Raw genomic sequence first — 115,343 nt, forward strand, 5'->3', positions numbered from 1 at the left:
ACAACCACGACCGCATCAAGCTCAAACTAAAAGGCCTGAGCCCGGTGCAATACCGAACTCAGGCCTTCGAGCTCTAACTTCTGACCGTCCAACTTATGGGGGTCAGTTCAACGGGTGGCTTTTTTCATGCTCATTGTCGCCCCGAAAATCTGGCTTTCACCTTCAGGCCCAGCACGATTTCCCAAGAAAATCACCCTTATTTACGCCTTATTACCCTTAATTATTAAACTCAAGTTTACGTAAGGGTAAACCCAAGTTGTGGCGCTTTAGAGCTTACTCATAGACTAAACCCGGTGTGTGGCCAATAAAAACGTACAAAAGGGACAAGCATGGTTTTGCGTCTAATCGACTCAATCAATGAATGGATAGGAAAGCTCATTTCCTTTATTGCCATCATTTTCTCCGCCATTATTATTTACGAAGTGTTCATGCGCTATGTGATGAATCAGCCCACTCGCTGGACTTTTGACGTCACCAAGCAGCTATATGGGTTCTACTTTCTGATGCTGGGCGCCTACGCACTTAAACATCAGGCCCATGTCCGGGTGGATTTGCTGATCAACCGCTTTTCCCCCACCGTTCGCAAATGGACCGAGATTGCGGGTTATCTGATTTTCTTCTTCCCTTTTGCCTGGGTATTTCTGACACGCAGCTACGACTTCGCCATGCGCTCGCTGGCGCAAGGCGAAACCACGTACGGCGCAGTACAGTTGCCCGTCTATCCCTTGAAGATGTCCATGGTCCTGGCCGCCGCGCTTTTGCTTCTCCAGGGCATTGCTGAAGTTATTCGTTTGTTGACCCAGAAGGAAGCCGCTCACCATGACGCCTGAACTGATTGCACTTGTCATGGGTGGCCTGCTCCTGCTTGGGCTATTCATGGGCCATCCCTTGGCCTTTGTTCTGGGTAGTACCGCCGTCATCGGCGCAATGGTGGCTGGCAAGCCCATGGTTCTGGGCATTGTCGTCAACCGCATTTACGGCGATGTCCTGGACAACTACACCCTGATCGCCATTCCTTTATTCATCCTGATGGCGCGCTTCCTGTCCGACTCGGAAGTGACTGACAAGATGTTCGAAGCCTTGCGCCTGCTCATGTCCCGCGTTCGTGGCGGGCTGGCACTGGCCGTAGTGTTCATCTCCATCCTTCTGGCAGCGACCACCGGCATTATTGGCGCCTCCATTACCGTCACCGGCATGATGGCCTTGCGCCCCATGTTGCGATACGGCTACTGCCCCAAGCTGACCACCGGTGTTATTGCGGCCTCCGGCTGTCTGGGCATTCTGATTCCACCGTCCATCATGTTGATCTTGATGGCCAGCTACTCTCCCCTGTCCATCGGTGAGCTGTTCGCTGGTGCATTGATACCGGGTGTCCTGCTGGGCCTGCTGTATGCCGTCTGGGTGGTGTTCGTAGCCTGGCGTCACCCGGAACGTGCCCCCTCGGTGGAGCCTGATGAAAAGATCTCCAAGCCCGCCCTGATCCGCATGCTGCTGGTGGAAGCCGTGCCTCCTATCTTTTTGATTCTGGGCATTCTGGGCTCCATGCTGGCCGGTATTGCAACGGCCACGGAAGCCTCGGCCATTGGGGTGTTGCTGTCCCTGCTGATCGTTATTTTCCGGGGCAAATTCAAATGGTCCATTTTCCTGAATGCGCTTTACGAAACGGGCCGTACTTCCTCCATGATCTTATTTATCGTGGTGGGTGCAACCGCCTTTACCGGCGTCTTTAATATCACCGGCGGTCTGGGTGCCGCACAGGATCTGATGCGTGGCCTGGATATGGAGCCCTGGCTACTTATCGTGGTGATGCTGCTGATTATTTTTGCGCTGGGCTGCTTTCTGGACTGGACCGGTATTGTCCTGCTTTCCTTCCCGATTCTGTTGCCCATTGTGCAAGAGATGGGCATCAGCCTGCTATGGTTTGTGATTCTGGTCGCCGTTGTGTTGCAGACCTCTTTCCTGACCCCTCCCTTTGGTTATGCACTGTTTTACTTGCGGGCCATTACGCCCAAATCCGTCAAAACCATGGAGATCATTACCGGCGTCATTCCATTCATTGCCCTGATTATTTTGATGTGCATCTTGCTGGCCATTTTCCCTGGCCTGGCCACTTGGCTACCCACCGTCCTGTACGGAACTTAAATAAAACAAGGAGACACCATGAAACTGACAAAGAAGGCACTCTTCGCCTTGACGGGTTTTGCCCTGCTGGGCATGACCAGCCTGAGCCAGGCGGCACAAAAGTGGACCATGACCAGTACCTGGCCCGCTTCGATCGAGCTGGTGGAGCTGGACAAGAAATGGGTAGAGCTGGCTAACAAGCTGGTCGGCGACGAACTGAAAATCGAGTTCTTTGAAGGCGGCGCACTGGTTCCAACCGGCGAGGTCTTCAGCGCGGTGGAGTCCGGCACCATACAAGCCGGAGCCGACTGGCCGGGCTACTGGGCAGGCCGCAACCCCGCTTTCTCCCCTTTAGGAACACACTCCAGCCTGTTCAACGCGGTTGACTACGCCAACTGGATCAAGGAATGGGGTGGCGCCGAGCTTTATAACGAGATCTACGGCAAGTACGGCATGGTGTACCTCCCCTACGCCATCACCAATAACGAATCCGGCTTCCATACCAATGTGCCGATTCGCAATCTGGAAGAAATCAAGGGCAAGCGTCTGCGCCTCTCTGGCCTCGAACAAGGCAAGGTGCTGGAAAAGATTGGTGGCACGCAGGTTTCCATGGCTGGCCAGGAACTGTATCAATCGCTTGAACGCGGCGTGATCGAGGGAGCCGAGTTCTCCACGCCGAACGTGGACGTTTCTGCCGGGCTGCATCAGGTCACCAAGCACTGGACCACGCCGGGTTGGCATCAGTCCGCTTCCGTGTTTGGCGTCATGATCAATAAAACCGCCTGGGATGCACTCAGTGATTCGGCCAAGGAGAAACTGCAAATTGCCGCCGACGCCACCATGATGTGGTCCATTGCTTTTACAGAGAAAAAAGCGACAGAAGGTCTGCGCACCTTCCAGAAAGCTGGCGTGGAAATACACCGCATGGATGATGAAAGCCTGAAGACCATTCAGCAAGTCACCAACGAGGTGATGATTTCCATGGCTTGCAGCAATCCTGATGCGGCCAAGGTATATGCCAGCCAGATGGAATACCTGCATGACTACAAGGACTGGCGCGAAACCTCCATGCCCTTCAATCTGGGACGCCCGATTGATGGCCCGGATCTGGAAAAAATCAAAGCCTGCCTGAAATAAAACGCCCTCCTCCAATGAGCTTAAAAGCGATAGTGGTCCGCCACTATCGCTTTTTTTATGCGCCCCGCAATCAAGTCTGAATCGCTTTGATCGCTACAGGACCTGCAGAAAGGCCAGCAAAGCCTGAAGCTCCTCGTCGCTCAAGTTCAAGACCCGTATCCATTCCGATTTACGCGGCACCAAAAGGCCGGTTTCTTTAGGGTCCGGCCCCATTGCTACGTCATACATACGCAACAGGCCATCCAGGCTGGGGAACAAACCGTTGTGCATCCAGGGACCTGCCTTGGCAACATTGCGCAGGCTAGGTGTTCGGAACAGCCCCAGATCCGCAGGATCTCGGGTCCATTCAAATCGTCCCAGATCCTGCAAGCGACGCCCATAAAAAGACAGGCCGATATTGTGAAAACCGTTGTCTGTCAGCATGGGGCCGTTATGGCAATTCATGCAGCGCGCCTTGGTACGGAACAGGTGCAGGCCGATCAGTTCCTGATCATTCAAGGCAGCCGTATTCCCGGCGATAAATTCATCAAAGCGCGTTGCTGCCGGGCGAATGGTAACGACATAGGCGGCCAGGGCTCGGGCCAGCCGCTCAGCGTCGATGGAATTGGATGAAGATGCGCCAAAGGCTTGTTGAAATGCCTGACGATAGCCTTCCGAATCCTGCAAACGTGGAATCAAGTCACTCAAGGCATGGTTCATTTCTACCGGGTTTTCTATGGGGCCAACGACTTGCTCCTGCAAGGTTCGTGCACGGCCATCCCAGAACAGATCTTGGGCGAAAGGCGCAGCAAACAAGGGTGGAGTACGGCGCTTGCCCATCAAGCCGTCCTCCCCTACCGCTGATGCCTTGCCATCGGTAAAGGACTTGTCGGGCTGATGACAGGACGCACAGGAGATCTGTTTTTTACGCGACAGCTGCGTGTCAAAAAACAATCGGGCGCCCAAGGAGACGATCTGCGTGTTCCTGGCATCCTCTGCCGCCTCGGGCTGGGCGCTGGAGCCAGGCCCAGGCACGGGCCCCCACTCTTGCCAGGGCTGCCCCGGATCAATAGTGGGCGCAGGCCATTGAACGGGGACATTTTTATAGAGGGCGCGTAGACACCTGGCCTCAAGCATGTCCTTAGCTCCACAGGATTGCTCTGTTGTCTCCGACGCGGAAAGCCCCGTAGTGACCACAGGAGCAGAAGCTAAACCTGGGCCAAGCTTCTGGTCCGCTCCTGTCTCCAATCCCCCCGCCGCGCAAGCTGCCCCTGACAGCACTGTTGCCAGTGCCGCCATCAGCAAACTTGCGCCCGCTCGTCCTCCTGTTAATACCGATAGGAAGCGCGCAGCCACAGCTCTCGTCCTGTGCGATATAGGTTCGGATTCAGCACCGAGGTTGGTGTCGAGACCACCACGGGTGCTTGCTTGTCCAGCACGTTCAGCACATCCAGCCCCAGGCCCAGACCTTTAAGCATGGCCGGCTCCCAATCCAGACGCATATCCCAGGTCCAATAAGAACCGACCCGACCGGATTCATACTTCTCCAGCCCATCGCCCCGATTCAGACCCACATAGTGCACATCCATGCGGGCGCTGTTCCAATTGATCCGGTTGTTCATCTGCAAACCATAACGCGCCCACATGCCGGTTACGCCAGCGCTGACTCGCCAAGGCAGGTTGTAGTCCCCCACTGGACGATCACCACGGCGTATCAGGTCGCCGTTGTAATAGATGTTCTCCTCCTGTGCCTCGGCTTCACCGTCATAACCGTCGGCCAACTTGTTATTACGCTTGCTGTGCTGATAGGTCACATCCACACGCCCCGTCCACAAGCTCTCGCCCAAGGTCCAAGGGGCCGTGTTCATCAAACTCAAGGTAACGGCATCGGTTTTGGACTTGCCATTATTGGTGTAGGTGTAGCCTGTCTTCGCCAGCCCTTCGATAGAAACTTGTTGACGGCCATAGCGGCGCACATAGGCCAGTTCGGCGGCCACTTTGTTCGTCAGCTGTTGCTGCAAACGCAAGGCCCACTCGTCGTCATACGGGGTTTTCAGGCCATCCAGCTTGTAGGCCGTATGCGAAGGACGGTCTACCGGATTACCGCCCGTCACCAGCAAGGTGTGCAGTTGGCTCTTGCGCTCGCGCATGGCAATTCCAAGAATATCCATGCCGTAATAGCGCGACCAGCCACCCGACAGACGGGTTTCACCCGTTCCCAGCACATCCCATTCCAGCAAGGTGCGCGGAGCCAGATTGGTATTGCCAAAGTAATTGTCCTTATCCATGCGCAAGCCCGTTGTCAGGGCCAGACGCTGCCAGGACATGCGGTCCGATACATAAACGGACGCATTGGTATAGCTGACGCCCACCTCTCCAGCGCGGTAATAATTCAAGACCTGAACCTTGCTGGGCTGCCCATCGCTGTAATGGCGTTTCTGCCCCCCATAGGCATCCCGATCTCGGACAAACTCTCCCTTGGTATGGGCCAGCTCAAAACCTACGTAGGACGTATGTTCAATGGCCCCGGTCTGAAACGGCTTGAACTCCAGTCGGGTCTTCATGGTCAGATTGCGTTGCTCGGTAGACTCCTGCCCGAAACCACCGCTGATATAGGTGTAGTCGGGGCGGCCATTGGGCAGAAACACCATATTGACCATATATTCCGTGCCGTCGGAATTACGGTAGCTGTTCATCTGGTCGTAACCCAGCTGAACCCGCCCTTGCCCCCAGCCAAAGTCATGATTCAGGTCGAAACCCAGACCATAGGCTTTTTGTTGATGCTGCCACTGAACACGATTGGCCATCATGCCGGAATCGACCAGATCCTCGCGTCGATCCGCGTACTTGAAGGTCAAGGCGGAGTCCGTGCTGGCGCTCCAACGGGTATGGACTTTGGCGAACACATTATCGACACGGTCTTTGGAGTTGGTATTCACATCGGTGAACTCCTTCTCGTGCAAGACACGCATGGTGCGATCAATGCTGGACTCACGCCGGGACACATTGATCAAGGCCGCAGTATTGCCCGTAATGCCCACATCCAGCATGGCGGACGAAAAACGCTTGGTCCAGGCAGGGGTGAAACCGGGTTCACCTGCCCCGAACTTTTTCTTCTGCTCTTCTGGCACGGTCTGCGAGGTCAGCCCGGAGGAGTTGTAGCTGAAGTCCGCACGGAAGCTGTTATTGCCCTTGGGATCACGCACCTTGGCATCGACCACGCCCCCAGTGAAGCGGCCGTATTCCACGGGAATGCTGCTATCGAGCACCGTCACGCTTTCCAGCATATTCGTGTCCAGGTTGTAGGCCTGGGAGTAGGCAGGCACATTGCCCACCTGCAAATTCAAATTGCGGCTGGCAGGATCAATCTGATTGGTGGAGCTGATGCCATCAATCTGGAACTGATTCTGGAACGGACTGGCCCCGTAGAAGCTGATATCCTCCAGCGCCAGAGAGCCACGGTTGGCACTGGTTTTCGCGGCCTCGTTCTGACGCACGGCCGGGTTATCGGCCAGAAGACTGGACAGGTCGCGGTTACCTGCAGCACGTTGATCCAGTTCCTCGCGGGTATAGTTGCGTTCACCAACACGCTGGCCTTGTACGCGGACGGGCTCCAGCACGGACAAACCTTTGGCAACAGTAGCCGTCACAATCGTATAGCGCTGATCGCCCTGGGCTCTGGCCGCCAGTCCCCAAGGGGCCAGTAAGGTATCCAAGGCCTGCTCAACCGTCAGTTCGCCCTGCAAGGCCACGGCTCGCTTTTCCCGAACCTGTCCCGGTGAAAACGCAATTTCCACCTGGGCCAGACGGCCAATTTGCAAAAGTGCATCCGCCAAAGGCTGAGAGGCCATATCCAGCACAATAGGCCCGGCAGCGTGTGCCGGCATGGGCTGCATCACGAGCAAAACACTGGCCATCAAGAAAGCCATTTGCCCCTGCTTGAAGCGCGAGCCTTGGGAAGAAGAAAGGGACTTGGTTGTCACGCCGGGGCGAGCTTGCCTGCGCAAGGCAAAAAGAGACGGCGTGTCCTGCAAAGCGCACTTCATGATTGAGCATCCTATGTAAACAACTACCCTCAGGACGCTGTGCTACCCCTCTCCCCTCACCCCTGATTGCCATCGTATTTTTTAATTGTTAATAATTATCATTAGTAAATAACTATAAGTCCTGGTAACTCCTTGATTTGCAAGCCTTGGCCCGAGGTCAGCAAGTTCAGGGCAGCGGCTGGGCGAGCCGCTTGCACCACACCGGACACTCGCATTGAGCCCGCCTGCTCGCTGCCAATCCAGATCACTCGATGGGTGTATTCGCCCAACTGACGGGCTACGTCCCGCAAGCTGACATCATCAAAGCTCAGCAAGCCGTTCACCCAGGCGGGCGCCGCTTCCGCATATGTGGACGTTGCAGGCTGAGCCAACTGCGCCCGCAGTTGCCCGCCCGCTACCGTGGCACTGTCTCCCGGCTGCAAGATCACTGGCTGCGAGCTCTCGCAAGACTGGCACTGCACCTGCACGGTATGTTCGTATACCGCCACGGCGCTGATCTGATCTTTAAGGCTGACCTCGTAGCGCGTTCCCAAAGCCGTCGCTTGTGCCGGACCGGCCTGCACGATGAACGGACCTGTCTGGGGCGAAGCAGGCACCACCTGGAAGAAGGCACGCCCCGACTCCACGCTGACTTGTCGTTGGCCATTTTCAAAATTCAGACGCACACGAGTCTGTGCGTCCAGAATCGCCACCGAGCCATCAGGCAAACTCAACTGAGTGATCTCCACCCCGCTGCGGATCGAGCCTTGCAGCTCAAACATCTGCCAGGCGTAAAAAGACGCTCCCATCAAGACACAGGCACTGGCCAGGGTTTTGACGCGTGACTTTCTCTTTTTACGGGCGATAGGCAACACCGAAACCTGATCCAGCCTCCGCCAACTGGCTGCCAAGGCATCGTAGGTTTGGGCATGCAACGGATCGGCTTCATACCAGGCGTCGAACTGGGCCAGGGCGTCCGGCTCCAGCTTGGTGCCTTCTTTACGCACCACCCAGCGGGCGGCGTCTTCATCTACTCGGCTCCAGGCCGAATCTGGCTGCGCGTTCATACTGCGGAATTAAAGACTTGGTGCGCCACCAGCAAAATGCGCATCATGTGTTTCTCAATCGTGCTCTCGGACACTGACAACTTCTGGGCGATCTGCGCGTAGCTCATCTCCTCACAGCGATGCATCAGGAAAATCCGCACACTGCGCTGGGACTGGGCCATCAAGGCCTGCTCCAGACGCTGCAAGGTTTCCTTGGCCAGCACTTCCTCATACGTATCCGGGGCATGGTGATGGGCGACACTCAAGGCGTAGCCATCGAAAGCAGCCTGCTCACGTGTTTGACGCCGATACCAGTCCGCCACAATATTGGCAGCCACTCTGAACACATAAGCCCGGTGGTTGTCTGCCGTGACCTGCTTGCCCTTCTCCAGCAAACGCAGCCAGGTGTCATGCGCGCAATCTTGCGCCAGTTCAGAGCAATGAGTACGCTTGCGCAGATAGCGGATCAAATCCGGGTAGTGGGTCAGGAACGCCGCCGTCAACTTGGACATAGAGACAATCAGGTTAGCATCTAATTAATAATCATTCTCATTATTATATACATGTCCAGCGCCTTGTTTGCGACTACCTGCCATCAATACGTTGGCTGATAGTTGCTGTCGCCTGGATGTATTCCCCTGTCTGTACGCATAAAAAAAGCGCAGCGTGTCTATACGCTGCGCCTGAAAAAACCTAAGTTTGAGTACTTAGGCTTTCTTCAAATACATGGCCTTCAACAAGTAGCTGATCCCATCAATCTTGCAATCGACTTCGTGGTCACCACGAACCAGACGTATGCCTTTGGCCTTGGCACCTTTCTTCAAGGTGCTGGAGCCTTTAACCTTCAAGTCGCGGATCAGAATCACATCGTCGCCCGCAGCCAGCAAGTTACCGTTGCTGTCCTTGACGATCAGCTCATCGTCATCGGTATCTGTTTCGGCAGCCGGGTCCGCGTCTTGCCATTCATAGCCACAATCGGCACATACCCATTGCTCGGTGTCATGGTAGGTATTTTCCAAGGTGCACTGAGGACAGGGAAGCGGTGTGCTCATATTTTTTTCCTGTAAAAAGCTGGGTGCTGCTGCACCAGAAGTGCGGCCAGTTTAGCCCTTTGCATCAGGAAGACCAAAAACGCAAGATTCACATCAACCATGGCAATGAGCTTGCGGCCAAGCCGTACCTCATTCATAGCAACGTCAGCCCCCTTAAAAAGGGCAAATAAACTGCGCATCAGGCTACAGAATTAACAATCTCTTCAAGCACCAATCCCATACTGCCTCCACCGACTGTCTGACCGGCGCTGATCGCTTGCGTACCAGATAGAAATCCGGCCCTAAAGCCCCTGCTTCCGCCACCTGCACCAGACGCCCAGCGGCCAGCTCTGTTGCCACAAAAGCCCTGCACGCCAAAGCCACACCTTGACCCGCCATGGCTGCATCCAATGCCAGCGTTGTCTGGTTGAACACCGGGCCCGGCAATCTGCCACTGCCTTTCAAAAACGTAGCCCAATGATCGTGAGCATCATGCAATAAAGGTAAAGCACGCAGTTGCTCAATCGACAATGGAAGCGTCATGCTCCCTACCAAACGAGGGCTGGCCACGGCCACCAGATCCTGACGAAACAATAGCCGGGCCTCCAGATCCGGAGCAAACGGTGGACGAGTCAGGCGCACGGCAATATCAACCTGATCGCGCTCAAAATCCGACAAGGCCTCGGTTGCCACGGTACGCAGCTCCACATCGGGCAAGGCCGCTTGCAAATCCCCCAGGCGGGGAATCAGCAATTTGGCCGCCACCGTGGGCGTGACGCTGATCGTGACTGTATCGGGGCGCACCAACAAGCGCCCTGTTGCATCAGCCAAAGTGTCAAAAGCACGAGTCACCTCGGCCAAATAGGCCGCGCCCGCTAAAGTCAGCTGCAAACCACGCGGATGACGCTGAAACAGCGCCAGCCCCAGATGCTCTTCCAAAGCCCGGACTTGCTGGGCGACCGCACCTTGAGTCACGCCCAGCTCATCCGCTGCGGCACGAAAACTCAAACGACGGCCAGACACTTCAAAAGCACGCAAGGCATTGAGCGGAGGCAATGAACGGCGAGATTTCATCATTTTTTGACAGTAGTTTTTCTACATCCTGGAGGGTTCATTTATCGCATGATTTTTCCATTCCAGACTGAAATAATAATATCAATCTCAACATATGGAGGCTCTCATGACTGTAGAAAAAGTAGCACTTATTAGCGCAGGCGGCTCGGGCATGGGCGCCGCTGCGGCCCGCAGGCTGGCTCAAGATGGTTATCGCGTCGCCATCCTGTCCTCGTCCGGCAAGGGCGAGGCACTGGCTAAAGAACTGGGCGGGGTGGGCCTGACTGGCTCGAATCAATCTAACGAAGATCTACAGCGCCTGGTTGACCTGGCCATGCAGCGCTGGGGGCGTATCGACGCCCTGGTCAGCTCCGCTGGACACGGTCCACGCGGCCCGGTTCTGGAGATCAGCGACGAAGACTGGCATAAGGGCATGGATGTCTACTTTCTGAATGCCGTGCGTCCAGCACGACTGGTAGCGCCCATCATGGCCGCGCAAGGTGGTGGGGCTATTGTGAATATTTCTACAGCCTGGGCGTTTGAGCCTGCGGAGATGTTCCCCACTTCGGCGGTATTCCGCGCCGGGCTAGCCAGCTTCACCAAGATTTTTGCGGACAGCTATGCAGCCAAGAATGTACGCATGAACAACGTGCTGCCTGGCTGGATTGATAGCCTGCCGGCGACCGAAGAGCGTCGAGAAAGCGTGCCTATGGGACGTTATGGAAAAGCCGAGGAAATTGCCGCGACAATTGCGTTTTTGTTGTCGGATGGGGCTGGCTACATTACGGGACAGAACATCAAAGTGGATGGTGGACTGACTCGGTCGGTGTGAACTGCCAAGAGCTGAGCTGACTGGCTGTGCTCACACTAAGGCTACTGTTCGCACACTAAATAAAGGCCTTATGGGATCCATGAATTCAATCCAGCAGCTGAGGAATAAACCAGCAAAGCAATAATCATGTCTTGACCCAATGCTACGGTGCCTGGAAGTCCAGGTCGGCTCGAACGAGAGCCGACCTACTCACACCGCACAACATCAACTCTGAACCTCTGCACCAAAAACTCCAGGCGAACAATCACATCCCAGCTGCTAACGCGCTTGCCCGTGCCACGGAACAAGCTTGGCCTGCAATCGACGCAAACCGATTTCAAGCACAAACGCCACCAAGGCAATAAGCAGAATCCCCGCCATCACCACATCAGTTGCCAGAAACTGCCCTGCTGACTGAACCATGAATCCCAAACCACGCGTGGCAGCAACCAGCTCCGAAGCCACAAGGGTTGACCACCCCACTCCCAAACCGATGCGCAAGCCCGTCAAAATATCAGGCAAGGCGCTGGGGATGATGATGTAACGCAGCAACTGAACACGCGTCGCCCCCAGAGATTGAGCCGCACGCAATTTCACCGGATCCACATTACGCACCCCGCCAGCCGTCGCAATCGTGATCGGCGCAAAAATCGCCAGATAAATCAGCAGCACTTTGGACAGCTCGCCAATCCCAAACCAGATCACGATCAAAGGCAAATACGCCAGCGGCGGAATCGGGCGATAGAACTCAATCAAAGGATCCAGAATGCCCTGGACAATACGATTACGGCCAATCGCGATACCCGTAGGAATCGCCAACAAAACAGCCGCAATCAATGCCAAGTTGATCCGCCACAAACTGGCCGCCAAATGCTGCAGCACCGTGGCATCCATATAGCCCACCGAGAACAAACGAGAAACACGGCTCAGCACAGCCTGGGGTGAAGGCAGGAACAGCGGGTCCACATAGCCCCACTCGGTAAGGGCCCACCACAAGAACAACACCCCACTTAAAGTGAGCAAACTGATCACGGCAATAGACGTTTGCCGAGGTTTAGTGGACGCTGATTGATTAGGCTTGGAATCGCTGCACACACTTAAAGACGAAGCGCCCGACAAACCTGCGATATCGCCTGCTTGCAGAACTTCGCCAGCGGCAGAGGATTTCATGAACAATCTCCTAAATTCAGGACGAAGCCGCAACAGGATGCGCCGAGAACACATGCTCCAGCACACGTTCTCGCGCCGCGATGAACTCTGGTGAGGACTTCACCTGACGCACCGGCTGCCCATCGGTGTAACGTCGCCCAAAATCCAGCCCCAAACGCTCCACCACATGCCCAGGCGTACCACCCAAAATGATCAGATCGGTAGCTAGAAAGACAGCTTCTTCAATATCGTGAGTAATCAGAAAAACAGGCTTGGCGCTACGCTGCCAGACATTCAACAGCAGCGTCTGAGCCTGCTCGCGGGTGAAAGCATCCAGCGCCCCAAAAGGCTCATCCAGCAAGAGCACACGCGGGTCCGCCGTCAGAGCACGAGCAATACCCACCCGCTGCTTCTGACCACCAGACAATTGCCAGATACGGCGCTGCTCCAAGCCCTCCAGCCCTACCAGAGCCAATTGATGACGGGCCGCAGCCTGCCGCTGCTCCTTGGACTCCCCCCGCAGCGTCAAACCAAAAGCCACATTTTCCAGAACCGTCTGCCAAGGCAGCAAGGCGTCGTCCTGGAACACCACACCGCGATCAGCCCCAGGGCCGCGCACAGGTTCGCCATCCAAGGTAATTGTTCCAGCGCTGGGCAAGGTAAAGCCCGCAATCAGATTCAACAAGGTAGTCTTGCCACTTCCCGAAGGCCCCAGCACCACCACCAACTGCCCCGACTCCAATTGCAGCGACACATCTCGCAGCGCCAAATGATCGGCACCGGGATAACGTGCGCTGACGTGATTCAGTGTTAACTGCGCCATCAGAATTACCTGGCCAGCGAGGCAGCCGCCTCGACATATTTGCTGGTGGTATAAGCGGCGTAATCAGGCAAGACCTCGTCGATACGGCCCTGCTCTTTCAGGAAGGCAGAGGTATCGGCCAAGGCCTTGGCAGTGGGCTGACCTAAAGTTTTGATTTGATCAGCCGCAGATAAAAAGCCGCTGCCAGCCAGAACATTGGGGATTTCTTGAGGCGTCGCACCAGTCAAGCGAGACAGCTTGTTGATGTGGTCGGCATTGGCTACCCAGGCCGCAGGATCATGCGTATAGCCCTCGTACGCAGCCAAGGTGACACGCGCAAAAGCCGACACAATATCCGGATGTTTTTCCGCAAAATCCTTGCGCACCAACCACACATCAAAAGTCGGAGCACCCAGCTTGGCCAGTTCCCCGGAACTGATCAGCACCTTGCCGCTTTCCTTGGCCTTGCTCAAGGCCGGGTCCCACGTATAAGCACCATCAATATCACCGCGTGCCCAGGCCGCTACGATATTGGCCGGCGTCAGATTAATGATATTGACCTGCTTGGGGTCTATTTTCCAATGCTTGAGCGCAGCCAGCAGACTGTAATGGCTGGTGGACACAAAGGGCGTGGCAATCGTCTTGCCAATGAGGTCCTGCGGAGCCTGAATGCCAGAACCGTTACGCACCACCAGCTCTTCGCTGGTGCCCAACTCAGCTGCGACCAAAAAGGTTTCTATAGGTAATTTACGACTGACTGCGGCGGCCAAAGGGCTGGAGCCTAAATAGGCAATCTGCACATCACCCGAAGCGACGGCGTTGATGACCTCTGCCCCACCATCAAACTTGCGCCAGTCGATTTTTGCGCCGGTTTCTTTTTCATAAATCCCGTCTGCCTGAGGCACGTTCGACGGATTGGGAATGGTCTGATAAGCAACCGTCAGGCTGGTGGCCTGGGCTGCCAAAGTTACGACGCTGGCCGCCAAGGCCAGGCCCAGATGCTGCAGAGTTCGCGTCAACGACATGGAGCATTCCTCGATTATTTTTGCGGCTGGATAAGCCGTTGGGTCGAGGAATCAGGATAGACAAAGGGAGACGGTTGGCAAAAGACCGATTTCGCTTATTGTTAGTGCGCGAATTTATGAGGTGGGTGAACACCCTAACTACGCACTTTGCATTGCATGAGAGTATCCGAACAGATACAGCCAACCCCATGAACACGATCAATCGCACCGAAAGCTTCAGCTCCTGGCTATGAGGCTTAAAAGACCTCAAGGCCAGAGCGAAGACCGTGGTTCGCATTAAACAAGCCAGCCTGGGTAATTTTGGAGACGTAAAGCCAATTAGTGATGGCGTGTCTGAGATGCGCATCCACTTCGGCCCGGGCTATCGTCTCTACTGTGCTCGTGAGGGCCGTGTGGTCTATCTGCTACTTAGCGGGGGCGACAAGTCCTCTCAAAAACAAGACATAAAAACTGCAATCGCCATGTGGAAAGAAATTCAGGAGGATCAATCATGACCACCATCAAAACTGCCCCTTTCGACGCCGCTGAATATCTTGATAGTGAGGAATCTATCGCCGAGTACCTCTCTGCTGCTTTGGAAGAGGACGATCCAGCCTTGTTCCTTTCTGCGCTTGCGGATGTGGTTAAAGCCAGAGGCATGACAAAGATGGCAAAAGACGCCAGTGTAGGCCGAGAAAGCCTGTACAAGGCCCTGGCGCTCCCGGTGCCAAGCCACGATATGACACTGTGCTGAAATTAGCGAGGGCTGCTGGGGTGAAATTAACGACAGAGCCGCTTCATGCACGATAGGGCGCTATCAGGGGTTGGCGGACAAGCGCACTTCCAATTGATCTGCCGTAACAGAAAAAAGCCACCCACTGAGTGGTGGCTTCTTCATCTGAAAAACAATAAACTGCAGCGACAATCACACACCACACAACAGTCCGATTTTGGCCATTTTATGGCATTTTTTGGCTATTCACGACACGTTCCGGTCACAGCACAGATAAAGAGGCCCGCCCTAGAGCGGGCTTTTTTTTTGCCCACACTTGACAATAGGCAAGGCAGACTACAGCGCCCCTAAGCAGGCGAGCGACTACTTTAACCACTTGAAATGTTCTTCCAGCCGCTGAATTCGAGTTTTGATTTCTGCTTTATCAAATGCACTTTTAATGGCCTGGCTATTCAACAGCCTCTGTTGCTCGCTGGCGGGTAAATCATCCCATAAGCTCAATAAGGACGCCCCTAAAAAACCAAGTATCAACTGATCATCTTCATCTAGCTGATCCACGGCTCGTGCCACTGCCAAGGCTTTCAATTGAGATCCGCCATCGTCATCCCATTGCCCGCCGCCTGATGAGACTTCTGTATTCATGACGCCCTCCCTAATCGGCGGTTAAACGAATTGTCAGTATAGACCTCCTCAGCCTTGCAAGCAGATTTAAAGCAAAGCGCACAGGCTGAATTCCCCTTAAAATACAATGATTTACAAATTAGCATGGTGAGTATTTCCAGGATCAGCCTAGTATGAACTTAGACCTTCTCGTTGACACCCTGAAGGCGCTACTGGCGCTGTCGCTCAGACTCTCTGAGAAATATCCCGCCAGTCATGGCAGGAGTGCCTATGACACACTATCTCCGGTCCATTGGAAGAAAAGTTAACTTGCTTCGCTTCCCCCTTCTCTCGGCCGCCGAACCCACTATCCCGGACCCCCGCGACAAACGCCCCGTCGAAATCGAACGGATCCACGAAGACGATCAGACATTGCCTGCAAACGATGAGCCCATCGGCGACAAGAAACCTCGCCCCCCTCCTCCAGCGCAAAACGATCAATCCATTTTTAACTAACTGTTAGTGCATCCCAGCACAAAGCAGTGCCCTCAACACGCCTGATTTGCTGCTGGGATTCACCTATTGGAGTCTCTCATGGCACAAACAAGCAGCTCGCAGAACAAAGCCCAAGCCCCTTCCCAAAACCCATCACCGTCTCCTGATCGAAAAGCGGCCATGCATCCTGATGACAAGAAGGATGGCAATAAAGACGGCAAAGCTCCGCAGGACCAGCCGAGAGGCAAATAAGTAGCTTTCGCAGACTCGCCCCAACGAGTCTGCAATACGGGACCGCCCAACATTACGGCGACAGCCCCTCCCCCTGACGACTCCAACAACAATAAAAACTTTTCATCACCCTGGCTAATGCCTGGAGCCCCTTCAGGAGAACAAGGTGCCCTATCAAAGTTCACATAATCTGTGCTCTGTGCCAGCTGTTACCCTTATCCTGGTCGATCAGCCTCAAGCACGAATTTATGGCTGTTGCCGGCCCTTGCTTGCAAGGCTCTGGTGAAGCTCAAAAATCTTTATACCAATGCTCCAACTGCAAAACATTGTGGCTGTATGAGCGCGACCGTTGTGGCGCTTACCTAGGCTTTAAGCTATGGCCGGGTATGCAGCAGGATTTCCAACGCTAGTACACTGTGTAGAGTTGAAAACAAAAAGGCCTGCGATGATGTGTCATTGCAGGCCCTTTCTATAGCGGGATGGGATAGCGATTCAAGTCTCGAGGTTTATCTTCCCCGTACAGCCCCTCTTCCTGTGGGTTTGTGATCATGGGCAGCACTGGCGCGCTTGATCCCCGCATTAGGAGCCTGAGCTGGCCAACCCACTTGCGGCGGAGTGAGCTCAGACTTGCGTGTACTTGGCTTCTTAGCCGGTTTGCCTCTCTTGTCCATTATGACCTCCATTGGTCAATGGCAGCCCCAACAAATGTTAGGACATAAGTACAGGATAGGCGATAAACCGATAAATAGCTTGTTTATCTTCATCTGGTAGCCAGTACGCAAAATAAAGCCGCGTGAGGCTGAACAAGCCACCGCGGTCCGAGCAGTCCCAGACTGTCGCGTCCGCTTAGTAATCCCAGCTGCGCGAGTAGATGTTCTTCCCCTGCCAGATGTCACACACGCGTAAGCTGATAAACACAAAAACCTAAAGATTGGCACCCCGCCACCAAGCAGATGAGCAATATAAAGTGCCAGGCTCCAAACACAAATTACCCTACAGCCATATAAGCACTCTTTCCACACATTGCTTTACATCCGTAACTTTTTGCGCATTTTAAAAACCCGTCTGAGCGTAAAGTCTGAAAGAAATAAAAGCAATGAGAATTGATTTGTATTTCCCGAGCTAGTTAGAGCTTAGCTGTTACCTGTATCAACCTTTACCAAAGGAGCAATATATCGGAAAGCTAGACCACGGCACCATGTACATCATGTGTCAGACATTGCCACTTTCCAAACCCCGCACATCGCGGCCACCCCAACATAACGGCTTTAACCCAAAAGAGGATTCTGGACAGTTTGGCATTCAGCGTCTTTACCAATGCACAGTCTGCCACATGCACTGGATTTATCAGCAGGACAAATGGCAAGCCTGCTTAGGGTTCAAGTTATGGTCAGGTACATTGAACACCTTTCTGACTCACGACAATCGGCAAGCTCCTCAACCTTCAATACTGTCGACGGCCAGCACAAGCAAAGGTGCGGTTCGCTTTAATTAAGAGAGATGAGCCTACCACCGGAAACATCCTTTTAAAGACCCACGAAACCAATTCGCCCAAATTAGGTGAAAGAATGACTAACTCAACAACTATCTCTAAGCTATTGGCAGCCTCAGCACTCAGCTTTGGGTTAAGCGCCGGTGCCATGGCAGAAGACAGGCCCTCCCACCCTGACCTTTCTGCAACAGCCGGGAAAGGAGCAGCTGAGGAGAAAACCCCAGGAGAAGCAAACGCTAAAGAGGTACACAACCGCGGGGCCGATACTCAACAAAACACATCTGACGCAGAAATCACAAAGCAGGTAAAGGCCCGCCTAGCCGCCCAGAAAGAACTGCAGGGCAACACCATTTCAGTCGAAACCAAAAATGGAGTCACTAAGCTCACTGGTGCAGTTTCCGATGACAAGCAACTGCAGAAGGCAATTTCAGATGCGGAAAGCATCAAAGGCGTGAGCAAGGTTGACGCCACCGGCTTGACAGTGAAGGCCAACTGATCGACATTCCTCCGATCAAAAACACAGCCGCCCCCAAGTTACAGCCTCCGTTTCCACATAGCGCAACACTCTTATCGGCGTGGCGTCAATCTCAGCATCAGAGCGCCACTGGAAAGGCCGCTGGGCGGCGGCGCAGTAGCTATCGCCCTTCGCTGCCACCCATCCGCTTGCGAGCACGGTCGCGCACAGCATCTCATCCAGGCGCTCAATCGTTTCAGTTGCATCTCTTGATACCCCCACCACGGCAGCCATATCTGCCTTTATTTGTTTCTGCTCTGCCTGGGCCTTACCCTGACGCCGCCCGATCAGCAGCAGCGCCAGAGCGGCAAGGTTCAGGCCCCCCAGCAGGCCCAGCAGCACCTTGCCGCTCTGGCGCTGCAGGCGCTGGTCGGCGTCGGCTTGGCTGATGCGCGGACCCTGAACGACGCCCGGCCCGGTATCGGCGAAGCCTTCTCTGGTTCTGGTGTGGCCTGCTCCACTTTCTGCGGACGAAAAAAAAGGGCCAGCAAGCCCCAGACGAGCATGGCCACCAGATCAACTGAGTTGTTTGCCCAGTGATGCAGCTCGTACTGCTAGATCACAGCGGCACCGTCCAAGATCGAAGCCACCACCGTGCTGACTACGCCCACAATCCATTCAGACTGTGTGCGCGGCCGCTCCATCTGCTCTTTAACAACTGACGACATAATGAATGGCCTGCCGACGCACATAACATATGAAAGCGGGCCAGCAACAAAACTAACCCCTGCGACTCAGAACCGCTATCTCGCAAGCATGACACGCATCTTGTCTCTTGCGGCAGATGCTGGGTGGATCGACCGCAAACCCAAGCTACAGATAGCAAGAGAAGCAACCGTACGCGTTCACTGGCTTACCCAGGCAAAGGCCGATCAATTCCTGAACGCTATCCGTTTGAATTGGGTGCGAGACTCCTGCGAGTTTGCGTTGGCAACGGACTGCCGCGCTGCCGAAATATTCTCACTAACCTGGGACAAGGTGGATCTGGGTAGGAGTCTGGCCTGGGTCACGAATGACTTGGCCAGGTCGGGCCGTGCACGAGCAGTCCCATTGAACGAGCATGCCGTGGAGGCGGTTAAGCGCAGAATAGGAACCCATGCAAGCCTGGTGTTCTCTCGAATATGGGCAGGGTCGCAAATTGAGCAGATCGACCGCAGAGCATTTACTGCGGCAATGAAGGAGGTTGGGCTACGGGACTTCCGCTTTCACGATCTGCGTCACACCTGGGCGAGCTGGCATGTTCAGAATGGCACCCCACTCTTCGTATTGAAAGAGCTGGGTGGCTGGGAGACTTTGGACATGGTGAAGAAGTATGCCCACCTGGACGCAGGCCATCTGGCACAGTACGCCAATCACGTCACGTTTAGGTCACAGCAAACGGCAGGCAAGAAAAAAGCCGCCTAAGAAGGCGGCTTTAAAACCTTGATAAACAAGGATAATTCTGGTGGCGCATCCCTGATTCGAACAGGGGACCTGCGGATTATGATTCCGTCGCTCTAACCTGCTGAGCTAATGCGCCGAAGAAGAAATTATAGCAAGGTTTCGTCTTTTAGCAAGCACTTATCTCGATCTTTTTTCATCTTTTTGATAATTCTCTCCTATGAAAACGCTAAGCCCTTGTATTCATTGAGCTTCCCTTCTTCAACGCCTGCTCCTGCCACCCATCCAAATGATACAAAAAGTAAACGACCCGGCCTTTTCCTGCTACTCCTCCCCCTTGCGCCCTATCAAGCCTGTTTGTCATTCCCTATTGCTACACTGCCTGCTTGGCGTTTGACCCGTCCTTGTTAATTGACTGACGTCCGTGATCCGGACCTTCCACAGGAACTTTGTTTATGGCCAGTACGCTTGCTATTGTTGTCTCGCTTTTGCTGCTGATGTTCTTCGCTTATCGGGGGGTGACGGTTCTGTTGCTGGCTCCCTTGATGGCCGCCCTGGCTGTGCTGCTCTCGGGGGACTCCGGGTTTTTGTTGCCCATCTACACATCCACCTTCATGAGCGCGCTTAGCGGCTATGTGCTTCAGTTCTTGCCCATCTTCTTGTTAGGTGCCTTGTTTGGTCAGTTGATGGCGGACTCCGGTGCGGCTCAGGCGATTGCTCAGTGGATTACACGCAAGCTGGGACATCGTCATGCTATTGCCACCATTGTGATGGTGTGCGGCGTACTGACTTATGGTGGGGTGTCCTTGTTCGTGGTGGCCTTTGCCATCTATCCGATCGCCAAGGATCTGTTTCGCGCCGCAGGCATCCCCAAGCGTCTGATTCCCGCGTCGATTGCTTTGGGCTCCTTTACCTTCACCATGACGGCTCTGCCTGGCACGCCTGCCATTCAGAACGCGATTCCTATTCCTTATTACGGCACTAACGTGTTTGCTGCACCGGGGCTGGGGATTATTGGTGGTTTGATCATGGCTTTGGGTGGCTTGTGGTGGCTGCAGTCGCGTGCGCGCAAAGCTATTGCGAATGGCGAAGGCTATGGCGACCACGGTCAGGATCATTTTGATGCCAGCGACGATCACAGTACGCATGGTCAGAAACCCATGCCTATCTTCCTGGCTATCTTGCCGCTGATTCTGGTGATTGGCGTCAATGCCTTGTTCACTTATGGGATTTTCCCCGGCACGAACTTCGAGTTCATGGCCGAGCGCTTCCCTCAGGTTGATCCTGCCAAGATTACGGGTCTGTGGGCACTGATTATTGCCTTGATTACCGCAAACCTGGTGCTGATCATCAGCCGTCTGGGTCACTGGAAGAGCCTGCGGGAAAGCATCAACAAAGGCGTGTTCGGTTTTATGCTGCCTTTGTTCAATACCGCGTCTGAAGTCGGTTACGGTGCGGTGATTGCCAGCCTGGCAGGCTTTGCGATTATTCGGGACTTTGTGTTGAACGTGGCTCCGGGTAATCCGCTTATTTCTGAAGCAGTCGCCATGACGACATTGGCCGGGATTACAGGCTCGTCTTCAGGTGGTTTGAGTATTGCCTTGCAGACGTTGGGTTCGGATTATTTGGCGATGGCTCAGCAAGCTGGCATCAGCCCTGAACTGCTGCACCGAGTGGCGGTGATGGCAGCGGGCGGTCTGGATACCCTGCCCCATTGCGGCGCGATCATTACCTTGCTGTCCATCTGCAAGCTGAACCACCGTCAGTCCTATGGCAATATCGCCATGGTGACAATGGCTGCTCCTATCTTTGCGCTGATCACCGTGATTACGTTGGGTACGATTTTTGGCAGCTTCTAGATTTTCTTCTTATCAGTGCATCGAGCCAGCCCATCGGGCTGGCTTTTTAGTCCACATGGAGACAGCCGACACACCAGGACCGTAGAGTCAGGACTTTAAAACCACACCCAAGAACCATTTAAACCTGCCTAAGTAGAAACACCAGCAACAACAAGCGCTTCCATAAGCAACTGATTTACAACAATAAAAATCAACATAACATAAACAATATAACCATTATCACGCTATTTTCAGATATTCTCCGCCACTATCAGAAATGCTTCATGCCTATGAAGCTAGCCAGCTAACTAAAAATAATCAGGTCCCGCTACGCCATCTACAAAAAAGGCGAGGCGAGGTCCTACCTGATACGAAGATTCGGAGACACACATATGAAATTTGGCCAAAAGCCCAACTTCGGGTTCTGACACGTCCCCATCATCAGCCACGCTCAACGATGCTGTACGACTACGCATCTGAAGGCGGAATGTTGCTCTCAATATCGCGACGTATCTTTTATTATCCGGAGGTCCTGCATGAGCACAGCGCCTTTTAATCGGCGACAGTTCCTGAAGTTTAGTGTCGTATCCGGCGTATCCATTTATATGGCGCCTTTTATACCCAAGGCAGCACAGGCCACACTTCTGGGAGAACACGACTCCCGCCCTACGCCCTGGAATAGCGTAGAGCGACAAGTACCCTTCAAGATTGACGGTACGCGACAAGTCACCGGCAGCAAATTTTTTGTACGTGACATTCGCGCCAAAGATATGCCCGGTTGGCCAGAGCATCAGGCTCACGCCTTTATCCTGCGCGCCGCTCAAGCTGATCATCGTTACATCGGCCTGGACCTGGAAGCGCTAGGTGCCGACCTACAGCCCGATATATTGATCCAGGCCCAGGACCTCGCCAAGGCACAACTGGAACTGCCTGACTACTACAACGACGAGATGCTACTGGCCACCGGTAAGACGGCACGCTTTTTAGGGCACCCGGTCGCCATCTTGATCTACAAAGACTTTGATCGCTACCGCCGCGCTAAAAATGCCAGCAAGAGATCCGCCGTGCTGAAGTATGGAGACAAGACAGGCTTCAGGGAAATAGATGCCTATGGTGGGGCACGCTATATCCGTGTGGAGGGCGATACTCCAGGGGCCGACGATATATTCTCCAGCATGAAGGACGGAGTCGTGTTTCCGGAAAAAATTCAGGGAAACTCACCTGTATGGCCGTCCAGCAAGGGAAACACCAATACAGCGAAGGCCATCGCCTTGAGCGAAGCGATGCAAGAACGTTTCGACCAAGCGCCTGATGACTGGCTCGTGTTCGATGGTGAGTACTACTCCCAATCGATCGACGGCGCCCCTTTAGAACCGGAGTGCATCAATTGCTGGTATGACAACAAAAACAAAGAGCTGCAAATGGTGGTCGGCTCCCAAACCCCGGGGGCGGATGGTGCAGAAGCTGCGGGCATAGTGGCCGCATCCCAATTTGGTTTGGAGAACATCATTGTCCACCCCTGTACGGCCACAGGTTACGGGGTCAAGGAGCACAGCGCTTTCAACCACTACGGAGTTGTTGCTGCCCTGTTTGCAGACAATATGCCCGTACGGCTAGCCAATGACCGCTTTGAGCAGTTTCAAGCTGGTCAAAAACGACACTCCAACCGCATGAACAACCGCATTGCTATCGACAGAAAGAGCGGCAAGATCATGCAGTACCAGAGCTTTAGCATAACGGACGGTGGAGGCAGGGCTACGTGCAGCTGGGCGGTCACCACAGGCGGTGCACAAAGCGCACAGGGTATTTACTATCTGCCCAAGAGCGACTCCTGGGGAATTGCACTGGCCTCGCGCGCGGTGGAGGCCGGCTCCATGCGTGGTTATGGCAAGGGACAGACCATGACTGCCATGGAACTGATGTTGGACGAAGCAGCCGCTCGCCTGAACATGGACCCCATCGAATTACGCCTCAAGAACGTCATGCGCAGCGGTCAGAAAAATATGGAAGGAGGGATTCCGGCGGGCTCCCTGCGTGCCAGGGAGATTTTAGAAAAAGCACATCAACATCCATTGTGGACCGGGCGGGACAAGAAAAAGAAAGAGTTTGAAGCCAGTAACCCAGGCAAGCTGTATGGCGTGGGCTTTGCCTGCGTTATGAAAAACTATGGCACCGGCGCGCAAGGAGACCATTCTGGTATCGAAATTGATGAGCAAGGGCAAGTCCACCTTCGCACCTCTACGGTAGAAATTGGTACGGGCTCGGCAACGTCCCAAGCAGTGATCTGTGCCAAGTGGGTTGGCCGCGCTGCCCACACGGTAAAGGCTTCACATCTTGACTGGCCCGAGCTGGATATGCAGGCTACTCACAACCCCTACACCTTAAAACAGCCTGATCAAGACAAACATCAAACCAATCCACGCTGGACACCGGTTCTATCCTCCGGCTCCTACGCCAGCAGCTCCTCCTACTTTGGTTCTCACGGCACCTCGGAAGCGGCTCGCTTGCTGTTTCTGTATGGACTATGGCCAGCCGCCCTGTCCATCTGGGGGGAAGGTTACGGTGGTGGTCAAATCGCCCCCTTGACCGTACGCCCTGAAGACGCCAGCTGGACCGACGATGGCCTGCTCAGCACCGGAGGTCTGGAACCCCTCACGCTGCCACAACTGGCCAAGCGCGCCCACGAGCTGGAATTGGTTACCGGTGTTGTGCTGCATGCGTTTAACCGCTACCAGTGGGCCGAGGCCGACTTTGAGGTAGCTGGCCAAAACCTGCGACTACCGCTGGATGGGCTGGCACTGCGCCATGGAGCAGGCACCAAGACCGAACAGGCCAAGGCGCGTAATGGCTATCAGCGACTGGAGCGTCGCAATATCAGCTACCCGCCTGTGTCACGTCGTCGAGGCGGTTACCTGTATTACTCCGCCGTTGGCGTGTTAACGGAAGTGGAGATCGACAGCAAAAGTGGTGAACAGACCTTATTGTCAGCACATACGTGGATCGACTGCGGCAAGCCCATCGTGCCCCAACTAGTCATGAGTCAGGCCGAGGGGGGGTTAGCCATGGGATTGGGTCAGGCCTGGTTCGAGGATCTACCGCTGCACGAAGGTGGCCCCGGCGATGGCTCCTGGAATTTTCACCGCTATCGCCTACCTCGCGCCAAGGATGTGGCCGTCTGGAACACCAGTTTCGAACTACTGGACCAGATTTCCGAGACGGACTCTCCCAAGGGAATTGCCGAAGTGGTGATGATCCCCATCATTGCTGCCGCTGTCAGCGGTGTTAACCACGCTACAGGACAGTTCTTTCGTGAACTGCCTGTGACCGCAGAAAAAATCAAGGAGCGCTTGGCATGAGCAGCCCCACTAAGACCTTACACCTCAACATTAATCGGGTGGACTTGCAAACAATGGACGTCAGCCCAGATCTGCCCATGATCGACTTTCTGCATGAGCATGCAGGGCTGACCGGCACGCATTTGGGCTGCGGAATGGGGATTTGCCATGCTTGTGTTGTCATCGTGGATCACCCGGACGGACGTAGCGAAGAGATACAAACGTGCATCACACCAGCCAGTTACTTTGAGGGCAAAAAAATACGCACGATCGAGGCCCATGCCCAGCGGGATGCACAGGACAAGGTCACGCAACTGCACCCTGTACAACAAGCCTTTTTGGAGCACTTTGCCTTTCAGTGTGGTTACTGCACCCCCGGCTTTGTAAATGCGGGAATTGTGCTGTACGAGTCCCTGCAAAAGCAGCCCGTTTCACGTGAACAAGTTGAAGCCAAAGTATCGGAAGGTTTACAAAACCATATCTGCCGCTGTACGGGCTATGTCCGTTACCACCAAGCAATGAGGGATCTGATTCTCGCCACTCCAGGCATGGTCAGTTAAGTCACAAAGGCTGCGGGGGATCTAGCTGGTGATCCCCTGGCAACTGCACGGCAAAACTCTGGGCTCAGCCACGCTGGTATCGAGGCGTTCGAGTACTCGACAGTACGCCTTCCGTTGCAACGCCATCTGTCTGCTCGTGTCACATGGTTAGCTAGATGGAGGGCTAACATCGCGCAGTACAGTGCCTCGATGCACACGGCTCCTTTTACCCTGTGCTAGGATTTGGATCTATGGCCGCATATTCTCAAGGCCCTCTATCAGGAGCACACCATGAACTACACCTACACCCTTAACGAGTTAGGCACTGAAGCGATTCGTCAGTTTGTTCTGGATCGTGGTCAGCCTGATCTGAACCTGCAGGCTTATATCGCCGCTGCCGAAGTAGAGGCCGATAATTTCAATGCGGGCGGCAGCCAGCGCGGCCAGATCGAGATCGATTCCAACTGCAGCAAGGATGGTTTGACGCATACCCTGCTACTGGAAAAACACTGGTTTGCGACCCAGCCTGTTCCTGAGGCGCCCAGTGAAGACAGCTTCTTCTAAATAGAAGCTGGGCTTGTCTGTCAGTTCACAATCGACTGACTGTTAGACAGACACAAGCTCAGCTATCGGCCCCTCGCCTCTCTATAGATATTGGCCCAGGTAAGCCCAAACCGCTGCCTGGGCCTCAAACTGTCTGAGGGACCAATAAGATTCATATAGAAACTGGGCATATTGCCGCATGATCTGATGCATTCGGATGCCGGAACATTATCAGAGGAAAACCCGTCGCTGGCGTTCCAGGAGTCAACCAGTCCGCAAAGCAGGGCCCTACCCGCCCTAATCCACCTGCAAACCAATCTTGTAGGCCAAGGCCCCAAATCGGTCGATGTCGCTCCAGATCATGGCCTTGAAGCCACTGGCTTGTGCTGATTCATTGCCTTCTTGCGGCGTATAACCCAATGCCAACAACTGCGATTGCATGGCCGGGTCCGTCAGGGCTTTTTGCACGACGCGGTTCAGCGTATTGATAATGTGTTCAGGCGTGTGAGACGGGGCCAACAGGCCGTGCCATTGGTCCAGCTCGAAATCACTATGACTGACTTCAGCCACGGTTGGCACTTTAGGCAGAACGGGGCTGCGTTGGGCAGAGGTGACGGCCAGGGCGCGCAAGTGTCCGGACTCGATCAAGGTAGCCGCGCTGGACAAGGTCACAATGCCTAAAGGCACCTGGCCCGCGACCACATCGTTCAAAGCGGGGCCGCAGCCGCGATACGGGATATGCAGCAAGGCCGTGCCTCGCAAGTCATAGAGCATCTCTCCGGCCAGATGCTGAGGAGTGCCATTTCCGCAGGACGCATAAGCCAAGGCCGGTTCGGACTGCTGCTCCAGAACTTGTTCCAGATTCTGAATATCCGAGCCGTGTCCGGTCACGATCACGGAGGGCACAAATCCTATATTCGCAATCGGCGCAAAGTCTTCTTTGGGTTTGAAGCCCAGGTTACGAAATACGCCAGGATTGATAGCGAAAGAGCTATTGGCCATCAGCAAGGTGTAGCCGTCAGCGCGAGCATAAGCTACCGCCCGCGCACCAATATTGCCGCTGGCACCAGGTCGGTTGTCGATAATAACGGGTTGGCCCAGCGCTCTTTCCAGCCTGGGGCCCAGTTTGCGGGCCAGCAAGTCGGTCCCGCCGCCAGGCGGAAAGGTGACGATCACGGTAATCGGCTTGAGGGGATATTTCACAGCCTGCTCGGCTGCCACCTCCCTTGCCTGCGCCGCTGGATTACCCAAGCCTAGCGCCACCAAGCCCAGCAAGGCGGCTGCTGCCGCCCGCTTACCCACCTGAAAACCCGCCATGACAGCCAACACGTTTCTCTACTCAAGCGTCCAGACCAATATCCAGTACACGTGCACTGTGCGTAATCCAGCCCACTGCGATTCGGTCTACACCGCAACGGGCTATTTCTACGGCTGTTTCAGGAGTGATACGGCCAGAGGCTTCTGTTTTGGCTCGGCCTGCGACGCGGGCCACGGCCTCGGTCAAGGTTGGGGTGTCCATATTGTCCAGAAGAATGCTGTCCACACCCAGTTCCAGCACTTCATCCAGCTGCTCCAGAGTATCGACTTCCACCTCAATGCAAACCAGATGACCAATATAGGCACGGGCTGCTTCCACCGCGGCTTTGACGCCCCCGGCAACGGCGATGTGGTTGTCTTTGATCAGTACCGCGTCATCCAGACCAAAGCGATGGTTGCTGCCGCCCCCGACTCGAACTGCGTATTTCTGCACAGCGCGCAGACCGGGCATGGTTTTACGGGTGCAAGTGACTTTCGTGCCGTAGGGCGCAATCGCGCGGGCAATGGAGGCAGTTGCCGATGCCACGCCACTTAAATGCCCCAGGAAATTCAAGGCGCAGCGCTCTGCCGTCAGCATGGAACGGGCCGAGCCGCTAATGACCGCAATCTGCGCCCCCGGAGTCAGGACATCGCCATCTTGCAGTTGGGCCTCGAAGCGCAGCGTAGGGTCCAGCAAGGTAAAGGCCAGACGAGCCAGATCCAGGCCAGCCAACACACCTTCCTCGCGGGCCACCAGGCGCATTTGCGTGCGCGTTGCTGCGGGAACGATAGAATCCGTCGTCAGATCACCAGCGCGACCCAAGTCTTCTTGCAAGGTGGCGCGCACCAAGGGTTCCAGGATGACGTCGGGCAAGGAAGGAATACGGTGAGCTCGTGTCTCTGCAGCTTGCGCTGTCGGCTCGGAGGCGTTAATTATGCTCATTATGAGTATTTAAATCGCTAAAAATAAGGCCTAATGGCACGGTGCATTTATGCTATTCCTGAGCATAAGCACTGTCAAGCCATAGGCCCGCTTTTTAACGCGCTTGTTTTGCCAGCGGCAATTTACTGCCCGAGATGGCCCGTTCAAACAAAACGTCTCCACGAAAGCGAAACAATTTGGCGGGTCGGCCTGAACCACCCACACTCATGGCGCCGGTTTCTTCCACCAGGGCTTGCTGTTCAATCAAACGGCGAAAGTTCTGCTTATGCAGTCCCCGCCCTGCCAAGGCTTCCACGGCCTGCTGCAATTGCAGCAAGGTGAATTCTGGCGGCATCAGTTCAAACACAACAGGACGGTATTTGATTTTGGCGCGTAGACGTGCCAAGCCAGTGGCCAGAATACGGCGATGATCGTGACGCATGCCCAGACCCAGCTCGTAATGCTTGCCCAGCTCTTGCTGTTCACGCTGGCGACGGCGACAGGACTCGGGCAACAAGCCCGCTTCATACAGCAGCTCGTAACGCTGCAAAACAAAGTCCTCGTTCCAGATCGCCCCTTCCAGGCCAAAACTGTAATTGACGCGCTGGCGGCGCAAGGCCCGCAAGGATTCGTCCTGCTCGCACCAGTCCAGCAAGGCAGGCACGATGGTTTTCTGAATAATGTCCGGTGCACCATCGCGTCGGTCTTCCCACGGGAAGTAACGGTAGCAGTCCTGCCAGATCACCTGGGCTACATCCGGCTGGCCAACTTCACGCGTCAGCCCGACATAGCTGACCGACACAATACGCGTGCCCTGCGCGTCAAAACGATCCCTGTCTGCAAAGGTATACAGCTGCTCCACATACCCCACCGGGTGATGGGTTTGGGTTTCCACCCAATCGCGCAGCCCCGTTTGCAAAGAACGGTGCGTGTGCTGAAACGGTCCGGCGGGCAAGGCCTGCCCGGCATCCGTGGTCAAGACACGAGGCTCACCATCGGTGACAGCCACTAAAACAGCCACCAGCTCAGCACTGACTACAGGTTCCTGCGTATCGATCACATATTCTCCTTCTGAATCGCGCCAGCGCGCATCTGGCGGATTATAAGCGAGGCCCGCCCTGCTCCGGCGGGCGGCAGGGACGCTATCCGAAATTACAGTGGGTACCTTATTTTCAGATGCTCAAATTATGACCCATGAACATCTAAGCCTAAAGAAATTCGCCTGCCTGCCGTTAAGCGTTTGAACTGTATGTGTTTGCCATAAATGACAAGCAAGCGCTCAGTCAGAGGCCGGATCAGACAACAGTTTCACGCTTTGTTCTGCTCCGCCATTCGCAAAAATAGAAGGTTTCTGACAATTCAGGTCGATCACGGACAGACAGAAGCCTATGCCCCGTTTTTGCATGGCCCATGCGGGCTTGACGGCCCCCCGCGTCCCCTTTGTTGTTCTCCTCCAGGATGATGAATGCGTAAGAATTTCCCCATTACCCAGGACGAGGTTCGCGTCCGGGCCGATCAGTACCTTATTTCAAAAACTGACCTGAAAGGTCGGATCACCTACGCGAATGCAGCCTTTATTGCGATCAGTGGCTTCACCCGTGAGGAGCTGATCGGCAAGGCCCATAACCTGGTCCGCCACCCCGACATGCCCCCCGAGGCTTTCCAGGATTTCTGGGATACCTTGCAAAGCAAGCGCCCCTGGATGGGCGTGGTAAAGAATCGCCGCAAGGACGGCGGTTTTTACTGGGTGTACGCCATGGCGGTGCCTATTTACGAAAATGGCACCGTCGCTGGCTATGCTTCGGTACGCGTAAAACCCAGCCAGGAACAAATCGACGAGGCCGAAAGCCTGTACGCCGCCATTAATGAAGGCCGCGCCAAAGGTGTACGCCTGCATGAAGGCCGTGCTGTGCCTACCGGTTGGCGCAAGGCCTTGAGTCAGTTGCGCCGCCCTTTCAGCAACTCCTTGCGTGCCAGCCTGTTCCGTATGGGCACCCTGGCTCTGGCCACGACCGGCACCGCCTTGTACTTCGCCCTGACGGGGGGCGTACCTCAAGGCTCGGGTTTGTGGCTGACAGGTGGCTTGTGTCTGGCCAGTGCCGTGATGATGGGTTACGGCTGGCTGATTGCCCAGCGTGTGATCCGCCCTCTGGACCAGGCCTCCCTGATCGCCCAGCAAATTGCCACCGGCAACTTGCAGCTGGATATTGACATCAACTCCAGCGAAAGCAATTCGGAAATTGGCCAGCTCTACTTCTGTCTGGATTTGATGCGCAAGAGTCTGGTGGGGATTGCCAGTGATGCACGCACCGGGATTGATGCCTCTATCCATGCGGCCCGCATTCTGGAAGTCAACAATACCAATCTGGCATCACGCACCGAAGATCAGGCTGCGTCCTTGCAGGAAACCGCCGCCAGCATGGAAGAACTGACGGTAACCGTGCGTCAGAACGCAGATAACGCCAATCAGGCCAGCCAGTTGGCCGATGCCAGTATGCAGATTGCTCAGCGTGGCGGCGAAGTGGTCAATGAAGTGGTACAGACCATGCAAGGCATTCACGACAGCTCGCGCCGCATTGGCGATATCGTCACCGTCATTGAAGGCATTGCCTTCCAGACCAATATTCTGGCACTGAACGCGGCGGTGGAGTCGGCCCGCGCCGGTGAAGCAGGTCGTGGCTTTGCCGTGGTGGCTGGTGAAGTGCGCAGTCTGGCCCAGAAGAGTTCCCAAGCTGCTGGAGAGATCAAGAACCTGATTGATGCCTCGGTAAGCCGTATGGCCGTGGGTGCCGAACAAGCTGCCCGCGCGGGCGCCACCATGGGTGAGGTCGTGGACTCGGTAAAACGTGTCACGGATATTATTGGCGAGATCTCCACCGCGTCGATCGAGCAGGCCAGCGGTCTGGATCAGATCAACGAAGCGATGGCCAAGATGGATGGAGTCACCCAGCAGAATGCCGCCCTGGTACAGGATCTGGGCAACACCATGAGCGACCTGGCCTCCGAAGCCTCCGAGCTGGCCGATGCCATCAAGGCCTTGAATACCGGCTCTGTCGATTCCAACCAAAGTGCTCCTGCTTTGGCTCAGTTGAGCAAGGCTCCCACCATGCAGGTACTGTCCTACCAGAACACGCAGCCCTTTCAGGTTCAAAGTGCCAAAACAGCGAACGCCCGCCTGGAAGCGATTCGTCGCTAAACCATAAAATCAGGATCGGCAGCGGCTCTGCTGATCCTGATAAAACTGACAGCTAGACAAAACAATAATTCCGGGATCGGTTTTGATACCCGGAATACTTGAAAATAATAATTAATAATAAAATCAAGGAAGTAGACCACTGCAACCTTGCTCTGAAACCCTGGATTCTGCTTGTCATTACATTGACACATTTAGACTCTAATGCAAATACCAGGTAACAAAATTGAGTCAATATGAAACATAATGATCTGTCCTTTTCCGCCTACGTCTTTAACAGGGCCAGATCATGCGTGAAAACCAAGCCATTACGTCTCATGAAACACAGGTACCCGAAAAAACCTATTTAATCTCCAAAACAGACCTGAAGGGGCGCATCATCTACGCCAATCCGGTCTTTATCGAGGTTAGCGGCTACAGCCATGATGAGCTGATCGGGGCACCCCACAATATCGTGCGTCATCCCCACATGCCGGCCGTGATTTTTCAGGATTTATGGCAGACCCTCAAGCAACAACGATCCTGGTCGGGGCTGATCAAGAACCGCCGCAAAGACGGCGGCTTTTACTGGGTGAAGGCCCGCGTCATTCCTTTAATAGAGAATGGCCGCGTCAATGGCTATGCCTCGGTACGGGTACGCGCCCAGCCCAAAGAGATCAAGGAAGCAGAATATCTGTACCACTCCATCCAGCAGCAAGGGTTGCGCGGCTTTCGTCTGCATGAAGGCCAGTTGCAAGCCAGAGGCTGGCGCTCTGCCCTGAACACCCTGCTCCAACCCTTGAACCGCAGCCTGCGCGCCAGCTTGCTACGCTTCGGGATTCTGACAGGCGGCCTGGTGACGCTAAGCGCCGGTTTGCTACTGGGCAGCGGCGCATCCGGCACCTATCTGACCGCCGGGCTGGCCTCGCTGGGGGTGCTCAGTCTGGCCACCTTGGCCTACGGCTGGATCGTGACCCAGCGCATGATGCAGCCCCTGCACAGTGCCACCCATATTGCTCAACAAATTGCGACGGGCAATCTGCTGATCGACCTGAACCCGCAACACACCCGTAGCCAGGAAATTGCACAGCTGTATTTCTATATGGACATGATGCGCAAGAGCCTGCTGAGCCTTGCCCGCGATGTGCATCAGGGCATTCAGGCTTCTCTGGATGTATCTACACAGATTGAGGACGGCAACCGCCAACTATCCCACCGTACCGCCGCCCAATCCGGCTCCTTGCAGCGCACGGCCGCGAATATGGAGCAGTTGACCATGAATGTGCAGCAGACCGCGGACAATGCCAGGCTGGCCAATCAGCTGGCCGACCAGAGCCTGTCTACCGCACGGCGTGGAGGCGAAGTGGTGCAGGACATGGTCAGCACCATGCAGGACATCCACAATAGCTCCGAGCGCATTGGCGATATTGTGTCGATTATTGAAGGGCTGGCGTTTCAGACGAATATTCTGGCGCTGAATGCAGCCGTGGAATCCGCCCGTGCGGGCGAGGCAGGCAAAGGTTTTGCGGTCGTGGCTGGTGAAGTACGCAGTCTGGCGCAGAAAAGTGCGCAGGCCGCCGGGGAAATCAAGAACCTGGTGGAAGACTCCTTGAAGCGCATGGCAACCGGCGCCCATCATGCCAAACGGGCCGGTTCTACCATGGATGAAATCATGCAGTCTGTCTCCGATGTGACGCATCTGATCAGCGAAATTTCCACGGCCTCCAATGAGCAAGCCAGCGGTTTGGCGCAGATTAACGACGCTGTCTCCACCATGGACAGCGATACCAATGACAACGCCGATCTGGCTCGTAATTTGGGAGTGACAGTGCATGAGCTCAGCCGTCAGGCACAAGAGCTGAAACTGTCCATCCAGCTTCTGAATACGGGGTCGACTGGCCGTTCTACCTACGCCCCCGACCCGAATGCCACCCAGGAGCCGGTTCCCTTGCTGAAAGTTGCCTGATAAGAAAGCCGTGGGGGCAAAGCGCTGAGCGTCTCGCTGCCCCGCCCCTTCCTACTCCTGCCTCGATAAGGCAGCGGATTCAGCCCACTCGGGTCAGAAATGCTCTGCCCTGTTTTCCAGGCACGGCCAAGGCGCTGACAGGACGCTGATCTGGCAGGCTCTTTTTAGACCAAACCCAGTAACAGAATCGCGTGCAGGCCTACGCCAACCAAACCGCCCACCACCGTGCCATTAAAGCGTATGTATTGCAGATCCGTGCCCACGGTCAGCTCCAGCTCGCGCACCAGTTGCCTGTCATCCCATTGACGCACGGTGCGCGAGATATGGTCTTTGGCCCCTTCACGTAGTTGCTCGGCCAGGCCCGCTGCTGCGGACAGCATGTGTTCATTCAAGGTTTCACGCAGCGTCGCATCCGTATTCAAGCGTGTCCCCAAATCCTGCGCCACCTGACGCAGATGAGCCGCCACAGAAGAATCCTCTTTGGCCAGATCATTGCGCACAACACGCATCACATCCGTCCAGACGCCATCAATGTACTCACCCACATCTTTATGATGCAAAAAGCGCTGCTTGATCGCCTCTACCTGCTCCATCAAGTCCGGGTCCTGACCCAGGCGCTGGATATAGTCGTGTACCCATTGCTCGTAATCCTTGCGCAAGGGGTGCTCGGGCTCGCTCAAAATGGTTTGCACTTCATCCACCAGAGCCCGCGCCAGACGGTCGGCCATCTTGCCCGATAACTCGTCTACCGAAGTCACTACCCCGACCATGGCCAGCAGCTTGGGCCACTCCCGCTGAGCGTAGCGCACCAATACATCAGCCACACGCTGTTTGACTGCCTCGTTGGACAAATAGCCACCCAATTGCTGCAAGACTTCGTCCAGCAGGCGCTGGTGTCGGGCATTGCGCGTCAACAAGCCCAGAATCTGGGAGCTGGAACCGGCCATGTCCACCCGCATCAAGTAACCACGTACGCCATCGGTCAGTGCTTGTTTAACGCTGCGCTCGTCCAGCAGGCGCAGAGCCTCGCCCATGGCAGTTTGCAAGGCACGGCTGACACGTTCGCTTTGTTCAGGTTGCGACAGCCACTGCCCCAAACGCGCTGCCGGGTCCAGGCTGCGCAGCTTTTCCAGCAACATGGCGGAGTCCAGAAAGTGGTCGCGTACAAAGACGCCCAGGCTTTCACCCAGGCTGTTTTTCTTGTTGGGAATGATCGCAGTATGTGGAAACGGCAGGCCCAGCGGGTGGCGGAACAAGGCCACGACGGCAAACCAGTCTGCCAACGCACCGACGGTGGCGGCCTCGCTAAAGGCACGCAACCAGGGCCAAAATCCGGCAATGGGCGCCGCCTCGCCCTGCCGCATCATGGCGTGGCTTAGCAGGAACAGGCAGATAGTCAGCGCCAGCAAAGCCAATGCGCTGCGCTTCATGCGACGCAGGCGGCGTTCGGGCGAGTCAGGGCGAGAGGATGATGTAGACATTTCCACAGTCTATGCGTAGTTCAATAGCCGCATGCAATAACCTCTTATTGTGAGCCAATCTTGCTGTCCTGCGCAAAACCCTCGCACGAGGAGAAGTGTCATAGTCCTTTCACCTTAAACCACTAGCATGAGCGCTACCCCTACAACTCAGCCTTGGCGCTATTTATCACTATGAGCAAACATATCTCCGACAAGACTGTTCGTAACGCTAGTCAGAACACCCCTTTTAGTGAAATCCTGGAACGAAGCATGACTCGCCGCGCCGTGATGCGCGGTGGCCTGGCAGCCGCCCTGGCCACCATGAGCAGCTTTGGTCTGGCTGGTTGCGATAACAGCAGCACAGGAGGCAATTCCACTGATAACGGCGGCGAGAACCCGAAACCCGGTCCCGGCCCTGATCCGGAACCACCAGCAAGCGTCAAACTGGGTTTTGAATCCCTGCCCACCTCCATGACCGACGGCTGTGTCGTACCTCCCGGCTACATCGCCCATGTACTGGCCCCATGGGGTACGCCAATCAATGACAATGCCCTGCCCTGGGACAAGAACGGCAATAACAGCTCCAACGACTTGCTCAACTCCATGGGCATGCACCATGACGGCATGCACTTCTTCCCTCTGGAAGGAAGCTCTACCGAGGGCTTGCTGGCCGTCAACCACGAATACATTGATGAAAAAGCCCTGCACCCCAATGGGCCGACCCTGGTCAATGGCAAGCGCCCGGCAGAAGAAGTACGCAAGGAAATCAACGCCCACGGCGTGGCCATCATCCATATTCGTCGTACCAATGGCCGCTGGGACATCGTTCAGAACTCGCGCTACAACCGCCGCTTCACCTCGGCCACGGCCATGAAACTGGCTGGCCCTGTGGGTGGCACGGACTGGGTCAAGACCCCCTTCTCGCCCAACGGCACGCAAGTGCGCGGCACCAACAATAACTGCGGTAACGGCACCACGCCCTGGGGCACCTACATCACCGCTGAAGAGAACTGGGCAGCCTGCTTTGTAAACACTGGCAATCGTGATGCAGCCCAATTACGCGTGGGCGTATCGGCTGGCCCAACTGGCCGCTACAAATGGGAAACCGCCGCCAAGGACCCTTCGGAAGTCCTGGGCGAATTCGCCCGCTTTAACGTGACCGCAACAGGCGCCAGCGCCACCGAGGACTGGCGCAACGAAGTCAACGGTTTTGGTTACCTGGTCGAGATCGACCCTTACGACCCCAGCAGCATTGCCACCAAGCGCACCTCCATGGGTCGCTTCGCCCACGAAGGCTGTGCCTACAGCAAGCCCGAAGCCGGCAAACCCCTGGCTTTCTATAGTGGCGACGATTCGCGCTTTGAATACGTTTACCGCTTCGTGTCCGAAGCCAACTGGGACCCGAAAGACGCCCAGCGCACGGATCGCCTGGCCGTGGGCGCCAAGTATCTGGACAAGGGCACGCTGTACGTGGCCAGCTTCAAGGAAGATGGCTCTGGCGAGTGGCTGCCGCTAACGGGTACCACAGTGGGCAAGAATGGCCGTACCCTGGCAGACGAGTTTGGCAGCCTCGACGCCATCCTGATCAATACCCGGGGCGCCGCTGACTTTGTCGGTGCCACCCCGATGGATCGACCCGAGTGGACGGCTACCCACCCCAGCAATGGCGACATCTACCTGACGCTGACCAATAACACCAGCCGCAACGCGTCCACTGGCACCAACCCCGCGAACCCGCGCCTGAACAACGTCAACGGTCACATCATCCGCTGGCACGACGAACCCGGTTCAAACAAGTTCAAGTGGGATATCTTCGTATTCGGCTCGGACTCGGGTGCGGACGCAGACACCAACCGCTCCGGCCTGACCGACCTGAACCAGTTGGCCAGCCCCGACGGCCTGGGCTTCGACAGCCGTGGCATTCTGTGGATTCAGACCGACAACGGCATCGACGGCGGACGCAAGAACAATGTTGCGCGCGCCACCAACGACCAGATGCTGGCCGTGATTCCAGGTGCCTTGGCGGACAGCTCGGGCACCGGCCCGGCCATCAACGCCAGCAACCAGTCCGATCTGCGTCGCTTCTTTGTAGGCCCGAACGAAGCCGAAATTACCGGCTTTTCCATGACGCCCGACCACACCAGCCTGTTCCTGAACATTCAGCACCCCTCGAACTGGCCGGCCTACGACACGCATGACGCCACGGTAGTCAGCATGAACACGGTACGCCCGCGTTCTTCGACCGTCGTCATCCAACGTGCGGATGGCAAGCCTATTGCCGTGTAAGCGCAAGGGCGGGTTCCTTATTTAAATCCGCCCAAGCCAGTTTTTTCTTAAGTTTTTACAATGCGGGGCCGTCAATAGATGGCCCCGCTGCTTTTTTTGACTGCGCACCTCAAACAAGGCCTCTGGATTGTCTGCTGCGGCACAGCGCTATCTGCTCCATTTCCAGGCAGCGAACTGGAAAAATCAGAATTCAGAGTCGGAAAACGAAAGCAAACAGGCTGCTCTGCACACCGGGTCGTCATGCTTGAAGCCGCGTAATTCAAGGCTTCAAGACAAAGCTGAGAAAATTTTCTCAACAGGCCCCTAAAGAGTTTTTTGCCCCATCCGTTAATGGTGCTGTACAGGAAGAACGCAGTGTGTCGAATGCGCGATCAGCCCTCTGGGGCCTAGCAGAACGCCAACGCTTTCCTGGGCAAAGGGCGAAACCGTTTCGCCGCTCTACTCAACATTGGGAGTTACCATGTCTGTTATCAATACGAACTCGCTTTCCCTCGTTGCCCAAGGCAATCTGAGCAAATCGCAAGGCGCACTGGGTCAAGCCATTGAGCGTCTGTCCTCCGGCCTGCGCATCAACAGCGCTAAAGACGACGCCGCCGGTCAGGCTATTGCCAACCGTTTCACCGCCAACGTGAACGGTCTGACACAAGCTGCCCGCAACGCCAACGACGGTATCTCTATCGCTCAGACAACCGAAGGTTCGCTGAACGAAATCAACAACAACTTGCAGCGCATCCGTACTCTGAGCGTGCAAGCCACCACCGGCACCAACTCCGAAACCGACTTGGCTTCGATCCAGGCTGAAATCAACCAGCGTCTGGCCGAAATCAACCGCGTTTCCGAACAAACTCAGTTCAACGGCGTGAAAGTCCTGGCCAAAGACCAGTCCCTGGCCATTCAAGTTGGTGCTAACGACGGCGAAACCATCTCGGTTAACCTGAAAAAGATCGACTCCGAAACGCTGAACTTGAAAGATCTGGACGTTTCCAAACTGGCCAAGAAGTTCGACGCTACCAAGTTCGAAATGAAAGCTGCTGTTGCTGGCACCACTACCGGTCCAGCTGTTGACGCAGTTATGGGCGATGCCAACACCTTGGTTACTGCAGCTAACGGCGGCACCGTTCTGACACAAACCACTGGCGCAACTTCCACCAACTACATCCTGCACGAAGGCAAGGTGTACGCTGCTGGCACCATCACCGCCAACGTAACCGCCAACACCATCTCCGTGGCTCGTGGCGCTGAAGTGACCGACAAGGAAACTTTGTCGCTGGTCGCTCCTCTGGCATCGATCGACGCTGCTATCCAGGACGTGGACAACCTGCGTTCCGACTTGGGTGCTGTGCAGAACCGTTTCGAGTCCACCATCGCCAACCTGAACAACACGGTTACCAACCTGTCCGCTTCGCGTTCGCGTATTGAAGACGCCGACTACGCAGTCGAAGTCTCCAACATGACTCGTGCTCAGATCCTGCAACAAGCTGGTACGTCGGTTCTGGCCCAGGCCAACCAAGTTCCACAAACGGTTCTGTCGCTGCTGCGTTAATCAGCCGCCGCACACCGGGCCGACAGGTTTACCCGTCGGCCAGTTGCACGAAAACCGGATATTGTCTGCAATATCCGGTTTTTTTTGTCCAAAGCCCTGAAAAACCGGCTTATTTCACGCATTGATCCCTAAGCCTGACCGGTATGCTAGCCAGATTTGAACGAGACTTCAGCCCCCTACCACGCCATGTCCTCCTCTGACCGCCCCGTGTCCCCTGATACGCTTTATCAACAAGCCCTCCAGCTATTTAATGACGGCCTGTTCCCTGCCGCCATTGACCTCCTGGAGACGTTGCTGACCCATCACCCAAAGCATCAGGCCAGCCTATCGCTCATCATCAAAGCGCTGATCAACGAAAAAAACCCTCAGAAAGCGCGCGACTACCTGCCCCTGCTCCAAGTCAAAAAAGACCTTGCCGCACGCGACTTGGCGGTGGACGTCTATGTGGCTTGTCGGGACTACGCTTCAGCCCAGACACTGCTGGAAGAAGAGATCAAGCAAAAGCCCAGTGCTGTGGCCTTGTTCAAACTGGCCGAGCTCCATGCAAAGCGTGGTGACCTGGCGAGCTCGCGCGCATTGCTGCGCCAAGCTCATCGGCAAGACCCGAAGAACCATCTGATTCTCGGTAAAGTCATTACCGACGAACACTTCAACCCGGATCTGGATCTGGGCACTATTCGTCAACTGCAGCAGGACTGGCAAAAACGTTTCGCCTACACCATGTATAGCGCGGCTGACACGCGCCGCATCGCAAGCCGGACACTACGAATTGGCCTGCTGTCCGACGGTTTCAGCAACCATCCGGTTACTCGCATGACCAGCGGTTCGCTAACACGCCTGCCTAAAAAAGAGTTCAAGCTGTACGCCTACAGCAGTACCGACAAGCCTGACGAGGTCACCGAACAATTCCGCGAACAATGCCACGCTTGGCACGACATCGCTACCCTGAGCGATGAGCAACTAAACCAGCGAATCCGCCAGGACCGGATTGACATTCTGATCGACATGAGCGGCTATCACAAAGGTAGCCGGCTGCGAATGCTGTCCATGAAACCTGCCCCACTGATCGTGAAGTGGGTCGGCGGATTGAACAACTCCATGGGGCTGGACTACATCAACTATCTGATCTCGGACCGTTTTGAAAGCCCTGAAGGCACAGATTCAGATTACACCGAGAAGCTGATCCGCATGCCCAACGGCTACATCAGCTACACGCCGCCATTCTACGTACCAGACGTAGGACCGGCTCCCCATATTGAAAATGGCTTCATTACGTTTGGCTGCTTCAATAATGCCAACAAAATTAATACCCCCACCATTCGAGCCTGGGCAGCTATTTTAAAAGCAGTACCCGATGCACGCCTGCTGCTGAAAGGCTCCTTGTACGAAGGCGAAGAGTTCACACAGCGCATCAGGGACGGTTTTCAAGCCCAAGGCATTGATCCTGAGCGTCTGGACTTCGAAGGTCAGTCAAATCACCGAAAACTACTCAGAACCTATAACCGCGTAGACATCACTCTGGACCCCTGGCCCTTTTCAGGCGGGCTGACCACGCTGGAATCCATGTTGATGGGCGCGCCGGTCATTACCCTGCCTGGCCTTACTTTTGCAAGCCGCCACTCAACCAGCCACATCAGCAACGCCGGTTATCCACAGCTGGTTGCGCAGTCCTGGGATCATTACGTGTCCCTTGCTTGCCTGTTAGCGCAAGACCATGCTTTGCTAGCCTCCTTGCGCAGCGAAATGCGCCAGTTATTCCTGAATTCACCTGTATGCGATCACAACTCTTTTGCCCAGTCCTTGCGCCAGGGATTACGAGCAATCTGGCAACGTCATTGCGACGGTGCAGCTCCTGCGGCACTAAGTATCCAGGCAAATCATCAAGTTCGCTTTGAAGACCAGGATAACGCCCAGCTTGCCGTGCCCTTGCAGGAAACGGATGACGACCAGGGCTTCAGTTTCGAGCTGACCAGCCCCATAGTTGTGATCGACCACGGTGCCCGCCTGGTTCAGGATGCAAAGTTCGAGCAGCTCTACGCAACTGGGGCCCTGCATGTCATTTGCTTTGACCCGGCAGCGACTACCCGGGACCTGATCCTGCCCTTGAACCGCGATCGGCTGCAAATCGTTCAGCAAGCCGTACTGGGACATGGCGGGGTCGTCAATTTCCAAGCTCGTATGGACAACGGGCAAAGCGGCACCTTGCCGCCCGTACTGAATGCCACCCCTGAGCTGGCTCAGTTTGACCTGCCTTCTATCCGACTGGATGATCTGGACCGGGATGCACCTATCGATTGGTTGATGCTGGCTGACAACTACGACAACCACGCCCTGCTCGGCAATGCTACCCATACCCTGGAACAAGCCCTAGCTGTTTCCATCAAAGTGCATTTTGCACCGGGCGATGCGCAGCAGCTGGACTTGTCACAGGCTCGCGACCTGCTTGCACCGCATGACCTAGAGTTCTACACACTCACAGCCTTTGATTGCGAAAGCGGCTACACCGACGAGCAGCTCAAGGAAAGCCACAGTGGCAGCCGCACCCGTTCAGCCATAGCCCTGTTCTTGCCCCGCAACACGCAAGATCTTCCTTCCGAGCGACTGGAAAAACTGGCGTTTATTCTGCACGCCTACTTTGGGGCTCACGACTACACCCAGCGCTTGCTGACGCAGCACCAGCACCCCAAGGCCGAGGACTACCTAAAACAGGCCCGTTTGCGCAACCTGCCCAGCATGAAGATTCCCGACACCCCGGCCATGACCTCCGCCGAAATCGAGTTTTTTGAATCCTGCCTGGATCAGGCCCAGCATTACTACGAATTTGGCAGTGGCGGCTCCACCAAACTGGCCGCAAGCATGGGCCTGCTCGTTCATGGCGTAGAAAGCGACCGCCGCTGGCTGGAACAACTGCACGCTGAAGTAGGTGAGGCCTGCAAGGTCAATCATGTGGACATTGGCCCTACCAAAGAATGGGGCTACCCCGTGGACCTGCGTGCTGCGGATCAATTCCCCAACTACAGCCGCTCCATCCACACCCAGGACCTGCCCTTTGACCTAATTCTGGTCGATGGCCGCTTCCGCGTAGCCTGCACCCTGGAAAGTATCGAGTACGTGCTCGAAAAAGGAGATCCCGCCTCGGCACGGATCTTCATCCATGACTTCTGGAACCGTGAGTTCTACAAACCCGTCCTGGAATTCCTGAACGCCGAAAAAACCGTTGAAACAGCGGGCCTGTTCAAGATCAAGGCCAACATCAATCGGGCACAACTCCAGGCAGTAAAAACTGCTTTCCAGCAGGATTATCGTTAAAGCGAATCTGGCCTTTCCTGACGGTGAATTACAGGAAAGGCCAGATTTTCAGACCAACCGTATTCAACACAGCACCTAGACCACCAATACATCGTCCTCTACCGTATAAGCTAGGCGATAGCCCTGCTTGAGCAGCTTGATTTTGTAACAATGCCGCAAATTGCCCCGCGATGCAAAACCCGGAACATGCGGTACACCCAGCCGCCCCCAAGGTTTGCAAGGCTTCGGGGAAGAACTTTAATTTGTATTTTGTGGGCTATCGCTCAACGCTATTCAAGATCAACCTCGACCGCCCTATCCTTGACGACCAGCCCCGTCGACGCACCAGTTCATCCAGATCCCGATTAGCCACCTCTTTGATCAAAGCCTCGAACAAACGAGAAGTCACCACATAAAAGGCAGGCCGGTTAAGGTTCGACACAGCAACAGGCATTTCTCCAACCATGCAAATACCTGCGCCGGGTTCTTCTTGAACTCGGACATGCTAATAGAATAATCAGCGTAAATCGCATCCATAATGGCTCCAAAAAAGCTACAAATTTAGAGCTATTTCAGCATCAGACGACTATAAGCACACGAGAGCCAGAAAAAGTCCCTTGTACGAGTCGAAAAGTGGAAGCTTGGTAGCCAGCACGCGCAGGCTTACAACAACACCTGAAATTCCGCACTATCGGAAATGGCGTCCCACTGGTCTTTGGCCAGACTGGCGCGGATACGGGCCACGGCCTGGCTACGCAGTTGGGATACGCGCCCTTCTGTCACACCCAGCACCAGAGCAATTTCTTTCTGATTCAAATCTTGCTCAAACTGCAAGGCGAACAGCAATTTCTCACGTTCAGGCAGTTGGTCGATGGCGGTAATCAAGGCTTGCCGAAGGCCCTGGGAGGTCAACAGGTTCAGGGGATTATCGAAGTACGCCTGCTCGCGCGTGCTGTCTTCCAGAAACTCCAACGCATCAGCGGAAGGATCGGCATGACGTTTCAGGTCTTCGTAATGAATCACCTGCACTCCGACCGCCTCATCCAGCAGTTCGTAGTAGTCGTCCATGCTCATGGACAAGGCTTCAGCAATTTCCGGCTCGGTGGGCTCGCGCAGCAGTTCCTGACGCAAGGCACTGACGGCCACTTCGATCTGGCGCGCTTTGCTGCGCACACTACGCGGCAGCCAGTCCTGGCTGCGCAACTCATCCAGCATGGCGCCACGAATTCGGGTGACCGCGTAGGTGTCAAACTGGGCCTCGGCCACCACCTGGTAACGACGCACGGCGTCCAGCAGGCCCATCATGCCCGCCTGCATCAGATCATCCAGTTCAACGCTGGGGGGCAGGCGCGACACAAGCTGGAGCGCTTGGCGGCGCACCAATGGGGCGTACTGCTCAACCAGGACGTCTTCTGAACGAGGCATGGACAGGCAAGAATCCGGACAATAAAGATTGAGCTATTTTGCCTGCCCGCCCTGCCCGACAGTCCCCAAATCAGACAGTCTTTCGCCATCTTATTCAGGCTTTAAACGGGTCTGAAGCGGCCAAAAACCAAAATATCTCCTAAAGATACAGGCGCAGGTGCCGTAATTGGATCGTTACAGGTGCCAAGCCCCCCCATTGAGCAGGCCTGCCACCAAGCCCCTTTTGGAGTGATGTCATGATCAACTCAGTTTCATCTCAAACGACGGCCTTGGTGCCCCTAGCCTCCCCAGTGGAGCAAAATCCCGGCACCCCTACGCCTTCGGCGGCCACCACGGTGACCCCCATCAAGGAAAGCAGTACCGATACCCAGTTGCAGCAACGCTGGCCCGACAAACGCGAACCCGTGCCCGGCATGGTCAACACACTGGACGACACCCTGGACCAGATCAACAACTCCTTGCAGGCCTGGTCCACCGGCATTCGCTTCAATATGGACGACGAGGCCCAGCGTCTGGTGGTCTCGATTGTGGACAACTCGACCGGCGAGGTTCTGCGCACCGTCCCGTCTGACGCGGTGATCCAGATTGCCAAGATGATCGTGCAATTGCAGGGCAACGCGGTCAGCGTGAAGGTTTAAAAACCAAACTGGCATCGAAACTTCCCATTGACATGGGCTTTGCGCGCGACACATTCGCGACAAAATAGGACACTACAGGAGTATTTGATATGGCTATTTCTTCAATTGGCGTGGGCTCAGGTCTGAAGCTGGACGAGCTGCTGGAAGATTTGCGCAAGACGGAAAAGAAGAGTCTTGCTGTCATCCAGAACCGCCAGGTGGCCAATACCAACAAGATCTCGGCCTACGGTCAGCTCAAAAGCAGTCTGGCAGAGCTGCAAACCGCCGCCAAGGCCCTGAACTCGGAAGACTCGTTTGGCGCGGTCAAAGTCACCGCCAATAGCGAAAACATCAAAGTGACCGGCAATTCCAAAGCAGCGCCCGGTCAGTACGTGATCAAGGTTGATAATCTTGCCACTCGTCAGACGCTGACCACCGGCTCCCACAAGTCGCGCGATACAGCAATCGGCGAAGGCGGCAAAATCACCGTTCGCCTGGCCAATGGCAAAGAACACAGCCTGGACATGAAGGGCCAAGACACCTCATTACAAGGGGTGATGAACGCCATCAATGCCGAAGCCGATCTGGGCATGAAAGCCACCATCATCAACACAGGTGATCCGGACGAGCCTTACCGCTTGCAACTGTCCGCCGGTGAAACCGGTGAAGCCGCCTCGGTCAGCACGATTCGCGTAGACGGCAATGATGATCTGGCCGATCTGCTGCACTTTGATGCCAGCGATCCAGCTGCCAGCGGCTTTGAGCAAACCAAGGCGCTGAACGCCAAGCTGACCGTGAACGGCATTGCCATCACCAGCCAGAGCAATACCTTGAAGAACACCATTGAAGGCATGGAAATCACGCTGAACAAGGCAGGTGACGAGCCAATTAATGTCGATGTAGCCAAAGACGACGGCGCAGCGGCCAAAGCAGTAAAAGATTATGTCGAAGCCTACAACAAGTTCAACAAGTCCATCCGTGCTCTGACCGCCTACAACGTCGACCTGAAACAAGGCGCGGCCCTGACCGGCGACTCCATGGCCCGTGAAGCACAAAACGCCATGCGTGACGCCACGCTAGGATATGTGCCCGGCGAAGGCCAGATTCGCTCCATGGTAGGCCTTGGCATCAACGTCGACCCCAAGACGGGCGATCTGCAGCTGGATGAAAAAAAGTTGAATGAAGTCCTGAAGACCAACATGGCGGACGTCAAGAACATGTTCGTGGGTGAGAACAGCGTTGCCGGCCGCGTACGAGCAGCCGCTGACGAATTCATCAAAAAAGATGGTCGCATTGACAACGCTCAGGCTGGCGCTGAAAAAGTCGGCAAGACATTGCAGGATCAGTATGATGCAGCCGACCAGCGTATCGAGAACAAGATGGAAGCCTATCGCAAGCAGTTTGTCCAACTGGACGTCATGATCAACCGCATGCAAGGCACCAGCAATTACCTAAGCCAGCAACTGTCCATGCTGGGCAATATGAACAGCAATAAATAACCCCCTATGAGCTATCCTGCCCCTTCCCGTCGCTTTGGCCAACAATCGGTTCGCGCCTACGCTCAAGTAGGTCTGGAAACCGAGGTCTTGAGCGCGAGCCCCGAACATCTGATTACCCTGTTATTTAACGGTGCTCGCACCGCCATGCTGCAAGCGCGCTTGCATATGGAACAGGGCAATATTGCCGGGCGGGGGCAATCACTATCGAAGGCTATTGATATTGTCGATAGCGGCCTGAAAATGGCGGTCGATACCGAAAAGGGCGGAGAGCTGGCCCGCAATCTGGTCGCTACCTATGACCTGATTTTGCACAATCTGATGCTGGCCAACCTTCGCAATGACGCGGAAAAGCTGACGCTGGCCGAGCGTTTGCTGACCGATATTGCCGATGCCTGGCGCAGCAATGTTGATACCCAACGTGCCAAGCAGCCAGCTTGACTCCGGGGCTCGCGGGACAGGTTCTGTTCCTGACCTGCACCTCCAACCTCCTTTGCGCCTTTAGCGCCTGGTACGAACATGAGCGATACCTCTAACCCGATCGTCGATCAATATCAAATTATCGCCAGCATCACCCGTCACATGCTGGAGCTTGCCCAAACGGCTCGCTGGGAGGATGTGTTTGAACAATCCGAACACTATCAACTCGCCGTGGAAAAGCTCAAGAACATGGAAGACCTGTCTATTACTGAAAAACAGGCACGCCGTCAGTTGCTGACCCAAATTCTGGAGGACGACGCCCAGATCCGCCATCTGGCCACCCCCGAACTGGGGCGTCTGGGTGCACTGCTGGGCAATATGAAGCGCCAGCAAACCGTGTTGCAAGCGTATTACAACCCTAGCGTTCATCCATGAGCATAGGCGGCCCCTCCCCCTTGGGGACGCTGCTCATTCAACGGCTTGATGCCGTTCTGGGTATCAGCACTGGACAGCAAAGCAATATCGCCACGGGCGCCCGACCGGACGCCATCAGCCAGACACCGGGCAGCCAGCGCCCCGAGCGCGCCGAAAACCAAACGGCTCGTGATCAACGCCAAAGCGTAGATCAAGCCCGCGCCCACACCCAGGGTCGCGATAGCCGGAATATCCGCACACAAAGCGGACAAACCTCGACCGACCCGGCTCTGAATGCTCGTGGCCCCAATACGGCCACCACCAGCTCGGCCCCCACAACCCTGGGGCGCACTGCCCAATTGATCCTGTCCTTGCTGGAGCGCTTTCCGGATCGTGCCCCTGCTATCCAGGGACGACAGGCCTTGTTACCTGGCCGCCCCACGATGCAGGCGGACGGCAAGGAGCCCACGCGTCCCGGCAGCGATACCCAGACGGCGGGGCGGGCAGGCACAGCACAGAATACCGCCAGCACAATCGCCACCGTGGCTCAGCAGCGCCTGCCCTTGCCCGGTAGCACAGCAACAAGCGGCGCAAACGCGGGCTCTGCCAGTGCAATGACAACAGGCAGCAGTGCTGTGGGAACAGGCACTGCGACCACCGGCGCCGCAACCCAAAGCCCCCTGCCTACAGGCAGCACGGCTGCTCTGGCCCAGCATTTCAGCCAGGCTTTGCCCCAGGCCTTGCAACAAAGCGGGCTATTCTACGAGTCTCATCTTAGTGATCTGCACTTTGGGCAACGCAGCGTTGGCGAATTACAGCAAGAGCCGCAAAACCTGAATCGCCCCGCGGCCGAAACACATACCAGCACAAGCCAGAATCCTCAGGCCCAGGCCAGCACCCAGGACCCGGCCAATAGCCTGCTGGTGCGTCAGCAACTGGATACGCTGGCCTACCAGAACCTGCAATGGCAAGGTCAGGCCTGGCCGGATGCCGACATGAACTGGAGTGTGCAACGTCACCATGCCCAGTCAGAGGACGAAACCGAACATTGGTCCAGTACCCTGCAACTGGACCTGCCCACGCTGGGGCCGATCACCCTACGGCTCAACCTCCTGAACCAGCAATTGCTGGTCCATATTCAGGCCGATCAATCCGCCCCTTATCTGGACGAGAACAGCCTGCCCTTGCGCGAACGTCTGCAAGACCAGGGCCTGATCCTGAGCCAATTGCAGATTGAAGCCGACCCGACCCTGCCGCAGGACCTGCCCGATGAGTCATGACTCCCCCTCCCGTCGCCCGCAGGCCCTGGCCTTGCGCTACGAGCCCAAAGACGGGGCCCCGCGTGTCGTTGCCAAAGGCTACGGCACCTTGGCCGAAAAAATTGTCGAGACCGCCCGCGAGCACGGTCTGTACGTACACGAGTCCCCCGAACTGGTCGGCCTGCTGATGCAGGTGGATCTGGACCGTCATATCCCCCCTCAGCTCTATCAAGCCGTGGCTGAATTGCTGGCCTGGCTCTACGCCCTGGAACAAGGCCATCCCCAGGCCACACAAGCCTTGCAGGCTTTGCACGACGCCCCAAAAACTTGAGCCTGCTATTTATAAGGGCTGAAAAGCCCCTGTTTTTGGGCTTAGATACCCTGCTTAGCCTCGCGTTCTAAACGTTACATTAAGCACGGCAAGCTGCCCGCACCTGTGCGCGTGGCCCATCCTGACTTTCTGGCAAGCGAATATGTCGATTTCCAATCTCTCCAGCATTGAAAACCTTTTGGCCCAGATGCGCGCAGTTGCGCAAGCGGCCGGGGCTTCCAGTTCTGTGTCCTCCTCGGCCAGCAGCGCCGCTCCCGGTGGTTTTGCCGCCGAGCTGGCCCGCTCTTTGAACCGGGTTTCCCAGGCGCAGAATGAGGCCAATGCCCAGGCTCAGGCCTTTGAAATGGGCGAGCCCGGAATTTCCTTGAACGACGTGATGATTGACCTGCAAAAAGCCAGCGTTGGCTTTCAGGCCACCGTCCAGGTACGCAACCGCTTAGTGGCCGCCTACCAAGAAATTGCCAGTATGCCGGTATAAGCGCCTGATTCTTTCATGCCCGCCGCCCTTTCCTTAATGCTGCCTGAGCACGTCCTGATTTGAACTCCCCTGATTCCATGCAGAACCCTGCCTCTGCCTCACCCATGAGTCAGACAGCACAGTTGCTGAACAAACTTCCTGGCTACGACACACTGCGCGCCTTGCCCAAGGTAGCGCTGATCGGGCTGGGTGCCGCACTGATTGCTCTGATTGTCGCCCTCTTGCTGTGGAGCCGCGGCCCTACCTACCAGGTACTGTTCTCCAATCTGGACGACCGCGATGGCGGTGCGATTGTCTCGGCCCTGGGCCAGATGAACGTGCCCTACCAGTTCAACAGCAACGGTACCGCCATTTTGGTGCCGCAAGATCGTGTGCATGATGTGCGCATGCAAATGGCCTCGCAAGGCTTGCCGCGCAGTGGCAATGCCGGTTTCGAGCTGCTGGATCAAAGTCGCTTTGGCGCCAGCCAGTTCACCGAGCAAGTCACCTATCAGCGCGCCCTGGAAGGCGAGCTGGCCAATTCCATCAAGGCCGTGCATGCCGTCAAGGAAGCGCGCGTTCACCTGGCCATGCCGCGTGAAACCTTGTTTGTACGTGACCGCCAGTCTCCGACCGCTTCGGTAGTGCTGTCGCTGTATCCGGGCCGCGACCTGAGCGAAGGCCAGGTTTCCGCCATCAGCTGGCTGATCTCCTCCAGCGTGCCCAATCTGCAAGCCGACAAGGTGTCCATCATTGACCAGAATGGCCGCTTGCTAACCGCCCCCACTGGCGAGATGGGTGCTGATAATCAGCAGCGCAATTTTGTAAACGATATTGAATACCGAGCCGTCCAGCGCATCCTGACCTTGCTGAACCCCTTGGTCGGTGCTGGCAACGTCCGCGCCCAGGTGACGGCTGAAGTGGACTTTTCGCGCCGCGAGCAGACGTCCGAGGTCTACAAGCCCAATCAGCAACCCGGTCAGGCCGCGGTACGCAGCCAGCAGACCAGCTCTTCCTTGCAACGCAACCCGCAGCAGCCCCAGGGCGTGCCCGGTGCCTTGAGCAATCAGGCTCCCAACAATGCCACCGCCAATCTGGTCAACCCGCCTGCTGCGCCAAATCAGCCCCAAGCCCCGGCTGCTCCGGCAACTGAGCCGGCCAATGCCGCCGCACAAACCGCCAACGCCGCAAACGCTGCAGCGGCCGGTACAGACCCTTCACTGGTGTCCCTGGCCGAACAGGCCCGCTTGCTGCAAAACACCGGCAATGCGCGTAACGACTCCACCGTGAACTACGAAGTGGATCGCACCATCAGCCACGTCAAAGGTCCTTTGGGTCAGCTAAGCCGCCTGTCGGTAGCCGTGGTGGTGAACTATCGCAATACGGACAAGGACCAACAGCCGCTGGAGCAGGAAGAACTGGACAAGATCCGCGATCTGGTCAAACAAGCCGTCGGTTACTCGGCTGATCGAGGCGATAGCCTGAGCGTGGTGAACGGACAGTTCAACGAACAAGGCGATATTGATACCCCCTTCTGGAAAAATCCGGAGTACCGCGAGCTCGCTATGGAACTGGTCAAGTATCTGGTCTTTGCATTCATTCTGTTCATGGCATGGCGCATCGTCATCAACCCCATCATCCAGGGCCTGATCCAGGCCAAGGCGGTGGCTGACGCCCGCGTCGAGCGCCAGAAAGAAGAATCTGCTCGCGAACAGGCTGCTGAACAACGTGCCGCCGAAATGAGCCGCTACGAAGAGAATCTGAACACCGCCCGCACGATGGCTCACGATGACCCACGTGCCGTGGCTATGGTGTTGCGCTCCTGGTTAAACAAAGATGAAAAAAATGAAAACGGCTAAACCGGACGATTCCATCGAACGCAGTGCGATTTTGATGATGTCCTTGGGGGAAGATGCCGCCGCCGAGGTGTTTCGCCACCTCTCGCCTCGTGAGGTGCAGCAGCTCAGTACCGCCATGGCGTCCCTGAAGCAACTGACCCGTGCCGATATGGACGCGGCTCTGGAGAGCTTTCGCCAGGAGGCCGACCAGTTCATGGCGGTGGCACTGGACTCCAACGCCTATATCCGCTCCGTACTGAACAAGGCGCTGGGCTCGGACCGAGCCGCTGGCCTGATCGAAGACTTGCTGGAAAACAGCGAAGGCTCCAGCAGCGGTATTGATGCCCTGAACTGGCTGGATGCCTCCAGCGTGGCCGAGCTGATTGCCGACGAACACCCCCAAATTATTGCCACCATTCTGGTGCATCTGGAGCGTGATCGCGCCGCCGACATTCTGGGCTACATTCCGGATCGTTTGCGCGATGATGTGGTCCTGCGTATTGCTACTTTTGGCGGCGTGCAGCCCACGGCCCTGAACGAGCTGACCGAAGTGTTGAACGGCATGCTATCGGGCCAGGGTGCCAAACGCAGCAAGATGGGTGGTCCACGCACGGCAGCCGAGATGCTGAACTACATGAACGCTAGCCTGGAAGAGTCCGTCCTGACCAGTCTGCGCGGCATGGACGCCGACCTGACCCAGCGCATCGTGGACGAGATGTTCGTGTTCGAGAACCTGGCCGATGTGGAAGACATTGCCATTCAGCTGCTGCTCAAGGAAATCGAGACCTCTGCATTGACGATTGCCCTGAAAGGCGCGCCCGAAGAGTTGCGCGACAAGTTCTTCCGCAATATGTCCAACCGTGCTGCCGAAATGCTGCGCGAAGACATCGACGCCCAAGGCCCGATCCGCATGTCCAAGGTGGAACAGGAACAGAAAGCCATTGTGCAGGTGGCCCGTCGCCTGGCCGAAGCCGGTCAGATTACGCTGGGTGGCCTGAGTGGGGACGAGTATGTCTAAGACGGCCTCGTTTGGGCAGCTCCTGCCCGTCCAAGCCGTTATTCGCTTGTGCCCAGGCACGAACCGCCTGCGCGGGAGCCTGTAAATGTCCAGCCACCGTAAAGCCTCGGCCTACTCGGAGCTTCAGGAAAGCTGGAGCCGCTGGCAAATGCAGGGGCTGGATGATCCTGTCGTCGCCCCGGAACCGGAAGAGCCCGAGTTCGTCCCTCCTACCCCGGAAGAACTGCAGCGCGATCTGGAAAACCAGCGCAGCCAGGCACAGGAAGAAGGCCATACCCAGGGCTATCAGGCCGGTTACAACCAAGGCCACGCCGCTGGTCTGGCAGCAGGTCAGGAAAGTGGCCATGCCCAAGGCTATGAAGCCGGAATGGCGGCTGGAATGGCCAAGGCACAAGAACAGATTGACCAGTACATCAAGGAATTTGTCGCCTTGAACCAGAACTGCGCCCAGTCCATTGAACTGATGGATCAGGAAATGGGCCAATCCCTGATTCAGCTGGCGACACGTATTGCCGAGCATGTATTGCAAAGCACCATCAAGGCCGAACCCAGCCGCATCCGCGATCTGGTTGCCGAAGTACTGCGTAGTGATCCAGGCGATACCAGCGCCCTGGAACTGAGCTTGCACCCGGACGACATCAGCCTGGTGCGTGAGTTTCTGATTGAACAAGGCGAGCCCCGCGCCTGGCGTCTGCAAGAAGACCCCCAACTGCAACGCGGTGAATGTCGTGTGCGCTCCAGCTACGGCGATATTGACGCCACCTTTGCCACTCGCTGGAAACGCGCCCTGGCCAGCCTGGGCTTGCCCGTCTCTTCGGAGCCCTGATGGCAACGCCCCTTTTGGCCTCCTCCCCCGAACGCTGGCGCGCCCAGATGCTGTCGGCACAGCAACGGGTCCAGGCCATTGAGCCCTGCTTGCGCAGTGGCCGCGTTGTCCGCGCCACGGGTTTAGTGCTGGAAGCTACAGGCTTGAAGCTGGCGGTAGGAGCCGCTTGCAAAGTGGAGCTGTCTGCCGCGCAAAACATCTGGGCCGAAGCCGAGGTTGTAGGGTTTGAAGGCAGATCCTTGTATTTGATGCCCTTGAGCGAAATTTCCGGCCTGCCTCCCGGTGCACGTGTTGTACCGGTTGAAGCTCAATTGCAGCCGCCGGTTCCGCTGCCCGACTCCGATCAACCGGACAGCCTGCCCGCCCAGGCGCGTTCGCGCCATGTTCCGGTCGGCCCCGGCCTGCTGGGTCGCGTGGTCGATGGCAGCGGCAATCCGCTGGACGGTTTGGGCCCGATCGACGCGCAAGCCTGCGTCTCGCTCAGCCACACCACACCCAACCCACTGAAGCGCAGTCCCATCGACACGGTTCTGGACGTAGGAGTACGTGCCATCAACGGTTTGCTGACCGTAGGCCGTGGTCAGCGCATGGGTCTGTTTGCCGGTTCCGGTGTGGGTAAAAGTGTGCTGCTGGGCATGATGGCCCGCTACACCCAGGCCGACATCATTGTCGTAGGCCTGATCGGTGAACGGGGCCGAGAAGTTAAAGAATTTATTGAGCACAACCTGGGCGAAGAGGGCCTGCAACGCTCGGTTGTTGTCGCTGCTCCGGCTGATGTCTCGCCCTTGCTGCGTCTACAAGGCGCGGTGTACGCCACCCGTCTGGCCGAGTTTTTCCGTGATGAAGGCAAGAACGTCTTGCTGATCATGGATTCACTGACGCGTTATGCCATGGCTCAGCGCGAAATCGCCTTGGCAATTGGCGAGCCGCCTGCCACCAAGGGCTACCCTCCTTCCGTTTTTGCCAAGCTGCCGGCCCTGGTGGAGCGCGCCGGCAATGGCGAACCCAATGCACAAGGCCGTTGCGGCTCGATCACCGCGTTCTACACCGTGCTGACCGAGGGCGACGACCAGCAAGACCCGATTGCCGACTCGGCCCGGGCGATTCTGGACGGTCACATTGTGCTGTCGCGCAGTCTGGCGGAAACCGGCCATTACCCGGCCATTGATATCGAAGCGTCCATATCACGGGTCATGCCCAGCATTGTGGAGCCAGAACAGATCAAGATGGTGCACCGCTTCAAGGGCCTGCTCTCCAGCTATCAACGCAACCGCGACCTGATTGCCGTGGGCGCCTATACCCGTGGCAATGATCCGGCCATTGATCAGGCCATTGATCGTTTCCCCTGGCTGGAAGCCTATCTGCGCCAGGGCATGCAGCAACGTGTGGACGTGCCACGCGCCTTCGATGAATTGAACGCCGTTCTCAATAGCGAGCAATAGCCATGAAAGCCAACGCCTCTTTACATACGCTGGTCGATCTCAGTCAGAACAATGTGGACGACGCGGCCCGCCATCTGCAGGAGCTGCGAACAGAACGCGATGCGGCCCAGTCGCAGCTGGAAATGCTGCAGACCTATCGCCAGGACTACGCCCAGCGCCTGCTGGATGTGGGCCAAACTGGGGTAACCATGGCGAACTACCACAATTTCCGGCGCTTTATCGTGACATTGGACCAGGCCATTTCCCAGCAAAATAGTGTCATCCAAGCGCTGGAAGAGAAAATGGAACAGGGACGCCAGGTCTGGTATGGCCATCAGCAGCGCCTGAAAGCGTATGAAACCTTGATCGACCGCCGTCTCCAGACCCAGCAAGTCCAGCAACAAAGAATGGAACAACGTAACAGCGATGAAATCGCTGCTCGTCTCTTTACCCGTAGCCAGACCGCCTATTAAACAAGCGCCGCCATGACTTCGCCCACTCTTTCGGTTTTACCTGCGGCCCCTGCCGCACCCTCGGCCCCCGTCACCAACACGGCCGGGCCTGCGGCTGCGCATGCGCCCAAAGACGAAGGCTTTGCCCAGCATCTGCAAACCCAACAGCAGCAGGTGCAACACAAAGGGGCTGGCAAGACACCGGCAGCCGCCAAGCAGGACAGCACCAAAACCCAGGTTCCCGCCGACAGCCCCGAGCTGGCTGACGCCGTGGCCGAACAGGCTGGTGCCAGCGAGCTGGACCCCTTGATCAAAGACCCGGCCCTGCTGATTGCCGATCAGAGCGATCTGGAACTTGACACTGATGCCCCGGCCGATAGCGGCCTGCCTGCCATGGCCTTGTCGATTCTTTCGCAAGTACAGGCCATCAAGAACAGCAAGGCCGACCCAAAAAGTGCCCAAACCGATAGCAAACTGCCACTGAGCGCTCTCAACACACGCCAGAATCTGGCCGCCGAGCCAAGTAGCCGTCAAGCTCAGACCGCGCCATTGAACGCTGTTGAAGCAGAAGCCGAGCTTGATCTGAGCGCCGAACTGGTCTTGCCTAAAGCCGTTGAAACCAGCAATCCGCTGGCTGCCACCACTGCACGCAAATCGGCGGTGAACACAGCACAATTACTGAACAACAACCCGCCAGGCACTGGCATCGACGCTAATGTGCCCTCATCCCAGTCACGTTTGATGGATGAAGCGTCGGCTTCCTTGGCTAGCTTTGGACGACAAATTGCTGACGATGCCCGTGCCGGCGTGAATCTGAACCTGCCCGCTCTGGATGCTTCCCTGCTAGCCCAACTTGGCGCCGCACCCAGCGCAGTCCAGGCCAACAGCCCGGCCGCCTTGCCCAGCCCCCTGACGCTGGCCATTGCCACGCCGGTCCAGTCCCCCGAATGGGGGGCGGCCATGGGTCGTCAAATGATTACCTTGGCCCAACAGGCTCAAGGCGGCGTTCAAAGCGCCGACATTCGTCTGGACCCACCCGAACTGGGCCCCTTGCGCATTACCTTGCAAATGCAAGATGGCATGGCCCACGCCATGATCACCTCGCCCCATGCTCAAGTCCGCCACGCCCTCGAACAATCCTTGCAGCAGCTGCAACAGCAGTTTGCAGAAAACGGGCTGACCTTGGGACAGGCTGACGTAGGCGACCAGCACGCCTCGCACCAGGCCTTTCACGAGCAACTGGCCGCCAAGGGCAATCAAGGCGATCAACCCGCCTTCAGCCTGAACGGCGTGGCTTCCGCTGACGAAAGCAGCCCCTTGGTGAACAGCAGCGCCACACGCTCGCTGAACCCCGACGCGCTGGTTGATACCTTCGCCTGATTCACAGTCCCACAGACAGCCCGGCAAAAAGCATGATTAAGCTCGAAAAGCAGCGTCTATTCGCCGGGCCTGTCCTGTCTGACCTCCGGCACAATAGCTCAGGCATGCAGTCAGGCTCAGGCCCGACATGCGTTTGTCTGTTTGTAATACGCTAGAAAATACATCGCTCACATCACATGGCCCGAAAAGCACCCACCAAACTTGCACGCCTGATGAAAACCGGTCTGCTGGTTCTGTTTATTATCGCCGCTAGCGTGGGCGCAACGTTGTACTACTCCCTGCAACAAAGCAGCACGCCTGCCTGGTTGGCCTGGGCAGAAAAAGGCCAATCAGTTGAAGCGGCCCCTGCCCCGGACGAACCGCCGGTGGTCAAGGTCAATGCCAAACCCATTTTTGCGCCGCTGGACCCCTTTACCGTCACCCTGAACGAGAATGGCCGCTCGCGCATCTTGTACGTGGGCATCACCTTGCGTGTCCAGGACGATGGTTCGCGCTCCATGCTGGTGGAGTACATGCCCATGGTGCGTGATCGCGTGCTCAAGATTCTGGCTGAACAGCGCCCCACCTACATCCAGACCTCCGAAGGGCGTCAAGCCCTGGTTGCACAGCTGAGCGCCGGCCTGAAAGAGCCCTACGCGCCCAACACTGCTGTACCGAACATCAATGATGTCCTGTTCACCGCCTTTGTCATCCAATAAATGTCGTATCAGAGCTTCCTATCCCAAGACGAAGTCGATGCACTGCTGGCCGGTGTTACCGGCGAAGGCGCTGACACCAAGCCCTTGAACGAAAACCTGACTGGCGTACGGGCCTATGACCTGACCTCGCCAGACCGGGTAGTGCGTCACCGCATGCAGACCCTGGAGCTGATCAACGAGCGCTTTGCCCGTCGTTTGCGCTCGACCATGCTCAGCTTCATGCGCCGCAACGCAGACATCACCGTCGGTTCCATTCGTATTCAGAAGTACTCGGATTTCGAGCGCAACCTGCCCGTGCCCAGCAACCTGAACATGGTTGCCTTAAAGCCCTTGCGGGGCGTGTCGCTGTTTACCTTCGACCCGAACCTGGTCTTCCTGATTATCGACAGCCTGTTTGGTGGCCATGGCCGCTACAACACCCGCGTCGAAGGCCGGGACTTCACCACGACCGAGCAGCGCATCATCCAGCGTTTGCTGACCCTGACGCTGGAGAGCTACTGCGGTGCCTGGGAGTCCATCTACCCGCTGGAAGCGGAGTACATGCGCTCGGAGATGCATACCAAGTTTGCCAGCATCAGCAGCAGCAATGACATCGTGGTGGTGACCTCTTTCAATATTGAATTTGGTGCCCAGGGTGGCAATCTGAATATCTGCCTGCCCTACTCCATGATCGAGCCGCTGCGCGATCTGCTGACCCGCCCCTTGCAGGACAAAGGCACCAACGATATCGACCAGCGCTGGACCCAGCAATTGTCACGACAAGTGCGCAGCGCCGAAGTTGAACTGATTGCCAACTTCGTCAATATAGACATGACCATTGCCGAGCTGACCCAGTTAAAGGCCAATGATGTCTTGCCAATTGAAATCCCCACTCTTATTGAAGCCCACGTGGATGGCGTGCCGGTTCTGGAATGCCGCTACGGCACCTCCGGTGGCCGCTACTCCTTGCGGGTAGAAAACATCTTGGCCACCAACGACAGCGATTTGACTAAAGGTAAGTCCCTATGAGCGACCCTCACAACCCTAACGACCGGTCTGCGCCCGAGGACGACTGGGCAGCCGCGATGGCTGAGCAACAGGCTGGCAGCCAAAGCAGCACCCAAGCCCAAGGACTGGAACAGCCCCTGGAGGATGACTGGGCCTCGGCACTGGCCGAGCAAAGCGCGGCCACGCCTGTGCACGAACCCAGCCCTGCCAGCAATCTGTTCCCGCCCATGGAGCACGCCGAAGCGAACGCCACCACCGATATCGACATGATTATGGACATCCCGGTCCAGCTGTCGGTGGAGCTGGGTCGCACACGTCTGACCATCAAGAACATTCTGCAACTGGGCCAGGGCTCCGTGGTGGAGCTGGACGGTCTGGCTGGCGAACCGCTGGATATTTACGTGAACGGCTACCTGATCGCCCAAGGCGAAGTGGTCGTGGTAGACGATAAATACGGTATTCGCGTCACCGACATCGTGACTCCATCGGATCGTATCCAACGCCTGAACGGCCGCCGCTAGAACATGGAACAAGCCCAGCTCGTCAGAATCATGCTCAGCCTGCTGCTGGTTGTAGGCCTGATTCTGGCGGCAGCCTGGGTTGCCCGCCGAGGCGGGCTGCTGAAAAACAAAAACCAGCAACGCATCAAGATTCTGGACAATCAACGCCTGGGGCCGCGCAGCAGCGTAGCCTTGGTCCAGATTGATGACCGCGAAATTCTGATTGGCATCACCCCTCAGCAGATCAGCCTGCTGCACACCACAACGCCCGCTGGCTCCGAGCCGGACTTCCAGGCCCATCTGGACCAGCACCGTGCGCCCCGCTGACCGCATCATGACCGCACTCATCTCTCCCGCCCAGCGCATCGGCCTGATGCTGCTTCTGGCCCTGATCAGCCTGCTCCTGCCTTCCGAGGCCTGGGCCCAGGCTGTTCCGGCCATTACCAGCACAGCAGGCCCGAACGGCTCGCAAACCTGGTCACTCAGCATCCAGACGCTGGCCATGCTGACCATGATGTCCTTCCTGCCTGCGGCCTTGCTGATGATGACCGGCTTTACCCGCGTCATCATTGTGCTGGGGCTGCTGCGCAATGCCATGGGAACAGGTACGGCGCCGCCCAACACCGTGCTGGTGGGCCTGGCCCTGTTTCTGACTTTCTTTGTGATGTCACCGGTGTTTGATCAGGTGTATCAGGACGCCTACAAGCCCTTGTCAGAAAACAAGATCAGCTTTGAAACTGCACTGGAGCAAGGCGCCCAGCCCCTGAAAACCTTCATGCTGCACCAGACCCGCGAAGCGGACTTGAAGCTGTTTGGCGATATGGCGGGCGTGGCAGAACTGGAATCCCCGGAAGATGTCCCCTTGCGCGTACTGGTGCCGGCTTTTGTAACCAGCGAGCTGAAAACCGCCTTCCAGATCGGCTTTACGATTTTTATCCCCTTTCTGATCATTGACCTGGTGATTGCCAGCGTCCTGATGTCCCTGGGGATGATGATGGTCCCACCCGTGACCATCTCGCTGCCCTTCAAGCTCATGCTGTTTGTGCTGGCCGATGGCTGGCATCTGCTGCTGGGTTCCCTGGCCCGCAGCTTCTACCAATAAAGGACTGTGATGACTCCCGAAACCGTCATGTCCATGACCTATACCGCCCTGAAACTGGCCCTGTCCATGGCCGGTCCCATGTTGATCGTGGTGCTGGTGGTAGGTCTGGGCATCAGTATTTTCCAGGCAGCCACCCAGATCAACGAGATGACGCTGTCTTTCATCCCCAAGCTGCTGGCCATGGGCATTACGGTGGTGCTGCTGGGCCCCTGGTTGATCAACAATATGGTCGACTACATGCAGGGCCTGTTACGTGGCATTCCCGGGCTGGTCAACTAAGACCGACCAGCGCGACAAGGAGCCTTCCGTGAGTACGCAAATCCGTGACGGGCAAAGTGCCATGCCTTGCCCACTGAACAGGCCCTAGGCGTGCCGTGCTCGACCTGAACTCCGCCCAGCTCTATACCTGGCTCAACGCCTTTCTGTGGCCCTTCATCCGTATTCTGGCCACCCTGGCTACCGTTCCCTTTTTTAGCGAATCCGCCATCCCCAAGCGGGCCAAAATAGGCCTGGGCTTTATCCTGACCCTGATTGTCGCGCCCTCGCTACCGCCTCTACCCGATCTGCCCACAGCCTCTTACGAGGCCCTGTTGATTGCCGCGCAGCAAGTGTTCATCGGTGTCGCGCTGGGTCTGACCATGCGCATCGTGTTTGCAGCGGTACAGACAGCGGGCGAGTTTATCGGCCTGCAAATGGGCCTGTCTTTTGCCTCATTCTTTGACCCCGCTACCGGCGCGAATACCGCCGTGCTGTCGCGGCTGTTGAACGTGATTGCGGTGCTGACCTTTCTGGCCCTGAACGGCCACCTGCTCTTGCTGGGTGTGCTGGTGCGCACCTTCCATGTGCTGCCCATCGGCGCGGACCTGAACATCAATGGCTGGGGTGCCTTGCTCGATTGGAGCAGCGAATTGTGGGTGTCAGGCATGTTGCTGGCCCTGCCGCTGATTATCGTGCTGTTGACCATTAACCTGGCCTTTGGGATCTTGAACCGTACCGCCCAGCAATTGACGATTTTTGCCGTGGGTTTCCCTATTACGCTGACAATCGGCCTGACCTTGCTGACCGTGGTCATTCCTCAGACTACGCCCTTCCTGACCCAGCTATTCAACTCCGGCTACGAAGCCATGATGCGGGTCGCGCTGGGGCTGGCAGGCTCTTAAAACGCGTGCGCCTGCCGCTGCTTGTGCGATTGCATCAAGCGCCGAGCCTGGCCTATGGTCAGGATGCCTTTTTGCTTGGCGCGCCCAATCAGTAATTGCATCAACTGTGCACTGACCAGGGCATCTCCCAAGGCATCATGGCGGTCACTTACCGGCAGGCCACAATATTTCAGGCAATCGTCCAGGCCCAGACGACGACCACGCCAGTCGGGCAATACACAGGCAGCCAGTTCAGCCAAATCCAGAGCCAAAGGCCGGGCCTGTTCCAGGCCCGCCTTCGGCCAGGCACGATCCAGAAACGCCAGATCAAAGTCGGCATCCCAGGCGACCCATACCGTATTTTCGGAATAGCGGGCAAAGTCCCGCATCAGCTGGGGTAGTGGCTCGCCTTCTTCCTGTTGTTGCGGGCTGATCTCATGAATCAGCAGACTTTCATGACTGCGCTCACCCTGGGACCGAACCAGACCGGACCAGATATTGCCCAAGGCAATCGAACCGTTTTCCAGGCGGACCGCACCCATCTGAACGATATGGTGGCGCTTGGGCTCCAGACCACTGGTTTCAAGATCCAGCACCGTAAAGGCCGCTTCGTCCAAAGCCAGTTCGTCCACCCCACTCCAGGACAAGGAGGGACTGCGTGCGGCAAAAGAGGATTTACGCCAAGGTAGCCAGGAAAGCAGTTTCATAAGCGATACCGGAAAGCCAGAATACGTTGGGCACGGCGCACTTGCGACAAGGCTTCACGCAAGACACGTGCATCCAGTGCACCTAAAGTACTCAAACGCACCAGATTGTTGGGCTCCTGCCCCTGCTGCAACTGGGTTTGGTGATGTTGCAAGCGCAACAATTGCAAATAGCGGTAGGCCTCGCACAGGCCCTCTGACTCCTCGTCTGTGAAGACACCGCGCTGAGTCAGCACGGCCAGCCTGTCCATGGACGAGGCCAGTTCGCAACCATGCGCCAGGGCCAGCACCCGCAGCACATCCACCATCGGCGCCAAGGCCTGTTTCTTGATGTCCAGTTTGTCATCGCCCTGCCCCATCAGCGCCTCCAGACGACTGCGCTTTTTACCACTGGGAATGCGTGTCTGACAGGTGCTTTGGGCCAGCATGCGCTGGAACACAGGGTTGTCGTTCACCATGCCCAGAACTCGACGCTGCATGCGTTGCAACATGCTGCTTTGGCCCCAGATGGCGCGGCAGTCAAAGTAAATCGTGGACTCCAGCAATTGCTCGGGCGCAGGCCGTTCAATCATGATCTGGAAACGATGCAGCCATTCGGCTTCAGACAGGCAGAGGTCAGGATTGCTGGCCATGATATTGCCAGTGCACCAGGCCATCCCGCAGCGGTCCAGGGCCTCGTTCACCCGACGCGCAAAAGGCAGGAGCAAGGCGCGATGGGCTTGGGCCTGTTCGGGCGAATGGGCGGCAAACAAAATGCCATTGTCCTGATCGGTATGACGGGTTTGCTCGCCACGGGCCTGACTACCAAAAGCCAACCAGCAGAACTCGATGCCATCCAGCCCGGAGCCGGGCAAGCTCAGTTCAATCGTGCGCTGAACCGTGTGATCATTCAAACGCGTAATCACCGCAGTCAGCTGTTCAGAACGCGCACCGTGAGCCAGCATGGCGTCCACCAGCCGACCAATATCGGACTGCAGACGTACCAGCACGGACACGTCCTGGGCACAGCGCAAGGCACGCGACAAATGCACCAGATCCACGCGCTGCAAGGAGAACACATCGCGCTCGGACACCATGCCCACGACTTTATGGTCTTGAACCAGACAGATATGGCCAATCTGATGCTCTACCATCAGCAAAGCCGCATCAAAGGCCGAGGATTGTGGGGCCAGCCAGACCGGGTCCGGTGTCATGACTTGAGACATGGCCTGGGTCGGATCGTATTGACCACCGGCTACCAAACGGCGCAAGTCTCGCAAGGTGAAGATGCCCAACAAATGCTGGTCCGGATTGACCACCACCATGCTGCTGACCTGACGCTCGTGCATGTCCTTGACCGCCTGCTCGACCGGACAATCCGGCAAACAGCTGAGCAAACCGCGTTCTGTCAGGGCTTGCAGACTCATGTCCAGCGTGTAGCTGGCACCCAGGTCGGCGCTGGCACTTTTCTGGGCACTGCGCCAGACCGAGGCCAGCAGGCTGCTGGCACCACGCAAGCAGTAATCCCGAAAAGGCTCGCTGATGGTCAGCAGATGGGCAACGGCTTCACCAGCCACGCACAAGGTAAAGCAGTCTTCCTGTACCAGGTAATCACTGTCCAGAGCCTGACCCGAAACCAGTTCACGCACGGGCAGAAGATCCCCTTCCACATACTCGTGAGTTTCCCCGTGTTCCTGGCTGGAGATCTGACCTTGGCGAACAAGGTAGAGCTGGTCAACACGCGCGCCTTCTTCCAACAGCACCTGTCCGGCTGAAAAAAACCGTAGCTCGCTATGCTCGATCAGGTAATCGCAGTGCTGCGCCTGCATCTGATCGAAAGGCGGGTAAGCAATCAACCAGGCCAAGATGCCGGGCGCCTTTTGGCGCACCGCCGTCTTGGCCACGGATTCACCGGGAATCGCGAAGGACATGGGCGTCTCTGCTGGCTATAGGCAAAGAATTATTGTGCCATGCAGCATGGCCCTCGCGGACCCTGTTTTTCTAGGGGATTTCAACTATAGGCATGCGCCTGTTTTTCCCCTCAAAGCGCTTAACGCAAACGATCGTAGTCGCGCTCGGCCATATCGATGACATCACCTTCCTGGACCTTGAATTGGGAGACCGCCTCGGCCAGGGTCTCGGATTGAGACTGCAAAGAGCCTGCTGCCGCAGCCGCCTCTTCCACCAGCGAGGCATTTTGCTGCACCACAGCATCCATTTGTGCCACGGCAGTATTGATCTGTTCGATACCCGCCGTTTGCTCTTGAGAGGCCGAGGAAATCTCGCTCATCAAGGTGGTCACGCTATTTACCGCGCGCACCACTTCCTGAATAATGTCGCCCGCGCTGGCCACTTGCTGTGTACCGGTCTGGACTTCATTTTGCGAGGCTTCAATCAAGCCCTTGATTTCCTTGGCTGCTTGCGCGCTGCGCTGCGCCAGGCTGCGTACTTCGCCCGCTACCACCGCAAAGCCCTTGCCCTGCTCACCGGCACGGGCGGCTTCCACGGCGGCGTTCAAAGCCAGAATATTGGTTTGGAAAGCAATACCGTCAATCACGTTAACGATGTCTGCCACTTGGCCGGAACGCGCAGAAATCTGGTTCATGGTATTGACCACGGCACCGACCGACTCTCCACCCTGGCGAGCAACCTTGGCGGCGTTATGAGCCAGCTGGTCTGCCTGATGAGCATTGTCTGCGTTCTGACGCACCGTGCTGGCCAATTCTTCCAGACTGGCCGCCGTTTCCTGCAAGGCGGCGGCTTGTTGTTCGGTACGGGAACTCAAGTCAGTATTGCCTGCAAAAATCTGCGAGGAACCCGAAGCAATTTCGTCCACACCTTGGCGAACGGTCAGCACAATGCCTTGCAAGCTTTGCTGCATGCGGCGCATGGCATCATACAAAACACCGACTTCATTGGCCGAACGATAGGTAATCTTCTTGGTCAGATCGCCATTGGCAATATGGTCAAAATGCACACCGGCTTCACGCAGGGGAGCCAAAGCGGTACGGCCCAGCACCAGGCGCAGCGCCACAATAATGGCCAAGCCAATCAGCAAGCCCAAACCAATCGCGCTATTGGCAACACGGGTTTGCAATTGAGCTTGCTCCAGCAACAGATCCGTCTGATCGTTGTAGAACTTGCTCAACTCTTCAATCCGGAACTGGAAAGTGGCCGCACGCAGCACACCAAAACCTTCGCTGACGAAGTAAAAAGTGCTGTAGTCGCGTGTCTCCAGGGCCTGAACCATAGGCTCGATACCATCGTCCAGATACGCCTGATAGGAAGCCACCAAACCCATGGCCAGTCGGCGCAGCTCCGGTTCGGTAGGCATATTGGCACGGATATCTGCAAAGGCCTTGCGTACCTCATCCAGCTTCTGGTTAGCCATAATCACCAGATTGTCTGCACTTTGCAGCATATTGGCGTCGTTATCGATGCCAGCTTCCTGATAAAAGCGCGCTGCGCTCATCAAGCTAAGGCGCGCTTCCATCATATTGTTATTGAGCTGCAGAACCTGTGCGGAACGATCTGCCTGACGATTGATGGTACGCAGCGCATCGCCGCTTTGCTGCAGGTAGTAAGCCGCCAGGCCGCCCACGGCCACAATCAGGACCATGAACAAGCCCATGCAGATCATCAGCATGGTGCTGATCTTCAGGCCCGAAGCAGACTTCAGACTGGGGCGAAATGATTTTGAGGAACGACGTTTAGAAGCGCGGGACGCGGACGGAAGACTGCTTTCAATACCCAGCATTTGCTAAATCCAAAGAAAACTCTAGTGGCTGACCGGCAAGATGGTGATCATGTCCGTGCCAGGGTGCTCAATCGTGACCGAGCCTGTCGTGGTACTACGCGCTTGCTCGCGATACATGGAAGGAATATGACTGCGTTTGACCACTTGCTGGAAACGCCCCTGGGCATCAAATTGAAGCCACAGTTCCTGTCGAAAATAGACCGCATCCGTTGCCAGGGTTGTGCCCTGGAACCACACGGCCATTTCACTGCCATCGAGCTGTCGGTAGACCTGATGAGGACGACCTTTCAAGGACAGCTCGGCATCGGCACGAGTACTTTGGCCCAGGATCAGATCATTCAACCCCGAGGCCTTGAAGGAGGATCCCTGGGTGGCGCACGCAACCAGGGTCAGCAAGCACAAGCCTATCAGCGTCTTACGTCCCAGCCCGACCCAGGTACTCAGTCGGGTGCGAGACATTAAAACTCCTCCCAATCATCATCCGAAGCAGCGCTGCTGCTTTTGCTCAGGTCCGGGCGCAGCAGGCGCTGGCTATCGTCCTGGGCAGCGGTAGTCTTGGCGGCCGGTGCAGCCTTGGCAGGTGCCGACAAGCCTTTGGTGGGGGGGCTGGCTTTGGTGGCCGCGGCACTGCCGTTCAAGGCGGGGCTACGACGGTGTTCTGTTTCAGAGGAAGCAGCGGCCACACTGCGGCGGTTGGCCACACGGCGCGCGCTGACGTCAATGACTTCCGTACCGGGCGAACGGAAGAAAGCGATGGCCTGGTTGACCTTGGTCACCTGCTCGCTCAGGCCAGAGGATGCCAGAGCGGCCTGCTCCACCAGACGGGCGTTGTACTGCGTTGTTTCATCCATTTGCGAGACTGCGCGATTCACCTGATCAATCCCGGAGGACTGTTCAATCGTGGCAGCGGTAATCTCACCCATGATGTCGGTCACGCGACGCACGGAGTCCACAATTTCCTGCATGGTGGCGCCGGCACGTTCCACTTGCGAGGAACCTTCCGTCACTTTGCGTACCGAGTCCTCGATCAAGGCGGTAATTTCACGCGCGGCCTGGGCACTGCGCTGAGCCAGGGCTCGCACCTCGGCGGCCACCACCGCAAAACCCTTACCCTGCTCCCCTGCACGAGCTGCTTCCACAGCCGCGTTCAGAGCCAGAATATTGGTCTGGAACGCAATGCTGTCGATCACGCCCACAATGTCGGAAATCTTGTTGGAGCTGGCCGAAATGCCTTGCATGGTTGCAACCACTTCATTGACGGCACTACCACCACGATGAGCCACATCCGATGCCGTGGCGGCCAACTGGTTGGCTTGCTGGGCGTTGTCCGCGTTCTGGCGAACAGTGCCGGCCAACTGCTCCATGCTGGCAGCGGTCTGCTGCAAGGAAGCGGCCTGCTCTTCGGTACGGCTGCTGATATTGGTATTGCCCTGGGCAATTTCCTGCGCACCGGCATGGATCTCTTCCAGGCCCAGACGTACCGTCGTGGTGGTCTTGACCAGGGATTCCTGCATGCGGCCCAGCGACTCGAACAGATCACCGATTTCATTGGCGGTCAGCACGCGAATACGTTGAGTCAGATCGCCTTTGGCAATTGCATCAAAGTACGCGGCAAAGTCGCCCAAGGGACGCACCACACGGCGGAAGAAGTAGCTGATCGCGGCCAGGCCCAGCAGCACGGCCAGCACCAGCACAACGGTCAGGACGATATTGAACGTGCTCTGCTGCTCTTGCAGGGTGCGCAATACTTTGTCGCCCGAACCCAGGGCCAGCAGGCCATGAAAGTAATACAGCGCCCAACCTGCCATGGCCACTGTCAATGCCATCAGAGCAGCAATACAAAAGGTCATGCCGACCTTTAGACTCAAATTCTTAAAAAGCATAGAAGATTCCCGCACGTGGTGCTTGACTGCCGGTTTAAGGAAAAACCACCCAAAAAAGGAACGCAGGCTTAGCGATTCATATTGAACAAGCTCATGCTCTGAATCGTCTGGAACGCCATGGCCGACATTTCCAGCGCGGCCTTGCGCAACTCCAGATCGGTGGAAGCCTGAAAAATATTCAGATCCTCCAGACGCGAGAGTTCATTGGTGTAGTTCAAAGCACGAGCCGCGCCGTTGGCGCTCAAGGCATCAATTTCGTTCATGCGCGTACCCACCGAGGAAATCACGGTCTGCACGTTATCGAAGTTTTCCCCGATACGTTGCATGGCCGAGTTCATCGCGTTGCGGAACTCTGCCTGCCCAGCAGGATCGCCACTGACAGGTTTACGCAGGGCCTCAACCACCGATTGCAAGGTGTTGAACATGTTCATGTCTGCCGAGCTGGTGCTGTCTACCGAGCTGACCTCGAAACTGTCACCGACGGCAGGCTTGCCTTCGATCTGGACGCTGACGCCACCGGGCAAATTAATGCGTTGACGCTCGTTTTCGTCCAGTACGCCCTGGCTGACAACCGCGCCATTCACTTCAATGTCGTACTCGGTTTCCGAAGTAAAGCGGATGGTGTAATGGGCTTGGGCACCGGCCAGCGAGGAGTTGCCATTAGGCGCACTGACTACAGCCGAGCCCGTATTGGCATTGGCCTGGGTGAAATAGGCGGTCGAGCCGGGATTGGCGCGCTCGAAAATGGTGCGGCCATGATCGGCCGAATCCATTTGACGAGTTTGCTCAACCTGAATATTGCGGCTGTTGGTGTCGCCCGTGTAGCTGAAGGTATTGCCCGTACGCTCGAAGGCCTGTGTCGTGCCCTTGGCACCGGAGAACAAGTATTGCCCCGAACCATCCTTGGTATTGGCAAAGCCAAACAGAGTATCCAGAGCACTTTCCACCACCGTGGCCAAGGTGCTGCGGTCCGCGTCGGACATGGTGCCGGTAGAGGCTTCCACCAGACGGGTCTGCACGCCTTGCAACTGCAGGTTGACGGCATTGAGCAGGTTTTCTTCCTCACCCAGGGCACGCATGGCCACTTCACGGTTTTCACCGTAACGCTTGTCCATGGCCTGGGACTGGGCCAGATTAATGGTCTGGGCCGAGGCCAGCGGATCATCCGATGGGGTGATCATGCGCTTTTGCGAACCCATTTGCTGAAAAACCCGCATCAGATCGGACTGCTGCTTGTTGATCGAAGTCAGGCCCGTCTGAAAGAAAAGAGAAGAACTGATACGCATAGCAAGGTTCCAATTTCAAGACTAAAGAGCCGTACTCAACTACGCAGGCCTAAAAGGGTGTCAAACATCTGGGAGCTGACGTCAATCAGACGGGCAGCGGCCTGATACTGCTCCTGATAACGCTGGAGCATGATGTATTCCTCGTCCTTGTTCACGCCGGACAAGGTTTGCTGAGCGGCATAGTTTTGCTCGATCAGCTTTAACTGGGCTTTGGCCGCCGTGCCGTTTTGCTGCGTTTGCACCGCAATACGGTTCACGATCTGACCAAAAGAATCGTTCAGGCTCAAGGAGCCGTCGGCCAGCACCTTGCTATTGCGCAAGTCCGCCAGTTTCTGGGCGATGGCACCGTTAGCCGAACCGGTATCTTTATCAGCTGCAGCAATATCCTGTGGACGCTTGATCTCCACCTGCAAGCTGCTGCCTGCATTGACGGTGGGCTGCAGCAACCAGGAGTCGCCATCCTGAGATTGGGTCTTCAAGCCGGAGACATCAATTTCCAGACCATCCACCCGGGTAATGCCACCGTTCTTGTCCGGACCGTTCAAGGGGGTAACGTCGTTGCTGCTCAAGTTACGCAGCTGGAAACGACCATCCACGCGCTCGATGCGGTAGTTGTCGCCCGTCAGCTTGTCGACTGGCTGGGTGTAGCCCTTGCTGGGATCAGCCGGATCAACAGGGTCTTTGTAGAAAGACACACCAGGCACACCGCTGCTGACCGGGTTATTGCCATTGGCAATCACTTTCGGGCCGCTGACGCTGAACATGTCTTTGCCCGCCTCACCCTTCAGGTCCACACCTTGACGGTGAATATCGTTCACCGTGTGAGCCAGACCCACAGCCAAACGCCCCAGCGCATTGATAGCCGGCTCCAGGCTTTCCTGACGGAACTGCAACAAGCCCCCCAAGGTGCCGCCTTTAATGGTGCCCTCGCGGAACTCGGACACCACCATCTTGCCGTCCACATTCAGTGCGGAGGTAAAGCCGACCACCATACGCTCGGGGTTTTCAGCCGAACGCACGGCGTGCAAGGGGTAAATACTTTCGCCACCCAGCAGCATCTGGCCGCCAGCGGTGGTGATGCTCATCCGTCCATCCTGCTCGACGGTACGCACATCAATCAGCTGCCCCAGCTCGGACACCAGCTGTTCGCGCTGGTCCAGCAAGTCATTGGGTTCGTGACCGGGCGTGGTGCCTTTGGCAGCAACGATCTGTTTGTTGACGTTATCAATCCGTTCCAGATAGCTGTTGATCTGGGTAACGGTGGTACCGACCTGGGTATTGATGTTCTCGTTGACGCGGTTCATGTAGGATGTCGCGTCACGAATCTGGGTAGCCAGGCTTTCTGCACGGCCCAGCAGTTCCTGGCGAGCCGAAGGATCCGCAGGTTGCGATGCCACGGCTTCCAGACCATTGAAAAAGTTTTGCAAGGCGGGGCTGACGCCGACCGTGCGGTCCGAGAACAGATTGTCCAGCTGGGCAATTTCCGTACCGTAGCTAACCAGAGCCGCACCGGTAGTTTGCGAGCGCACCAACTGCTGATACAGAAAGTTGTCGTAGGAGCGCTGAACGGTAACCACCTGCACGCCACGGCCGTAATAGCCATTGCCGCTTCCTACCGAGCCAGCCGTCTCAACCAGGACCGATTGGCGGTTATAGCCAGCGGTATCGATATTATTAATATTGTGGCCCGTGACCTGCATGCGCTTTTGAGCGGCAAACAAGCCGGTAATACCAAGGTTGGCGAGATTCATATCAAATCCTTTCTGTCCTGCCCGGCCCGTAGTGTCCAAGGCGAAAAATGAACATGCTGCTTTTTAACGACCACCTTGGTGCAATATTTAGACCTGTATCAATAATTAAGACTTGCCGCCATCAAAGTAGGCCATGATGGAGATCAGCTTTTTGGCGTAGGAGGGGTCAGTGGCGTAGCCCGCTTCCTGAATGCGTTGCGCCGCTTCTTGAGGCGAAGCCGCTTGTTTTACACTTTCATAGCGTTTGTTATTACCGATCAGGCGCGCGTAGTCCGCAAACGACTCGGCATAGGAGTCATAAGCACGGAAGGTCTGCGTCATTTTGCGCGCCACGCCGTTCTGATACTCCGTCGTCATGACTTCCACCGTTTTGCCCTTCCAGGACGGCGTGGCTTTGATACCAAACAGGTTATGGCTGGTGGAGCCATCTGCGTGCATGATTTCACGCTTGCCCCAGCCCGACTCCAGCGCCGCCTGGCTCAAGATCAGTTGGGCCGGGACGCCACTGTCCTCGGCAGCCACTTTGGCGGCCGTGTTCATGCGGTCCACAAACTGACGAATATGATTGGGCGCGCCCTGAATCGCGGAGTACACGCGCTGCACCGTATTGTTATTGCTGAGCTTGTCGATCAGCTCGGCAATCGATGCTGCATCAATGGAACGGTCATTAGGCATGCGCGAACGCAAATCCGCCCGACGCGAAGAGGCCGCTTCCGGATCATGGGACGCGACACCAAATGGCTCGCTGTTCTGCCCGCTCATCTGGGCCTGCAAGGCTTTGGCCAAACCAATGCCGGGGTCAGCCAGCTGCATGGCCAGTTGCTCATCACCCAGACTTTGTGCCATGCGCACCGACTGCGTATCAAACAGGCCGCCTTCGGGATTGGCTGCCCGTGCCTGCTTCAAAATATTTTGAATGAACAGGGACTCGAACTGACGCGCCACTTGCAGCTGAGTGGCCTGATTCTGACCGTCCTGCCCGGCTTGCCGACGCAGTTGGGCCAGTTGCTGCGGGTCAAAAATCGAAACCTGCGTTCCCGTGCCGGGACGTGGGAAGTACTGCACCGTCATTAGATGATCTCCAAATCGGCCCGCAAAGCGCCCGCGCTTTTCAGGTTCTGCAAGATGGACAACAAGTCTTGAGGGGTGGCACCCAAAGCGTTCAAAGCGCGCACCACATCGGCCAGGTTGGCACTGGTCTTCACGCGTTGCAGGGAGCCGCTATCACTGCGCATTTCAATCTGGGTGCTGTCAGCCACTACGGTCTGACCACCACCAAAAGGAGTATCCGGCTGGCTGACCTGCGGTTGACGGCTGATGACCACGGACAGATTGCCGTAAGCAATGGCGGCTTCATCAATCGTGACCGTGCGGTTCATGACCACCGAGCCCGTACGAGCATTGATCACCACGCGAGCACGTGCCGGTGGCAGATTCACCTGCAGGTTTTCAACATGCGAAATAAAGGCGGTTTGAGCCTGGGGGTCCAAGGGACCGCGCACCTGAATCAAGCGACCATCCAGCGCTGTTGCGGTCGAAGGACCAAACTGCTTGTTCAAGGCCGCCACCACGTTCTGGGCTGTACCGAAATCCGAGGAATTCATTTCCAGATTGATCACGCCATCCCGAGCGTAAGTCGTGGGTACGCTCTGCTCGACCGTTGCGCCGCCTGGAATGGTGCCGCCATTGAGCTGGTTGACCTGGACGCTGGAACCACCTGCTTCGGCCCCTGCCCCACCCACCAGCAAGTTGCCTTGGGCAATGGCATAGACCTGACCGTTCGCACCTTTCAAGGGCGTCATCAACAAGGTCCCGCCACGCAAACTCTTGGCATTACCCATGGAGGACACGACCACATCCACGGCCTGACCAGGACGGGCAAAGGCGGGTAAACGGGCCGTCACCATGACAGCCGCCACGTTCTTGAGCTGCATATTGCTGCCCTGGGGAATGGTCACCCCCAACTGGGACAGCATATTGGTCAAGCTTTGCTGGGTGAAAGGAGCCTGACGCACCTGGTCACCGCTGCCATCCAGACCCACGACCAGACCGTAGCCGATCAGCGGGTTGTCTCGCACGCCCTGAATGGATGCCAGATCCTTGATACGCTCGGCCTGACTGACCGGAGCCAGCAACAGGCCCGCCGCCAGCATGGCTGCCTGCAGCACATGGCGACAAGAAGAAAAACGAGTACGACTCATGGAAAACGCCATAGCAAGCAAAAGGCTCAGAACGGAGAAATATTCAGGAAAAAACGCTGTAGCCAACCCATGGTCTGGACTTCGTCCATCACCCCTTTGCTACGAAACTCGATACGGGCATCGGCCACCTGGGTGGAGGACACCGTATTGCTGCCAGTAATGGAGCGTGGGTCCACCACACCAGAAAAGCGGATGTGCTCGCTGCCACGGTTAATGGCGATCTGCTTCTCACCGGCCACCTGCAAATTGCCGTTAGGCAAAACGCCGACCACGGTCGTCGTCAAGGTGCCGCTAAAGGTATTGTCGGCACGGCTGGAACCTTTGCCCTGGGCCTTGTTCGAGCCACTGACTTCAAAGTTCTGCTTGCTACCCACTTCGTTAGGCAGGAAAGCTGGAACGCCGGTAAAGTCCAGACCACCGCTTCCGGTCCGATCCGTATTGGTCGAGACATTCTTGGCCGCGTTGGTCCGCTCCTGGATCATGATCGTGACAATGTCGCCCACATTACGTGGTCGTCTGTCTTCAAACAGCGGATAGTTACCGTAAGCCGAGGGCTGGTAGATAGAGCCATTGGCCACCACGGCGGCAGGCACCGCCGGTGGCGGGGCCGCCGTCAGGGGGCCGGTTACCACATCTTCAGGGGGCACCAGCGCACAACCGGACAGGGCTACAAGCGCACACAAGGCAAGACGGCTCATCAGAGCTTGAAACATTGTCACGATCTCTTTAGATTTACAGCTGTGTCAGGCGAGCCAGCATCTGGTCAGCCGTGGAAACGGCCTTGCTGTTGATTTCGTAGGCACGCTGGGTGCTGATCATATTGACCAGTTCCTCGGCCACATTGACGTTGGAGGTTTCGTTGTACTTGTGCATGACCAGACCAGCACCGTCCATGCCAGGTTGCAGGAAGTTGGCGGCACCCGAGGCATCGGTTTCGATGTACAAGTTCTCGCCCATACTTTGCAGACCGGCCGGATTCACGAAGGTGCTCAATTGCAATTGGCCCACTTCCACACTCGTACCGGCTGCACCAGGCTGAGTGACCGACACGGTGCCATCACGGCCAATCGTCAGTTCCAGCGCGTTATCAGGGATATTGATGGGGGGCTGAATGGGATAACCGCCAGCAGTCACCAACTGACCATTCTGGTCACGCTGCAAGCTACCGTCACGTGTATAGGCAAACGTGCCGTCCGGCATTTCCACCTGCAGGAAACCGCTACCCTGAATCGCGATATCCATATTGTGGCCCGTGTGCTTCATGTCACCTTGGGTATGAATACGCTCGGTGGCTACGGTGCGCACACCGGTGCCAACCTGCAAGCCAGTAGGCAACTGGTTGGCAGCACCGACTTGAGCGCCAGGCTGACGAATGGTTTGGTACATCAAGTCCTCAAACACCGCACGGGTACGTTTGAAGCCGGTGGTATTCACGTTGGCCAAGTTATTGGAGATAACGTCCATATTGGTCTGCTGGGCTTCCAGACCGGTCTTGGCAATCCACAGAGAGCGAATCATGTGTGTGTAATCCTTGCAGCTAACGCCTGCGCAATCAGCGCGGCTTAGCCATTAAAAGAAAGTAGGGAGTTGGCCCGATCTTCGCGTGCGCTGGCGTCCTGGATGACCTTCATCTGGGTTTCAAAGCGGCGCGCATTGGCAATCATGGCCACCATCGCTTCAGCCGGGTTCACATTGCTTTTCTCGATAAAGCCCGAAACCATGCGTACCGACGGATCAGCCGGGGCCGGCGCCCCATTGCTCATGCGAAACAAACCATCCTGCCCCCGCAACAAATCAGCAGAAGGGGGATTGACCATCTTCAATTGACCCATCACCTGGATATCGCGTGGGTTGTCACCCGCACCCAGCGCGGTCAACTGACCGTCGCTGGAGAACGTGATCGATCCGCGATCCGGGATTTCAATGACCTGCCCATCGGCACTGAGCACGGGCAAGCCACCTTGTGTCACCAGCTGGTTCTGGGCATTGACCACCAGATCGCCTGCCCGCGTATAGGCTTCCTGACCATCCAGCGCACGGACGGCAAACCAGCCCTCGCCCGCAATGGCCACATCCAGCGCATTGCCGGTCTCGGCCATGGCGCCAGGTTGAAAACGGCTGCCAGGCGTCACCGTGGCCGTGCCTACGCGGGTTTGCGAACCCACATCGCTTGTGACGGGTACGGAACGGTAATACGCCAGCTGCTGGCGAAAACCGGACGTGTTCACGTTGGCCAGGTTGTTGGTAATGACGTCTTGTTGCTCCAGCGTGCGCTGGGCGCCATTCATGGCGGTGTAAATCAGGCGATCCATGACAGCTCTTAACGCAGGTTGACCAGGGTTTGCAGAACCTGATCCTGCGTTTTGATGGTCTGGGCATTCGCCTGGTAGGTACGCTGGGCAATAATCATATTGACCAGTTCCTGACCCATATCCACGTTGGAATCTTCCACCGCCTGACCCTTGATCGTGGCCAAGCCGTTCTCGCCAGGGCGACCCAGGATAGGCTGGCCCGATGCGCCGGTTTCAGCCCAGGCGTTACCGCCTACAGGGCTCAGACCTTGCAGGTTGCTGAAGTCAGCCAGAACAAGGGAACCCAGACGCTGCGTTACACCGTTGGTGTAGGAGGCAATCATGGTGCCGTCCTTGTCGATGCTCATGCCAGCGTACTCACCCGTGGCGTAACCATCCTGGTAAGGCTTGCCCTTGGCAAACTCGCCACCGAACTGGGTGGTGCCGGTATAACGCACATCAAACACCAGATCATCAGCAGGCGACGCATTGCCACCGGGATTGGCCAAGGTCAGATTGACGGTAGCCGGATTGGGGCTGGTCATCACGCCTGCACCGTTAAAGGTCAAGGTCGCGCTGGCAGGCGACAAGGGCGTGCTGCCTTCCATGTAATACACGTCCCACACACTCTCACCGGCCGCATTGGCGGGGCGCTTGACGAAGTATTGGGAAACCTCGTGGCTGTTACCCAGCGAATCGTAGACAGAGTAGCTGAATGCGTTGCTGTAAGTGGTGGGGTCTTTGGGATCAAACACATTGACCGCAACGGTTTCCATGTCTGGTTCCATCACGGGCTCCATGACGGGGTTACCGCTGCCATCCAGAACGGGATCACCATTACCGTCCAGCTTGGGAGTCATTTCAGGATTACCGTTGGCATCCAGTTTGGGCTTGAATACCAGATCACCGTTGGCATCAACTTTTTGCTGCGTCTTTGTCGTTGGAATTGCTTCGGCACCGCCGGGCAGGTTGGGCTTGAAATCCAGGGCTGTCGTGGCTTTGGGAGGCACGTTGGCCGAAGGCACTTGCAAGCGCTCCAGCTGGCTACCACCTGGGCCGTAACCGGTCAGGTAATGACCTTGGGCGTTAACCAGATAGCCCGCCTTGTCCGGATAGAATTGGCCATTGCGCGAGAACAGGACAGCGCCGTTACTTTGCTCCAGGCGGAACAAACCGTTTGCACCGTCAATCGCCATGTCGAACTGATTACCCGAGTTGCTGACGTTACCTACCGAGAAACGCTGGCTGACCCGCGATACCTGCACACCCAGACCGATGCGCGAGTTGGCATACACGTCCGCAAACTGCACGGTCGAGGCCTTGTAGCCCACCGTGCCCGAGTTGGCGATGTTATTACCAATAGAATCCAGGTTTTGGGAGGCGGCGTTCAAGCCACTCAATCCTTGTCCGAAGCTCATGAACTTTCCTTTTAATGTCGTGTTGGCCCAGCCCGCTGTTGGGGCAAGCGGCGCTTACATGATTTTGCGTATATCCAGCAGGGAGAACGAACCCGCCAGGCCAAGGTCCAGCATCAAACCGCTGGAGGTGTAAGCCACGCTATCGACCTTGCCATGCGTCAATGAGCTGGCTGTGACGGCCGTGCCGTCATTACTGGCCAATACACTGACGGTGTACGAACCGTCGGCCAGCGGTGAACCATCGTTATCCAGGCCGTCCCACTCCAGCGAGTACACGCCCGCGTCTTTGGCGCCCAGATCGTATTCACGAACCACTTTGCCGCTGCTGTCCTTGATCTGAACCACGGTCGAAGTCGCTCCGCTGACCAGATCAATGCCGTAGGGCATGGCCACTTTTTCGCCATCCTGGCTGGTCCCCAGAGACACTTTCGAGCCCGGCACCAGCACTTGCTTGCCGATCAGATTGGCGGCCTGCATGGACTGGCTGACGTCCATTTGCCCGGCCACAGCCAGCAAGGTGTTATTCAATTGCTGAATCCCCGCCACCGTGGACATTTGCGCCATCTGGGTCGTGACCTGGGCGTTATCCATGGGGTTGAGCGGATCCTGATTACGCAGCTGCGTAATCAGCATGGTCAGAAAGCGGTCTTCCGTTTCCGCCATGGCGCTTTTGTTGCGGGCATCCACACCAGCCATGGCCCCTGCGGTGGGGTCCAGGGCGGTGCGATCGTTATTGACTGTGCTCATGTTCTATCTTCCGTAAACCGGCTTACTGGCCAATGGTCAAGGTGCGCAACATCAGGTTCTTGGAGGTGTTCACCACTTCCACATTGGCCTGATAAGAGCGCGACGCGGCCAGCATATTGACGGTCTCGGCCACCACATCCACATTGGGCAGAGTCACATAGCCTTGTTCGTCAGCGTAGGGATTGCCGGGGTCATATTGCAAACGGCCAGGCGCATCACTTTCCTGCACGCCCACCACTTGTACGCCACCCACGGGGCTGTTGCCCTGAGGAGTCATTTGAAACACCACTTGGCGGGCCTTGTAGGGCTGGCCATCGGGTCCGACCACACTATCGGCGTTAGCCAGGTTGCTGGCCGACACGTTCAAGCGCTGCGATTGTGCCGTCAGAGCAGAACCGGCAATCTGGAAAATACTGAAACTGGACATGAAGACTCGCTATTACTGTTGCAAGGCCGCCATCAAGCCTTTCAAGCGCTGGGAAGCCAGGTTGATCGTGCTTTGATAGTGCAAGGTGTTATCGGCAAATTGCATGCGCTCCACATCCATCTCGACCGTGTTGCCGTCCAGAGAAGGTTGTACAGGAACGCGATAGAGCAACTCGTCCGTGCTGGGCGGACGGGTTGCCTGGGCGGGAATATGACGGGCCGAGGTCAAGGACAAACTGGTATTGGGCAATGCCATCTGGCCCTGCCCCCCTAAAGCGGCCTTCAAGGTGGCCGTAAAGTCCATATCCCTGGCCTTGTAGTTAGGCGTGTCGGCATTAGCAATATTGGAGGCCAGCACCTCCTGGCGCTCCTGGCGCACAGCCAGGGCCGTCTGGTAAAACTTCAGGTGCTCACCGATGCGATCAATCATGGAGTCAAGCCAATATTCTGTGTTCAAGTTTGAGATCCAGGTGAACGCGCGCACGCCTTTTCACCGCTATAACAGAATGGTAGCCAGAGGCACTGCTTCACAAATCAGGGAACAAAACGCAATTTATCGGCCAGTTCAGCTCTTGACCTGGCGACTGAGTCCGTAAAATTCAGTCATGACCTTATATAGACTCCTGATCTGCGTATGCCTGTTCGCTCTGGGTGCAACAGCGAACGTGCGCGCTCAAGAGAGCGTTCAGGCGCTGAGCGTGCAAGCCATGCAGGACCAGGCGCAGGACTATCTGCTCAAGCTGGCGCAAATGTATCCCGGTATCGCCACGATCACCCTGGACAGCGCGCGCCTGAACGCCATGCCTGCCTGCACCCAGAACCAGATATTTCTGCCCAGCGGTCAACGCCTGCGATCGCGCATGAGTATTGGCGTGCGCTGCCTGAGCCCACAAAGCTGGAGCACCTCCATCAGCGCCACCTTGTCTATTCAGGGACACTATTACGTCACCAACCGCCGCATCAATCCGGGCGAGACCATCAATCAGGACGATCTGCTTGAGCGCGAGGGGGATTTGCTGGCTCTGGCCAATGGCGTGGTCATTGATCCCAACCAGATCATCGGGTATGTCGCCAGCCAGCGTATTCCTTTGGGCAATGCGATACGGGCTTCGGCTCTACGCGACCCGCAGTCGGTAACACGCGGCCAGATGGTGCGCACCATTGCGCGCGGTATGGGTTTTGTAGCGACCGGCGAGGGCCAGGCGCTGCAAAGCGGCTCACCAGGCACCCAGATTCAGATCAAGGCCAGTTCGGGGCAAGTGATTTCAGCCACGGTACTGGATGCATCCACGGTTCAGGTCGTTCTCTAAACTAAATCGGATGAGCATGCTAAAGTTTGCGTCCAGAGCGCCGTTACAAGATCAACGCAAAGAACAGGCCGCACGGAGAAACACGTGAAGATCAGCCCCTCCCCCCTCAAGACACCCCTTGCTGAAACGTCTGCCGCAGAGCGCAGCACGGCATCCCCTCGTGCGCGCCACGCGTACAACAACAGCAGCAGCACCAACGAAGTGGACTTCAGCGCTGCAGCCCGCCAGCTCAATTCCCTGCAAGACAGCAGTGCCGATGTCGACATGAAAAAAGTCGAGGCCTTGCGCAAGGCCATTGCAGCCGGCGAGCTCAAAATTGACACCAGTCGGATCGCCGACTCCCTGATTGCCTCTGTGCGCGATCTTCTCAAGTAACTCACCTGAAACGGCCATGTCTTTGCAAACCTGTCTTGCCGATCAACGCCAAACCCTGCTGGACTTCGAGCAGCTACTGGCAGAAGAAAACACCCTGCTGCTGCGCAGCTTCGAGCCACAAGAACTGGCCCAGATCACCCTGCGCAAATATCAGCTGGTTGAACGTATCGAGCAACAGGACCAGGCTCGCGCCCAGCTCCTGCAAGCACGTGAACTGGAAAACAACCTCCAGGGCCTGCGCTACGCGGCTGAAGAAGACGAACTGGAAGAAGAACTAGAACAGTTGATCGAGCTGAGCGAGAAGGTGCGCAACGCCAGCGACAACAACCGCATTTTGGTGGATACCTTTTTGGTCGACACCCAGCAAAACCTGGACGCCCTGGAAGCCTTCACGGGTCGCAATACCTTTTACGACGCGTCCGGCAAAACACGGAATACGCAGTCTTCCTTGAGCTTGAAGGCTTAGAGCCAAGCCAAAGCTGCGCTCTGACAGACATAAAAAAGCCTGCCACACGGCAGGCTTTTTCAATCTTGCTGAATTTAGCTCATCGCTTCCTTCAACACCAGCATCTTTACCAGCGCATCAACCGCGTGGCTGGACTTCAGCCCCGGTTTGCCCAGCAAGCGTGCGCTAAGTTGTCGCACACCCAGATTGTCCGGTGCCTGCAGCAAATCCCAGGCGGCCAGCGTCAATTGGGCGGCGGCCAGCAAGTTGAGTTCTTCTTCAAACTCGGAATTGCTGGTAGGCAAAATGCCACGCACAGTGCTTAGCAAGCGCGCCATTTCCTGCACTTCGCTACGCAGCATCATGTAGCAGGCCAGACTGGCCGGGGCGATAGCCTCGGAGCCTGCGCGTTGGTGCACCAAGGCAAAACGGGTTTTCAACACTTTGCCGTCGTGACGACGCACGGTGCGCAGGATGATCAGGTCCAGATGTACAGGCTCGGCATTGCGTTGTCGCAACTGCACCGGCTCGACGGCGTACCACAGGGCGATTTCACCCTGCTTGGCGCGGCTCAACGTTTCCAGATGCAATCGTGCTGCCAGATCAGGAATCGCGTGAAAGGCCAGCTGTTTGCCAAGAGCATTAGGCGTGGTCTTGCCGTCCTTGTGCCACAAGGAAGTCGCACCCGGAATCAGGGCCAGCCAGTCGGCTTCCATATCAGCCCATTGACGCCACATGGTGGGCGAACCACCTTCAAAAATATGCAGCAAGTTTACCGGTTGGGCCTGGGCATTCAAGACCTGCATGGCCTGGTTCAGTGCCTGTGTCGGGCCCGGCCGTTCCATGCTGCGCACGCCTCGTACATCCGACCATTGGGAGGGCGTTTGGCGTTGATAATACGGCACGCTCAAGGCCTGGCCCTTAGGACTGAACAGGAAACTGAACGAGCATTGCTCCTGGCTACCGGCAAGCTGATGATCGGCATGGATCACCAGCAAGCGGGACACATTGCCCTCACTGACTTCCTGACACGCGGCACGCATCAGGCCTTCGGCACGCTGTGCCGCCGCCCCGTCCTGAACAGGGGCATTTTGCGCATGCAGATCGCGCCAGAAATCGTAGGCTTCCGCGCAGGCCAGACGCTCGTCCAGGTCGGCGGCTGCACGACGGGCCTGCTCCAGGGCGATAGGGCCACCCGCAGAGGCAGCCGACAACAGACGCGGCAAGACACGCGCACGGCGTTCTTCTTCAGCCTGTTGCTCCTGGGCGGACTGGCCACCGCTTTCCAGCAAGGCCGCCAGATCACCGGAACTGGGCGCGTACAAGGGACGCTGGTTCCCGCGCACCTGCAAGGCAGAATCGACCAGTTCGGCGGCACTCATGAAACGCAAATCCTCGGGCACTTTCTGGCCGTTGGACACGTAATGAATAGGCAGCTTGAAGCGAATGGCCGTATCCAGCGGGCCACCCAGCTTGATCGCCTCGTCCACTTTGGAGATGATGCAACCGCTTAGCGGTGTGCCACCATCTTGCGTGTAGCTGCGGGCGACCTCATCCAAGGTATCGCCCTGGCTGGCGGCGTTCAGGACCAGCAAGCGTTGCACCCGGCGTCCGGCACTGGCCAGCAATGCAGCTTGTTCTCGCACATAACGGTCGCGCTGGCTGATGCCCATATTGTCGATCAGGATCACCTGATCGGGCCGCACACCCAGCATCACGCTACGCAGTTGCGCCACGTCCTGAACGATATGCACGGCTACCCGCATCAGGTCGCCATAAATTTTCAGTTGCTCGTGCGCACCGATCCGATAGGTGTCAGTCGTCAGCAGAACGACCTTATCGGGACCAAAACGACGCACGGCACGCGCAGCCAGTTTGGCCAGCGTGGTGGTCTTGCCCACACCCGTGGGGCCCACTAGAGCCAAGGCCAAGCCGGGCTGCCACAAGGAGTCCTCGGAACGCAGCACCGGCAAATGGGTTTCCAGCTCGGTCCGCACCCATTGCAAGGCTGCACGCGCGCCCAGTTCTTCGGGCAGGCGCTTGAGCATGGCACGCAACAAGGCGGTACTGAAGCCTTGCGATAAAAGACTCTGAAATAGATTCACCGCTACAGGCGAGCGCCGCATCTGGTGACTCCAGACCAGATCATCCATGCGGCCTTCCAGGGCACCACGCAATGCCCCAATCGCACCCATCACATTGTCGGCAGCGGGCGGCGGGGCCATTTCCTGCTGACGTATCCCCGCGGCTTGATGCGGCGCACTGCTGGGCATGGGCGCACGTTCGGTGGCGCCCCCCGGTACCGAGCTGGAGTCGGTAGCCAGAATCTCAACGCCGCCATTGACACGACGGTTGGACACAATCAAGGCATCGGGGCCCAAAGCGATGCGCACCTGACGCATGGCTTCCCGGCTGGTACTACCAAAAAAGCGACTTATATTCATTCAGACTGACCAATAATGGTGGTGACCCGAAGGATGCGTTCTTCAGGGATTTCAGCGTTGGACAAGACACCCAGTTGTGGGATGTGGTGACGCAAGAAACGCGACAAGGTGGCCCGCAAAACAGGCGGCACAACCAGCACGGGCGGATCCCCATGTTCCTCCTGGAACTGGGCCGCACGCATGGCATCGGTCAGTACCGACTCGGCCAGACCTGGTTCCAGCGCACCACTGCTGGTCAGCGCCTGCGTCATGACCCGCTCCAGACGGGCATCCAGACCAATCACACGCAATTCGCCCTCGCCAGGGAACCACTGCTGCACAATAGCGCGTCCCAAGGCCACGCGCAGAACCGCAAGCAATTCGCCAGCCTCCTGGCCGGGCTGAACCGCGCCGGGAGCCAGAATGCGCGGTGCGTGTTCAGCCAGCGTTTCCACAATGCTACGCATATCGCGAATCGGCACATCTTCAGCCAACAGACCACGCAAGACCTTGAGCAAGAGGCTGAGGGACAAGGTTTGCGGTACAAAATCTTCGACCAGCTTGGGCGCTTCGCGGCCCACGTGATCCAGCAATTGCTGCACTTCCTGACGGCCCAGCAAATCGGCCCCGTGGCGATGCAGCAAGTGATTGATATGCGTGGCAATCACCGTGCTGGCATCCACCACGGTGTAGCCCGCGATCTGGGCCTGCTCGCGCATGCTGACATCCACCCACACGGCGGGCAGGCCAAAGGCCGGGTCCGTGGTAGGTGTGCCGGGCAGCTTCATGGTGACGCCCCCGGGATCAATGGCCAGCCACTGCCCTGGCGTGGCGGTACCCCGGCCAATTTCCACCCCGGCCAACAGGATGCGATAGTCGTTGGGCTTGAGCTCCAGATTGTCCCGAATATGAACCACAGGCGGCAAAAAGCCCACTTCCTGTGCGAACTTTTTACGCAAGCTGCGGATACGATGCAGCAGCTCGCCGTTTTGCGCATGGTCCACCAAAGAGATCAGGCGATAACCCACTTCCAGACCCAGCGGGTCCACCATGGACACATCATTCCAGCTGGCTTCACTGGCGGCAGAATCGGCTGCGGCCAGGACTTCATCATTGGGTTCGCTGGCTTGCTGCTGCTGTTCGAGCTGATGCTTTTGCATCATCCAGGCTCCAGCACCCAATATCGCGGCCAGCAGCAGGAACACCAGATTGGGCATGCCGGGAATCAAACCCATCAAACCCAGAATACCGGCGGTGATGTACAGCACCATGGGATTGCGGAAAAGCTGGCTGACCATTTGCTGGCCCACGTCTTCATCCGTCGCCACTCGCGACACCACCACACCGGCGGCAGTAGAAATGATCAGGGCTGGAATCTGGGCGACCAGGCCGTCACCAATGGTCAGCAAGGTGTAAACGCGACCGGCTTCCGAAAAAGACAAGTCATGCTGCAGGACACCAATAATCAGACCGCCAATCACGTTGATGACCATGATCAGCAAGCCCGCCACCGCGTCCCCGCGCACGAACTTGCTGGCACCGTCCATGGAGCCGTAAAACTCGGCTTCCTGCGAAACCTCGGTACGGCGACGACGGGCATCGTCTTCGCCAATCAGGCCAGCGTTCAAGTCGGCATCAATGGCCATCTGCTTGCCCGGCAAGGCGTCCAGGGTAAAGCGTGCCCCCACTTCCGCAATACGGCCAGCACCCTTGGTAATCACCACAAAGTTGATGATGACCAGAATCACGAACACGATCAGACCAACGGCAAAGTTACCGCCCACCAGAAAGTGGCCAAAAGCTTCAATCACCTGACCGGCAGCATCCGGACCTTTGTGGCCGTTCATCAGTACCACTCGCGTCGAGGCCACGTTCAGAGAAAGGCGCAATAGGGTGGCAAACAACAGCACTGCCGGGAAAGCGGCAAAATCCAGCGGCTTTTTGGTGAACATGGCCACCAGCAGGATCATGACGGCCAGGGCGATGTTAAAGGTAAACAGCAGGTCCAGCAGAAACGGTGGCAAGGGCAGAATCATCATGGCCATGACCATGAGGATCAGCACCGGACCGGCTAAAAGCCGGGCGTGTTGACCACCGTTTTGTTTCAGTAAGGCAAAAAAATTGTTCATTGCTTTTAGTGTTTGCGCGAACGCAGTGGCCCTTCATCCATGCCAGTTGGCACTTTCAATCGGGTGGGCATGATCGGGCGCTCGCCCTGCCCCTTGTTCCAGTTACGAAGCTGATAAACCCAGGCCAGCACTTCAGCCACGGCCGAGTACAAATCCACAGGAATCTCGCGCTCCAGCTCCACGTTGAAGTACAAGGCCCGTGCCAGCGCAGGCGCCTCCAGCATGGCCACCTTGTGCTCGGCGGCCAGCCCGCGAATCTTGGCAGCAATCAGCCCCGTGCCTTTGGCAACCACACGGGGGGCACCGCCCTTGCCGTCCTGATACTTCAAGGCCACCGCATAATGCGTAGGGTTGGTAACCACCACATCGGCCCCCGGCACCTGAGACATCATGCGCGAACGGGCCATGGACCGTTGCTGCTGCCGGATGCGCCCTTTCACATGCGGATCACCCTCGCTTTCCTTATGTTCTTCTTTCACATCCTGGCGCGACATGCGCAGCTTTTTGTAAAAGCTCCACAACTGCCAGGGCGCATCAATCAAGACAATCACCAGCAAGCTGGCGGCGATCAGGGCACAGCACTTGATGATCAGCGTCATCCCCGTGGCTATGGCCGCAGTGGGATGCACATACATCAGAGCCGTCATCTGCTCGCGCTCGGTCCAGATCACATACACCGCCACCGAACCTACCAGGCCGGCTTTGGCCAGGGTCTTGATCAGCTCGATCACGGTCTGCATGGAAAACATGCGCTTGATGCCCTTGGCCGGATTCATGCGCTCGAACTTGGGCTGCAAGGCCTTGCCGCTAAAGCTCATGCCGCCCAGGGCGATCGAGGCAAAGATCGCGACCACAACCAGCAGCAGGAACAGCGGTGCCAGACCTTTTAACGCTTCGCCTGCCAGACCGGCCGCCTGTACCACCATAGCGCTGGGATCGTGCGCTACGCGCGGATCAAACCAGACGCTGCGACGCACAATGCCGCCAAAAGTCTCGTACAAATAGCTGGCTCCGGCCCAGATTCCGCCAATCCCGGCCAGCAGCATCAGGAATGTCGTCAGCTCTCTGGAACGCGCCACCTGCCCCTCTTCCCGCGCCTTCTCCAGGCGCCGGGGTGAGGCCGGTTCTGTTTTTTCGAGATCGCTGTCTTCTGCCATGGACTGCCAAGACGCAGGAATTGAAAGAATGAATCACGCGCCCAGCACGAATGTCGCGTTCGCACTGCAGGCCGCGGGGTCATTCTAAAAGAGCACCGCGGCTCTGATAGCGCGGAGAAAGCCCGATAAAAGCAGGCTGTTCCCCACAAGCAAAAAGGCGCTGCAAGGTGCAGCGCCTTTCTGAAGCGAACGCGATGATCGAATTTGGGCGAGGATTAAAAGCCCAGATTCGCCAGCAAGTCGTCCACCTGGTCCTGGCTGGTGACCACTTCCGAGGCTACCGGCGAGACCACCGGGCCGTTGATAAGACTTTGAGTTTCTTCGCGTTTTTCTGTGGGGACATTATCGACCAGCACCTGGACCAGTTCGGTCTCGATAGTGCCAACCACACCCAGCATGCGCGTGATCACCTGCCCGGTCAGATCCTGAAAGTCCTGGGCCATGATGATTTCCAGCAGATTGTCCTGCGTCTGCTGGGCCTTGACGGGCACATCGCGCAAGAAGCCTCGAGTACGCTTGACCAGTTCGCGGGCCTGGTCCTGGTCCAGAGGCTGTTCAAACCACTGTTCCCATTCGGCATCCAGGGCCTGGGCATCCTCTTGCAAGGACTCCTGCAAAGGACGCACCTGCTCGGCCGCGTTCAGTACCCGGTTGGCGGCCTGCTCAGTCATGCGAGCCACATAGTGCAGACGATCACGGGCATCCGGAATCGCGTGCGCGGCATCTTTAATGGCCTGATCCAGACCCAGTTCGCGCATGCTTTCCCGCAGCAGGCGGGTCAGATTGGCGATGCGGTAGACCAGATCAACCGGTACGCTTTGGGGGTCGGGATGATTCGGTGTTTGCTGTGGATCCATGACGTACTCCGTATTAACCGGCCATTTTCTCGAAGATCTTGTTCAGCTTCTCTTCCAGAGTTGCGGCGGTAAAGGGTTTGACGACGTAGCCATTGGCGCCCGCCTGGGCGGCGGCAATAATGTTCTCTTTCTTGGCTTCGGCGGTCACCATCAGCACAGGCAAAGAGGACAGGTTGGCATCGGCACGAATCTGCTTGAGCATTTCCAGCCCATCCAGATTCGGCATATTCCAGTCAGAGACCACAAACTCGAAATTGCCGTTGCGCAGTTTTTCCAGGCCCATCTGACCATCTTCTGCTTCGTCTACATTCTCGTATCCCAGATCCTTGAGCAGGTTCTTGATGATCCGGCGCATGGTGGGAAAGTCATCGACGACGAGAATTTTTATATTTTTTTGTACCATTTACATTCTCCAAATGAGTAGCATGCCAGTGCGTTCAGGACCGTTTATACACGGTGCCCAAAGGCCCCCACACTGGCTAGAATTCGTTCGCTGATCTGCCCCAAGGGCAAGGCGATGTCCGCCGCGCCAATTTGCAGGGCTTCACGCGGCATGCCAAAGACCACGCTGGTGGCTTCGTCCTGGGCAAAAGTCATGGCACCGGCCTGTTTCATGGCCAGCAAACCTTGCGCGCCGTCCTTGCCCATGCCGGTCAGAATGACACCCACGGCATTGCGTCCGGCCAGCTCGGCGGCAGAGTGAAACAGCACATCAACCGAGGGCCGGTGGCGGTTGACAGGTTCACTGTCCACCAGCTTGACCACATAGTTGGCACCCGAGCGGGCCAGCTTCATGTGCGCCACGCCACCGGGAGCCAGATACACATGGCCGGGCAACACGCGCTGACCATCTTCGGCCTCGTGCACCTGCATGGAACACAGTCCATCCAGACGGTTCACAAACGAGCGCGTGAAACCGGCTGGCATATGTTGGGTAATCATGATGGCCGGACAATTGGCCGGCAAAGGCTCCAGCACCTGGCGAATGGCCTCGGTGCCGCCTGTGGATGCACCGATCATGATCAGTTTTTCAGTGGTCGAAAAGTTGTGCGTCAGGCGACGAGCCGGGGCGGACCCTGCCGGGGCCGGGGTCGCACGACGTGGACGGGCAATGGAGGCGGCGCGGATCTTGTCGGCAATCAGGTCCGAGTAATCCAGCAAGCCGTCCCGCAGGCCCAGCTTGGGCTTGGTCACAAAGTCCACCGCGCCCAGCTCCAGGGCACGCAAGGTCACGTCCGAATTGCGCTCGGTCAGCGAGGACACCATCACCACGGGCATGGGACGCAAGCGCATCAGGCGCTCCAGAAAGTCCAGCCCGTCCATACGCGGCATCTCGACGTCCAGCGTCAGCACATCCGGATTGTGTTCTTTGATCAGCTCGCGCGCCACCAGCGGATCGGGGGCCACGGCCACCACTTCCATATCCGCATGACTGTTGATAATTTCCACCATCAGGCTGCGCACCAGGGCGGAATCGTCTACACACAAAACTCGAATTTTCTTCATGCTACTCATAATCCCGATTTCAAACGCCAACAGAGCTTGGGGCGGGGTGAAACTAATGGGCCCTAGTTCCGGACATACACCGTCTGACCCAGCAGTCGAAAGGCCTTGGTCAGGTAGGAGAAGTTCTCGGAATGCCCCACAAACAGCAGTCCGCCAGGCTTGGTGACGGCGGCAAAGCGCTCCAGAATGCGTGTCTGATCATCACGATCAAAATAAATCATGGTGTTTCTACAGAAGATCACATCAAAACGGCTGGAAGACGGCCAGGCCGGCCCCACCAGATTGAACTCCTCGAACTCCACCATATTGCGCAACACGGGCTTGACGCGTGCCAGCCCCTTGCGAGCGCCCACGCCACGCTGAAAGTAACGCGGCAGCCACAAATCGGGCACGGGCTGAATGCGCTCCAGGGTATACACGCCCTGACGGGCCTTGTCCAAGGCAGCCGAGTCAATATCGCTAGCCAGAATGGATACATTCACATCCGGTGAGGGGCAGTGTTCGCGCACCGTCATGGCAATGGAATACGCTTCCTCGCCCGTAGAGGCGGCGCTGCACCAGATATCCAGGGGTTTGCCGCGTGTACTGACAAACTTGCCCAGAATATCGAAGTGATGCTGTTCCCGAAAAAACGCGGTGTGATTGATGGTGAAGGCGTTGACGAAGTCCTGCCACTCCTGGCTATGGGTGTCCTGTTCCAGAATATCCAGGTACTGGCGTACCTCGCGCATGCCCGCGTTCTGACTGCGCATACCCAGCGTGCGGGCAACCATATCTTCTTTGTGGGTACCTAAGATGATGCCCGCATACGACTTGAGCAAGCGCGCGGCTCGCTCACAGTCGGCCCTCGAGGCTTGCGGGATCGAGGGCAATGTATAAACAAAAGGTTCCACAGATGTGCTCATATAACTACAGGCTGGCCAAGGTCCCGCTAAAAGGCCCCGCCGACAGACGCTCGGTAGAACGTAATCGTTCCGGCTCGGGCGCTTCAAACGGATCATCAATAATGTCTTGCGCACTGACTTTGAACGCCGACACCGCATCGGACAAACGGGTTGCCTGATCCTGCAAGGAGCCCGCCGCAGCGGTAGCCTGCTCGACCAGGGCCGCGTTCTGCTGCACAACCACATCCATTTGCGCAACCGCCCGATTCACCTGCTCAATTCCTTCCGACTGCTCGTTTGAAGCCGAGGAAATTTCCGCCATGATGGTCGTTACGCTCTGTACCGAGCTGACCACTTCCATGACCACCTTGCCCGCCTCATCCACCTGTCGAGTCCCTTCTTTCACTTTGGCCAGCGACTGCTCGATCAAGCCCTTGATCTCGCGCGCCGCTTGCGCACTGCGCTGGGCCAGACTGCGTACTTCACCGGCTACCACCGCAAAACCCTTGCCCTGCTCGCCCGCACGGGCGGCTTCCACCGCGGCGTTCAAGGCCAGAATATTGGTCTGGAAGGCAATGCCGTCGATCACGTTCACGATCTGGGCAATCTGTCCCGAACTGGCCGACAAGTCTTCCATGGTTTGCACCACGGTAGAGACCGCCTGGCCACCGCGCAGAGCCACTTCGGAAGCATTCTTGGCAACCTGGTCCGCTTGCTGGGCATTGTCCGAGTTCTGGCGAACCGTGCTGGCCAACTGCTCCATGCTGGCCGCAGTCTGCTGCAAGGAGGCGGCCTGCTCTTCCGTGCGACTGCTCAAGTCCGTATTGCCCACATAAATTTCGCGCGAACCAAAGGTGATCTCTTCCACGCCCTGACGCACGGTTTGCACCATGGACTGCAAGCTGCCCTGCATGCGACGCACGGCGTCATACAGCACACCAATTTCATTGGTGGACTTCACTTCCACGCGCTGGGTCAGATCCCCGCTGGCAATGCGATCAAAGTGCGCACCAGCCTGACGCAAGGGGCGCAACACCATGCGATTCAAGAACACATACACGGCCAAGGAGATAAACAGACAAAGCACCATGGCCAGACCCACCAGACGGATCACCATGTTGTACTGGTCGTTTTCTTTCTGGTATTGCGAGTCGATAGAACGCTGCTGAGCTTCCTGCAAGGTGTTCAAGGCGCTGTACAGATCCTCTTCCAGGAACTTGGTGGTAGTCGCCACATAGCTGCGGAAACCCGCAATATCACCTTGCTCCAGGTAGGCGATCAAGGGCAGCACGCCACCTTGCATCAGGGACATGAACGCCGCGTCGACACGCTGGTAGTAATCATTGGTGCCTTCCAGCTGGGTAGCGACACCCTGGTATTCAAAGAAGGATTCCTGGGCCAGCTCAAACTGCTTGCGCGTGGCGTCCAGGGCATCACGGGTTGCCGAGCTGATCGCCGAGGTTTTGGGAGCCACATCGCTCCACTCGGCCATCAAGTCCTGGTTTTGCAGATCATTGCTGACCACATAGCTGATGGCCGCTCGTCCAATCAGGGTTTGAGTCTCTTTGTAGCGCTCGATGGCCTGATACATGGCCGAGCCTACACGCTGATTGACCACGATGCTTTGCAGCGCACCGTTATTGGCGCGCAAGGACAAAATCCCCAGAGCGGCGCCTGCCACCAGCATTGCTAAAAAAAACACCAGTACCAGAATCAGACTGGTCCGCACCTTCAGATTGGCTAAACGTAATCCATCCAGCATTGCAAGCACCTTGTCTAGAGTAGATCCGAACATCAGAGGCGCTTGTGACGCCTCCCCCGGCCCGAACATTCCTTGAAGGACCCGTTAAACAAGTCCCCGCCTGGCAAGTCTTTACAGACTCGGGCGATCAGGCCACTGCGCTGTCAACCAGAGCCATCTCTTCACTGGTCATCAGTTTTTCAATATCCACCAAAATCAGCATACGTTCGCCCAGCGTACCGATACCGGTCAGGTACTCGGTCGAGAAGGCGGTGCCGAAGCTGGGGGCAGCGCTGATCTGGGACGATTGCAGCACCAGTACATCCGAGACACCATCCACCACCACACCCACTACTCGGTCGTGCAAGTTCAGAATCACCACTACAGTCTGGTGGTCGTACTCCACCCGTTCCATATTGAAACGCACCCGCAAGTCTGCGATAGGAACAATTACGCCACGCAGATTGGTAACACCCTTGATGAAATTGGGCACGTTGGCGATACGAGTGACGGTCTGGGAGTCGTAGCCCCGGATCTCCTGAACTTTCAGAATATCGATGCCGTATTCCTGGTCGCCCAGAGTAAATACCAGATACTCCTTGCCGCCAGCCTCGGCAGCTTCGGAGTGGGAAGTAAAGTCGTTGGACATAAAGATCTCCGAATAATCAGGCCCACGTCGAGGCGGGGTCACGCGCCAGACGTTGCAAGGCAAAAACATCAACAATCAGGGCTACGCTGCCATCGCCCAAAATGGTGGCAGCGGAAATACCCGGAATTTTTCGATAATTGGCTTCCAGGTTCTTGACCACGACTTGATGCTGACCAATCAGGTGATCGACCAGCAAGGCAAAGCGCATGTCTTCGGCCTGCAAGATAACGGCAATCGCACGAGTCACATCAGTCTCGGCCCCTTCAACCGAGAAGATGTCACGCAGGGAAATCAGGGGCAGATACTCGCCACGCACAAACATGACGTGATCGGTATCGGTGACGCTGCGCAACTGCTCTTCTGTGGGCTGCATGGATTCGGTTACGTGAGCCAGCGGCAGGATGAACACCTCATTGCCCACCTGGACCGACATGCCATCCAGAATCGCCAGCGTCAGCGGCAAGACAATACGGGTGGTCGTTCCCTTGCCTGCGCGCGAGTACAGCTGCACATGGCCGCCCATGCTTTGGATATTGCGTCGCACCACGTCCATGCCCACGCCGCGTCCGGAAATTTCCGTGACTTTGTCGGCGGTGGAAAAGCCGGGGGCAAAAATCAGTTGCCACACTTCGTCGTCCGGCATGGTCTCGGTGACAGGCAGGCCCGAAGACATGGCTTTCTTCAGAATACGTTCGCGGTTCAGACCAGCGCCATCGTCCACCACTTCAATGATGATATGACCGCCCTGGTGCTGGGCCGACAAGGTCAGCACGCCCTCTTCTTCCTTGCCCGCTGCCAGACGATCCTCGGGCATTTCAATGCCATGATCGATACTGTTGCGCACCAGGTGCGTGAGCGGATCAATAATGCGTTCGATCAGGCTCTTGTCCAGCTCGGTGGCCTGCCCTTTGGTGACCAGACGAATCTTCTTGTTCATGCGGGCCGCGCTTTCACGCACCACACGCGGAAAGCGGCTGAACACGTAATCCATCGGCATCATGCGAATGGACATCACGGACTCTTGCAGGTCGCGCGCATTGCGCTCCAACTGTTCGATGCCATTTAACAGGCGATCATGCACGACCGGGTCCAGCGTCGAGGCAGTTTGCACCAGCATGGCTTGTGTAATCACCAACTCACCCACCAGATTGATGATCTGGTCGACTTTTTCCACGCCCACACGGATCGTGCCGGACTCTTTGGGAGCCGCGGCCTTGGCGGGTTTGTCGGCAGCTTTAGGGGCAGCAGCAGGAGCAGGCGTTTCGGTTTTTTCAGGTTCAGCCGCAACAGGGGCTGGTGCTGGAGCGGCCGGAGCGACAGCGGCGGGTTCGACAACCACGGCGGCGGCAGGAGCAGAAGCAGCCGCGGATGCTGGAGCCGCCGCTTGCCCAGGAGCAGCAGCCGGTTTTACCGACACCTGATCGGCATTCAGAATAAAGCAGCAAACGGCCAGTATGTCGTCCGCTGAACCTGTGGTTTCCACCCAGATATCCAGGCGATCGCCTTCACGGGTTTGATGGACGATGGTGCCCATCAACTCCATTTCTTGTTGCAGCGCCTCCGCATCTTTATCCGATACCGGTCCCATGGACACCCACAGTGGCAAGCCATCCGTATTGGCGGCCGGTTCCGGCTCGGGTTCCGCTTCGGCTTGCAGAATCGCTTCGGTTCCTTTGGCGTCCGTTGCCAGAATGCCCTTTTGCTCCAGGGCCAGTTGCCTCAATTGCGCGCAGATACGGGTATAGGCTTCCTCGTCAGGCTCCTGTTCCTCGCGGTAGGCATTGACTTGTCCGGTTAGCACGTCCTTGGTTTCCAGAAAGAGGTCAATCATGTCCTTGCGCAATTGCATCTCGCCATTACGGACCAGATCGAGCAGATTTTCGAGTAAGTGGGTAGTTTCAGCCAGCTGACCGAAGCAACCAAACGTGCCTGCACCGCCCTTGATTGAGTGCGCGGCCCGGAAGATGGCATTGAGCTGATCGCGATCAGGCTCGTCCAGATCCAGCTCCAGCAGCAAGCGCTCCATGTCCGCCAGCAACTCATCGGCTTCATCGAAAAAGGTTTCGTAAAACTGACTCAGATCTACGCCGGAGCTCATGAACACTTCCTTCCTGGTTATGGCTTAGAACAACAAAACAAAAAGCACAGCCCAAACACCTGGGCCGTCGGGCCTGTTAACAAGCCCTAGGGCACCACTGGCAAGGCAGAAGGCATTTCAGGCAGACCGGGAATATGAATACTGATTGGCCCCTCGGTCTCCTGCATGGCTTCGCGCAAATCAAACTCTTCCGAACCGCTTGCGGCTTGCTCGTCCATGCGTCGTTCGGCCCGGCTATTGAGCACGAGCAGGCTGATACGTCGATTTACGGCTGCGGCGGGGTTATCTTTAACCAGGCTGACACTATCGGCCAAACCCACGACCTGCTTGACCTTGGCCTCGGCCAGACCACCAGCCACCAGCTCCTGTCGAGCCGCATTGGCACGATCGGCCGACAGCTCCCAGTTACTGTACAAACGCTCGCCACTGGCGTACTGCAGCGAGTCGGTATGACCGGAAATCAGAATACGGTTAGGCATCTCGTTCAAGGGAGCGCTTAGCGAGCGCAAAATAGCCCGCATATAAATCTGCACCTGTGCGCTGCCCGTGGAGAACATGGGGCGGCTTTGACGGTCGATAATCTGGATGCGCAAACCGTCCTGAGTCATGTCCAGCAGTAGTTGCGGACGGAACTCTTTCAGCACGGGGTCGATGCGGATCAGTTCTTCCAGAGCCGATTTCAAATCTTCCAGACGCTCCACATCCTGGCGATCATCGGCCGCCTGACTGCTGTTCGTGCCGGGATGGGGATTGGGCACCAGGCTGGGCTGGCCACCAGGAATGACGCTGCGCGAATAGTCGGCCTGATAGCCGCCCGAAACGGCGTCCATCAAGGGCATGCGGAAGTAATCGGCAATTTCCTTCAAGTCCTGCTTGGGAACCAGGGAAAGAATCCACATCACCAGGAAAAAAGCCATCATCGCCGTCATGAAGTCGGCGTAGGCAATTTTCCAGCTACCACCATGATGCTCGGCATGGGCCGTCTTCTTGCGACGGATGACCACGCGATCTTTATGATTGCTCATGAACGCATCCGCTTAGGCTTTGCGACCAGCACCCGAGCGGGCCTGACGCACATGCTCTTCCAGCTCCTGGAACGAAGGGCGATCGGAGGAAAACAGCACTTTACGGCCAAATTCCACGGCAAGCTGGGGCGGGTAACCGTTCAGATTGGCCAGCAAAGTGACCTTGATGCACTCCAGCACCTTGACCGAATCCGAGGTACGGCGCTCGATGGTAGCAGCCAAGGGAGCGACAAAGCCGTAGGCCAGCAAGATACCCAGGAAGGTACCAACCATGGCCTTGGAAATCAGGTCTGCCAGCACGGCAGGCGGCTGGTCTACAGAGGCCAGCGCTTTCACCACACCCAGCACGGCCGCCACAATCCCGAAAGCGGGCAAGGCGTCAGACACTTCACGCAAGGCACGTGCAGGCACGTTACGTTCGTGCTGGTGGGTTTCAATGTCCTGGTCCATCAGCGTTTCGATTTCAAACGAGCTCATATTGCCGCTGATCATCAAACGCAGGTAGTCGGACACAAAGTTCATCAAAGCCGGATCTTTCACCACATTGGGGTAATCAGCAAAGATGGGGCTTTGTTCGGGGTTTTCGATATCCGCTTCGATGGACATCATGCCATCGCGTCGAGCCTTGTTCAGCAGCACAGACAACATGCCCATCAACTGCATGTACAACTGCTTGTTGTAGGGGCTGCTGCGAAATGCAATCGGCAACGCTTTGGCCAGCAGCTTGATGGACTTGCCGCTGTTGGACGCAAAATAGGCTCCCAGGGCCGCGCCACCAATCAGCAGTAATTCAAAAGGCTGGTATAGCGCACCCAAGTGCCCGCCCAGCCCCACAAAGCTCCCGAAAACGGAGACGAAAACAATGATATATCCAAGGATAATAAGCACGGATACGCCTTCTTCAAATACACGCTGCTAATGATGGCGGCAAGCAACCGGGCTAAAACGACGCGTTAATGGCCTTTTTCCAGCCTAGATCAACGCTTCCAGTTGCCTTGACACATTCAGATTCTTATCAGATCCACATCAAAAACCAGCATCTATCCGGCTTTGCTGCACACTGACGACAAAAGCTATTGTTAGATGGGCACGTCTACCTGTGCGTTGACGTGCCCCGTGACCCTGGCTTGCGGCTCCTTGACCGGCTCTGATTTTCGACTTTTGCCGCCCGGAGATTTAGGTGTACTGCGCGCCTTGCTGGCACGGGTCTTGCCGGCCCGTGGTGGCGGACGGCAAATGGCACAAATAAAGCCTGATTCAGGATCGTGCGCATGGGCCACGAAGCCCCCCTTGCAGCGCTCGCACTGGGACAGTTGCAACAAACCGCTATCAAAAAAGCGCAGCAGCATCCAGGCACGGGTAAAACTCAGCACGGGCTCTTCGTCCGGCCCCACTTCCAGACGCCCGGCCGACGATTGCTCCAGGTAAAGGCGATAGGCCTCGACCAGTGCACGACTTTTGTCGCACGGCGTATGTACGGCCATGAACTGGTAAATGCTATAGAACAGGCTGGAATGAATATTGGGCAGCCAGGTCATGAACCAGTCGACAGAAAAAGGCAGCATCCCTTTGGGTGGCGAGCAGCCCTTGACTTCACGGTACAAACGGGCCAGCCGGTCGTAGCTTAATGATGTTTCTGCTTGCAGGACCTGCAAACGCGCCCCCAGCTCAATCATGTCGGAAGCAAGCCCAATTTCCTGGGCTTCTTTGGCGACGCTTTTTATAGCCATAGTTCTTGATGTAATAAGTTCGCAGCCGGTTTAACCGGCTTGTTCTGCCGTCGCGCGCTGTGACAGAAGAATAGTGGAGTGAGCCTGCTGCAATACCCCTCCCAGCACATCCTGCGTCAAGGTGGTGAGCAGGTCGTAATCATTGAAGCGAAAGCCGCAAATCAACGAGCTGGAGCTGGCCAGCTTGACCAATTGGGCCGGCGACAGACGCAACAAGGTCTCTGCCACATCAGTATCGAAGCCCAAACGGAACATACCTGCCGAAAAATTCTCCCGCAGCAGGCGCTGCGCGAGTAACAAGTACGACAAATTGACTTCCTGAATATCATTCAGCAGCGAATTTTCCGATACGGGCATGTCAGCCATCCTTGTAAATCTGTTAATCAGCCAGTTTCTTGTAACAAAACACATTTAAAACATATAAAGTTACATAAATATGTATCATGCCTTGCAATCTATTGCGTGAATATAAATTTTACATTCTCGATGTTTCCGACACACACTCTCTTTTAATGCCCTAAAAACATGGAAAACAATAAATATATGCAATAAACGTATCAAGACACAGCAGAATATTATCAGATGCTCACTTAATGTTGTAGTTATAAACGAGATGTAACATGACAAAGATCAAAGCGCCTGTATCAAATTTATGTTTTGTTGCATACATTAGCCATTAATTAATGCATATTTCGACGATCCATCTCGCGTGGAGCCTAAAAAGCGTTGAAATATCGGATAATCTTCTGGGGACAGCTTTCCCCGCCGCCACCACATCCGTTTTGTAACAGCCCATGGTTCCTGCTGCTTTTACGCAACGTCTGTTCGCCTTGTGCCTGACACTGATCCTGGCAGCTTGTGCGCACACGCCCTCGTCCCGCCTCCCCCCCGGCAAACCCATTGGTGTGGATGAACAGCGCCGCTCAGCCGTAGTCCTGTCTGCCCTGACATTGCTGGATACGCCTTACCGCTACGGCGGACGCGAGCCGTCTACCGGCTTTGATTGCAGCGGCCTGGTGCACTATGTATTCAGCCAGGAGTCCAGCTCCCCCATTCCACGCCGCACCGGCGACCAGGCCAGCGCGGCCCGGCGTGTCAGCCGTTCACAGCTGCGCCCGGGTGATCTGGTGTTTTTCAATACACTGGGTACCCCGAACTCGCATGTAGGCATCTATATAGGCAAGCAACAATTCATCAACGCTCCCTCCAGTGGTGGACGCGTGCGGATTGATTCACTGGACAATCCCTATTTCGCCAAGCGCTTTGAAACAGCTCGCACTTTCTTTGATTGACTCATCAGCAAGCCAGCGCAGGTATTGAATGGAAGCGGGCCTGATCTTTCACCAGACCCAATTTCATTGAGCGCAGAAAGCAAAAGGGCCCGTAATGAACGGGCCCTTTCTTATTGCCATACGTTTAACGCGTAGGCACGGTGGCGTATTGCTCGGCCAGTTCCAGAAAGGCCTCCAGCTCGGGCGAGCGCCCGGTCTCTTCTTCCATAATTGCCGCCACCGCTGGGGCAAGTGACTGCGCCAGACGCGCATCAAGGAACAAAAGGCGCGAACGACGGGCCAGCATGTCTTCAACGGTACGGGCATATTCAAAGCGGCAAGCAAAGCGCACCATGGCCACACTCAAGCCCGGCGCCAATTCCTGATCCGCTCCCGGCAAGGTCTGCACCCAGTCGGCCTCGCTGCCATACGCATCCAGACCGGCTGTACGCCCCAGAGAACGCCGATCGCCTACATAAGAAGCACCGACCAAACGTTGCTCCTGAGTCCGACAGGCTGGCAAAGGCCCCAGCAAGCCGGACTGCTGGCAGCGTTCCAGCACATCTTCGGCCATGGCACGATACGTCGTCCATTTGCCGCCAGTGACTGTCAGCAAACCATTCGCACTAACCGTAATGCTATGTTCCCGGCTGATGGATTGCGTCTGCCCCGCGGCCGACTCGGCTGCAGGGCGCACCAACGGTCGCAGCCCCACCCAGATACTGCGCACATCCCGCACCGTGGGCGCTTTTTGCAGATAATTCGCGGACTCTTTCAGAATGAAATCCACTTCCTGGGCCAAGGGGCGCGGCTCCAGCGGAATATCGTCTCGGGGAGTATCCGTCGTGCCCAAAATCAGCTTGCCCAACCAAGGCACGGCAAACAAGACCCGGCCATCCTTGGTCCGTGGCACAAGCAAGGCGTGTTCACCGGGCAAGAATTCCTGATCAACCACCAAGTGCACACCCTGGCTGGGCGAAACCATAGGGCGCAGTTCACGCCCGGCTTCCTGCGCATCCAGTTGTCGCACCTGATCCACCCACACGCCCGTGGCATTGACCACGCATTTGCTCTGGATCTCATAGGTCTGACCGCTTTCCTTGTCCTGGCAGCGCACCCCGCAGACCTTGCCCTCGCTGTGCATCACATCCACAACCGGACAGTAATTGATGAGCAAGGCCCCATTCAGTGCCGCCGTACGGGCCAGGGCCAAGGCCAGACGGGCATCATCAAACTGGCCGTCCCAATATTTCACGCCACCTTTCAGGCCACTTTGCCGCGCACCGGGCAGAAGCTGCCGGATTTTGGAAGCACTCAAAAATTGGGTATGACCCAACCCCTCGCGCCCCGCCAAACCGTCATAGGCCATCAGGCCCACCCCGTAAAACGGAGTCTCCCAGCACTTGTAGCTGGGCATGACAAAAGGCAGGCGCTGCGCCAGATGGGGCGCATTGCTGAGCAAATGCATACGCTCGCGCAAGGCTTCACGCACCAGACTGACATTGCCCTGGGCCAGGTATCGCACCCCGCCGTGTACCAGCTTGGTCGCCCGCGAGGACGTGCCTTTGGCAAAGTCCCAGGCTTCCAGCACAACCACACTCAAGCCCCGCAAGGCCGCGTCCAGAGCCACGCCCAAGCCGGTAGCGCCACCACCCACCACGACCATATCAACCTGCGTGGTGCGCGCCAAGGCGCCCAGCATCTGGGCTCTGTCGGTCAATAAGGGGGAACTTAATGTAGTCATAAGATGAGCTTTGGACCTGAAATTAGCAGACACCCGAAAAAAACACTGACTGGCTCGGGATTTACCCTGATTTTAGCCCCTGAACTTTTACCGTCCAGTGAAACTTGTTTGCTCGCGTATCAAGTCCCCTTCTGCGACCGGACACAGATCACACAGAGCCAGTACACTGTGGTCTGCTCCGCTTTTACTGCCTCATTCGCATGACATTCATACTTGCTCTTGATCAGGGAACCTCCAGCTCGCGCAGCCTTGTGGTAGCGGCAGACGGCCGCATTCTGGCCAAGGCGCAGCAGGAAACTCAGCAATACTACCCGCGTACAGACTGGGTGGAGCATGATCCCCAGGAAATCCTGGACACCCAGTTCCGAACCGCCCGGCAAGCGATTGAGCAGGCAGGGCTGCGCCCTCAGGACATACACGCCATTGGCATTACCAATCAGCGTGAAACCACAGTGCTATGGGATCGGCAAACCGGGCAGGCCCTGCACAAGGCTATCGTCTGGCAAGACAGACGCGCCGAGGACTTCTGCGCCCAGTTGCGCGAACAAGGGCACGAAGCCACCATTACCGGCAAGACCGGCCTGCCTATTGATGCCTATTTTTCGGCCTCCAAGCTGCGTTGGCTGCTGGACTCCGTACCCGGCGCCCGTGAACGTGCAGCGCGTGGTGAACTGGCTTTCGGCACCATTGACAGCTGGCTGATCTGGCATTTAAGCGCCGGCAAAGTCCATGCCACCGATGTCAGCAATGCCTCACGCACTCTGCTCTACAACATTCATAGCCAGCAATGGGACGATGAATTGCTGGCCCTGTTCAACATCCCGGCCAGCGTCTTGCCCCAGGTACAGAGCTCCGCCTCCGAGTTTGGCCATTGCAGCCCCGAAATTCTGGGTAGCCCCATTCCCATTTGTGGTGTGGCGGGCGACCAACAAAGCGCCCTGTTCGGCCAGGCTTGCACAACACCCGGCATGGCCAAGAATACCTATGGCACAGGCTGCTTCCTGTTGATGCACTGTGGCTCTCAAGTCCCCCAATCCCATAACGGCCTGATCGCAACCAGCGCCGCCCATCACGGCGATGCTCCCGCCTATGCGCTGGAAGGCAGCGTATTTATTGGGGGGGCGGTGGTCCAATGGCTGCGCGATGGTCTGGGCGCACTGGAGCATAGCGCGCAAGTCGAAGAGCTGGCTCGCAGCGTGCCGGATGCACAAGGCGTACGACTGGTCCCTGCCTTCACCGGCCTGGGCGCCCCCTATTGGGATGCCCAAGCCCGCGGCACCATTACCGGCCTGACACGCGCCTCCACCATGGCCCACATCGCCCGCGCTGCTCTGGACAGCATTGCCTACCAAAGCGCCGCCGTGCTGCAAGCCATGAATCGGGATGTACAGGCCAACGGCGGCCCGGCCTTGCACGAGCTGCGTGTGGACGGTGGGGCCTGTGCCAATAATCTTCTGATGCAATTTCAAGCAGACTTGTTGGGCCTGCCTGTCGTGCGTCCCGTTACTATTGAGACGACCGCGCTGGGCGCCGCCTATCTGGCGGGCTTGGGCAGCGGTCTGTATTCAGGTCTGCCTGAGATTGCGGCGCTATGGCAATGCGACCGGGTTTTCGAGCCCATCATGTCGCGCGATGAAGCCCAAAACCTGATGCTCAGTTGGGAACAAGCCGTGCGTCAGGCACGCACTTATTGAACTTGCTGTTTTTTTTGACGGAAACACCATGCTGCAAAAAATCATTCTGGGCATTGCCATCTTCCTGATCGTGATGTTGGGCCTGACCTTTGGCGAGGCCATTTTCCACTACATTTCCTCGTACCTGGGATTCCTGTTCCATGACTTCATCGAGTTGATGCAGCAAGTTCAGCACTACCTGACCGTACATTGGGGCAAGGCGCTGATCGCCTTGATCATTACCATCCCGCTGGTGATCTGGATTTCCAAGAACAAGAAAGACGAAATGTCCAAGCCCAACAGCCACCGCAAGATCGCGATTGTGCTGGCGATATTCCTGGGCTGGCTGGGCGTGCACCGCTTTTACCTGGGCCAGATCGGCATGGGCTTGTTATTCCTGGTGCTGTTTGCCATCTGGTCGCCGCTGGCCTACTTCCTGGCCTTGATCGACGCCTTGCGTTACGCCTTCATGGGCGACGACGAGTTCAAGCTGGCCCGTTAATTTCCAGACTGCTCACCCAAGCCCCACTTGCTGGGGCTTTTTTTATGGCTGCCCCCTTCACGCATGCCAGAAGCCTGGCTACGTCAAATAAACAGGCTCCACTCAGGGCGTTTTGTGGACTTATCAGGGAAAACCACAGCCCATGCCGCTTGCAAGCCTAGTTCCTTGATTTCCAATACTTATATTAGCCACCATACCTTCCAGGTATACAAGCAAACCTTTTTAGTCTTGGAAATCCCCACGCCGCTTCGTGTCCAATCGAATTGGGGGAGACACGCCAGCCTCTAAAAGACTGGCAGCGGCGGCTCAGATCAAAAGTGTGAGGCCTTTGTTGCTGGCTCTGTCTACACATCCGTTCTACCTATAAACATAACTAGATTGAGACACACGAAAATGCGACGCACTAAAACCAGCTATTTACTGCGCAACTTGCTGGGCCTGGCTTTGGCCGCCTGCACGCTAAGCAGTCACGCAGCCACAGAGACACAACGCCCCAATATTTTGCTGATCGTGGCCGATGATCTGGGATATTCAGACATTGGCGCGTTTGGCGGGGAAATTTCCACCCCTAACCTGGATGCCCTGGTCAAAGACGGCGTAGCACTGACCGACTTTTACGCGTCCCCCTTCTGTTCCCCCACCCGCGCCATGCTGATGTCCGGCGCGGACAACCACCAGGTTGGCTTTGGTGGCATGGCCGAACTGATGACGCCCCAGCAGCGCGCCCTGCCCGGCTACGAAGGCTTTCTAAGCGACCAGGCCCTGCCCTTCCCCTTGGTCCTGCAAGACCATGGCTACCGTACTTATATGGCTGGCAAGTGGCATTTGGGTGTGAAAGAGGAAGTCGCCCCGCCCAATCGGGGCTTCGACCAGTCTTACGCCTTGATGCACGGTGGCGCCAGCCACTTTGACCAAAGCGGCATCATCACCTTTGATGCCAATAAAGCGCCGGTTGCCCTGTACCGCGAGAACGGCAAGGAAGTTCAATTGCCCAAGGACTTTTACTCCAGCGAGTTTTTTGCCTCGCGCCTGATGTCTTATATCGATGCGGACAAACGCAAGGACCAGCCTTTCTTCGCCTACCTGGCCTTTACGGCTCCCCATTGGCCCTTGCACGCGCCCGAGGAATACATACGTAAATATGAAGGCCGCTATGACGCAGGCTATGACGTGCTGCGTGAGGAACGTCTGGAACGCATGAAAAAGCTGGGTCTGGTGCCCCAGGATATGCAAGGCTATGTGGGCAATCCGGCCTGGCCACGCTGGAAAGAGCTGAGTCCTGAACAGCAACGTGTTGAAAGCAAACGTATGGCGGTCTACGCCGCGATGGTGGAAGCCATGGATGCACAGATTGGCCGTGTCATCGAGCACCTGAAACAAACCGGCCAGTACGACAACACCGTTGTGATCTTCATGTCCGATAACGGTGCCGACGGCAATACCGTGCTGGATGAAGGTGAAACCCGCGCCTGGGCTCACAAGCATCGCGATAACAGCTATGAAAACACGGGCCGTCCCGGCTCCTTTGTGGAATACGGCCCAGGCTGGGCGCAAGTTGGCTCCACGCCCTTCAATCTGTACAAAGCCTTCATGTATGAAGGCGGTATCTCGGTGCCCAGCATCATGCGCGTACCCGGTGGCAAGCGTCAGGGCGAATTTGTGCGCGCTCCGGCCCATGTAACCGACATCGCCCCCACCATTCTGGCCTTGGCCCAGATCGAACAGCCAAAGGGCGAATACCGTGGCCGCCAGGTCATCCCCATGCAAGGCAACTCCATGGTGGATGTGCTGACCGGTCGCAGCGATCAGGTCCATGAAACCTTCCGCCAAGGCTGGGAGCTGAATGGCCGCCGCGCCATGCGCGTGGGTGCCTGGAAAATCGTGTACGCCAATGCACCGTGGGGCAAAGACCGCTGGGAACTGTTCAATGTGGTCGAAGATCGCTCCGAGCTGAATGACCTGTCCGAAAAACATCCTGAAAAGCTGAAAGAGCTGATTGCCGAGTACGAGCAATATGCCAAGCGCAACGGGGTGGAGGATTTTGAAGGTCTGGCTTCGCGCCCTGGCTACAGCAACAGCCTGAACTACTACAAGGATCTGGATGAAGTCCTTTAAGCTCTCCCGAGCCAAGGCACTGCTGACGGTATGCGGGCTGCTGACAGCAGCCCCGCTGCCTGCAGCGGCAGACGGCTCCGATACCCTCCCTCCTCCGGTTCCGGCCCACGATTGCCAAGCCTATAGCGGCATACCAACAGGCTTCGGCCCGGCCAGGCAAGGAGCCGCCAATCAGGCTGGTTTGGTCACCATTCCCGGGGGGCGCTTTCTGATGGGGTCCGACGAAGGCTATCCGGAAGAAAAGCCGGTACATCCCGTGGAGGTCCAGGCTTTTCAGATAGACCAGCACGAAGTCACCAATGCCCAATACGCACAATTTGTGGCAGCCACAGGCTATGTCACCCAGGCGGAACGGGTGCCGGAATTTCCGCCGAATGTTCAGGTTCCCGAGCAGTATCGTCAGCCCGGATCCGCCGTCTTCACGCCACCGGCAGCAACGCATGATCACGATCACCACGACGGGCACGATCAACATGCCCCTCCCAGCAATTACAACTGGTGGGTATGGGTGCCAGGTGCCAACTGGCGGCATCCCGGTGGCCCCGATACCAATATGAACGGCCGTGACAATCATCCCGTCGTCCATATCGCCTACGAGGATGCGCTGGCCTACGCCCGCTGGTTGGGACGCGATCTGCCCACCGAAGAGCAATGGGAGTTTGCAGCGCGCGGCGGACTGGAAGGCGCTACCTACCCTTGGGGCAATACGCCTGAAGTGCGCGGCCGCTTGATGGCCAACACCTGGCAAGGTAGTTTCCCCGCCCAGAACCTGCTGCGCGATGGCTACGAAGGCACCGCCCCCGTAGGCTGCTTCCCGGCCAATAACTATGGCCTGTGGGATTCGGTCGGCAATGTCTGGGAATGGACACGCAGTGCATGGCAGCCCCAGCATCGCCCCCTGGCGCCCAAACCCCTTCTCGTGGCAGCAACGGATGCCAACGGAAATCCGGCAACAGGCGTCATCAAGGGCGGCTCGTTTCTGTGTGCGGCGAACTTCTGCGTACGCTATCGCCCAGCTTCACGGCAACCCCAGGAAACCACCATGTCTACCCAGCATGTGGGCTTTCGTACGGTGCTTAATGAAATAAAAAACTAAGCTCAAAAGCCGGGCTCACCCTTGCCAAGCCCGGCACCAAACAACAATCCCCCCGCTTTTCACGAGGGGATTGTTCACTATCAAGTTCTTTCAGGGCAGACAAGCAAGGCATCAAGGCTTACGTTGCCATTCCCGTTTCAGGCGTGGCCGTTTCTTTTTGCTTGACGGCCTGATGGTCCAGGGTCTCGCTGACGCTTTCCCACGCATTCTGCAAGCTATCAAAAACGCGATGCGCGTGAATCTGCTTGAACAGACCCATGCGAATCAGCTTGCGACCCACTTTCTCGTTCGCCTCGCACAGCGCCACCATGACATTGCGCTGTTCCAGCTCCGCCAAGGCAGTCTCCAAAGCCTGCATGGCCGTCGCATCCACAAAAGGCACGTAATTCAAGCGCAAGACCACGGCCCGAACCTGCTCCGGCACCGTCAGCAAGGAACGATTCACCGCTTCCACACTGGCAAAGAAGTACGGTCCTTCCAGAGTCAGCACCGAAATATCCTGCCGCAATTCCTGGCTGAAGGACAAATCCAGTGCCCGCTGTAAACGGCGGCCTTCCAAGGCCCGCACTTGCACCCCATCCGAGGTGCGTTTGAGCACATACAGCATGGCCAGAATCACCCCAATATTGACGGCTACCACCAGATCCGCAAATACCGTCAGGGCGAAAGTCACCCACAGAATGAACAAGTCAGCGGTAGGCATACGGCGCTGCAGGCGAAGAACCAGCTTGGCCTGACTCATATTCCAGGCCACCATGAACAGAATGGCCGCCAACACCGTCAGCGGGATATAAGCCGCCAGCGGGGCCAGCAACAGCAGAACCAGTACCAGAAAAATGACATGCACCACGCCGGCAATGGGGCTGTCACCGCCATTACGGATATTGGTAGCGGTACGGGCAATGGCCCCGGTAGCCGCAATCCCGCCAAACAAGGGCGAGAGCACGTTGGCAATCCCTTGGCCCACCAATTCCTGATTGGAGTCGTGACGGGTCCCTGTCATGGAGTCGGCCACGACAGCGGACAGCAAGGACTCAATCGCACCCAACATGGCAATTGCAAACGCAGGCCCGATCAGCTCCACCACGCGAGTCAGCGTAATTTCCGGCCATTGAAACGACGGCAAACCACTGGGCAAGGCACCGAAGCTGGAGCCGATAGTGGCCACCGACTCAAAACGGAAAATCGCCTGGATAAGCGTAATGACCACCAGGGCCACCAGCGGTCCGGGCAAACGCGCCAGACTTGGGATCTTGGGCACGACAATCAGAATCGCCAGAGACAAAAGCCCCAGCAGTGTGGTTGCCCAATCCAGGGACGGCAGGTTCTGCAGCAAGAACCAGAGTTTCTCGTGAAAGTGCTGGCCCTCGACGACGGGAAGGCCAAAAAAGTCCCGCCATTGACCCACCCAGATGATCACCCCGATACCGGCGGTAAAACCCACGATGACCGGATCGGGAATAAAGCGGATCACGGCTCCCAGGCGCAGCAGGCCCAGCAACAGCAAGATCACCCCGGCCATCAGCGTGGCAATTTGCAGGCCCGCCACCCCATGTTGGGCCACCACCCCGGACAGGATGACAATGAAGGCCCCCGTCGGCCCGGCAATCTGCACCCGGCTGCCGCCAAATAAAGACACCGCCAAACCGGCAATAATGGCGGTATACAAACCCTGCTCGGGCTTGACCCCGGAGGCAATGGCGAAGGCCATGGCCAACGGCAAGGCCACCACCCCCACCACCAAACCAGCCAACAGGTTATTTAGCCAGTGTTTTCGCCCCAGGAGTCCGGCTCGACCCGCTTCCAGCAGTGCAATCATCGCGCGTCCTTGTCATGCCCAGCCTGCTCGACACAGATGAGAAACAAGCAGGGCCTCAACCCAAATGAAGCCTTAATGATACTACTGCGTGTCAAAAAAACTTCACGTTAGTGATGGGCTTATTTGACGCGGCATAAAAAGGCCCCCACGCTGCGCCTGCGGCTTGCGCTCCACCTCGCGGCCTGCATGCCGCTCGGATTCGCCTGGCACACAGCAGGCCGCAATGGACTACTGTGTGTCCAGGCTCATCCCCGAGGGGGCGCTTTTTACCGGGGGCGCCGAGCCTTGGGACGGCCCAGCGATAAAAAAAGCCCCACCTCAAAGAGGTGGGGCTCAGTGACAACGAACACGGAGTTCAAGGGTTGCGGGCGCGCAGCAGACGCAAGCTGTTCAGCACCACCAGCAAGCTGGCACCCACGTCGGCAAACACGGCCATCCACATGGTGGCCTGGCCGGTCAGGGCCATCACCAGGAACACGGCCTTGATACCCAAAGCCAGGCTGATGTTCTGCCACAACACGGCATGCAAGGCTCGGGACTGACGCATCAGCAAGGCAATCTTGCCCAGATCATCGTCCATCAAGGCCACGTCAGCGGTCTCGATCGCAATGTCCGAACCCAAAGCTCCCATCGCGATACCCACATCGGCACGAGCCAGGGCGGGTGCATCATTGATGCCATCACCCACCATCGCCACCAAACCGTTACCCAGTTTTTCCTCGATACGGTCCAGCTTGTCCTGTGGCAGCAAACCACCTCGGAAATCCTTGATTCCGGCTTGCTGGGCGACATGACGCACGGCTTGCTCGTGGTCGCCCGAAAGCACTTCCACCTGAACGCCCTGCGCTTGCAGATCGCGAATCGCCTGGCTGGTGGTGGGACGCAGCGTATCCATCATGGCGAACCAGGCCAGCAGACCGTGCTCGTCACCCAGATACACCATGGTGGCACCGCTCTCTACCGCTTGCTGCTCGGCCTGGCTGGACTCAGCCTTGTTCTGCCCCAGCACCCAGCTACGCTTGCCCAGACGCAATTGGCCAGTCGTGCCTTGTGCTTGCACACCATTACCCGCCAAAGCTTCGAATTGATCCAGGCGCACCAGACCCGATGCCACACGGCCACGGGCAATCGCTTGCGAGGCAGGATGATCCGAACGCTCGGCCAGAGCAACGGCCATGTCCAGCACTTCGCTATCTGACAGGCTTGGACGCAGGCTGCCATATTCGCTCAAGGAAGGCTCGCCCAAGGTCAGGGTGCCGGTCTTGTCCACGGCCAAGTACCGTAGCTGACGAGCCCGCTCCAGATACACGCCACCTTTAATCAAAATACCGGCACGCGCGGCACTGGCCAGGGCACTGACTACGGCCACAGGCGTGGAGATCACCAGGGCGCAAGGGCACGCAATGACCAGCAGAACCAGAGCGCGGTATACGGACTCCGACCAGCTCACACCCCAGATCAAGGGCAAGGCCACAGCCATCAAGGCTGCCGCCACCACAACCAGCGGGGTGTAGATGCGAGAGAACTGGTCGACAAAGCGCTGAATCGGAGCCTTGTTGGCCTGGGCCTCCTGAACCGAACGTGTGATACGGGCCAGCAAGGTTTCATCATGCGCGGCCTGGACCTGATACACCAGTTCGCCCATGCCATTGATGGTGCCTGCAAAAACCTCGTCACCGGGCGCTTTGTCCACGGGGGCACTTTCACCCGTGATAGGAGCCTGGTTAACCGTGCTTAGCCCTTGCAGAACTTTGCCATCCAGGCCAAAACGCTCCCCAGGGGCCACACGCACTTGCCAGCCTGCCTGCACCTGATTGGCCGGTACACGCTGCCAATCCTTGCCATCGGCACTGACCAGCACTTCATCCGGAACCAGCTTGAGCAGGCTGTCCACCGCATTACGGGCGCGGTCCAGGGAACGAGCCTCAATCCACTCAGCCAGGCTGAACAAGGACATCACCATGGCGGCTTCAGGCCATTGGGCCAGTAGTACCGCGCCGGTAACGGCAATACTCATCAAGGCATTAATATTGAGCTGACCATTACGCAGCGCAATCCAGCCCTTCTTGTAGACCTGCACGCCGCCGGACAGAATCGCGGCCAGAGCCAGAACAATCACCAGCCACTCGGGGGCCGCCAGCCAGTGGCTGATCTCGGCGGCCAAAGCCAGCACCACGGCGCCGGCAATGCGAATCAGACCTTGCTTGGGCGATACCTGCTTCACAGGCTCTTCATCGGCCATGCGGGGTTCAAAGCCCAGGCCGCGCAACGCGCCCAGCACCTTGTCACGGGCACCATCCACGTGGTCTACGGTCAACACACGCTGCATCAGGTCAAAACCCAGGTTCTGCACCTGATCCAGCTTTTTCAGGCCGGAGCGAATCATGTTCTCTTCCGCCGGGCAGTCCATATCAGCAATATGCACGACCAGACGAGTGGAGGTACTGGCCGCCAAGGTCACCGATGGGCCAAATGCGGGTGCCGAGCAGCACGCCCCCTCGTGGGAGTGCGACGCTTGTTCTGCATGGCTGTGATCGTGATCATGGCTATGCTCGTTGCTGTGATCGCCCGCCGCATGGGCGTGATCATGACTATGGTCATGTACGTGCTCGGTCTGGCAGGCTGATGTTGTGCACTGCCCCACGCCGAGCTTTGATGTGTTGTTAGCTGATGTCATAGCAGTTCCTCGCTTCTTGCATGGGACCAGTAGAAAGCCTAAAGTAACTACAAGGTCAAGCCCTTTGGAGGCCAAGCAATGAAAATTGGTGAGTTGGCGGAAAAAAGCCACTGCAACACGGAAACCATCCGCTATTACGAGAAAGTTGGGCTGCTGCCCGAGCCGGAGCGCAGCGAGGGCAACTACCGCCTGTACCGCAGTATCCACCTGGAACGGCTACGTTTTATTCGCAACTGCCGCAGCCTGGATATGACGCACGAAGAAATTCGCGGCCTGCTGGCATTCATGGACGGCCCAGCGCAAGACTGCGCCCCGGTCAACGATTTGCTGGATGAACACATCGAGCATGTGGCCGTACGCATTGCCGAGCTGGAACACCTGCAAAAACAACTGATTGAACTGCGTCACCGCTGCGGACAGGCCGGTGGCCTGGAGCATTGCGGCATTTTGCAGGGATTGGTGAATATGGAGCCGGATCAAGTCCCGGCTCCCACAACCCATTTGGGCTAAGGCGGTGTGACGTGGTCCTTAGCCACGCACCCGCCCTGCCGCCCACATTCCGATCAGCATCGCGACCAGAAACAAAATAGCCAACGGTGCGCCCGACGCAGCCAGCACAATGGCCGGTCCGGGGCAGAAACCTGCCACACCCCAACCAGCGCCGAAAATCAAAGCACCCAACACCAAAGGACGGTCTATTTGACGCTGCTTGGGCAGATTCATGGGCTGGCCAGTCACAAAAGCACAAGGACGACGGCGTGCCAGACTGAACGGCACAATCGCCACCGCAATTGCCGCGGCCATTACCAAGGCCAAAGACGGGTCCCAGGCTCCGGCCAGATCCAGAAACGCCAGCACCTTGCTGGGGTTGGCCAAGCCGGAAATCAATAAACCCAAGCCAAAAATCAGGCCGGAAACTAAAGCGATGAAATAGTGCATGGCGGGCTCCTTAGATCAAATGACGCAAGACAAATACGGTCAGAAAGCCGCTGGCCATAAACGTCAGCGTTGCCACCAAAGAACGGGGCGACAAACGCGACAGACCACACACACCATGACCACTGGTGCACCCCGAACCCAAACGGGTTCCGAACCCCACCAGCAAACCGGCTACCACCACCCACATCCAGGGCTGCGGCTGCACGACAGGTACGGTTTCCCCGGCCAGGCGGTACAGCCAGGGTGCCGCCGCCAGGCCCAGCAAGGCCATCCAGCGCCAGCCCTTGTCACCCGCCTCCCCGCTCCAGGTGCCCGACAGCAGGCCGGATATGCCAAACACCCGACCATTGAACAGCACCAGCACCGCGGCCGCCAAACCAATCAAGGCGCCGCCAAACAAGGCGCTCCATGGGGTAAAGGAACTCCAGTCAATTGCGATCATCAATGCCTCCTGGGGCACAAAAAATTCCATATAAAGTTTGCATGACAGCCAGCACCGCCGGGTTTTCCAGGCGGTAATAGACGTACTTGCCCTCTTTGCGGCTGGCAATCAGCTCTTCGCGCCGCAAAACCGTCAATTGCTGGGATAAAGTAGGTTGTGAAATTCCACTGCGTTGCGCCAGCTCCCCCACATTGCATTCGCCCTGCACCAACGTGCACAGAATCATCAGGCGGTCAGGGTTGGCCAGGCTGCCCAGCAAGCTGCTGGCTCGGCCCGCTACCTGTCGCAGGGCTTCCAGTTCGGTTTGATTCATAACGTTCTACAAAAATACAATATATATTATTATATAATATCTTTTCATATTTTTTAAGCAACAAGAGGTCTGACATGCTCCAAGCCCAGGTCGCCAGCTTCTTTCATACGGACACATCCACGTTCACCTACGTGGTTTATGCCGAAGGTCAACGCGAATGCGCCATCATTGACTCGGTGCTGGACTACGACGCCGCCTCCGGCCGCAGCAGCACCGTGTCTGCCCAGAAGGTCGTGGACTTTGTGCGCCAGCATCAGCTGGAGGTGCAATGGATTCTGGAAACCCATGCCCATGCCGACCATCTGTCCGCTGCGGTCTGGCTGCAAGAACAGGTGGGCGGGAAAATAGCCATTGGCGAACACATCAAGCAAGTGCAGTCCACGTTCAGCCGCACCTTTAATATAGAGGCCGAAATACAGGCCAACGGCACACCCTTCGATACGCTGTTCAAGGATCAGGAACCGTTCCAGATCGGCGCCATTCAAGTGCAGGCTTTGCACGTGCCCGGTCATACCCCGGCAGATATGGCCTATCACGTTCAAGGTCTGGGCGTATTTGTGGGCGACACCTTGTTCCTGCCCGATGTCGGTACCGCCCGCTGCGACTTTCCGGGCGGCAGCGCCAGCCAGCTTTATGAATCCATCCAGCGCCTGCTGGCCCTGCCCGCAGATACGGTCTTGTTCATGTGCCACGACTATCCGCCTGAAGGACGGGAGCCCCAGTTCCACTGCACGGTTCAGGAGCAGAAGGACGGCAACATCCACGTACACGACGGCATCAGCCAGGAACAGTTTTGCGAGCGCCGCCGCGCACGCGATAAAACCCTGGGCATGCCACGCCTGATCCTGCCTTCCATTCAAGTCAATATCCGCGCCGGACACTTTCCCGAACCAGAAAGCAATGGTCAGATCTATCTGAAACTGCCCGTCAATCTGCTTTGAATATGACTTTTTTTTGCGTCCGGGCAGACACAGGCTCGGACGTAGAAAAACTTTTAAGGCTCAGCCTGCGTATACTGCCCTTTTCTGCACCCTGAACTTCAGAAGGAAATAACTGGCATGACTTACGTGGCCCTCAAACACTTGCACATGACAGCCGCCGGGCTGAGCATTCTGTTTTTCATTATTCGGGCCTTTTGGTCAGTCAGCGGATCATCCTGTTTGCAGAATCGCTTTGTGCGCATTGCCCCGCATGTCATCGATACCGTCTTGCTGGTCTGTGGTCTGGCGCTGGCCGGCATGTTGGGCGCAGCCGCCAACCAGCCCTGGCTACTGACCAAGATTGTGCTGCTGGTGGTCTACATCGTGGTGGGCAGCTATGCCATCAAGCGCGGTAAAACCGCCTTTAGCCGCGGCGTGGCAGCCCTGATTGCGATTGCCATCTTTGCCTATATCGTAGGCGTGGCGCTGAATCGCAGCCCGGCGTCCTGGTTCGTCTAAACCAGTAGCCCACATACAAGAAAAACCCCCACGCTACGCCTACGGCTTGCGGCCCCCCGAGGGGGAGCTTTTTGTCTTGGGACGGCCCGACGACAAAAAAGCCCCTGTCAGTGAAAGTTATCTTCCACTGACAGGGGCTTTTTACATAACTGTCTTACCAGACACCTATCCAGCGCTGTACCAGCAAACTGCTGACCGCCACCGCGATCCAGACTCCCAAGCCCAGCAAGGCAGGCCGCACGCCCGCTCGGGCCATCACACGCAAGTCCGAAGACAAACCGATAGCTGCCAGGGCCAGCACCATCAGGAACTCAGCCAGAAAACGCAGGGGTTCCAGCCACTCCACCGGCACCCAACCCAGCGAGCGCAGAGCCGAGGCCACCATGAACCAGACGATGAACCAGGGAAACACACGCATCAAGTCAAAATCCCGACCAGCCTGACGCGAACGCCACACTTCCAGACCCGCCAGAATCAGGCAAATCGGGATGATCAAGGTTGCTCGAGTCAGCTTGACGATAGTGGCGTGGTCACCGGCCTGACGGCTGTAGCTATAGCCTGCTGCCACTACTGAAGACGTATCGTTGATGGCGGTTCCCGCCCACACCCCAAAACCTGCGTCCGACATATTCATCATGTGACCGGCCACGGGGAAAATCAGCACGGCCACAATATTGAAGATAAAAATGGTGGAAATCGCCAGTGCGGTTTCATGTTCCTCAGGCTTCAGAATAGGCGTGACCGCTGCAATGGCCGAGCCACCACAAATCGCTGTCCCCACCCCAATCAGGGTGCGCAGCTTGGAAGGAATCCCCAAGGCTCGGCCCAGCACCAGCGCCGTCACAAACGCCACCGTCAAGGTCACCAGGGTCACCGCCAGCGAATCCATACCGGTACGCATCACTTGCGGCAGGCTCAAACCAAAACCCAGACCAATAATCGACCACTGCAACAATACCTTGGACGAAAAGCGCAAACCGGGCTGAAACACCGTAGCCACGCCCATGCTGTTACGCAATACCATGCCCAAGACAATCGCAAAAACCGGACCGCCAATCAAAGGCCACACTTTACCCAGGCCCATAGCGGCCACACCCACGGCCACCGCCAGTAAAAAACCCCACCAACGCGACGGCTTCAGAGAGAAACCCGATTTGCCCTGTGCCTTCAGGGTCGTGCTTCCTGCTGGTAAATCGGTCACACTGCTCATCTCGTCATTCCAGATATGTAATAAGTAAAAGTAATTTTAGGTTGACCCCGAGTATTAAAAAATTCATTATTACTTATCGTAAGTATCAATTTTATTTATCATGAATGCGATCAGCATCAGACAACTGGAAGTGTTCGTAGGCATTGCCACCTTGGGCACCGTGCGTGCTTGCGCCGCCCAGATTCACTTGTCCCAACCTGCCGCCAGCATGGCCTTGGCCGAGCTGGAAAAGCAGCTGGACTGTCCCCTGTTTGAACGCACGCCGGGGCGCATGCAGCTGACCAGCCGCGGCAAGCAATTGCTGCCACACGCTCGCGAAATTCTGGAACGCGTGCGGGAGATGCAAAGCCAGCAGGAAGAAAGCGAGTTGCGTGGTGAAATCCGCATCGGGGCCAGCAATACCGTCGGCAACTATCTGATTGGGGATCTGGTGGGGCAGTTTGTGCGCCAGCACCCGCGCGTGTCCCTGCATGTGTCGGTGGACAACACGGCCAACATCATCAATCAGTTGCTGGAACATGGCTGCGACATTGCCTGCGTGGAAGGCCCGGTCAATCACCCTCAGTTGGAAACCTGGATCTGGCGCGAAGATGCGCTGGTCGTCTGCGCCGCCCCCGATCACCCGCTGGCTACCAAGGCCACCTTGGAAAAACAGGACTTTGCGGGCATGAGCTGGATCATGCGCGAACGTGGCTCGGCCTCCCGAGCGCTGACCGAACAAGCCTTGAATGTGCTGCCCGGCGGCCATGTGCTGATGGAGCTGGGTCAGGTAGAAGCCATCAAACAGGCGGTCATCGCCGGACTGGGCCTGGCTTGCCTGCCACAGGCAGCTACCCTGGATGCTGTTGCCAATCAGCGACTACGCATCCTGGACACCCCTTTTCTGGATTTGAAGCGCCGCCTGTCCCTGGTCCTGCATAAAGAACGCTACCGTAGCCAGGTGTTAAGCGCTTTTGCGGAACATGTACACAGCCCGGAGTCCGGTTCAAGCGCATCGGAAACTTGACGCAAGTTTGCATTCTGATGATGGTTGACACCCGCAGCAATGCTATTCTTGCTGCAGTGCAGCACAAACAGAAGGGACCATAAGTCCCGCTCTCCTGCCCACCTCTTGAACCGAGTGATGCCATGAACACTGTTCCTACGCCACAAGCGCAAGATGTCCCCGCTTTTGCCCGCCCCTCTTATTTGCCACCCTACGAAACGGTAGCCCTAGTATTGCAAGGCGGCGGCGCTTTGGGAGCCTATCAAGCCGGTGTATATGAAGGTTTGCTGGAAGCAGGAATCGAGCCAGACTGTTTATCCGGGATTTCAATTGGGGCCTTGAACACCGCGATTATTGCGGGCAATCCCCCCGAGCGGCAGGTAGAACGCCTGCGGGAGTTCTGGAATACCATTTGCGAGCCCTACTATGGCTGGTCCAGCCCAGCCTGCCTGGAGCGTGCCCTCTTTGGTATCAACGATGTCATGCGTGAGGCCATCAGCGCCTTCAATGCCAGCAACGCCCTGGTCTTGGGACAGCGTGGCTTTTTCCGCCCCCGTTTCCCCCCTCCAATGCAAGCCACACCGGGCGTGCCCGAAGGTGCCAGCTATTACGACACCAGCGCCCTGAAAGACACGCTGGAACGTTTATGTGACTTTGATCGCATCAACGACAAGCGTCAGCGCATCTCGGTAGGTGCTGTCAATGTAGGCACGGGCAACTTTGTTTACTTTGACAACCATCGCACTACCTTGCGAGCCGAACACTTCATGGCCTCGGGTGCCCTGCCTCCGGCTTTCGCCCCCGTGGAAATTGATGGTCAGTATTACTGGGACGGCGGTCTGGTTTCCAATACGCCGCTCTCTTATGTGCTGGATCAGTCACCCCGCCGGGACACTCTGGTTTTTCAAGTGGACTTGTGGAGTGCGCGTGGCCCGGTACCCAACAATATGGGTGAAGTCAGCGACCGCTTGAACGAGATCCGCTACTCCAGCCGTACCCGTATGGTGACCGAGGACATGCGTCATTCGCAGTACATGCGTCATATCCTGTCAGAGCTGCTCCCCCTGATCCCCGAAGATCAACGCAAAGACCTGTTGCCGTGCCGCCTGGCCGAAGAGCTGGCCAGCAACAAGCGCTACAACGTGGTGCACCTGATTTACCGCAACCAGCCCTACGAGCAGCACTACAAGGACTATCAGTTTGGTCGCATGACCATGCGCGAGCACTGGCGTAGCGGTCTGGATGATATTCGCCAGACGCTGATCCATCGAGACAAGCTGAACATGCCGGAGAACCTGGCCGGTTTCACCACCTACGACGTGCACCGCGACGAAATCGAAAAACGGCTGGCCAACAACGGCAAGTAAGCCAGCCTGTGCCGAGACTTAGCGGCGGCTCAAGACCATCGCGCCGCTAAGTACAAAGGCCGTACCCAGCAATTGCATGAGCGTAATCGGCTCCCCCAGAAACCAGTTCGCCAGAAACAGAACCGAAACTGGGCCAATCAGCCCCATTTGAGCACTCATGGGCGCGCCTACTCGCTCCACTGCCCACATTGTCATAAAGGTCGGCAAAACCGTATTGCAGACGGCGTGAATCATGGACAGGCCATAGACCGGCGCAGGCTGCACCAGCCCCTGCCAGCCCAGCACGGCAAAAAAGTGAATCAGGGTGTAGACCGCCGAGAAGGACATGGCATAAGCCACCAGCCGTGTAGAACCAATGGCCTTGAGCAGCTCGCCCGAACCAATCAGGTAGATGGCATAGGAAATGGCCGAACCCAACACGCAAAGCGCACCCAGCAGCACATCATCGCCGGTCAGGCTCAAGTCCTGCACAAAGACCAGCCCTACCCCTAAATAGGCCAGCGCCAGAGCCAGCCATTGTTTGGGCAGAATGCGTCGTTTCAGAAAGATGGCGGAGAACATCAGCACAAAGGTAGGCGACAAAAACAGAATCAGCCGCTCCAGCCCTGCCGAAATATATTCAAGGCCGATAAAGTCCAGCAAACTGGCCAGGTAATAGCCCAGAAAGCCCAGCACCACCAGCTCCAGCTTCTGACGACCAGTCAGTGCGGCCAGCTTGCCCTGCCGTACTTTCTTCACTTGCCAAAGGGCAATAGCCAGAAAGAAAGGCAGCGACAAGAGCATTCGAAAGCCAATAACGGTCAAGGCGTTGACATCGTATTGATAGGTCAGCTTGGCAACCACCGCTTTGGCGGAGAAAAGAATAGAGCCGCCCCCCGACAGGGCCAGTCCAATTAAAAAGGAACTGCGCTGCGCACTGGAGCTTTGACTAGCTTGCATGGGAATTCATCACTTTGCAGGGCGACACCGTCAGCACAAGAGCTGCTGGCCCCAGCGAAAAAAGAGTCAACAAGCCGTCGATTCTACTCTTTGCTTCTGGCAGCGGCCACGTTGACCCTGCCAATATCGCAGCCAATGGCCCACTAGAGTGCACAAGTCTCCAAAACCGGAAGATCGCGAATGACACGATGTCGAACCAACTCCTCAATAAAGACAAAGACTTAGTCTGCCCACCCGTGAAAACAGCACCAACATGCCAAAACTTTTGTGCTGTTCCTCCATGAAAACTTGCACATTTCGCAAAATACATGCTATATTCTTTTTCTCTGGTCCCCGATAGCTCAGTCGGTAGAGCGACGGACTGTTAATCCGCAGGTCCCAGGTTCGAGCCCTGGTCGGGGAGCCAAGAAAACCATTGAAATCAGCCCATAGCATTTGCTTTGGGCTGATTTTTTTTGTCCTTGCAAAA

106 protein-coding genes, 2 tRNA genes and 2 pseudogenes are annotated in these 115,343 nt (G+C 56.9%); 54 read left to right on the forward strand and 56 right to left on the reverse strand.

The window, feature by feature from the left end:
- From ACU6HM_RS17515 to dctP, 4 genes are all read left to right on the forward strand, one after another.
- A partial coding sequence (locus tag ACU6HM_RS17515) for an IS3 family transposase (RefSeq protein WP_446764091.1) occupies window positions 1-77 on the forward strand: 77 nt, incomplete at its 5' end.
- Between the two features lie 252 nt (window positions 78-329).
- Complete coding sequence (locus ACU6HM_RS17520; RefSeq protein WP_009458438.1) at window positions 330-830, forward strand: TRAP transporter small permease subunit; 501 nt, start codon at window positions 330-332, stop codon at window positions 828-830.
- On the forward strand, window positions 820-2,142 hold the full coding sequence (locus ACU6HM_RS17525; RefSeq protein ID WP_009458431.1) for a TRAP transporter large permease: 1,323 nt from the start codon (window positions 820-822) through the stop codon (window positions 2,140-2,142). The genes ACU6HM_RS17520 and ACU6HM_RS17525 overlap by 11 nt, the downstream gene beginning before the upstream one ends.
- Window positions 2,143-2,160: 18 nt before the next feature.
- Window positions 2,161-3,258 carry a TRAP transporter substrate-binding protein DctP gene (gene dctP / locus ACU6HM_RS17530; RefSeq protein ID WP_026484510.1) on the forward strand — a complete coding sequence of 366 codons (1,098 nt, stop codon included), beginning with the start codon at window positions 2,161-2,163 and terminating at the stop codon, window positions 3,256-3,258.
- A 93-nt stretch (window positions 3,259-3,351) separates the two neighbouring features.
- Here the strand turns inward: dctP and ACU6HM_RS17535 are convergent, their stop codons facing one another.
- The 7 genes from ACU6HM_RS17535 to ACU6HM_RS17565 form a co-directional block, all read right to left on the reverse strand.
- Complete coding sequence (locus ACU6HM_RS17535; protein ID WP_446764138.1) at window positions 3,352-4,374, reverse strand: cytochrome-c peroxidase; 1,023 nt, start codon at window positions 4,372-4,374, stop codon at window positions 3,352-3,354.
- Window positions 4,375-4,565: 191 nt separating this feature from the next.
- On the reverse strand, window positions 4,566-7,283 hold the full coding sequence (locus tag ACU6HM_RS17540) for a secretin and TonB N-terminal domain-containing protein (RefSeq protein WP_446764139.1): 2,718 nt from the start codon (window positions 7,281-7,283) through the stop codon (window positions 4,566-4,568).
- A gap of 101 nt (window positions 7,284-7,384) precedes the next feature.
- A complete protein-coding gene (locus tag ACU6HM_RS17545) occupies window positions 7,385-8,329 on the reverse strand; it encodes a FecR family protein (RefSeq protein ID WP_446764140.1) in 945 nt (314 codons plus the stop codon).
- On the reverse strand, window positions 8,326-8,820 hold the full coding sequence (locus ACU6HM_RS17550; RefSeq protein WP_446764141.1) for an RNA polymerase sigma factor: 495 nt from the start codon (window positions 8,818-8,820) through the stop codon (window positions 8,326-8,328). Before ACU6HM_RS17550 ends, ACU6HM_RS17545 begins: the two co-directional genes overlap by 4 nt.
- A gap of 195 nt (window positions 8,821-9,015) precedes the next feature.
- The gene (locus ACU6HM_RS17555) at window positions 9,016-9,360 is read right to left on the reverse strand and encodes a zinc ribbon domain-containing protein YjdM (protein ID WP_026484515.1); all 345 of its coding nucleotides are present in this window, start codon (window positions 9,358-9,360) and stop codon (window positions 9,016-9,018) included.
- Window positions 9,357-9,539: a hypothetical protein gene (locus ACU6HM_RS17560; protein ID WP_254499536.1), complete on the reverse strand. Its 183-nt coding sequence runs from the start codon at window positions 9,537-9,539 to the stop codon at window positions 9,357-9,359. Before ACU6HM_RS17560 ends, ACU6HM_RS17555 begins: the two co-directional genes overlap by 4 nt.
- Before the next feature lie 4 nt (window positions 9,540-9,543).
- Window positions 9,544-10,416 carry a LysR substrate-binding domain-containing protein gene (locus tag ACU6HM_RS17565; protein ID WP_446764142.1) on the reverse strand — a complete coding sequence of 291 codons (873 nt, stop codon included), beginning with the start codon at window positions 10,414-10,416 and terminating at the stop codon, window positions 9,544-9,546.
- Between the two features lie 103 nt (window positions 10,417-10,519).
- Between ACU6HM_RS17565 and ACU6HM_RS17570 the strand changes: the two genes are divergently transcribed.
- Complete coding sequence (locus ACU6HM_RS17570) at window positions 10,520-11,224, forward strand: SDR family oxidoreductase (protein WP_060186934.1); 705 nt, start codon at window positions 10,520-10,522, stop codon at window positions 11,222-11,224.
- A 258-nt stretch (window positions 11,225-11,482) separates the two neighbouring features.
- Here ACU6HM_RS17570 and tauC read toward each other — a convergent pair whose 3' ends face one another.
- Genes tauC through tauA form a run of 3 tightly spaced genes read right to left on the reverse strand, consistent with a single transcriptional unit; the run spans window position 11,483 to window position 14,179 of the window.
- On the reverse strand, window positions 11,483-12,373 hold the full coding sequence (gene tauC, locus ACU6HM_RS17575; protein ID WP_446764143.1) for a taurine ABC transporter permease TauC: 891 nt from the start codon (window positions 12,371-12,373) through the stop codon (window positions 11,483-11,485).
- 16 nt (window positions 12,374-12,389) lie between these two features.
- Window positions 12,390-13,175, reverse strand: coding sequence for a taurine ABC transporter ATP-binding subunit (tauB, locus tag ACU6HM_RS17580; RefSeq protein ID WP_446764144.1), 786 nt, complete (start codon window positions 13,173-13,175; stop codon window positions 12,390-12,392).
- Window positions 13,176-13,180: 5 nt separating this feature from the next.
- Window positions 13,181-14,179, reverse strand: a complete 999-nt coding sequence (tauA, locus tag ACU6HM_RS17585; protein ID WP_446764145.1) for a taurine ABC transporter substrate-binding protein — start codon at window positions 14,177-14,179, stop codon at window positions 13,181-13,183.
- Between the two features lie 248 nt (window positions 14,180-14,427).
- Here tauA and ACU6HM_RS17590 point away from each other — a divergent pair.
- Both ACU6HM_RS17590 and ACU6HM_RS17595 read left to right on the forward strand, forming a co-directional pair.
- Window positions 14,428-14,673, forward strand: a pseudogene (locus ACU6HM_RS17590) (type II toxin-antitoxin system RelE/ParE family toxin); the annotation flags it as partial.
- Window positions 14,670-14,968 (forward strand): annotated as a pseudogene (locus tag ACU6HM_RS17595) (addiction module antidote protein). The pseudogenes ACU6HM_RS17590 and ACU6HM_RS17595, both read left to right, overlap by 4 nt.
- Window positions 14,969-15,254: 286 nt before the next feature.
- On the opposite strand, the gene ACU6HM_RS17600 reads toward ACU6HM_RS17595, so the two are convergent.
- Window positions 15,255-15,533: a hypothetical protein gene (locus tag ACU6HM_RS17600; protein ID WP_254499542.1), complete on the reverse strand. Its 279-nt coding sequence runs from the start codon at window positions 15,531-15,533 to the stop codon at window positions 15,255-15,257.
- 249 nt (window positions 15,534-15,782) lie between these two features.
- Between ACU6HM_RS17600 and ACU6HM_RS17605 the strand changes: the two genes are divergently transcribed.
- The 3 genes from ACU6HM_RS17605 (at window position 15,783) to ACU6HM_RS17615 (ending at window position 18,205) form a co-directional block, all read left to right on the forward strand.
- Window positions 15,783-16,007 (forward strand): hypothetical protein, encoded by a 225-nt coding sequence (locus ACU6HM_RS17605; protein ID WP_254499543.1) that lies wholly within the window; start codon window positions 15,783-15,785, stop codon window positions 16,005-16,007.
- A gap of 78 nt (window positions 16,008-16,085) precedes the next feature.
- Window positions 16,086-16,238 carry a hypothetical protein gene (locus tag ACU6HM_RS17610; RefSeq protein ID WP_446764146.1) on the forward strand — a complete coding sequence of 51 codons (153 nt, stop codon included), beginning with the start codon at window positions 16,086-16,088 and terminating at the stop codon, window positions 16,236-16,238.
- A 1,547-nt stretch (window positions 16,239-17,785) separates the two neighbouring features.
- Entirely contained in the window at window positions 17,786-18,205 is a 420-nt protein-coding gene (locus ACU6HM_RS17615; protein ID WP_446764147.1) for a BON domain-containing protein, read from the forward strand.
- A gap of 15 nt (window positions 18,206-18,220) precedes the next feature.
- Here the strand turns inward: ACU6HM_RS17615 and ACU6HM_RS17620 are convergent, their stop codons facing one another.
- On the reverse strand, window positions 18,221-18,565 hold the full coding sequence (locus ACU6HM_RS17620) for a hypothetical protein (RefSeq protein WP_446764148.1): 345 nt from the start codon (window positions 18,563-18,565) through the stop codon (window positions 18,221-18,223).
- 414 nt (window positions 18,566-18,979) lie between these two features.
- On the opposite strand from ACU6HM_RS17620, the gene ACU6HM_RS17625 reads away from it, so the two are divergent.
- Entirely contained in the window at window positions 18,980-19,627 is a 648-nt protein-coding gene (locus ACU6HM_RS17625; RefSeq protein ID WP_250756963.1) for a site-specific integrase, read from the forward strand.
- Between the two features lie 38 nt (window positions 19,628-19,665).
- Here ACU6HM_RS17625 and ACU6HM_RS17630 read toward each other — a convergent pair.
- A tRNA-Met gene (locus ACU6HM_RS17630) sits at window positions 19,666-19,742 on the reverse strand.
- A 316-nt stretch (window positions 19,743-20,058) separates the two neighbouring features.
- Between ACU6HM_RS17630 and ACU6HM_RS17635 the strand changes: the two genes are divergently transcribed.
- From ACU6HM_RS17635 to ACU6HM_RS17650, 4 genes are all read left to right on the forward strand, one after another.
- Window positions 20,059-21,462 (forward strand): GntP family permease, encoded by a 1,404-nt coding sequence (locus ACU6HM_RS17635; protein ID WP_035269147.1) that lies wholly within the window; start codon window positions 20,059-20,061, stop codon window positions 21,460-21,462.
- A 515-nt stretch (window positions 21,463-21,977) separates the two neighbouring features.
- Window positions 21,978-24,797, forward strand: a complete 2,820-nt coding sequence (locus ACU6HM_RS17640; RefSeq protein ID WP_446764149.1) for a xanthine dehydrogenase family protein molybdopterin-binding subunit — start codon at window positions 21,978-21,980, stop codon at window positions 24,795-24,797.
- Entirely contained in the window at window positions 24,794-25,336 is a 543-nt protein-coding gene (locus tag ACU6HM_RS17645; protein ID WP_009458347.1) for a (2Fe-2S)-binding protein, read from the forward strand. The genes ACU6HM_RS17640 and ACU6HM_RS17645 overlap by 4 nt, the downstream gene beginning before the upstream one ends.
- A 270-nt stretch (window positions 25,337-25,606) precedes the next feature.
- On the forward strand, window positions 25,607-25,879 hold the full coding sequence (locus ACU6HM_RS17650; protein ID WP_009458345.1) for a hypothetical protein: 273 nt from the start codon (window positions 25,607-25,609) through the stop codon (window positions 25,877-25,879).
- A gap of 276 nt (window positions 25,880-26,155) precedes the next feature.
- Here the strand turns inward: ACU6HM_RS17650 and ACU6HM_RS17655 are convergent, their stop codons facing one another.
- The 3 genes from ACU6HM_RS17655 to ACU6HM_RS17665 form a co-directional block, all read right to left on the reverse strand.
- On the reverse strand, window positions 26,156-27,175 hold the full coding sequence (locus ACU6HM_RS17655) for a tripartite tricarboxylate transporter substrate binding protein (protein WP_446764164.1): 1,020 nt from the start codon (window positions 27,173-27,175) through the stop codon (window positions 26,156-26,158).
- Window positions 27,176-27,197: 22 nt separating this feature from the next.
- Window positions 27,198-28,097, reverse strand: coding sequence for a carboxylating nicotinate-nucleotide diphosphorylase (gene nadC / locus ACU6HM_RS17660; RefSeq protein WP_250756960.1), 900 nt, complete (start codon window positions 28,095-28,097; stop codon window positions 27,198-27,200).
- A gap of 94 nt (window positions 28,098-28,191) precedes the next feature.
- Window positions 28,192-29,136 (reverse strand): NUDIX hydrolase, encoded by a 945-nt coding sequence (locus tag ACU6HM_RS17665; RefSeq protein ID WP_021446810.1) that lies wholly within the window; start codon window positions 29,134-29,136, stop codon window positions 28,192-28,194.
- Window positions 29,137-29,541: 405 nt separating this feature from the next.
- Between ACU6HM_RS17665 and ACU6HM_RS17670 the strand changes: the two genes are divergently transcribed.
- On the forward strand, window positions 29,542-31,272 hold the full coding sequence (locus tag ACU6HM_RS17670; protein ID WP_009458338.1) for a methyl-accepting chemotaxis protein: 1,731 nt from the start codon (window positions 29,542-29,544) through the stop codon (window positions 31,270-31,272).
- 286 nt (window positions 31,273-31,558) lie between these two features.
- Window positions 31,559-33,214, forward strand: coding sequence for a methyl-accepting chemotaxis protein (locus tag ACU6HM_RS17675; RefSeq protein ID WP_446764150.1), 1,656 nt, complete (start codon window positions 31,559-31,561; stop codon window positions 33,212-33,214).
- Window positions 33,215-33,378: 164 nt separating this feature from the next.
- On the opposite strand, the gene ACU6HM_RS17680 is transcribed toward ACU6HM_RS17675, so the two are convergent.
- Window positions 33,379-34,695: a DUF445 domain-containing protein gene (locus tag ACU6HM_RS17680; RefSeq protein ID WP_115634970.1), complete on the reverse strand. Its 1,317-nt coding sequence runs from the start codon at window positions 34,693-34,695 to the stop codon at window positions 33,379-33,381.
- Window positions 34,696-34,866: 171 nt separating this feature from the next.
- Here ACU6HM_RS17680 and ACU6HM_RS17685 point away from each other — a divergent pair, with 171 nt between their 5' ends.
- The 3 genes from ACU6HM_RS17685 (at window position 34,867) to ACU6HM_RS17695 (ending at window position 41,812) form a co-directional block, all read left to right on the forward strand.
- Entirely contained in the window at window positions 34,867-36,960 is a 2,094-nt protein-coding gene (locus ACU6HM_RS17685; protein WP_446764151.1) for a PhoX family protein, read from the forward strand.
- 460 nt (window positions 36,961-37,420) lie between these two features.
- Window positions 37,421-38,503, forward strand: coding sequence for a FliC/FljB family flagellin (locus tag ACU6HM_RS17690; RefSeq protein ID WP_250756957.1), 1,083 nt, complete (start codon window positions 37,421-37,423; stop codon window positions 38,501-38,503).
- 156 nt (window positions 38,504-38,659) lie between these two features.
- Window positions 38,660-41,812, forward strand: coding sequence for an O-linked N-acetylglucosamine transferase, SPINDLY family protein (locus tag ACU6HM_RS17695; RefSeq protein WP_446764152.1), 3,153 nt, complete (start codon window positions 38,660-38,662; stop codon window positions 41,810-41,812).
- A 642-nt stretch (window positions 41,813-42,454) separates the two neighbouring features.
- On the opposite strand, the gene ACU6HM_RS17700 is transcribed toward ACU6HM_RS17695, so the two are convergent.
- Window positions 42,455-43,216, reverse strand: coding sequence for an RNA polymerase sigma factor FliA (locus tag ACU6HM_RS17700; RefSeq protein WP_250756955.1), 762 nt, complete (start codon window positions 43,214-43,216; stop codon window positions 42,455-42,457).
- Between the two features lie 236 nt (window positions 43,217-43,452).
- Between ACU6HM_RS17700 and ACU6HM_RS17705 the strand changes: the two genes are divergently transcribed.
- The 20 genes from ACU6HM_RS17705 to fliR all read left to right on the forward strand — a co-directional run bounded on the left by ACU6HM_RS17705 (window position 43,453) and on the right by fliR (window position 59,592).
- Window positions 43,453-43,854, forward strand: coding sequence for a flagellar protein FlaG (locus ACU6HM_RS17705; protein WP_170978593.1), 402 nt, complete (start codon window positions 43,453-43,455; stop codon window positions 43,852-43,854).
- Window positions 43,855-43,943: 89 nt separating this feature from the next.
- A complete protein-coding gene (gene fliD / locus ACU6HM_RS17710) occupies window positions 43,944-45,332 on the forward strand; it encodes a flagellar filament capping protein FliD (protein ID WP_250756954.1) in 1,389 nt (462 codons plus the stop codon).
- Window positions 45,333-45,338: 6 nt separating this feature from the next.
- A complete protein-coding gene (gene fliS / locus ACU6HM_RS17715; protein ID WP_026484537.1) occupies window positions 45,339-45,770 on the forward strand; it encodes a flagellar export chaperone FliS in 432 nt (143 codons plus the stop codon).
- Window positions 45,771-45,848: 78 nt separating this feature from the next.
- The gene (locus ACU6HM_RS17720) at window positions 45,849-46,184 is read left to right on the forward strand and encodes a flagellar protein FliT (protein ID WP_115634934.1); all 336 of its coding nucleotides are present in this window, start codon (window positions 45,849-45,851) and stop codon (window positions 46,182-46,184) included.
- Window positions 46,181-47,443 (forward strand): flagellar hook-length control protein FliK, encoded by a 1,263-nt coding sequence (locus tag ACU6HM_RS17725; RefSeq protein ID WP_250756953.1) that lies wholly within the window; start codon window positions 46,181-46,183, stop codon window positions 47,441-47,443. The genes ACU6HM_RS17720 and ACU6HM_RS17725 overlap by 4 nt, the downstream gene beginning before the upstream one ends.
- Window positions 47,433-47,753, forward strand: a complete 321-nt coding sequence (locus ACU6HM_RS17730) for an EscU/YscU/HrcU family type III secretion system export apparatus switch protein (RefSeq protein WP_115634930.1) — start codon at window positions 47,433-47,435, stop codon at window positions 47,751-47,753. Before ACU6HM_RS17725 ends, ACU6HM_RS17730 begins: the two co-directional genes overlap by 11 nt.
- 142 nt (window positions 47,754-47,895) lie before the next feature.
- Window positions 47,896-48,231, forward strand: a complete 336-nt coding sequence (fliE, locus tag ACU6HM_RS17735; RefSeq protein ID WP_009458068.1) for a flagellar hook-basal body complex protein FliE — start codon at window positions 47,896-47,898, stop codon at window positions 48,229-48,231.
- 104 nt (window positions 48,232-48,335) lie between these two features.
- The gene (gene fliF, locus ACU6HM_RS17740; protein WP_009458070.1) at window positions 48,336-50,069 is read left to right on the forward strand and encodes a flagellar basal-body MS-ring/collar protein FliF; all 1,734 of its coding nucleotides are present in this window, start codon (window positions 48,336-48,338) and stop codon (window positions 50,067-50,069) included.
- Window positions 50,056-51,066 (forward strand): flagellar motor switch protein FliG, encoded by a 1,011-nt coding sequence (gene fliG, locus ACU6HM_RS17745; protein WP_009458072.1) that lies wholly within the window; start codon window positions 50,056-50,058, stop codon window positions 51,064-51,066. The genes fliF and fliG overlap by 14 nt, the downstream gene beginning before the upstream one ends.
- Before the next feature lie 85 nt (window positions 51,067-51,151).
- A complete protein-coding gene (gene fliH / locus ACU6HM_RS17750) occupies window positions 51,152-51,892 on the forward strand; it encodes a flagellar assembly protein FliH (RefSeq protein ID WP_021446819.1) in 741 nt (246 codons plus the stop codon).
- Window positions 51,892-53,334 (forward strand): flagellar protein export ATPase FliI, encoded by a 1,443-nt coding sequence (gene fliI / locus ACU6HM_RS17755; protein ID WP_021446820.1) that lies wholly within the window; start codon window positions 51,892-51,894, stop codon window positions 53,332-53,334. The genes fliH and fliI overlap by 1 nt, the downstream gene beginning before the upstream one ends.
- A 2-nt stretch (window positions 53,335-53,336) precedes the next feature.
- On the forward strand, window positions 53,337-53,786 hold the full coding sequence (gene fliJ, locus ACU6HM_RS17760; protein WP_009458076.1) for a flagellar export protein FliJ: 450 nt from the start codon (window positions 53,337-53,339) through the stop codon (window positions 53,784-53,786).
- Between the two features lie 12 nt (window positions 53,787-53,798).
- Window positions 53,799-55,145, forward strand: a complete 1,347-nt coding sequence (locus tag ACU6HM_RS17765; protein ID WP_446764153.1) for a flagellar hook-length control protein FliK — start codon at window positions 53,799-53,801, stop codon at window positions 55,143-55,145.
- A 212-nt stretch (window positions 55,146-55,357) separates the two neighbouring features.
- On the forward strand, window positions 55,358-55,843 hold the full coding sequence (locus ACU6HM_RS17770) for a flagellar basal body-associated FliL family protein (RefSeq protein WP_226349333.1): 486 nt from the start codon (window positions 55,358-55,360) through the stop codon (window positions 55,841-55,843).
- The gene (gene fliM, locus ACU6HM_RS17775; protein WP_009458081.1) at window positions 55,844-56,851 is read left to right on the forward strand and encodes a flagellar motor switch protein FliM; all 1,008 of its coding nucleotides are present in this window, start codon (window positions 55,844-55,846) and stop codon (window positions 56,849-56,851) included.
- Window positions 56,848-57,351: a flagellar motor switch protein FliN gene (gene fliN / locus ACU6HM_RS17780; protein ID WP_009458083.1), complete on the forward strand. Its 504-nt coding sequence runs from the start codon at window positions 56,848-56,850 to the stop codon at window positions 57,349-57,351. The genes fliM and fliN overlap by 4 nt, the downstream gene beginning before the upstream one ends.
- 3 nt (window positions 57,352-57,354) lie before the next feature.
- Entirely contained in the window at window positions 57,355-57,657 is a 303-nt protein-coding gene (fliO, locus tag ACU6HM_RS17785; protein WP_226349335.1) for a flagellar biosynthetic protein FliO, read from the forward strand.
- Window positions 57,658-57,664: 7 nt separating this feature from the next.
- Window positions 57,665-58,432: a flagellar type III secretion system pore protein FliP gene (fliP, locus tag ACU6HM_RS17790; protein ID WP_446764154.1), complete on the forward strand. Its 768-nt coding sequence runs from the start codon at window positions 57,665-57,667 to the stop codon at window positions 58,430-58,432.
- Between the two features lie 9 nt (window positions 58,433-58,441).
- Window positions 58,442-58,711 (forward strand): flagellar biosynthesis protein FliQ, encoded by a 270-nt coding sequence (gene fliQ, locus ACU6HM_RS17795; protein WP_003804652.1) that lies wholly within the window; start codon window positions 58,442-58,444, stop codon window positions 58,709-58,711.
- Between the two features lie 95 nt (window positions 58,712-58,806).
- Entirely contained in the window at window positions 58,807-59,592 is a 786-nt protein-coding gene (gene fliR / locus ACU6HM_RS17800) for a flagellar biosynthetic protein FliR (protein ID WP_247965761.1), read from the forward strand.
- Here fliR and ACU6HM_RS17805 read toward each other — a convergent pair.
- The 16 genes from ACU6HM_RS17805 to flgB all read right to left on the reverse strand — a co-directional run bounded on the left by ACU6HM_RS17805 (window position 59,589) and on the right by flgB (window position 76,444).
- Entirely contained in the window at window positions 59,589-60,278 is a 690-nt protein-coding gene (locus ACU6HM_RS17805; RefSeq protein ID WP_026484548.1) for a 3'-5' exonuclease, read from the reverse strand. The genes fliR and ACU6HM_RS17805 overlap by 4 nt on opposite strands.
- On the reverse strand, window positions 60,275-62,185 hold the full coding sequence (locus ACU6HM_RS17810) for a DUF294 nucleotidyltransferase-like domain-containing protein (protein WP_137431359.1): 1,911 nt from the start codon (window positions 62,183-62,185) through the stop codon (window positions 60,275-60,277). Before ACU6HM_RS17810 ends, ACU6HM_RS17805 begins: the two co-directional genes overlap by 4 nt.
- Window positions 62,186-62,304: 119 nt before the next feature.
- The gene (locus ACU6HM_RS17815) at window positions 62,305-64,011 is read right to left on the reverse strand and encodes a methyl-accepting chemotaxis protein (RefSeq protein ID WP_009458096.1); all 1,707 of its coding nucleotides are present in this window, start codon (window positions 64,009-64,011) and stop codon (window positions 62,305-62,307) included.
- A 21-nt stretch (window positions 64,012-64,032) separates the two neighbouring features.
- The gene (locus ACU6HM_RS17820) at window positions 64,033-64,470 is read right to left on the reverse strand and encodes a hypothetical protein (RefSeq protein WP_446764155.1); all 438 of its coding nucleotides are present in this window, start codon (window positions 64,468-64,470) and stop codon (window positions 64,033-64,035) included.
- Window positions 64,470-65,894 (reverse strand): methyl-accepting chemotaxis protein, encoded by a 1,425-nt coding sequence (locus ACU6HM_RS17825; RefSeq protein WP_279630676.1) that lies wholly within the window; start codon window positions 65,892-65,894, stop codon window positions 64,470-64,472. Before ACU6HM_RS17825 ends, ACU6HM_RS17820 begins: the two co-directional genes overlap by 1 nt.
- Before the next feature lie 68 nt (window positions 65,895-65,962).
- Window positions 65,963-67,180, reverse strand: a complete 1,218-nt coding sequence (flgL, locus tag ACU6HM_RS17830) for a flagellar hook-associated protein FlgL (RefSeq protein ID WP_250756948.1) — start codon at window positions 67,178-67,180, stop codon at window positions 65,963-65,965.
- Window positions 67,181-67,215: 35 nt separating this feature from the next.
- Window positions 67,216-68,931 (reverse strand): flagellar hook-associated protein FlgK, encoded by a 1,716-nt coding sequence (gene flgK / locus ACU6HM_RS17835; protein WP_009458104.1) that lies wholly within the window; start codon window positions 68,929-68,931, stop codon window positions 67,216-67,218.
- 105 nt (window positions 68,932-69,036) lie between these two features.
- Complete coding sequence (gene flgJ, locus ACU6HM_RS17840; protein ID WP_009458106.1) at window positions 69,037-70,002, reverse strand: flagellar assembly peptidoglycan hydrolase FlgJ; 966 nt, start codon at window positions 70,000-70,002, stop codon at window positions 69,037-69,039.
- Window positions 70,002-71,132, reverse strand: a complete 1,131-nt coding sequence (locus ACU6HM_RS17845; RefSeq protein WP_009458108.1) for a flagellar basal body P-ring protein FlgI — start codon at window positions 71,130-71,132, stop codon at window positions 70,002-70,004. Before ACU6HM_RS17845 ends, flgJ begins: the two co-directional genes overlap by 1 nt.
- A 26-nt stretch (window positions 71,133-71,158) precedes the next feature.
- Window positions 71,159-71,845, reverse strand: a complete 687-nt coding sequence (locus ACU6HM_RS17850; RefSeq protein WP_009458110.1) for a flagellar basal body L-ring protein FlgH — start codon at window positions 71,843-71,845, stop codon at window positions 71,159-71,161.
- Between the two features lie 19 nt (window positions 71,846-71,864).
- Window positions 71,865-72,650, reverse strand: coding sequence for a flagellar basal-body rod protein FlgG (flgG, locus tag ACU6HM_RS17855; protein ID WP_021446824.1), 786 nt, complete (start codon window positions 72,648-72,650; stop codon window positions 71,865-71,867).
- Between the two features lie 44 nt (window positions 72,651-72,694).
- A complete protein-coding gene (flgF, locus tag ACU6HM_RS17860) occupies window positions 72,695-73,444 on the reverse strand; it encodes a flagellar basal-body rod protein FlgF (RefSeq protein ID WP_009458114.1) in 750 nt (249 codons plus the stop codon).
- A gap of 8 nt (window positions 73,445-73,452) precedes the next feature.
- Window positions 73,453-74,841, reverse strand: a complete 1,389-nt coding sequence (locus ACU6HM_RS17865; RefSeq protein WP_009458116.1) for a flagellar hook protein FlgE — start codon at window positions 74,839-74,841, stop codon at window positions 73,453-73,455.
- Window positions 74,842-74,895: 54 nt separating this feature from the next.
- Window positions 74,896-75,588 carry a flagellar hook capping FlgD N-terminal domain-containing protein gene (locus ACU6HM_RS17870; protein ID WP_446764156.1) on the reverse strand — a complete coding sequence of 231 codons (693 nt, stop codon included), beginning with the start codon at window positions 75,586-75,588 and terminating at the stop codon, window positions 74,896-74,898.
- A 22-nt stretch (window positions 75,589-75,610) separates the two neighbouring features.
- Complete coding sequence (gene flgC / locus ACU6HM_RS17875) at window positions 75,611-76,015, reverse strand: flagellar basal body rod protein FlgC (protein WP_009458120.1); 405 nt, start codon at window positions 76,013-76,015, stop codon at window positions 75,611-75,613.
- A gap of 12 nt (window positions 76,016-76,027) precedes the next feature.
- Window positions 76,028-76,444, reverse strand: coding sequence for a flagellar basal body rod protein FlgB (gene flgB / locus ACU6HM_RS17880; protein ID WP_009458122.1), 417 nt, complete (start codon window positions 76,442-76,444; stop codon window positions 76,028-76,030).
- A gap of 175 nt (window positions 76,445-76,619) precedes the next feature.
- Here flgB and flgA point away from each other — a divergent pair, with 175 nt between their 5' ends.
- The 3 genes from flgA (at window position 76,620) to flgN (ending at window position 78,165) form a co-directional block, all read left to right on the forward strand.
- A complete protein-coding gene (gene flgA / locus ACU6HM_RS17885) occupies window positions 76,620-77,324 on the forward strand; it encodes a flagellar basal body P-ring formation chaperone FlgA (protein ID WP_021446825.1) in 705 nt (234 codons plus the stop codon).
- A gap of 84 nt (window positions 77,325-77,408) precedes the next feature.
- Entirely contained in the window at window positions 77,409-77,699 is a 291-nt protein-coding gene (gene flgM / locus ACU6HM_RS17890) for a flagellar biosynthesis anti-sigma factor FlgM (RefSeq protein ID WP_021446826.1), read from the forward strand.
- Between the two features lie 16 nt (window positions 77,700-77,715).
- Window positions 77,716-78,165, forward strand: a complete 450-nt coding sequence (flgN, locus tag ACU6HM_RS17895; RefSeq protein ID WP_239055286.1) for a flagellar export chaperone FlgN — start codon at window positions 77,716-77,718, stop codon at window positions 78,163-78,165.
- 74 nt (window positions 78,166-78,239) lie between these two features.
- Here the strand turns inward: flgN and flhF are convergent, their stop codons facing one another.
- The 14 genes from flhF to flhD form a co-directional block, all read right to left on the reverse strand.
- Window positions 78,240-80,588, reverse strand: coding sequence for a flagellar biosynthesis protein FlhF (gene flhF / locus ACU6HM_RS17900; protein ID WP_446764157.1), 2,349 nt, complete (start codon window positions 80,586-80,588; stop codon window positions 78,240-78,242).
- On the reverse strand, window positions 80,585-82,696 hold the full coding sequence (gene flhA, locus ACU6HM_RS17905; protein WP_021446828.1) for a flagellar biosynthesis protein FlhA: 2,112 nt from the start codon (window positions 82,694-82,696) through the stop codon (window positions 80,585-80,587). The genes flhF and flhA overlap by 4 nt, the downstream gene beginning before the upstream one ends.
- 5 nt (window positions 82,697-82,701) lie before the next feature.
- Window positions 82,702-83,853 (reverse strand): flagellar biosynthesis protein FlhB, encoded by a 1,152-nt coding sequence (gene flhB / locus ACU6HM_RS17910; RefSeq protein WP_021446829.1) that lies wholly within the window; start codon window positions 83,851-83,853, stop codon window positions 82,702-82,704.
- A 215-nt stretch (window positions 83,854-84,068) separates the two neighbouring features.
- Complete coding sequence (gene cheZ / locus ACU6HM_RS17915; protein WP_021446830.1) at window positions 84,069-84,710, reverse strand: protein phosphatase CheZ; 642 nt, start codon at window positions 84,708-84,710, stop codon at window positions 84,069-84,071.
- A gap of 13 nt (window positions 84,711-84,723) precedes the next feature.
- Window positions 84,724-85,113 carry a chemotaxis response regulator CheY gene (cheY, locus tag ACU6HM_RS17920; protein ID WP_009458133.1) on the reverse strand — a complete coding sequence of 130 codons (390 nt, stop codon included), beginning with the start codon at window positions 85,111-85,113 and terminating at the stop codon, window positions 84,724-84,726.
- Window positions 85,114-85,157: 44 nt separating this feature from the next.
- Window positions 85,158-86,216 carry a protein-glutamate methylesterase/protein-glutamine glutaminase gene (locus ACU6HM_RS17925; RefSeq protein ID WP_021446831.1) on the reverse strand — a complete coding sequence of 353 codons (1,059 nt, stop codon included), beginning with the start codon at window positions 86,214-86,216 and terminating at the stop codon, window positions 85,158-85,160.
- Window positions 86,217-86,278: 62 nt separating this feature from the next.
- On the reverse strand, window positions 86,279-87,121 hold the full coding sequence (locus tag ACU6HM_RS17930) for a CheR family methyltransferase (protein WP_026484567.1): 843 nt from the start codon (window positions 87,119-87,121) through the stop codon (window positions 86,279-86,281).
- 4 nt (window positions 87,122-87,125) lie between these two features.
- Window positions 87,126-88,862 carry a methyl-accepting chemotaxis protein gene (locus tag ACU6HM_RS17935; protein WP_021446832.1) on the reverse strand — a complete coding sequence of 579 codons (1,737 nt, stop codon included), beginning with the start codon at window positions 88,860-88,862 and terminating at the stop codon, window positions 87,126-87,128.
- 127 nt (window positions 88,863-88,989) lie between these two features.
- Window positions 88,990-89,490 carry a chemotaxis protein CheW gene (locus ACU6HM_RS17940; protein WP_009455177.1) on the reverse strand — a complete coding sequence of 167 codons (501 nt, stop codon included), beginning with the start codon at window positions 89,488-89,490 and terminating at the stop codon, window positions 88,990-88,992.
- A gap of 16 nt (window positions 89,491-89,506) precedes the next feature.
- Complete coding sequence (gene cheA, locus ACU6HM_RS17945) at window positions 89,507-91,588, reverse strand: chemotaxis protein CheA (protein WP_035269025.1); 2,082 nt, start codon at window positions 91,586-91,588, stop codon at window positions 89,507-89,509.
- A gap of 86 nt (window positions 91,589-91,674) precedes the next feature.
- Window positions 91,675-92,613 (reverse strand): flagellar motor protein MotB, encoded by a 939-nt coding sequence (gene motB / locus ACU6HM_RS17950; protein WP_009455181.1) that lies wholly within the window; start codon window positions 92,611-92,613, stop codon window positions 91,675-91,677.
- A gap of 12 nt (window positions 92,614-92,625) precedes the next feature.
- Window positions 92,626-93,501, reverse strand: coding sequence for a flagellar motor stator protein MotA (gene motA / locus ACU6HM_RS17955; protein ID WP_009455183.1), 876 nt, complete (start codon window positions 93,499-93,501; stop codon window positions 92,626-92,628).
- A gap of 191 nt (window positions 93,502-93,692) precedes the next feature.
- Complete coding sequence (flhC, locus tag ACU6HM_RS17960) at window positions 93,693-94,343, reverse strand: flagellar transcriptional regulator FlhC (RefSeq protein ID WP_009455185.1); 651 nt, start codon at window positions 94,341-94,343, stop codon at window positions 93,693-93,695.
- 30 nt (window positions 94,344-94,373) lie between these two features.
- Complete coding sequence (flhD, locus tag ACU6HM_RS17965) at window positions 94,374-94,700, reverse strand: flagellar transcriptional regulator FlhD (protein WP_009455187.1); 327 nt, start codon at window positions 94,698-94,700, stop codon at window positions 94,374-94,376.
- Between the two features lie 437 nt (window positions 94,701-95,137).
- Between flhD and ACU6HM_RS17970 the strand changes: the two genes are divergently transcribed.
- Window positions 95,138-95,635, forward strand: coding sequence for a C40 family peptidase (locus tag ACU6HM_RS17970; RefSeq protein ID WP_250756944.1), 498 nt, complete (start codon window positions 95,138-95,140; stop codon window positions 95,633-95,635).
- Window positions 95,636-95,759: 124 nt separating this feature from the next.
- On the opposite strand, the gene ACU6HM_RS17975 is transcribed toward ACU6HM_RS17970, so the two are convergent.
- Window positions 95,760-97,358, reverse strand: coding sequence for a glycerol-3-phosphate dehydrogenase/oxidase (locus ACU6HM_RS17975; RefSeq protein WP_369326564.1), 1,599 nt, complete (start codon window positions 97,356-97,358; stop codon window positions 95,760-95,762).
- A gap of 200 nt (window positions 97,359-97,558) precedes the next feature.
- Here ACU6HM_RS17975 and glpK point away from each other — a divergent pair, with 200 nt between their 5' ends.
- The 4 genes from glpK to ACU6HM_RS17995 all read left to right on the forward strand — a co-directional run bounded on the left by glpK (window position 97,559) and on the right by ACU6HM_RS17995 (window position 102,744).
- Complete coding sequence (glpK, locus tag ACU6HM_RS17980) at window positions 97,559-99,052, forward strand: glycerol kinase GlpK (protein ID WP_254499556.1); 1,494 nt, start codon at window positions 97,559-97,561, stop codon at window positions 99,050-99,052.
- A 28-nt stretch (window positions 99,053-99,080) separates the two neighbouring features.
- Window positions 99,081-99,533: a TM2 domain-containing protein gene (locus tag ACU6HM_RS17985; RefSeq protein WP_254499557.1), complete on the forward strand. Its 453-nt coding sequence runs from the start codon at window positions 99,081-99,083 to the stop codon at window positions 99,531-99,533.
- A 393-nt stretch (window positions 99,534-99,926) separates the two neighbouring features.
- Window positions 99,927-101,648, forward strand: coding sequence for an arylsulfatase (locus ACU6HM_RS17990; RefSeq protein WP_446764158.1), 1,722 nt, complete (start codon window positions 99,927-99,929; stop codon window positions 101,646-101,648).
- Complete coding sequence (locus tag ACU6HM_RS17995; RefSeq protein ID WP_446764159.1) at window positions 101,635-102,744, forward strand: formylglycine-generating enzyme family protein; 1,110 nt, start codon at window positions 101,635-101,637, stop codon at window positions 102,742-102,744. Before ACU6HM_RS17990 ends, ACU6HM_RS17995 begins: the two co-directional genes overlap by 14 nt.
- A gap of 118 nt (window positions 102,745-102,862) precedes the next feature.
- Here the strand turns inward: ACU6HM_RS17995 and ACU6HM_RS18000 are convergent, their stop codons facing one another.
- Both ACU6HM_RS18000 and ACU6HM_RS18005 read right to left on the reverse strand, forming a co-directional pair.
- Window positions 102,863-104,563: a SulP family inorganic anion transporter gene (locus ACU6HM_RS18000; RefSeq protein WP_250756940.1), complete on the reverse strand. Its 1,701-nt coding sequence runs from the start codon at window positions 104,561-104,563 to the stop codon at window positions 102,863-102,865.
- A 355-nt stretch (window positions 104,564-104,918) separates the two neighbouring features.
- A complete protein-coding gene (locus ACU6HM_RS18005; protein ID WP_009455398.1) occupies window positions 104,919-107,024 on the reverse strand; it encodes a heavy metal translocating P-type ATPase in 2,106 nt (701 codons plus the stop codon).
- A 294-nt stretch (window positions 107,025-107,318) separates the two neighbouring features.
- Between ACU6HM_RS18005 and cadR the strand changes: the two genes are divergently transcribed.
- Complete coding sequence (cadR, locus tag ACU6HM_RS18010) at window positions 107,319-107,750, forward strand: Cd(II)/Pb(II)-responsive transcriptional regulator (RefSeq protein ID WP_021446839.1); 432 nt, start codon at window positions 107,319-107,321, stop codon at window positions 107,748-107,750.
- An 18-nt stretch (window positions 107,751-107,768) separates the two neighbouring features.
- On the opposite strand, the gene ACU6HM_RS18015 is transcribed toward cadR, so the two are convergent.
- Genes ACU6HM_RS18015 through ACU6HM_RS18025 form a run of 3 tightly spaced genes read right to left on the reverse strand, consistent with a single transcriptional unit; the run spans window position 107,769 to window position 108,934 of the window.
- Entirely contained in the window at window positions 107,769-108,179 is a 411-nt protein-coding gene (locus ACU6HM_RS18015; RefSeq protein ID WP_009455401.1) for a DUF6691 family protein, read from the reverse strand.
- A gap of 10 nt (window positions 108,180-108,189) precedes the next feature.
- Window positions 108,190-108,618: a YeeE/YedE family protein gene (locus tag ACU6HM_RS18020; RefSeq protein WP_026484580.1), complete on the reverse strand. Its 429-nt coding sequence runs from the start codon at window positions 108,616-108,618 to the stop codon at window positions 108,190-108,192.
- Window positions 108,608-108,934 (reverse strand): ArsR/SmtB family transcription factor, encoded by a 327-nt coding sequence (locus ACU6HM_RS18025; RefSeq protein WP_009456065.1) that lies wholly within the window; start codon window positions 108,932-108,934, stop codon window positions 108,608-108,610. The genes ACU6HM_RS18020 and ACU6HM_RS18025 overlap by 11 nt, the downstream gene beginning before the upstream one ends.
- 74 nt (window positions 108,935-109,008) lie before the next feature.
- On the opposite strand from ACU6HM_RS18025, the gene ACU6HM_RS18030 reads away from it, so the two are divergent.
- Both ACU6HM_RS18030 and ACU6HM_RS18035 read left to right on the forward strand, forming a co-directional pair.
- The gene (locus ACU6HM_RS18030) at window positions 109,009-109,875 is read left to right on the forward strand and encodes an MBL fold metallo-hydrolase (RefSeq protein WP_254499560.1); all 867 of its coding nucleotides are present in this window, start codon (window positions 109,009-109,011) and stop codon (window positions 109,873-109,875) included.
- A 117-nt stretch (window positions 109,876-109,992) separates the two neighbouring features.
- Entirely contained in the window at window positions 109,993-110,373 is a 381-nt protein-coding gene (locus ACU6HM_RS18035; RefSeq protein ID WP_021446841.1) for a SirB2 family protein, read from the forward strand.
- 154 nt (window positions 110,374-110,527) lie between these two features.
- On the opposite strand, the gene ACU6HM_RS18040 is transcribed toward ACU6HM_RS18035, so the two are convergent.
- Window positions 110,528-111,583: a YeiH family protein gene (locus ACU6HM_RS18040; RefSeq protein ID WP_411762718.1), complete on the reverse strand. Its 1,056-nt coding sequence runs from the start codon at window positions 111,581-111,583 to the stop codon at window positions 110,528-110,530.
- Window positions 111,584-111,683: 100 nt separating this feature from the next.
- Between ACU6HM_RS18040 and ACU6HM_RS18045 the strand changes: the two genes are divergently transcribed.
- On the forward strand, window positions 111,684-112,589 hold the full coding sequence (locus ACU6HM_RS18045; protein ID WP_446764160.1) for a LysR substrate-binding domain-containing protein: 906 nt from the start codon (window positions 111,684-111,686) through the stop codon (window positions 112,587-112,589).
- 122 nt (window positions 112,590-112,711) lie between these two features.
- A complete protein-coding gene (locus ACU6HM_RS18050) occupies window positions 112,712-113,935 on the forward strand; it encodes a patatin-like phospholipase family protein (protein WP_021446842.1) in 1,224 nt (407 codons plus the stop codon).
- 18 nt (window positions 113,936-113,953) lie between these two features.
- Here the strand turns inward: ACU6HM_RS18050 and ACU6HM_RS18055 are convergent, their stop codons facing one another.
- Complete coding sequence (locus ACU6HM_RS18055) at window positions 113,954-114,874, reverse strand: DMT family transporter (RefSeq protein ID WP_009456073.1); 921 nt, start codon at window positions 114,872-114,874, stop codon at window positions 113,954-113,956.
- 330 nt (window positions 114,875-115,204) lie between these two features.
- Here ACU6HM_RS18055 and ACU6HM_RS18060 point away from each other — a divergent pair.
- Window positions 115,205-115,280, forward strand: a tRNA-Asn gene (locus ACU6HM_RS18060).
- Window positions 115,281-115,343 lie beyond the last annotated feature (63 nt).

The organism is Alcaligenes sp. RM2 (assembly GCF_052931795.1).

Bases quoted from the DNA above. Each gene is read 5' to 3' on its own strand.
- ACU6HM_RS17520 (WP_009458438.1), top strand. From the start codon at position 330: ATGGTTTTGCGTCTAATCGACTCAATCAATGAATGGATAGGAAAGCTC.
- ACU6HM_RS17525 (WP_009458431.1), top strand. From the start codon at position 820: ATGACGCCTGAACTGATTGCACTTGTCATGGGTGGCCTGCTCCTGCTT.
- dctP (WP_026484510.1), top strand. From the start codon at position 2,161: ATGAAACTGACAAAGAAGGCACTCTTCGCCTTGACGGGTTTTGCCCTG.
- ACU6HM_RS17535 (WP_446764138.1), bottom strand. From the start codon at position 4,374: ATGCTTGAGGCCAGGTGTCTACGCGCCCTCTATAAAAATGTCCCCGTT.
- ACU6HM_RS17540 (WP_446764139.1), bottom strand. From the start codon at position 7,283: ATGAAGTGCGCTTTGCAGGACACGCCGTCTCTTTTTGCCTTGCGCAGG.
- ACU6HM_RS17545 (WP_446764140.1), bottom strand. From the start codon at position 8,329: ATGAACGCGCAGCCAGATTCGGCCTGGAGCCGAGTAGATGAAGACGCC.
- ACU6HM_RS17550 (WP_446764141.1), bottom strand. From the start codon at position 8,820: ATGTCCAAGTTGACGGCGGCGTTCCTGACCCACTACCCGGATTTGATC.
- ACU6HM_RS17555 (WP_026484515.1), bottom strand. From the start codon at position 9,360: ATGAGCACACCGCTTCCCTGTCCTCAGTGCACCTTGGAAAATACCTAC.
- ACU6HM_RS17560 (WP_254499536.1), bottom strand. From the start codon at position 9,539: ATGCGCAGTTTATTTGCCCTTTTTAAGGGGGCTGACGTTGCTATGAAT.
- ACU6HM_RS17565 (WP_446764142.1), bottom strand. From the start codon at position 10,416: ATGATGAAATCTCGCCGTTCATTGCCTCCGCTCAATGCCTTGCGTGCT.
- ACU6HM_RS17570 (WP_060186934.1), top strand. From the start codon at position 10,520: ATGACTGTAGAAAAAGTAGCACTTATTAGCGCAGGCGGCTCGGGCATG.
- tauC (WP_446764143.1), bottom strand. From the start codon at position 12,373: ATGAAATCCTCTGCCGCTGGCGAAGTTCTGCAAGCAGGCGATATCGCA.
- tauB (WP_446764144.1), bottom strand. From the start codon at position 13,175: ATGGCGCAGTTAACACTGAATCACGTCAGCGCACGTTATCCCGGTGCC.
- tauA (WP_446764145.1), bottom strand. From the start codon at position 14,179: ATGTCGTTGACGCGAACTCTGCAGCATCTGGGCCTGGCCTTGGCGGCC.
- ACU6HM_RS17600 (WP_254499542.1), bottom strand. From the start codon at position 15,533: ATGAATACAGAAGTCTCATCAGGCGGCGGGCAATGGGATGACGATGGC.
- ACU6HM_RS17605 (WP_254499543.1), top strand. From the start codon at position 15,783: ATGACACACTATCTCCGGTCCATTGGAAGAAAAGTTAACTTGCTTCGC.
- ACU6HM_RS17610 (WP_446764146.1), top strand. From the start codon at position 16,086: ATGGCACAAACAAGCAGCTCGCAGAACAAAGCCCAAGCCCCTTCCCAA.
- ACU6HM_RS17615 (WP_446764147.1), top strand. From the start codon at position 17,786: ATGACTAACTCAACAACTATCTCTAAGCTATTGGCAGCCTCAGCACTC.
- ACU6HM_RS17625 (WP_250756963.1), top strand. From the start codon at position 18,980: ATGACACGCATCTTGTCTCTTGCGGCAGATGCTGGGTGGATCGACCGC.
- ACU6HM_RS17635 (WP_035269147.1), top strand. From the start codon at position 20,059: ATGGCCAGTACGCTTGCTATTGTTGTCTCGCTTTTGCTGCTGATGTTC.
- ACU6HM_RS17640 (WP_446764149.1), top strand. From the start codon at position 21,978: ATGAGCACAGCGCCTTTTAATCGGCGACAGTTCCTGAAGTTTAGTGTC.
- ACU6HM_RS17645 (WP_009458347.1), top strand. From the start codon at position 24,794: ATGAGCAGCCCCACTAAGACCTTACACCTCAACATTAATCGGGTGGAC.
- ACU6HM_RS17650 (WP_009458345.1), top strand. From the start codon at position 25,607: ATGAACTACACCTACACCCTTAACGAGTTAGGCACTGAAGCGATTCGT.
- ACU6HM_RS17655 (WP_446764164.1), bottom strand. From the start codon at position 27,175: ATGGCGGGTTTTCAGGTGGGTAAGCGGGCGGCAGCAGCCGCCTTGCTG.
- nadC (WP_250756960.1), bottom strand. From the start codon at position 28,097: ATGAGCATAATTAACGCCTCCGAGCCGACAGCGCAAGCTGCAGAGACA.
- ACU6HM_RS17670 (WP_009458338.1), top strand. From the start codon at position 29,542: ATGCGTAAGAATTTCCCCATTACCCAGGACGAGGTTCGCGTCCGGGCC.
- ACU6HM_RS17675 (WP_446764150.1), top strand. From the start codon at position 31,559: ATGCGTGAAAACCAAGCCATTACGTCTCATGAAACACAGGTACCCGAA.
- ACU6HM_RS17680 (WP_115634970.1), bottom strand. From the start codon at position 34,695: ATGTCTACATCATCCTCTCGCCCTGACTCGCCCGAACGCCGCCTGCGT.
- ACU6HM_RS17685 (WP_446764151.1), top strand. From the start codon at position 34,867: ATGAGCAAACATATCTCCGACAAGACTGTTCGTAACGCTAGTCAGAAC.
- ACU6HM_RS17690 (WP_250756957.1), top strand. From the start codon at position 37,421: ATGTCTGTTATCAATACGAACTCGCTTTCCCTCGTTGCCCAAGGCAAT.
- ACU6HM_RS17700 (WP_250756955.1), bottom strand. From the start codon at position 43,216: ATGCCTCGTTCAGAAGACGTCCTGGTTGAGCAGTACGCCCCATTGGTG.
- ACU6HM_RS17705 (WP_170978593.1), top strand. From the start codon at position 43,453: ATGATCAACTCAGTTTCATCTCAAACGACGGCCTTGGTGCCCCTAGCC.
- fliD (WP_250756954.1), top strand. From the start codon at position 43,944: ATGGCTATTTCTTCAATTGGCGTGGGCTCAGGTCTGAAGCTGGACGAG.
- fliS (WP_026484537.1), top strand. From the start codon at position 45,339: ATGAGCTATCCTGCCCCTTCCCGTCGCTTTGGCCAACAATCGGTTCGC.
- ACU6HM_RS17720 (WP_115634934.1), top strand. From the start codon at position 45,849: ATGAGCGATACCTCTAACCCGATCGTCGATCAATATCAAATTATCGCC.
- ACU6HM_RS17725 (WP_250756953.1), top strand. From the start codon at position 46,181: ATGAGCATAGGCGGCCCCTCCCCCTTGGGGACGCTGCTCATTCAACGG.
- ACU6HM_RS17730 (WP_115634930.1), top strand. From the start codon at position 47,433: ATGAGTCATGACTCCCCCTCCCGTCGCCCGCAGGCCCTGGCCTTGCGC.
- fliE (WP_009458068.1), top strand. From the start codon at position 47,896: ATGTCGATTTCCAATCTCTCCAGCATTGAAAACCTTTTGGCCCAGATG.
- fliF (WP_009458070.1), top strand. From the start codon at position 48,336: ATGAGTCAGACAGCACAGTTGCTGAACAAACTTCCTGGCTACGACACA.
- fliG (WP_009458072.1), top strand. From the start codon at position 50,056: ATGAAAACGGCTAAACCGGACGATTCCATCGAACGCAGTGCGATTTTG.
- fliH (WP_021446819.1), top strand. From the start codon at position 51,152: ATGTCCAGCCACCGTAAAGCCTCGGCCTACTCGGAGCTTCAGGAAAGC.
- fliI (WP_021446820.1), top strand. From the start codon at position 51,892: ATGGCAACGCCCCTTTTGGCCTCCTCCCCCGAACGCTGGCGCGCCCAG.
- fliJ (WP_009458076.1), top strand. From the start codon at position 53,337: ATGAAAGCCAACGCCTCTTTACATACGCTGGTCGATCTCAGTCAGAAC.
- ACU6HM_RS17765 (WP_446764153.1), top strand. From the start codon at position 53,799: ATGACTTCGCCCACTCTTTCGGTTTTACCTGCGGCCCCTGCCGCACCC.
- ACU6HM_RS17770 (WP_226349333.1), top strand. From the start codon at position 55,358: ATGAAAACCGGTCTGCTGGTTCTGTTTATTATCGCCGCTAGCGTGGGC.
- fliM (WP_009458081.1), top strand. From the start codon at position 55,844: ATGTCGTATCAGAGCTTCCTATCCCAAGACGAAGTCGATGCACTGCTG.
- fliN (WP_009458083.1), top strand. From the start codon at position 56,848: ATGAGCGACCCTCACAACCCTAACGACCGGTCTGCGCCCGAGGACGAC.
- fliO (WP_226349335.1), top strand. From the start codon at position 57,355: ATGGAACAAGCCCAGCTCGTCAGAATCATGCTCAGCCTGCTGCTGGTT.
- fliP (WP_446764154.1), top strand. From the start codon at position 57,665: ATGACCGCACTCATCTCTCCCGCCCAGCGCATCGGCCTGATGCTGCTT.
- fliQ (WP_003804652.1), top strand. From the start codon at position 58,442: ATGACTCCCGAAACCGTCATGTCCATGACCTATACCGCCCTGAAACTG.
- ACU6HM_RS17805 (WP_026484548.1), bottom strand. From the start codon at position 60,278: ATGAAACTGCTTTCCTGGCTACCTTGGCGTAAATCCTCTTTTGCCGCA.
- ACU6HM_RS17810 (WP_137431359.1), bottom strand. From the start codon at position 62,185: ATGTCCTTCGCGATTCCCGGTGAATCCGTGGCCAAGACGGCGGTGCGC.
- ACU6HM_RS17815 (WP_009458096.1), bottom strand. From the start codon at position 64,011: ATGCTGGGTATTGAAAGCAGTCTTCCGTCCGCGTCCCGCGCTTCTAAA.
- ACU6HM_RS17820 (WP_446764155.1), bottom strand. From the start codon at position 64,470: ATGTCTCGCACCCGACTGAGTACCTGGGTCGGGCTGGGACGTAAGACG.
- ACU6HM_RS17825 (WP_279630676.1), bottom strand. From the start codon at position 65,894: ATGCTTTTTAAGAATTTGAGTCTAAAGGTCGGCATGACCTTTTGTATT.
- flgL (WP_250756948.1), bottom strand. From the start codon at position 67,180: ATGCGTATCAGTTCTTCTCTTTTCTTTCAGACGGGCCTGACTTCGATC.
- flgK (WP_009458104.1), bottom strand. From the start codon at position 68,931: ATGAATCTCGCCAACCTTGGTATTACCGGCTTGTTTGCCGCTCAAAAG.
- flgJ (WP_009458106.1), bottom strand. From the start codon at position 70,002: ATGACGGTGCAGTACTTCCCACGTCCCGGCACGGGAACGCAGGTTTCG.
- ACU6HM_RS17845 (WP_009458108.1), bottom strand. From the start codon at position 71,132: ATGAGTCGTACTCGTTTTTCTTCTTGTCGCCATGTGCTGCAGGCAGCC.
- ACU6HM_RS17850 (WP_009458110.1), bottom strand. From the start codon at position 71,845: ATGTTTCAAGCTCTGATGAGCCGTCTTGCCTTGTGTGCGCTTGTAGCC.
- flgG (WP_021446824.1), bottom strand. From the start codon at position 72,650: ATGATTCGCTCTCTGTGGATTGCCAAGACCGGTCTGGAAGCCCAGCAG.
- flgF (WP_009458114.1), bottom strand. From the start codon at position 73,444: ATGGATCGCCTGATTTACACCGCCATGAATGGCGCCCAGCGCACGCTG.
- ACU6HM_RS17865 (WP_009458116.1), bottom strand. From the start codon at position 74,841: ATGAGCTTCGGACAAGGATTGAGTGGCTTGAACGCCGCCTCCCAAAAC.
- ACU6HM_RS17870 (WP_446764156.1), bottom strand. From the start codon at position 75,588: ATGAGCACAGTCAATAACGATCGCACCGCCCTGGACCCCACCGCAGGG.
- flgC (WP_009458120.1), bottom strand. From the start codon at position 76,015: ATGTCCAGTTTCAGTATTTTCCAGATTGCCGGTTCTGCTCTGACGGCA.
- flgB (WP_009458122.1), bottom strand. From the start codon at position 76,444: ATGATTGATCGCATCGGTGAGCACCTGAAGTTTTACCAGACGGCCCTG.
- flgA (WP_021446825.1), top strand. From the start codon at position 76,620: ATGACCTTATATAGACTCCTGATCTGCGTATGCCTGTTCGCTCTGGGT.
- flgN (WP_239055286.1), top strand. From the start codon at position 77,716: ATGTCTTTGCAAACCTGTCTTGCCGATCAACGCCAAACCCTGCTGGAC.
- flhF (WP_446764157.1), bottom strand. From the start codon at position 80,588: ATGAATATAAGTCGCTTTTTTGGTAGTACCAGCCGGGAAGCCATGCGT.
- flhA (WP_021446828.1), bottom strand. From the start codon at position 82,696: ATGAACAATTTTTTTGCCTTACTGAAACAAAACGGTGGTCAACACGCC.
- flhB (WP_021446829.1), bottom strand. From the start codon at position 83,853: ATGGCAGAAGACAGCGATCTCGAAAAAACAGAACCGGCCTCACCCCGG.
- cheZ (WP_021446830.1), bottom strand. From the start codon at position 84,710: ATGGATCCACAGCAAACACCGAATCATCCCGACCCCCAAAGCGTACCG.
- cheY (WP_009458133.1), bottom strand. From the start codon at position 85,113: ATGGTACAAAAAAATATAAAAATTCTCGTCGTCGATGACTTTCCCACC.
- ACU6HM_RS17925 (WP_021446831.1), bottom strand. From the start codon at position 86,216: ATGAAGAAAATTCGAGTTTTGTGTGTAGACGATTCCGCCCTGGTGCGC.
- ACU6HM_RS17930 (WP_026484567.1), bottom strand. From the start codon at position 87,121: ATGAGCACATCTGTGGAACCTTTTGTTTATACATTGCCCTCGATCCCG.
- ACU6HM_RS17935 (WP_021446832.1), bottom strand. From the start codon at position 88,862: ATGCTGGATGGATTACGTTTAGCCAATCTGAAGGTGCGGACCAGTCTG.
- ACU6HM_RS17940 (WP_009455177.1), bottom strand. From the start codon at position 89,490: ATGTCCAACGACTTTACTTCCCACTCCGAAGCTGCCGAGGCTGGCGGC.
- cheA (WP_035269025.1), bottom strand. From the start codon at position 91,588: ATGAGCTCCGGCGTAGATCTGAGTCAGTTTTACGAAACCTTTTTCGAT.
- motB (WP_009455181.1), bottom strand. From the start codon at position 92,613: ATGAGCAATCATAAAGATCGCGTGGTCATCCGTCGCAAGAAGACGGCC.
- flhC (WP_009455185.1), bottom strand. From the start codon at position 94,343: ATGGCTATAAAAAGCGTCGCCAAAGAAGCCCAGGAAATTGGGCTTGCT.
- flhD (WP_009455187.1), bottom strand. From the start codon at position 94,700: ATGCCCGTATCGGAAAATTCGCTGCTGAATGATATTCAGGAAGTCAAT.
- ACU6HM_RS17970 (WP_250756944.1), top strand. From the start codon at position 95,138: ATGGTTCCTGCTGCTTTTACGCAACGTCTGTTCGCCTTGTGCCTGACA.
- ACU6HM_RS17975 (WP_369326564.1), bottom strand. From the start codon at position 97,358: ATGACTACATTAAGTTCCCCCTTATTGACCGACAGAGCCCAGATGCTG.
- glpK (WP_254499556.1), top strand. From the start codon at position 97,559: ATGACATTCATACTTGCTCTTGATCAGGGAACCTCCAGCTCGCGCAGC.
- ACU6HM_RS17985 (WP_254499557.1), top strand. From the start codon at position 99,081: ATGCTGCAAAAAATCATTCTGGGCATTGCCATCTTCCTGATCGTGATG.
- ACU6HM_RS17990 (WP_446764158.1), top strand. From the start codon at position 99,927: ATGCGACGCACTAAAACCAGCTATTTACTGCGCAACTTGCTGGGCCTG.
- ACU6HM_RS17995 (WP_446764159.1), top strand. From the start codon at position 101,635: ATGAAGTCCTTTAAGCTCTCCCGAGCCAAGGCACTGCTGACGGTATGC.
- ACU6HM_RS18000 (WP_250756940.1), bottom strand. From the start codon at position 104,563: ATGATTGCACTGCTGGAAGCGGGTCGAGCCGGACTCCTGGGGCGAAAA.
- cadR (WP_021446839.1), top strand. From the start codon at position 107,319: ATGAAAATTGGTGAGTTGGCGGAAAAAAGCCACTGCAACACGGAAACC.
- ACU6HM_RS18015 (WP_009455401.1), bottom strand. From the start codon at position 108,179: ATGCACTATTTCATCGCTTTAGTTTCCGGCCTGATTTTTGGCTTGGGT.
- ACU6HM_RS18025 (WP_009456065.1), bottom strand. From the start codon at position 108,934: ATGAATCAAACCGAACTGGAAGCCCTGCGACAGGTAGCGGGCCGAGCC.
- ACU6HM_RS18030 (WP_254499560.1), top strand. From the start codon at position 109,009: ATGCTCCAAGCCCAGGTCGCCAGCTTCTTTCATACGGACACATCCACG.
- ACU6HM_RS18035 (WP_021446841.1), top strand. From the start codon at position 109,993: ATGACTTACGTGGCCCTCAAACACTTGCACATGACAGCCGCCGGGCTG.
- ACU6HM_RS18040 (WP_411762718.1), bottom strand. From the start codon at position 111,583: ATGAGCAGTGTGACCGATTTACCAGCAGGAAGCACGACCCTGAAGGCA.
- ACU6HM_RS18045 (WP_446764160.1), top strand. From the start codon at position 111,684: ATGAATGCGATCAGCATCAGACAACTGGAAGTGTTCGTAGGCATTGCC.
- ACU6HM_RS18050 (WP_021446842.1), top strand. From the start codon at position 112,712: ATGAACACTGTTCCTACGCCACAAGCGCAAGATGTCCCCGCTTTTGCC.
- ACU6HM_RS18055 (WP_009456073.1), bottom strand. From the start codon at position 114,874: ATGCAAGCTAGTCAAAGCTCCAGTGCGCAGCGCAGTTCCTTTTTAATT.